Below are 107,892 nucleotides of genomic sequence, written 5' to 3'. Positions count from 1 at the left end.
GCCCCGTGCGCATTCCCCCCGGACGCGCTCGGGGCGGCGGGGCCCACAGGATGGCCCTCGGCTCCCAGCGGACGGAACGTTAGGCGCCCCCACGTTGCATGCACGTTGCGACCGACCGATCACACACGGTGCCGTAACCGGCCCGTTCGGGTTCCGTCGAACCGGTTGCACGGCCCGCCCGATGGGCCGATCCTCAAACCCGTCGACGTTGTCTCCGCAGGGGAAAGGCGCTGATGGTGGTGCAGAACCAGGTGGTCGCCGCGCGCCCGCCGATCGCCGAGTCGTGGCGGCGCTCGCGCGCCGCCGGGGTGGCCGCCGAGATCGCGGCGGCGCCGCTGGTGTTCGACCGCGACACCGTCGCCGACGCCCGCGGCGTCCACCCGCTCGACCCGCACCTGCCGCTGCTGCGCGACCTGCTGCGCAACGTCGCCGACGAGACCGAGCACCTGATGGTGATCACCGACGAGGCGGGGCGCGCGCTGTGGACGCAGGGTCCGCCCGCCGTCCGCCGGGAGGCCGAGCGGATCGGGCTGATGGAGGGGTTCTGCTGGTCGGAGGCGGCCGTCGGCACCAACGGCATCGGCACCGCCCTCGCCACCGGCCGCGCCGAGTACGTCTACGCCACCGAGCACGTCGCGCAGGTCCTGCACCGCTGGTCCTGCGCCGGCGCCCCGATCACCGACCCCGACACCGGCCGGATCATCGGCTGCATCGACGTCAGCGCCACCGTCGAGGCGCTGCACCCGGCGACGGTCGCGCTGGTCGCCGCCGCCGCGCGGCTCGCCGAGGCGCGGCTGGAGGTCGACATGCGGCGGCGCGACGAGCGGCTGCGCGAGCGGTTCCTCGGTCAGCTGCGCGGCGCCGGGGTGCTGGTCACCGCGTCCGGGCGGATCCTCGCCGCCCGCCGCGAGGACTGGCGGGGCCTGCGCCTGGCCGTGCCGTCCGAGGGCGGCGCCGTGACCCTGCCCGACGGCCGCGTCGCGCTCGCCGAGCCGCTCGGCGAGGTGTACCTGCTGCGGCCGGCGACCGGTGCCGGGGCAGGCGGCGCGCCCGGCCCCGCCGCGGACCGGCCCGTCCCGGACCGGCGGCCGCTGCTCACCCTCGCGCTGCTCGGCACCGACCAGCCGTCCGCGCGGCTCGACGGCGTCCACCTGCCGCTGACGCTGCGGCACGCCGAGATCCTCGCGCTGCTCGCGCTGCACCCCGAGGGCCTCAGCGGCGACCGGCTGTCCTGGCACCTGTACGGCGACGACGGCAGCCCGGTGACGGTCCGCGCCGAGATCCACCGGCTGCGGGCGCAGCTCGGCGGTATCGTCCGCGCCAAGCCGTACCGGCTGGACTGCGCGATCGACGCCGACTTCCTCACCGTCCGGCGGCTGCTGGACGAGGGCGACGTCGCCGCGGCCGTCCGGCTCTACGACGGCGAGCTGCTGCCCCGCTCGGACGCGCCCGCCGTGCGCGCCGAGCGCGACGAGCTGGCGGTGCGGATCCGCCGGTCCGCGCTGGACCGGGGGAGCGCCGACGCGCTGTGGACCTACGCCCAGACAGAGCAGGGCCGCGGGGACCTGGAGGCGCTGGAGCGGCTCAGAGAGGTCCTGCCGCAGGACGACCCGCGGCTGGCGGCCGTCGCCACCCGCCGCGCCCGCCTGCTCGACGACTAGGAGCCGACGCCCGCGTTGACCAGGTGCCCGCACTCGTTGTAGCAGACGGCGCGCAGCCCGCCGCCGTCGTCGTGCCGCCACCGCGTCACCGACGCGTTCGCGACCGGCTCCTTCTCCACTTCGAGCACCTGCCGCTCGGTGAGGTCCTCGACCAGGTAGCGGGTCATCACCACGATCGCGTCATGGGTCACCACCAGCGCCCGGCCGCCGGGGGCCTCGGCCTCCAGGTCGCGGTAGAAGCTGCGCAGCCGCAGCGCCAGGTCCGCCCAGGACTCGCCGCCGGGCGGCCGGTAGTAGAACTTGCCGAGCCGCTTCAGCCGGTCGGCCTCGTCCGGGTACCGGCGCTGCACCCCGATCCAGGTGAGGCCCTGCAGGATGCCCTGCTCGCGGTCGCGGATCCGCTCGTCCACCGTCATCCGCAGGCCGCCCGGGTCCTGCGGGCGGGCGTAGGACGTCTCGGCGAGCGCGAGGCGCGCGGTGTCCAGGGTCCGCAGGTACGGGGACACCGCGACGAGCGTCGGCCGCTCGTCCTCGGGGAGCGCGGCGAGCCAGCGGCCCAGCGCCGCCGCCTGCGCCCGGCCCCGCTCCGACAGCGGGACGTCCGCGTCGCGCTCGGGGATCCCCGTCTCCTCCGCGTCCGTGCCCTCCACCGCCTGGTAGGCGAGGTTGCCGGTGCTCTCACCGTGCCGGGTCAGGTTGAGCCACTGCAGCGAATTCACGGACGCCATGCTGCCATGGCCGGAGCCATGCGCGGACCGCGTGCTCTACAGCCGGTAGTACTCTCTAGGGCGTGACGACCGCCCTGGCCGCCGCGATCATCGTGGTGGCGCTCCTCATCGCCGTGTACGCGCTGGTGACGGCGCTGCGCGGGCGGGCGATGGGGCTTCCCGACCTGATCGGGCTCGGGGCGCTGGAGGTGCTGCTGATCGCGCAGGCCGCCGTCGGGTTCGTCAAGCTGTCGGGGGACGAGGGGCCGAAGCACCCCGCCACGTTCATCGGCTACCTGCTGGCCGTCCTGGTGATCCCGGTCGCGGGCGCCGTGTGGGGGCTGCTGGAGCGGACCCGGTGGGGCTCCGCGGTGCTGGTGGTCGCGGGCGTCGCCGTCGCCGTCATGATCGTCCGAATGAACCAGCTGTGGAGCGGCAGTGCCTGAGCCCGACACCGGCGTCACCGGCGAACCGGCCGCCGCCCGTCCCGACGGCGAGCGGGTCCGCACCGGTACCGGCAGCGGCCCCGGCCGGCTGCTCGTCGCCGTCTACGCGATCTTCGCGCTCGCGGCCGGCGCGCGCGCGGGCGTGCAGATCGGCACCAAGTTCTCCGACGCGCCGCTGGCCTACTCCCTGTCGGCGTTCGCCGCGGCCGTCTACGTTCTGGCGACGGTCGCGCTGGCCCGCGGCGGCCGGACGTCGTTCCGGGTCGCCGTCACGGCCTGCTCGGTGGAACTGGCCGGCGTCCTGGCGATCGGCACCCTCAGCCTCGTCGACCGCGCGGCGTTCCCGGACGCCACGGTCTGGTCCGGGTACGGCGAAGGGTACGGGTTCGTCCCGCTGGTCCTGCCGGTGGTGGGGCTGCTGTGGCTGCGCCGCACCGCCCGCCGCGCCCGCGCCGGCGGCTGATCCCCCGGGCCGCCCCGGCCGGACGGCCTGGAACCGCGCGCCCGCCGGTCCCGCGCCGGTCCCGGGGGGCGCGCGGAGCTCGTTCGTCTCCAACACGATCATCGGTCCTCGTCCCGTCGTCGGCGGGGCGGGTCAGGCCGCCGTGGTGACCGCGTCGCCGCCACCGGCGTCACCTGCGGCGACCTCCGCGGGCGCGGCGTCCGCCGGGGACGGGCCGGCGGGCTCGGCCGTCACCGGGCCCGCCTTCGCGGGCTCGGCGGTCACGGGGGTGTCGGCCGCCGGTTTCGCGGCGACCCGCGACGGCGGCGGGGGAGCGTCGGTCATGATGCGGCCGCCGATCGGCAGGCTGTGGACCGCGGCCCGCGCGATCGCCTCGACCTCCTCCGCGGAGTGCTCGGCGACCGGGTTGCGGCGCATCCAGCGCACCAGCCGCAGCGGCGGCGCGAACACGATCCCGTCGGCGGTGAACGGCGACCGGACCAGCTTGCCGCCGTGGACGGCCAGGACGGGCGTCACCGTCACCGGGGCGCCGTACCTGCCGGAGATCAGCCGCCCCGCCTCCGCGGCCCGCGCGGTCAGCCCGCCCACCAGCTTGGACTGGGTGCGGCCGTCGATGAACAGGCGGCCGCCGTGATGGGAGATCTCCGCGTCCGGCGCCCACGCCTCGTTGTGCACCAGCCACACCCCGCCCGGCCCGACGACCAGCTCGTCCGCGGTCTCGTGCCCGGGCACGACCCGGCCGTGCAGCACCCGGTGGCCGCGCCGCTCCAGCGTGAGGCGCAGCGTCCGGTCCATCCGCTCGACGCCGCGCCGCCCGCGCCGCCACACCCGGGAGGCGTTGTACAGCCGCCAGTGCACCAGCGCGTCGGCGGACGCAAGCAGGACGGCCGCAACGACTCCGAAAACAGCGTTCACCAGCAGCCCGCACAACAGCAGCGCCGCGAGCGCCAGAATTGCGCGGGTCCGCAACCGGCCTTTTCGGCCGCGCTGCCAGAGCTCCTCGTAAACCGCCTGGGGCGATCCGCCGGTGAACGCCTCACGGCCGCGGATATAGATGGACTCGCCGAGCATCACCGAACCTCCAGCACCAGCGACGACGGCCTCATTATGGCGAAAGGCGGCCGATTGCCGCCACACGTGGCGAGGTGAGGGAAACCAAACGGTAAAGCAACTTCCGGGTCCGGAGCATTGCTTACCTGGTAGTTTGCGGAGGTTGCCGGGGCGATTCCCGGGCAGAACTTTAGAGCGTTCTGCGTGGTTTATGAAATGCGCGATGCAACTATCACCGTAACCCGCAGAGGGCCTTTCGGGGCGGTGGCATTTCTCACATGGACGATCACCCGCGGCCACCGGTACGGTCGTCTGCCGCCACACTGGACGGATGCACATCAGCGCCGCCGAGGCCCTGCCGGTCCGCCATGCCGTCCCCGGGCTGCGCGCCGCGCTCGCCGCCCGCGGCGCCGCCGTCCTCGCCGCGCCGCCCGGCACCGGCAAGACCACCCTCGTCCCGCTCGCGCTGGCCGGCCTCGCCCTCGCCGCCGGCCACGAGGCGGCCCCGGGGCCGGCGGGCAAGGTCCTCGTGCTGGAACCGCGCCGGCTCGCCGCCCGCGCCGCGGCCCGCCGCATGGCCTGGCTGCTCGGCGAGCGCGTCGGCGGCAGCGTCGGCGTGATCGTCCGGGGAGAGTCCAGGCCCGGCTCCCGCGTCGACGTCGTCACCACGGGCGTGCTGCTCCAGCGCCTGCAGGACGATCCCGACCTCGACGGCGTCGGCACGGTGATCCTCGACGAGTGCCACGAGCGGCACCTCGACGCCGACACCGCGCTGGCGTTCCTGCTGGACGTCCGCGCGGCCCTCCGCCCCGACCTGCGCCTGGTCGCCGCGTCCGCGACCGCCGACACCGGGCCGTGGGCCCGGCTCCTCGGCGGCGGCGACGGCCCCGTGCCGGTGGTGGAGACCGAGGCCGCGCTGCACCCCGTCGACGTCGTGTGGGCGCCGCCGCCGCGCCCCGTCCCGCCGCCGCACGGCATGCGCGTCGACCCCGCGCTCCTCGCGCACGTCGCCGCGACCGTCCGGCGCGCGCTCGCCGAACACGACGGCGACCTGCTGTGCTTCCTGCCCGGCGTGGGGGAGATCGGCCGCGTCGCCGGGCAGCTCGCCGGCGTCCCCGCCGAGGTGCTGCAGGTGCACGGGCAGGCGCCGCAGGCGGTGCAGGACGCCGTCCTCGCGCCCGGCACGGGGCGCCGCGTCGTCCTCGCCACGTCCGTCGCCGAGTCCAGCCTCACCGTCCCCGGGGTGCGGATCGTCGTGGACGCGGGCCTGGCCCGCGAGCCGCGCACCGACCACGCCCGCGGGCTCGGCGCGCTCACCACCGTCCGCGCGTCCCGCGCCACCGCCGAGCAGCGCGCGGGCCGCGCCGGGCGCGAGGCGCCCGGCACCGTCTACCGGTGCTGGACGCGAGCCGAGCACGACCGGCTGCCCGCCCGCCCCCGCCCGGAGATCGAGCTGGCCGACCTCGCCGGCTTCGCGCTCCAGGCCGCGTGCTGGGGCGACCCGGACGCGAGCGGCCTCGCCCTGCCCGATCCGCCGCCCGCCGCCGCGATGGACGCCGCCCGCGACGTCCTGCACGCCCTCGGCGCCGTCCGCGACGGGCGGGTCACCCCGCGCGGGCGGCTGCTGGCGAGCGTCGGCCTGCACCCCCGGCTGGCCCGCGCCCTGCTCGACGGCGCCCGCGAGGTCGGCGCGCGCGACGCGGCCCAGATCGTCGCGCTGCTGTCCGAGCCGCCGCCCCGCGCGGCCGGCGACGACCTCACCGCGGCCTGGCGCGCGCTGCGCCGCCAGTCCCGTCCCGCCGGCGGCCACGCGGCCCGCTGGCGCGACGAGACCCGCCGCCTCGCCAGGTCCCTGCCCGCGGCGGCGGACCGGCCCGGCGAGCCCGCGCGCGGCGGCGACGACCTGGTGGCGGGGAGCGTGGTGGCGCTGGCGTTCCCGGAGCGGGTGGCGCGGGCGCGGCCGGGCGGCGGCGGGTACCTGATGGCGTCCGGGACGGGGGCGGTGCTCGCGGACGGGTCGGCGCTGGCCGGCGCGCGGGCGCGGTGGCTGGCGGTGGCGGCGGCCGACCGCCCGGCCGGGTCGGCGTCGGCGCGGGTGCGGCAGGCCGTCGTGATCGACGAGGACGTGGCCCGGGCCGCGGCCGCGCCCCTGCTGGAGACGGCGGACGAGGTGGCCTGGCGGGACGGGGACGTGGTGGCGCGGCGGGTCGAGCGGCTCGGCGCGATCGAGCTGGACGCGCGGCCGCTGCGCGACCCCGACCCCGAGCTGGTGCGGGCGGCGCTGCTGGACGGCGTGCGGGCCGAGGGCCTCGGGCTGCTGGACTGGACGCCGGCGGCCGTCGCGCTGCGGGAGCGGCTGGCGTTCCTGCACGGCGCGCTCGGCGACCCGTGGCCGGCGGTCGGCGACGCGGCGCTGCTGGACCGCGCGCCCGAGTGGCTGGCGGGCGCGCGGCGGCGGTCGGACCTGCGGCGGGTCGACGTGGCGGCGATGCTGCGGGGGCTGCTGCCGTGGGAGGCGGCGTCGCGGCTGGACGAGTACGCGCCGGAGCGGATCGAGGTGCCGTCGGGGTCGCGGATCCGGGTGGACTACGGCGGCGAGCGGCCGGTGCTGGCGGTCAAGCTGCAGGAGCTGTTCGGCTGGGACGCGGCCCCCCGGCTCGCGGGCGGGCGGGTGCCGCTGGTGGTGCACCTGCTGTCGCCGGCGGGCCGGCCGGCGGCCGTCACCGCGGACCTCGCGACGTTCTGGCGCGAGGGTTACAAGGCCGTCCGGGCGGAGCTGCGCGGCCGCTACCCCAAGCACCCCTGGCCCGAGGACCCCACCACGGCGGCGCCGACCCGCCGCACCAACCCCCGCCGCTGACCCCCGCGCCCGCCGCCGGGGACCCCGGCTGCGCCGCCGGTGTCAGGCGCGGGAGGCGACCAGGACCTCGATGCCGTCGAGGATGCGCGCGAGGCCGAACTCGAAGGCGTGCGCGGGGGCGACGGCGGCGTTGTGCTCCATACCGGCGGCGGTGCCGACGCGGGAGCTGAGCGGATAGTCCTGGCCGCCGGTGTCGATCTCCTCCAGCAGCGGCGCGAGGGCCTCCCACCACTGGGCGTCGGTCATGCCGCTGCGCCGCTCGGCCTCGGCGGCGTTGACCGAGACGCGCGCTGAGCTCTCGGCGAAGCCGGTGACGAGCGCGACGACGGAGTCCATCTCCAGGTCGGTGAGGCCGATGCCGTCGACGGCGCGCAGCTCGGCCTCGTACTTGGCGAACACGGCGGGGCCCATGGGCGGGCGGACGGCGGCGACGTGCAGCAGCCAGGGGTGGCGGTGGTAGAGGTCCCAGTTGTCGCGGGCGATGTGCTCGAGCCTGGCCCGCCAGCCGCCCGGCACGCCGTCGGCGGGGGTGAGCTCGGCCATGGCGCGGTCGAGCATGACGTCGATCAGCTCGGCCTTCCCGGGGACGTAGGTGTAGATCGACATCGGCGCGACGCCGAGCTCGTCGGCGATGCGGCGCATGGACAGCGCGTCCAGCCCCTCGGCGTCGGCCAGGGCGATCGCGGTGCGGACGATGCGCTCGGCGCTGAGCTTGGGCTTGGGGCCGCGCTTGGGCCGGTCGGGCACGCCCCACAGGAGCTCCAGGCTGCGCCGCGGGTCACCGCCCCCGCTGTACTCGGTCGTCACGCCCGCATCCTCCCAGGGATGAAACTCTGTACGACGTACGTTATAGTCTCCGCGATGGTTAATCCGTATTGCGTACGGAGTTTCGGGAGACCCATGACAGAGCCACGGGCCGCGGTCGACGCGGCCGGACTGCGCAAGACCTACGGCGGGACCGCCGCCCTGGACGGGCTGGACCTGCGGGTGCCCGCCGGCACCGTGCACGGCCTGCTCGGCCCCAACGGCGCGGGCAAGACCACCTGCGTGCGCGTCCTCACCACGCTCGCCCGCCTGGACGGGGGCCGCGCCGCCGTCGCCGGGCACGACGTCGTCCGGGCCCCCGAGCTGGTCCGGACCCGGATCGGTCTCGTGGGGCAGCACGCCGCCGTCGACGAGGTGCTCACCGGCCGGCAGAACCTCGTCATGTTCGGCCGCCTCCACCACCTCGGCGTCCGCGGGGCGCGGCGGCGGGCGGACGAGCTGCTGGAGCGGTTCCGGCTCGCCGACGCCGCCGACCGCCCCGCCGGGACGTACTCCGGCGGCATGCGGCGGCGCCTCGACCTCGCCGCCGGGATGATCCTCGCGCCCGCCGTGCTGTTCCTCGACGAGCCCACCACCGGCCTCGACCCGCGCAGCCGCATCGAGGTGTGGGACGCGGTCCGCGCGCTCGCGGGCGGCGGCACCACCGTCGTCCTCACCACGCAGTACCTGGAGGAAGCCGACCGGCTCGCCGACGCCGTGTCGGTGATCGACCGCGGCCGGGTGATCGCCGAGGGCGCGCCGGACCGGCTGAAGTCCCGGCTCGGCGGCGACCGGCTGCGGATCGTCGTCGAGGACCCCGGCGCGCTCGGCGCCGCCGCCGCGATCGCCGGCCGGGTGTCCGGCGCCGAACCGGAGGTGGACGCCGGCGCCCTGGCGGTCGGCGCGCCCGTCACCGACCCGGTCGCCGCGCTCACCGGTGCCGTCCGCGCGCTGGACGAGGCGGGCGTGCGGGTCGCCGACATCGGCGTGCGCCGCCCCACCCTGGACGAGGTGTTCCTGCACCTCACCGGCGGCCCCGCCGCAGGATCCGAAGGGCCGGCCCGCGACGAGCCGGCGCACGACGACGAGGAGGTCTCCGCGTGACCGCGCCCACGTACGTCCCGCAGGTCCCGCGCACCCCGCTCGGGCGGCTGCGCTGGGCGGCCGCCGACGGCTGGACGCTCACCCTGCGCGCCCTCGCGCACTGGGCGAAGCGCCCCGAGCAGCTCGCGATGAGCCTGCTGTTCCCGGTGATGGTCGTGCTGATGATGGGCTACCTGTTCGGCGGCCAGATGGACGTCCCCGGCGGGGACTACCGGGCGTTCATCGTCCCCGGCATGTTCGCCATGACGATGGTGTTCGGCGTCGAGAGCACCTTCACCGCGATCGCCGTCGACGCCGCCCGGGGCGTCTCCGACCGGTTCCGGGCCATGCCGATGGCGCCGTCGGCCGTCGTCGTCGGGCGCGGCGCCGCGGACCTGGTCGACGCGCTCCTCGTGCTCGCGGTCATGGCGGTGTGCGGCGTGCTGATCGGCTGGCGCGTGCACGGCGGGGCCGGCGCGGCGCTCGCGGGCCTCGGCCTGCTGCTGCTCCTGCGGTTCGCGCTGGTCTGGGTCGGGATCTACCTCGGCCTGGTCGCCAAGGGCCCCGAGTCGGTCATGATGATCCAGATCCTGGTGTGGCCGGTCGGGTTCCTGTCCAGCGCGCTCGTCGCGCCGAGCACCATGCCGGCCTGGCTCGGCGCGGTCGCCGAGTGGAACCCGATGTCGGCGACCGTCACCGCGTGCCGCGACCTGTTCGGCGACCCGTCGCGGGACGCGCTGGCGAGCGGCTCGTGGGCGGCCGGGCACAGCGCGCTACTCGCGGTCGCGTGGCCGCTGGCGATCACGGCGGTGTTCTTCCCGCTGGCCGTCCGCCGCCACCGCGCGCTCGGCCGCTAGCGCCCTCGGCTCCCTGCCTTGGGCACGCTGCCTCCAGCGCGCTGCCTCCAGCGCGCTTTAGCGGGCGCGGCCGAGCAGCTCGGCGCGGTGCCGGGCCAGGGCCAGGGCCGGGTAGCACGCCTCGGGCAGCGGTTCCGCGCCGTTCAGCGCGGTGCGGAGCCGCTCGCCCACGGCCGCCGCGTCGTAGGGCTGGACGACGCACAGCTCGGCCTGCATCGCCTGCCGCGCCGCCGTCATCAGCGCCGGGACGTCACCGACGATCACGACCTCGGTGGGGGAGTCGCCGTAGGACAGCCGGACCGCCAGCGCGTGCATGCCCGCCGTGCCCGCGTCCTCGTAGCGGAACTCGCACACCAGCCGGTCGCCGTCCAGCGGGCCCTCCTGGATCAGCCACGCCTGCCCGGGGACGACGCGGCCGAGCGAGCCCTCCCACGGCGCCGCCGGGAGATCGCGCAGCGCGTCCGCCGCCTTGCCCGCGGCGGTGCGCCCGACGGACGGGCCGATCGCGGCGAGCGCGCGCAGGAACGTCCGGGCGCCGGGCGTCGCCGCGGCCCGCAGCGACATGATCAGGTCGCCGAGCGCGGCGCGCCGGCCCGCCTCGTGCGGGGCGGCGGCCTCCAACGTCCCGAGCTGCGCGGACGTCCACACCTCGGCCTGCAGCGCGCCGGGCAGCGCGGGCAGCGCGTCCGCCTCCCGGACGAACGCCGCGTAGACCTCGCGGAGGCCGGGAAGCATCAGCCGCGGGCCGGGGGACGGTCGGGTCCTGCTCATCCGACCAGCCTAGGGGACGCGCCTCCGTGGTCCCCGTCACGCCGCCCCAGGCCGGGCGGGCCGGGGTCAGGCGGGGACGGTGAGCAGCGTCCGCCCGCCGGGGCCGAGCGTGCGGACCTCGAAGCGCCTGATGTCGGCGGGCTTGACCGCGGCGCCGCCCTGCACGGTCAGCCGCGGCTGCGGCGAGCCGGGCAGGCCGTACCCCTTGGCGGGGACGGACCAGCCGGCGACGGTGTGGGCGCGGCCCGCGCCGTCCACCGCGACGAGCTCGCACTCCAGAGGCCCGCGGACCTTGCTGAGCTGCAGCGCGACCCGGCTGCCCCACGGGGTCCCCTGCGTCGCGACGGTCCCGGACGCCCCCGTCCCCGCGTCGGAGGCGGCCGTGCGGTGCCCGTCGCGCAGCAGCGCGGCGGCGCCGTCGGCCGCCCCCGACGCGCGCGCGGGAGCGGGGGACCGGTCCGCGCCGACGGTGTACCCGGCGCCGAGCGCGCCGGCCAGCAGGACGAGCCCGGCGGCGGCGCCCACCAGCGTCCGCGCCGTGCGGCCGCGGCGCTCGCGGCGGATGCGGCGGTGCAGCAGCTCCGGCACCGGCGCCGGCTCGGGCAGGCCGCCCGGCGCCTCGGCGATCGGGCCGATGCCGTCCAGGGTCGCGGCGACGCCGCTGAGCGCGGCCAGCTCCTCGTGGCACGGCAGGCAGGACGACAGGTGCGCCTCGAACGCGCGCCGGTCCGGCTCCTCCAGCAGGCCGAGGGCGTAGGCGCCGACGTCGACGTGCGCGGCGGGCGCGGTCATGGCGTCACGCCCCTCTCCTCCAGGGCGACCCGCAGCGCCCGGAGCGCGTAGTAGACCCGCGACTTCACGGTCCCGACCGGGATGCCGAGGTGCCGGGCGGCCTCGTTCACCGACCGGTCCCGGAAGAACGTCTCGTTGAGCACCTCGCGGTGCGCGGGCGACAGCGCGAGCAGGGCCTCGGAGACGACGACGGAGCGCAGCAGGTCCTCCAGCCCGTCGGGGACGCGCATGTTCTCCAGCGGTCCCTCGCCCGCCTCCTGCGGGCGGGCGTTCTTGCGGCGCTGGTCGTCGATGACGATCCGGCGCGCGACGGTCGCGAGCCACGGCAGCAGCGACGCCGCGTTCTCGTCGAGCTGGTGCGCGCTGCGCCAGGCGCGGATCATGGTCTCCTGCACCACGTCCTCGGCCCAGTGCCGGTCGCCGCCGGTGAGCCGCAGCACGAACGACAGCAGCGGCCGGCCGTACACCCGGTACAGCTCGGTCACGATCACCTGGTCGTCGACCGCGCCGGCGGGCCGCGGGCCGCGGAACCAGCTCCAGGGACCGGACGCGGCGGGAGGGCGGGCGCGGGACGGCGCCGCGGTGGACGATCTGTTGGCCATCGTGCTCTCCGGCGGGTGCGGGGGCGGGGACGCGGCGCGGGGGACGGTGCGCGGTGCGCCGGGTGTCGCGTCGGGAGGCAGTACGCGACGGGGGCGACGGCCGGTTCAAGAGGTGCCGGAAACGGCATCGGACCGCCGGCCGCGCTGGCCGTTTTGCGGTGAATATTCCGGTAGCGCCCTTGCTTGTTCGCTAGGTATTACTTACTTGAGGGCGCCGACGGCGCCGCCGTCCCGTCCAAGTGACCGGAAACGACGTCACACGAGAGCGGAGGAGGCGACGCACGACCCACCTTTGCCATTCGGACGACCGCGGCGATCCTCCATCAGGCAACACTCACTCCACAGTGGAGCGAATGCGGGGCAACCGGCCCTCTATTTGCTCGGAGGACGAGGGGCGGATTCGGAGTGGAAGGGAACGAGCGACACGCGCTGCACTACCGCCTGCTCATGGCGGTGGACATCCAGGGGTACAGCAAGCGGGACACCAGCGAGCAGCTGCTCGCCCAGCGCCAGCTGTCGGAGGCGCTCGACCGCGCCGCGCGCGGCGTCGGGCTCGACCGGTCCCGCTGGGACAAGCAGGTCGGCGGCGACGGCGAGCTGGCCACGCTCCCGGACGGGATCGACCCCGCGCCGGTGGCGGGCGACTTCCCCATCGGGCTCGCGGGCGCGCTGCGCGACATCAACCGCGCGGCGGCCGAGGCGGGCGCCCGGTTCCGGCTGCGGGTGCGGCTCTCGCTGCACCACGGCACGCTGACCGCCGGGCCGTTCGGGCCCGCCGGCGACGCGCCCATCGTCGTCCAGCGGCTGCTGGACGCGGGGCCGCTGCGCCGCCTGCTGTCCGCCGACCCCGAGCGCGACCTGGCCTACGTGGTCTCGGACTCGCTCTTCGACGACGTCGTGCGGACGGGGTTCTGCGCGCTGCGCCCGGACGCGTTCCAGGCGGTCAAGGTCACCGCCAAGGGCGCGGTGTTCCGCGGCCACATCCTCACCGACCGGACCGCGCTCGCCCCCGCCGGCGGCACCGGCGACGAGAGCGGCGGGAGCGGCGGGCCGGGCGGCGAGGGGCCGGCCGACGACGCCCGCGTGTTCGACTTCCCGGCGCTGGCGGCGCGCTGACGTGTCCGGGACCGTCCTCCGGGAAGTGATCGGAACCGGGCGCGGTTGTGCCCTGGAGACGATCACGACCCGGGAGGCGGACGATGGCGGACGACGCGGCACTGGTGAAGCTGCTGGAAGAGCGGGACCTCGGCGTGCTGGCCACGCTCAAGCGGGACGGGCGGCCCCAGCTGTCCAACGTCAACTACCACTTCGACGCGGGGTCCCGGCTGATCCGCGTCTCGATCACCGCCGACCGGGCCAAGGCCCGCAACCTGCGCCGCGACCCGCGGGCGAGCCTGCACGTCAGCGCGCCGGACGGCTGGTCGTACGCGGTCGCCGAGGGCACCGCGGAGCTGACCGCGGTGGCCGCCGACCCGCACGACGCGGCGGTGGAGGAGCTCGTCGACGTGTACCGCGCCATCCGCGGCGAGCACCCCGACTGGGACGAGTACCGGCGGGTGATGGTGCAGGACGGGCGGCTGGTCCTCAAGCTGCACGTCGAGCACCTGTACGGGATGGCCCGCTCCTGACGCCGCGGGGCCGGGGGCGCGCGCCGCGCCCCCGGCCCCCGGCGTCCGAGGCGTCCGGGGCGCCCGTCAGTGCACCTGGCCGGACGGCCGCAGCACGACGGAGTTGACCTCGACGCCCGCCGGCTGCGCCAGCGCCCACACGATGGACTCCGCGACGTTGTCCGCCGTCATGACGGGCCCGTCGGGCACGCCGTCCTGCCGGGAGTCCCAGAACGGCGACTCGACCCGTCCCGGCGAGACCAGCGTCACGCCGACGCCCGAGCCGGTGACGAGCACCCGGAGGTTCTCCGCCAGCGCCGTCACCGCGAACTTGGTCACCGAGTAGAAGTTGCCGGGCGTGTTCTTCACGCCCGCGGTGCTGCCGACCAGCACGATCCGGCCGCCGGCCATGCGCAGCGCGGGCAGCGCCGCCCTGACCAGCAGCGCCGGGCCGAGCACGTTGGTCAGCAGCATCTCCCGCCACTGCTCGGGGTCGCCGTTCGCCAGGTCGTCGTGGGTGGAGAACCCCGCGTTGGCGACCACGTGGTCCAGCCGCCCGAACGCGGCGACCGTCCCGTCCACCGCCGCGCCGACCGCCTCGGGGTCGGACGCGTCGCCGGGGAAGGTCAGCAGGGCGTCCCCGCCGCCGGCGTCGGCGGCGAACGCCTTCAGCCGGTCCTCGCCGCGCCCGGTGATCGCGACGCGGTGGCCGCGGCCGAGCAGGATCCGGGTGGTGGCCGCGCCGATCCCGCTGCCGCCGCCGGTGACCAGGGTGACCGGGGCGCCGTCCGCCGATGTGCTCATCGTGGGTCCTCATCCTCATCGTGGTGCCGCCGCCGGTGCGGCGGACGCGGACGATCATGAGCGTACGGCCCGCCGCCGCGTCCGGACCAGCGGGCGCGCCCCCGCAGCCCGCCGCTCAGCCGGCGAGGAGGGCGGCGAGCACGCGGTTGTCGCCGTGCTGCCAGAGGGTGCCGACCTCGGCGAACCCGGCCGCGCGCAGCGCGTCGGCGTGCGCGGACAGCAGCCGCGACGGCGAGCCGTGGTGGCCGGTCACCTCCTCGCCGCTCGCGCCGCGCAGCTCGGCGAAGGCGGGGTCGGCGCCGATCGCCTCCCACCACTCGGCCCAGTTCTCGGGGCGGGCGCCGGCGGCGCGGCGGGTCCGCTCGCGCTCGCGCAGCGCGGTGTCCAGCCCGGCGAGGCCGGGCGTGACGTCGTCGACCTGCAGCTCGTCGCCGTTGAGGAACAGCCCGCCGGGCCGCAGCAGGGTGGCCAGCTCCGAGTAGACGACGCGCAGCTCGGCGGGGGAGATCCAGTGCAGCGCGGTGGTGGAGACGGCGGCGTCGGCCTGCCGGGGCAGCCGCAGCCGGGCCGCCCAGCCGGGCTCGCGCAGGTCGAGCGCGGTGAACGCGATGCCGTCGCGGCCGGCGTGCACGGCGCGGCCGAGCGACAGCAGGAGCGGGTCGGTGTCGATGGCGACGACGGTGGCGCCGGGGATCCGGTCCAGGATCCGGCCGGCGAGGGAGCCGGGGCCGCAGCCGAGGTCCAGCACGAGCGGGTCGGGCCGGCCGGCGGCGGCCTCGACGGCGTCGATCATCGCGGTGAAGCGCTCCTCGCGGTCGGGCACGTAGCCCTCCTGCTGGGCGTCCCAGCGCGCGATCCAGGTGCCGGCGGTCTCCTGGTCGAGCAGCGTCATGACCCCTCCTGTGACTGTCATGTAGCCTTTGGACAGTTACACGCTAAACCGGGAAGGCGTAACTGGTCAAGTGAACTTCAACAGTCACACCGATGGCGTGGTGGCGGACACCGTCGCGCTGGTCAACGAGCTGACCGAGGGGGAGAGCCGCGGGCGCCCGCACCCGGTGCCCGACCCCGTCGCCGCGGGCGAGGCGTTCCTGGAGCGGGCCGGCTGGCCGCGCAGGCTCACCCCCGAGCAGGCCGCGGAGCTGGCCGCCGTCGCCCGCGAGCTGCGCGCCGTCTTCGAGGCCGTCACCGCCGGCGACCTCGACGACGCCGCCGAGCGGGTCAACCGCCTGCTGGAGGAGACGCAGGCCAGGCCCCGCCTGGAGCGCCACGACGGGGAGCCCTGGCACGTGCACTTCCACGGCGTCGGCGACACCATCACCGCCGACTGGGGCGCGTCGTGCGCCACCGGCCTCGCCGTCGTCCTCGGCGGGGAGCTGTACGACCGGCTCGGCGTGTGCACCGCGCCGCACTGCGACCGCGTGTACGTCGACACCTCGCGCAACGGCAAGCGCCGGTTCTGCTCGACCGCCTGCCAGAACCGCGTCAAGACGGCCGCGTTCCGTGCGCGCGCGCACACGACGTGACCGCCGTGGAGCATGATCCATATACCCGGTGGTGCATTCCCTCGCTCGCGGTTGCGGCCGCCGCACCGGGGCCGGATGCGGACCCTAGGCGGCGCACCGGTTCCGTGTAACGCTGGCGGTCCCCCACCACCGGGAGACGACGATGTGCGACGCCGACCCGCCGGTACCGCCCGCGGTGGCGCGGGCGCTGGAGGAGTACCGCGAGCTTCTGCGCGAGCACGGCCCGACCTGGGGAGAGCCCGCCAACGGCTTCGTCCGGCAGATCGAGACGAGCGCCTTCCTGCTGGACGAGGCCGACTTCTGGATGGCCGGCCTCCAGCGGCTCCTGGCGCGGTACCCGGACGCCACGGCGGAGGAGATCGACGCGCGCGTGCCCGAACTCGTCGCCGCCGAGGTCGTCCGCGACGCCCTCGCCGGCCGGGTCCTGGACAACCTCGCCGCGCTGCGCCTCACCCCGGACGGCGCGTCGCTCGAGAGCGTCCCCCGGACCCTGCCCGACGGGCGGGACCTGCGCACCACGCTGCTCATCGACTCCTCGCGCACCGCGCCCGCCACCGTCCGCGTGGACGGCGCCGACCACGACATCCCGCCCGGCGGCGTCCGGCTCGTCCCCATCACCTCGGAAAGCAGCGTCACCGCCGACGGCACGCCGATCGCGCTCGACGGGCTGGTCAGGCGCGTCCCCACCGGACGGCTGCGGCTGCGCGCCGGGACCCCGTGCCGCTGGACGGTGATCGGCGCCGACGGCCAGGGCTGGTACCCCGCCGGCGCCCCCGAGCGGATCGACGCGCACCGCGCCCCCTACTTCCACGGCGACGACCTCGTCCTCGACGTCCCCGCCGAGCCGCTGACCGTCCGCGTCACCCGCGGCATGGAGCACGGCACGGCGGAGAAGGACGTCACCCCGGAGGCGGGCGCGGAGACCCTCGTCGAGATCGCCCCGGAGCGGCTCTACGACGCGGCCGCCAAGGGCTGGTACGGCGGCGACATGCACGTCCACATGAACTGGACGGGCGACACCGTCGGGACGCCCGCGCAGGCCGCCGCCGTCCAGCGGGGCGAGGACCTGCACGTCCTCAACCTCGTCGCCGGGAACGTGGCGGGCGAGCGCGTCTACGACCGCGAGGCCCTGGAGCACTGGGCCGGCGACGACCTGCCCTGGTCCGACGCGACCCACCTCGCCCGGCTCGGCGTCGAGTACCGCAACGACCTGCTCGGCCACCTGTACGCGTTCGGCGTGGACGCGCCACCCGGCCGCTACCACACCGGGTTCGCCGGCGACCCCGACTGGCCGCCGAACGGCGAGGGCTACCGCGAGCTGCGCGAACGCGGCGCGCTCATGGGGTACAGCCACCCGTTCCACCTCCCGGCGGACGACGGCGACCCGCCCGCCGCGCTGCTGACCGCCGGCCGCAACTGCTCGGCCCGCGAGATCGTCGCCGACGCCGCGCTCGGCCTCGTCGACACCCTCGACGTCGTCAACCACTCCTCGATCCAGGCCACCGCCGTCATGTACCGGCGGCTCCTCGGCGCCGGCAACCGGCTGGCCGCCACCGCCGGGACGGACGCGATGCTGTCGTTCCAGCGGCGCGGCAACCAGTCCAGCCCGCCCGGCTGGGGACGCGTGTACGCCCGCGTCGACGGCCCCCTCACCGCCGCGTCGTTCGCGGTGGCCGTCCGGCGCGGCCGCACCTTCGCCACCACCGGCCCCTGGCTGGAGCTGGAGGTGGACGGGCACGGCCCCGGCGACGTCCTCGACCTCGCGCCCGGTGACCGCGTCACCGCGACGGCCCGGACCGTCGGACCCGAGGTCGCGAGCGTCCAGCTGCGGACCGCCGACGGCGTCCTCGCCGAAGGCCCGCCCGGCGAGGTCACCGCCGAGCTCACCGTCGGCCGCCCCACCTACCTCGTCGCCGTCGCGACGGGGCCGCCGCACCCGCGGTCGATGAGCCGCGGCGGCGCGTACGCCCACACCAGCCCCGTCCACCTGCACGTGGACGGCAGGCCCGCGGCCCGCGAGGACGACCTGCGCTGGTGCCTGGACTACCTCGACGGCCTGGAGGACATGATCCGCCGCGCCGCCCGCCTCGACGGCCCCGGGCAGCTCGCCGGCCACCTCGACCTCCTCGACCGCGCCCGCGCCGTCTACCGGACCCGGCTCGCCGGAACGTGAGCCCGGCTCGCCGGGCGCGGAAGGGCTTGTGCGCCGGTACCCGGCTGGCTACCGTGCGGTAGTCACGACGGGGAAAGGCCCACCATGCCCTACGAGATCGAGGCGACCGCCGCCACCACCGCCGCGCCCGACGAGATCTTCCGGCACCTCGCCGTGCCCGAGGCATGGGGCGCCTGGGGCAGGTTCCCGACCGCCGCCAAGCAGACCCGCAAGGGCGACACCACCACCTACGGCGTCGGCGCGGTCAAGTCGATCTGGCCCGCCGCCGAGCAGACCGTCGCCTACGAGCCCCACGCCCACTTCGCCTACATCGCGCTCAAGGGCCTGCCCGTCCGCCACTACCGCTGCGACGTGTACCTCGACCAGCGCGGCACCGGCACGTTCATCCGCTGGCACTCCCGCTTCGAGCCGCTGGTCCCGGGCACCGGCGCGGCGCTGCGCCTCGGCCTGAAGGCCATGATCGACGCCTTCGCCCGCTGGCTGCCCGCGCACGCCGAGCACTGCCCGCCCGACTGCCCCGCCCGCCGCGCCGGCGACCTCTGACGCCTCCCCCCGGCGGACGGGCCGCGGAGAAAAAGGTGCAGGCCGAGAGCACCCCGCAGTTCCCTCGGCCTGCACGTTCGAGCCCCCCTCGGGAGATCAGCCCGGATGATCCGGGCCGTACACCTCCCACAGCTCCCCGGCGAAGAACCGGCCGAAGCGCAGCAGCGTCTCCAGGCCGTCCGGGCCGGACGTGCGGAAGGTCGTCAGCTGCCGCGCGAAGTCCGACAGCTGGATGTGCAGGACGCCCGCCCCCGCGACCGGCGCCCCGTCCTCCGCCTCCTCCGGGACGTGCCCCTCCAGCAGCCGCACGTACAGCGTGGAGGTGTCCGGCCAGATCCGCGTCGGCGGACCGTGCAGGACGTTCTTGTGCCCCGCGAGGGTCAGCGGGCGCCCCGCCCCGTCGGTGAAGTACAGCCGGTACTTCATCAGCCGGCGGTCCTCCCCGCCGTCGGGGACGAACAGGTTGAACCACCCCCGCTCCACCTCGCGGCGCCCCCCGTGCCCCGCCGCGTCGACCCACCCCTCGGCCGTCGCGGTGTGGCCCGGCTCGTCCAGGAACCGGTCCACGTCGTGCGCGATGATCGTCAGCCGGAACGCCAGCGGGATCCGCCCGTCGGCCAGCTCCCCGATCCGCGCGTCGCGCTCCCCGTAGGTGATGAACCCCTTCATCTCCTCGGTGAACGACAGCGACGTACGGCCGGGCGCCGCGGTGGACGGTCCCCCCGGACCCCCGCGGCTCCCCGAGCCCTGGCCGTACGCCGAGTCGCGCCCCGCCCCGTCCGGCGAGCCGGCACCCCCGGCCGGCTCGGCCCCCGTGTCGGACGGGACGGTCCCCGCACCCTCCGGCCCGCCCGCGCCCCCGCGGCCGGGCAGGTCCTCCAGCAGCCGCGTCGCCAGCCGGTCGGCCTGCGCGGCGATCGTCAGCGAGGGGTTCGGGCCCACCGGACCCGGCATCGCCGCCCCGTCGGCGATGTACAGGCCCGGGAACCCGAACACCTCGCCGAAGGCGTCGCAGACGCCCTCGCCCGGGTGCGCCCCCATCGGGGCGCCGCCCAGCGGATGCACCGTGACGATCCGCTTGCGGAACCACATCGGGTTGTCGGCGTAGTGCGCGCCGAGCACGTCCGCGATGCCCTGCATGGTCTTGCGGACGCGGGTGAACAGCGCCTCGCTGGTCTCGGTCGTCCAGTCCGCGGCGAGCCGGCCGCCCTTGAGGCGCAGCCGCCCGTCCGCGGTGTCGCGGCCCATGCCGAGCAGCGGCAGCGAGCTCACCGTCAGCGCCCCGTCCCCGATCAGCTCGGAGATCTCCTTGGACAGGTTGGTGTCCGGCGCGTCCTTGAAGAACTCGGTGAACCGGCCCCACAGGAACTTCACCGCGCGCTCGATCTCGTGGCCGGTGTCGAAGCCCTGCACGATCCAGTCGGCGAACGCCGGGTAGCCGCCGTCCTCGATGTAGGCGCCGCGGCCCGCGCCGGGCACCCCGTCCACCTCGTCCGGCAGCCGGATCGCGGTGGTGATCACCGGGCCGCGCGCGGCGTCCAGCGGCCGGACCCGGTTGCGGTCCTTGGCGTTCAGCAGGAACGTCAGCAGGTCGCCGTTGCCGCTGAACCGGCTGCCGAGCGCCTCGCTCAGCCCCGGGAAGGCCTCCCGCGACCTCAGCAGCAGGAACGTCGTCCCGTAGGTGCCGGCGCCGAGGATCAGCCGGTCGCAGGAGATCGTCATGACCCGCGGCCGCCGCGCTTCGGCGGTGAGGTCGGCGTGGTGGACGTAGTCGACCTCGTACCCGCCGCCCGGCCGCGGCCGGATCGCCTTCACCTCGTGGGAGGTGCGGATGTCGGCGCCGTGGTGCGCCGCCGCCGACAGGTAGGTGTGGTCGAGGCTGTTCTTGGCGCCCTCGTTGCAGCCGATGTCGCACTCGCCGCACAGCCGGCACGTCCGCCGCCCGATTCCGTGGAGGTTGCCGTAAGCGGGGTCGGCGATCGGCAGGCTGATCCCGGGCGTGCCGCCCGGGCGGTCGGCGAAGCTCACCGCCAGCGGCGGCAGCGTGATGTCCAGGCCCAGCTCGGCCGCCGCGTCCTGCATCGCGTGCGTCTTCGGGGTGTCGTCGAACGGCGCCCGGTCCAGCGGGTACGGCGTCGCGCCCAGCATCCGCTCGACCGCGTCGTAGTGCGGGTCCAGGTCGGCGCGGGAGATCGGCCACGACTCGTACCCGCCGCCGCGCATCGGCTGGTCGTGCACGAACCAGTGCTCGTCCTTGCGCAGCAGCACGTTCGCGTAGATCAGCGACCCGCCGCCGAGGCCGGAGGAAACGACCGAGTCGCAGCCCTCGAAGCTCCACACGTCGAACATCCCGTACAGCCCGGCGGCCGGGTCCCAGAACGCGCGGCCCATCTGCGCGGGGGAGCGGGGGAAGCTGCCCGGCGGGTACGGCTGCCCGCGCTCCAGCAGCACCACCTGCCGCCCGGCCTCCGCCAGCCGGTACGCGGTCACCGAGCCGCCGAACCCGGAGCCGACGACGACGGTGTCGGCGTGCTCGACGCTCTCGCGGGGGGCGCCCATGTCAGCCCGCCTTCCGCTTCAGGAAGTCCAGCACCCGCGGGAACACCTCGGCGGCGGACTCGGCGCCCATGAACGGGTCCTGGTGGCCGTATCCGGGGAGGATCTCCAGCTCGTGCAGGCCCGGCGCGACCCGTTCGAGCGTGCGGTGGCAGACGATGTTGGAGTCGGTGAACACGTGGTTGCGGTCTCCGGTGAGGAACAGGATCGGGGTCGTGACGTCCGCGGCGCCCGACAGGTAGTCGGCGGGCAGTCCGGCGTGGCGGGGGTCGCGCGGGTCGTACTTCACCGCGCGGCCGGCCTTCACCATCTTGTGGACGTGCCGGTAGTAGTGGACGCCGACGGCGCCGAACAGGTCCGGCAGCCGGCCGTGCGTGACCGGGGACATCTTCGCGTGCGTGAAGATCGGCTTGCCGCCGCCCCACATGAAGCTGAGCATGTGGCAGGCGGGCTCGTCGCAGGCCGGGTGGAACGGCCCGACCGCCTTGGCGATCATCCAGCCGCGGGTCAGCACCGGCGCGGCGCCGAACCGCGGGTCGAGGTGCGACGGGCCGAGCACGTACTCCAGCACCGCCGGCCCGTACCCGAGCTTGATCTTCGACCAGCGCGACGTCCGCGGCGTCAGCGCGACGCTGTTGCAGGTCAGGCTGGCGATGCCGGTGACGGTGCCGGCGAACACCGCCATCGCGAACGACACCGACCCGAGGCAGTGCGAGATCACGTGCACGCGGCGGCCGTCCCCGATGTGCCGGCGCAGCTCGGCGATCGCCGCCGGATGGTCGTACTGGGCGACGTCGTCGAGGGTGTAGCGGTGCGTCTCGGCGTCGTAGGGGAACCGGCCGCTCATCCGGAAGTCGAGCGCCCACACGTCCCCGAAGCCGGAGTCGTGCAGGAAGTTCACCAGGTTCTCGTGCTCCGGCATGATGTACATGTCGCTGGAGGTCGTGAGCCCGTGCACCAGCAGCACGACGTCGTCGCTGTCGGCGCGGCGGAACCGGGTGAGGTTCAGGCCCAGCCCGTCCTCGGTCGCGAAGGGGTGCACGGAGACCTCGGCGTCGGCGACGCCCGCGAGCGTGAAGCGCGCGATCCGCTGGTCCATGGCATTTCCCTCCGGCTTCCTGACGCCCCAACCTTGCCAAACGCGGCCGTCCGCCCGGCATCGTGGAGAACCCGTACTTACGTGTGATGGGGGACGAGGGGTCCCGTATGACCACGTACGTGCATTAAGAGGCCCGGCGGGCGCCGCCGGTTCACCGTCGTCTCGCGTTCGTCAGGCGGGTAAGGGCCGCGGCACCGGCCGCCGCCGGTTCATCCGGGCCGGTTCATGGCGGTCGCGACCCCGACCCGGGACGGGACGCCGATCTTGGCGAACACCCGGGACAGGTGCGTCTCGACGGTGCGGACGCTGAGGTACAGCCGCTCGGCGATCTGCTGGTTGCTGCATCCCTCGGCGACGAGCAGCGCGATCTCGTGCTCGCGCGGCGACAGCCCGAACGGCGGCTCGTCCTTGCCGGCGCCCTTGCCGCGGCCCTTGGCGGGGGCGGTGCGGGCGCCGCCCGGCACCCGGACGCCGAGCCGCCGCTGCTCCCGGACGGCCTGCGCGTGCAGCCCGCGCATCCCGCACTCCTCGAAGACCTCGACCGCGGCGCGCAGCCGCTCGCGGGCCTCGCCGCGCTCCCCGGCCGCCGCGTGCGCGATCCCCGCGGTCAGGTCGGCGCGCGCGGCCTCCGGGCGGCGTCCAGCGTCCGCCAGCATTCCGGCCGCCTCCGCCGCGAGCCGCGCGGCGCCGGCGGGGTCGGCCACCCGGACGGCGTGCGCGCGCGCCAGCCGCGCCAGCCCGGTGTCACCGGTCAGCGCCGGGTGCGCGATGGCCTCGGCGATGTCGGCCCAGCCGGCGGCGCCCTCGCCGTCCCCGAGGGCGGCGCGCGCGCAGGCCAGCTGCTCGGCGCACATCACCAGCGTGCTGAAGTCGAGACCGTTCGTGCCGTCCCCGCAGGCCGCGATCAGGGCCTCGGCGCCCTCCTCGGCGCGGCCCGCGTTGATCGTCGCGATGGCGCGCGAGACGTGCGCCATGTGCGTCCACCACTCGCCCGACCCGGTGTCGCAGCCGACGGCCTCCTCGGCGGCTCGCAGCGCCCGGTCGTGGTCGCCCGTCCAGCTCGCCGTCAGGCACTGCTGGATCAGCCCGTACGCCATCACCTCGGGGGAGCGCAGCTCGCGGCCGACCGCGGTGGCCTCGTCGGCGGCCGCCGCGGCCTCCTCCAGCCGGCCCTGCAGCAGCAGGACCCGGGACTGCCCGGCCAGCATGTAGCCGAGGATGAACGTCTGCCCCGTCGCGCGGGTGATCGACACCAGCCGGGTGGCGTGCCGGAGCGCGCTGTCGTGCAGGCCGAGGAACGCCTCGGCGAACACCAGCCAGATCATGTAGTCCAGGCAGTCGGCGAAGTCGCCGTCGGAGGCGGCGGAGAACCGCTGGTCGGCGGCCTCGGCGTAGGCGATCGCCTCGGCCACCTCGCCGCGCCCGTACGACACCATCGGCCGCATCGCCGCGACCGCGGCGATCAGCCCCGGGCCCCACTGCGGCGCGCTCTCGGGAATCGTCTCCAGGACGGCGTGCGAGCCGCGGGTGTCGATCCGCTGGATCCGGTCGGCGACCAGGCGGATGCGCAGCAGCACCGCCTCGGGGGTCTGCCGGTCGGTGATGCGGCGCAGCTCGTCCAGCACCAGGGCGCGGGCCTCGTGGATGCGGCCGAGCTGCCGGTCCATCACCGCGCACAGCTGCACCGTGCGGGCGCGCCGGACGGTGTCGTCCGGCGGCAGCAGGCTCAGCAGCGTGCGGGCCGTCTCGCGGCCCTCCTCGGCGTGCCCGCTGACCGCCTGCGCGTGCGCCAACTCCACCAGCAGCTGGATCCGGTCGGGGTAGGCGCCGTCGCCCGCCGTGCCGTTGGCGGACGCGCCGGAGGCGTCCGTGCCGTCCGGCATCAGGCGCAGCGCGGCCTCCAGCCAGTACGCGGCGGTGCCGGGCGCTTGGAGCGCGACAACGCGGGCCGCCTCGACGAGCGTCCAGATCGCCTCCCGGTCGCCGAACCGCGCCGACCGCAGCACGTGGTGGGCACGGACCGCCGCCGGTGCGCCGAGCGCGGCGAGCCGCGCCGACACCCGCGAGTGCGCCGCGAACCGCCAGCCCGCCGCCGTCGAGGCGTACGCGACGTGCCGCACGAGCGGATGCCGGAACCGGAACCGGCCGCCCGCGGTCGGGCGGACCACGTCCGCGGCGGTCAGCGCGTCCAGCGCGGCGAGCGCGTCCTCCTGCGGCATCTCCGCGGCGACCGCCGCCAGCTCCGGCTCGAACACGTCCGCCGCGACGGCGGCGCCGCGCGCCATCAGCAGCGCCTCGGGCGGCAGCGCGCTCAGCTCGACCTGCAGGGCGGTCCGGACGGCGGGCGGCACCTCGGTGAGGTTCGCGACGCCCCGCTCCCAGTCGTGCCGCTCGATCCCGTCCTCGCCGAGGAGGCGGTCGTCGTGGCGGCCCATCCGGGCCAGCGCCTCCAGGTAGAACGGGTTGCCGCCGCTGGCCTTGTAGAGCTGCTCGCAGCGGTTGCGGGAGACGTCCGGGCCGAGGAACTCCGCCACCTCGTCGCGGTTCAGCGGCTCCACCGGCACCCGGGTGCCGACGGGCCCGGCGGCGTCCGCCAGCGCCGCCAGCCGCGGCGACGCCTGCGCGGGCCGGTAGGCGACCGCGACCAGCACGTTCGCGCGCGGCGGGTGCCGGACGAGGTGGTCCATCAGCTCGATCGTGGCGTCGTCGGCCCAGTGCAGGTCGTCGAGGATCAGCACCAGCCCGGCCGGCGCGGCCAGCCGTTCCAGCAGGTGCCGCACGCTGCGGTGCACCTGGTAGCGGGCGACCGGGTCGGCGGCCCCGTCGGGGGCGTGCCCGGCGTCCGGGCCGGCGACGCGGTCGGCGAGCGCGGGGAAGACGGTGCCGAGCAGCCGCAGCGCGGTGGGCGACAGGTCGGGGACGTCGTCCTCCAGCCGGTCGTCGAGCGCGTCGACGACGGCGCCGAACGGCATCTCCTGCTCGAACTCGGCGGCGCGCCCGGCCAGGAAGGGCAGCTTGCGGGCGTTCGCACCGTCGGCCAGCTCGTTCAGCAGCCGGGTCTTGCCGGCGCCGGGCTCGCCGACCAGCGCGAGGAAGCCGTAGCCCGTGGCGGCCGCGTCCAGGGCGCGGTCCAGCGCGCCGAGCGCGTCCTGTCGCCCCACCAGCGGAGCACCGGCGTCGCTCATGTCACACCCCAACAGAGACAGGCGGCCGACACGCCGTGATCATGCTTGTCGTCGTTGTTCCCGGTCCTTCAAGCGGGTTTTACCTTATCGGGTCGAACGTCAATAGGAGCGGGACAACACGCCCCGCGCGTCCCTGCTATCAACCGCCGACGCGCCCCGCGTGTCAACCGGGGGGAGCCAAACCGTCCCGGGAACGTGACATTCCTGTCCGCGGGTCAGCGGTCGAGGCCGAGGCGGGCGGCGGCCCCGTCCCAGCGGGCGCCGTCGCCCGCCGGCTCGTACCGGCGGAGCGGCTGCGTCGCCGCGACCAGCGCGCGGGACTCGGCGAGGGAGCCCGCGAGGCCGTGCGCGCGGGCCTGGGTGAGGACGTTGCCGAGCGCGGTCGCCTCGACCGGCCCGGCCACGACCGGCAGCCCGGACGCGTCGGCGGTCAGCCGGCACAGCAGCTCGTTGCGGCTGCCGCCGCCGACCAGGTGCACGACGTCGATCTCCTGCCCGGACAGCCGGGACGCCTGCCGGAGCGTCGCGCGGTGGGCGAGGGCGAGGCTGTCCATGACGCAGCGGACGGTCTCGGCGCGGGACGCGGGCTCGGGGAACCCGCGGCGCCGGCAGTGCGCGGCGATCCGCGCGGGCATGTCGCCCGGCGGCAGGAACTCGGGGTCGTCGGGGTCGATGAGGCTGCGCAGGCCCGGGACGTCCGCGGCCTCGGCGAGCAGGGCCGGCAGGTCGGGGTTCCCCCACGCGCGCATCGACTCCTGCAGCAGCCACAGCCCCATGACGTTGCGCAGGTAGCGGACGGTGCCGTCCACGCCGCCCTCGTTGGTGAAGTTCGCCTTGCGGCTCGCCTCGGTCAGCACGGGCTCGCGCAGCTCCACGCCGACCAGCGACCAGGTGCCGCAGGAGATGTAGGCGAACCGGTCGGTGGTCGCGGGCACGGCGGCGACGGCGGACGCCGTGTCGTGCGACCCGACCGCCACGACCGGGAGCGTCGGCGGGCGGCCGGTCTCCTCCGCCACGTCCGGGCGCAGCGTCCCGAGCACCTCGCCGGGCTCGCGGATCGGCGGCAGGATCCCGGCGGGCAGGCCGAGGCGGGCGAGCAGGTCGCGCGACCAGGCGCCGTCCCGCACGTCCAGCAGGCCCGTCGTGGACGCGTTGGTCCGCTCGGCGCCGACCGCGCCGGTCAGCCAGTGCGCCAGCAGGTCGGGGACCATCAGCAGCGTGGCGGCGCGCGACAGGTCGTCGGCGGCGAGCTGGTAGACGGTGTTGAACGGCAGGAACTGCAGGCCGGACGTCTGGTAGAGCAGGTCGTCGCCGACCTCGGCGCGGATCCGGTCCATGACGCCGTCGGTGCGGGCGTCGCGGTAGTGGACGGGGTTGCCGATCAGCCTGCCGTCGGCGTCGAGCAGCCCGTAGTCGACGGCCCACGAGTCGATGCCGACCGACGCGAGCCCGGCCGGCGCGGCGCGCAGCCCGTCGAGGACGTTGCCGTACAGGCCGAGGACGTCCCAATGCAGGGTGCCGTTGACGCGGACCGGCCGGTTCGGGAACCGCCGGACCTCCTCCAGCTCCAGCGTGCCGGGCCCGACCCGTCCGGCCATCACGCGCCCGCTGGACGCGCCGAGGTCCACGGCGGCGAACGTCTCCGTCATTCGTGTCTCCTGTGGGGGGACGACCCCCCACGCCCCCCGGTTCGCTTCGCTCATTCTGAGATCACGACTTCCAGAGTGCGGGGCCCGTGCACGCCCTCGACGCGCGACAGCTCGATGTCGCTGGTCGCGGACGGCCCGGACACGAACGTCAGCGGGCGGTGCGGGTCGAGCCGCTCCAGCGCCTCCGGCACGTCCGGCGCCACCTGGCCGGCGAGCACGACGATCAGGTGGTAGTCGGGGACGAGCGACAGCGCGCGCGGGCCCTGCGCCGGGCCGTGGTCCAGGACGATCGTCCCGGTCTCGGCGATCGCGGCGGCGCAGCCGGTGACGGCGCCCGCGAGCCCGTCGAGGGCGGCGACGTCCGGCCCGCGCATCAGGTCGCCGGCGACCTGCGCCGTCCACTCCTCCGGCAGGTCCGCCGGGATCCCGTAGACCCCGGGGCGGGCGGCCAGGCGCTCGGCGACCGTCGCGGCCAGCTCCGCCGCCGGGACGCGCACGACCGTCGCGCGGTAGTCGGCGACCCGCTCGGCGAACAGGTCCAGCACGCCGTCCTCGTGGTGGCGGCGCAGGTAGCCGCGGTCGATCGCGGCGTACCCGGCGGCGACCTCGGCGGCCGGGCGCGCCGGCACGATCCCGTCGATCCGGCGGAGGACGTCTTCGCGCGCGCTCACTGCTCGTTCCCTTCCGTGCGGCCGCCGTTCGTCCGCTTCCACCAGGCGCGGAACGACTCGGGCGGTGGTGCGGGGGCGTCCCGCGTCTCGGTCCAGGCGTTCAGCGGTCCGGGCAGCCGCCGGATCCGGCCGCGCGGCGCGACGATCCGGCGGCTCGCCGACGCGGCGCGCTGCGCGAGCGCGAGCCGGGTGGGGGACCGCAGCGTCCATCCGGCCGCCGTCATCGCGACCCGTTCGAGGGGATGGCGCGGCCCGCTCTCCACCGCGCGGGCCCGCAGGTGCACCAGCACCTCGGGGATGTCGATGGCGACCGGGCACGCCTCGAAGCACGCCCCGCACAGCGACGACGCGTACGGCAGCGACGCGTCCACCTCCGACCCGATGCCCCTGATCTGCGGCGACAGGATCGCGCCGATCGGGCCGGGGTAGGGCGAGCCGTAGGCGTGGCCGCCGGCGCGCTGGTAGACCGGGCACACGTTCAGGCACGCCGAGCAGCGGATGCAGCGCAGCGCCTGCCGGCCCACCTCGTCGGCGAGCGTGTCGGTGCGGCCGTTGTCCAGCAGCACCAGGTGGAACGTCCGCGGCCCGTCGCCGGGGTGCACGCCCGTCCACGCGGACGTGTAGGGGTTCATCCGCTCGGCGGTCGACGAGCGGGGGAGCAGCTGGAGGAACACCTCCAGGTCGCGCCAGCTCGGCACGATCTTCTCCACGCCCATCACCGAGATCAGCGTCTCGGGCATGGTCAGGCACATCCGGCCGTTGCCCTCCGACTCCAGCACGACGAGCGTGCCGGTGTCGGCGACCGCGAAGTTCACCCCGGAGATCCCGACCTTCGCCGACAGGAACTTGGCGCGCAGGTGCCGCCGCGCCGCCTCCGCCAGCGCGGCGGGGGAGTCGGTGAGGCCGTCGGGGACGTCCTCCATCTCGCGCAGGAAGATGTCGCGGATGTCGGACCGGTTCCGGTGGATCGCGGGAACGAGGATGTGCGACGGCCGGTCGTGCCCGAGCTGGACGATCAGCTCCGCGAGGTCGGTCTCGTAGGCGGTGATGCCGTCCTCGGCGAGCGCCTCGTTCAGCCCGATCTCCTGCGTGGCCATCGACTTGACCTTGACGACCTCGGTCTCGCCGGTCGCCTTCACCAGGTCCGCGACGATCCGGTTGGCCTCGGCGGCGTCGCGCGCCCAGTGCACCGTCCCGCCCGCCTCGGTGACCTTCTCCTCCAGCAGCCGCAGGTAGTGGCCCAGGTTGGCGAGGACGTGGTCCTTGATCTGCTTGCCCGCCTCGCGCAGCGCCGGCCAGTCGTCCAGCTCGGCGACGGCGGCGGCGCGCTTGTCGCGGATCGTGGTGGTGGCGTGCGCGAGGTTGCCGCGCAGCCGGGTGTCGGCCACCGCGCGGCGCGCCGCGTCGGGGAACGACGGCATCCCGACATAGGTCGGCATCGCTTCGGCGCTCATGGTGTGGGCTCCTCCTCGGTGGAGGCGAGGATCTCGGCCAGGTGGACCGTCCGCACCCCCGCGCGGGTGCGCGACAGCGCGCCCCCGATGTGCATCAGGCACGAGTTGTCGGCGGCGCACAGCACCTCCGCCTTCGTCTCCCGCACGGCGGTGACCTTGTCCGCGCACATCGCGGCCGACACCTCGGAGTTCTTCAGCGCGAACGTCCCGCCGAACCCGCAGCACTCCCGCGCGTCCGGCAGGTCGACCAGGTCGATGCCGCGGACCTCGCGCAGCAGCCGCTGCGGCCGGTCGCCGACGTGCAGCATCCGCAGCGAGTGGCAGGTCGGGTGGTAGGTGACGCGGTGCGGGAAGTAGGCGCCGACGTCGGTGACGCCGAGGACGTCGACCAGGAACTCCGACAGCTCGTACACGCGGGACGCGACGCCGGCGGTGCGCGGCGCCAGCCTCGGGTGCCAGTCGCGGATCATCGCGCCGCACGACGCCGACGGCGTCACGACCGCGTCGTAGGGGTCGAACGTCTCGGCGAAGCCCTTCACCATGTGCAGCGCCTGCGTGCGGTAGCCGGTGTTGAGGTGCATCTGCCCGCAGCACGTCTGCGCCTCAGGGAACTCCACTTCGTGGCCGAGCCGCCGCAGCAGCCGCACCATCGCGCGCCCGGTTCCGGGATACATCGTGTCGTTCACGCACGTCAGGAACAGTGCGACCTTCATGCCGAGTTGCTCTCCCGGTCGTCGGCGGCGGCCCGGCTGGACTCGCGGACCACCAGCTCGGGCTGGAACATGACCTGCTGGTGGGCGTGCCCGCCGGACTCGTCGCACTCCTCGAGCAGCAGCTCGGTCGCGATGCGTCCGAGCTGGTAGGTGGGCTGGCGCACCGAGCTCAGCGGGACGGCCGCCGCCGCCGAGAACTCGATGTCGTCGTACCCGATGAGCGCCACGTCAGTCGGCACCTTCACGCCGGCCTGCTGCAGTACCCGCAGCACGCCGAGGGCCAGCAGGTCGTTGGCGCAGAAGATCGCCTCGGGCAGCGGGGCGCCGGAGTCCAGCAGCCGCCGCGCCGCCTCCTGCCCGGCGCGGGCGTTCATCGCGCCGACGGACACCTCGCGCAGCACGTCGCGGCCGAGGCCCGCGGCGCGCAGCGCCCGCAGCGCGCCGCGCCGCCGGTCCGCGCACTGCCGCAGGCCCGGCGGGCCCGTGACGAACCCGAGCGTGCGGGCGCCGTCCTCCAGCAGGTGCGTCACCGCGAGCTCGCCGCCCGCGACGTCGTCGACGGCGACCGAGCACTGGTTGGCGCGCGGCGTCGGATGGTCCAGCAGGACGACCGGCACGCCGCGGTCGCGCAGCCGGTCGGCGTTGCCGCCCTCGTCGCCGACCGGGGTCAGCAGCACGCCGCGGACCCGCTGCTCGGCGAGCACCCGCAGGTTGCGCTGCTCGCGCTCGTCGGACTCGCCGGAGGAGGACAGGATCACCGCGTAGCCGCGCTCGCTGGCGACGTCCTCGACGCCGCGCGCGACGTCGGTGAAGAACGGGTTGGCGAGGTCCAGCACCATCAGGCCGATCGTGCTGGAGTGCCCGGCGCGCAGCGTGGACGCCGACCCGTTGCGGACGAACCCGAGCTCCACGATGGCCTGCTCGACCCGGGCGCGGGTCGCCGCGGCGACCCGCTCGGGCCGGTTGAGCACGTTGGAGACGGTTCCCGGCGAGACGCCGGCGTGCGCCGCGACCTGCTTGATGCCGACCGCGCGGCCGTTGCCGGCGGCGCCCGCCGCAGTGCCCGGCGTGCCGCCCGCCGCGGTGCTCGCTCGGGGGCGCCCGGTGTCGTCTGTGCTCAATCTGTGCCCCCGGGTCGCTCCGCTGGTGTGCCGCCGCTCACTTTGGGTCATGGCATTAAAACGTGTCAACCCCGCTGTCGGAAGTCGCCGGGCCCAAACCCCGCTGTCCGGACCCGGACGGGAGGAACTTCGCAAACTCGCCGACGCCCGGCCGCACAAGGGTTTTCGCAGCGTTCCGGGGGGTCCGGGCCGAAGTCCCCCCTTGACGAGTGCTCCGGCTCACATCTAGCGTCCTCCGCAACATCCCGTTAAAACGTTTTTCATCCATCCGTCACAGACTCCCCGTGCGAGGAGGGTGGCCATGAGTGCACCCGGCAGGTCGACGCCGCCGACATTGGCACTGGTCAACGTGAGTAAGTCGTTCGGCGCCGTGCGAGCCCTGCAGGGCGTCACCCTCGAGCTGCACGCCGGTGAGGTGCACGCCCTCGCCGGCGAGAACGGCGCGGGCAAGTCGACCGTCGTAAAAACGTTCGCAGGCGTGCACCGCCCCGACGCGGGCGAGGTCCGCGTCGACGGCGAGCCCGCCGCGTTCAACGGTCCCGCCGACGCGCAGGCCGCCGGCGTCGCCGTCATCTACCAGGAGCCCACCCTGTTCCCGGACCTGTCGGTCGCGGAGAACATCTTCATGGGCCGCCAGCCGCGCGCCGGGCTCGGCCGCATCGACCGCCGCACCATGCACGCCGAGGCCGCGAAGCTGTTCCGGCGGCTCGGCGTCGCGCTGGACCCGCAGCAGCCCGCCCGCGGCCTGTCGATCGCCGACCAGCAGGTCGTCGAGATCGCCAAGGCCATCTCCCGGGACGCGCGGGTGCTCATCATGGACGAGCCGACCGCCGCGCTCACCGGCCAGGAGGTCGAGCGGCTGTTCAACGTGACCCGCACGCTGCGCGAGCAGGGCTGCGCGATCCTGTTCATCTCGCACCGGCTGGAGGAGATCTTCGAGATCTGCCAGCGGGTCACCACGCTGCGCGACGGCACCTACATCGGCACCGACCTGGTCGCCGACCTCACCGCCGACGACCTCGTCCGCCGCATGGTCGGCCGCGACCTGGACGCGCTCTACCCCAAGCAGGACGTGGCGCCCGGCGAGGTCGCGCTGAAGGTCAGCCGGCTCACCCGCGAGGGCGCCTTCACCGACGTCTCCTTCGAGGTGCGGCGCGGCGAGATCGTCGCGCTGGCCGGGCTGGTCGGCGCGGGCCGCAGCGAGGTCGCCCGCGCGATCTTCGGGGTGGACCGCTGGGACGCCGGCGGCGTGGAGGTGGCGGGGGAGAAGCTGCCGCCCGGCAGCCCGACCGCCGCGATGGCGGCCGGCCTCGCGCTCGTCCCCGAGGACCGCCGCCAGCAGGGCCTGGTGATGGACATGTCCATCGAGCGCAACATGGGCCTCACCCAGCTGCGCTCGCTGCGCAAGGAGACCGGCCGCGGCCCGCTCATCTCCCGGAAGGTCGAGCGCGACCGCGCCGCCGACTGGGCGCTGCGGCTCCAGCTCAAGTACGCCCGCCTCAGCGACACCGTCGGCGTCCTGTCGGGCGGCAACCAGCAGAAGGTCGTGCTCGCCAAGTGGCTCGCCACCGAGCCGACCGTGCTCATCGTGGACGAGCCGACCCGCGGCATCGACGTCGGCACCAAGGCCGAGGTGCACCGGCTGCTGTCGGAGCTGGCCGCGCAGGACCTCGCGGTGCTGATGATCTCCTCCGACCTGCCGGAGGTGATCGGCATGGCCGACCGCGTCCTGGTCATGCACGAGGGCCGGCTCACCGCCGAGATCGCCCGCGCGGACGCGACCGAGGAGACCGTGATGGCCGCCGCGACCGGGCGCGCCGGAACCGGAAAGGCGGCCTGACCCATGACCGTGCTCACCCAGTCCCCGGCCAAGCCGGGCTCCGGCGGACCGCCCGGCGGCGGCCGCCGCCTGGTCGAGCTGGTGCTGCGCGCCCGCGAGCTGAGCATCCTCGGCGCGCTGATCGTGCTGGTCCTCGGCACCGAGCTCGCGAACCACCGGTTCCTGTCCGGGCAGGGCGTCAAGGACATCTTCCTCAACGCCTCCATCCTGGCGCTGCTCGCCGTCGGCCAGTCGATGGTGGTCGTCACCCGCAACATCGACCTGTCGGTCGGCTCCGTCGTCGGGCTCGTCGCGTTCACCACCGGCAAGTTCGCCTCCGGCGGCGACCGCAACGTGGTGCTGGTGGTGCTGCTCGGCGTCGCCATCGGGCTCGCCTGCGGGCTGGTCAACGGCCTGCTCGTCAGCTTCTGCAAGGTGCCCGCCCTGGTCGTGACGCTCGGCACCCTCTACGTCATCCAGGGCCTCGACTACAAGATCGCGCACGGTGAGCAGATCGGCGCCGCGGACCTGCCGTCCTCGGTGCTGTCGCTCGGCAACGACTCCGTCCTCGGCGTCCCGTACCTGCCGGTCATCACCGTCGTCGTGATGCTGCTGATGGGCTACTACCTGCGCTCCTACTCCTCCGGACGGGAGTTCTACGCGATCGGGTCCAGCCCCGAGGCGGCGAACCTCGCCGGCATCTCGCTGCGCCGCCGGGTCCTCACCGCCTACCTCGTCAGCGGCGGCCTCGCCGGCCTCGCCGGGGTGCTGTGGCTGGCCCGGTTCGGCACCGTCGTCGCCGACGCGGCGCACGGCTGGGAGCTGAAGGTCGTCAGCGCCGTCGTCGTCGGCGGCGTCGCGATCACCGGCGGCGTCGGCACCGTGTACGGGGCGGCGCTCGGCGCGCTGCTGCTCACCACCATCGGCAGCGTGCTGGTGGTGCTCAAGGTCAACTCGTTCTGGCAGGACGCCATCACCGGCGTCCTCCTGCTGCTGGCGATCAGCGTGGACCGGCTGCTGGCCCTGCGCGTCACCAAGGCGCTCAAGCAGCGGTCGCTGGAGTCCGGGGCGCACCGCGACGACGGCCCCGCCGCCCCGTCCGCCGGATCCCCCGCGTCCTCCGCCGCGACCGCGCCGGCGACCGGGGACGAGGCGCCGAAAGGAAAGGTGTCGTGAGCACTGACACGAAGAGCGCCCCGCGCGGGATCGCCCTCGGCCGGCTGCTGCGGTGGGAGACCGCCGTCACCGCGCTGCTGGTGATCGTTTTCGCCGGCGGCGCCGGGTTCTCGCCCGACTTCGCCAACACCGACAACCTGTCGTTCGCGCTCGGCGACCTGAGCGAGATCGCGCTCATCGCGCTGCCGATGACGCTGCTGGTGGTGTGCGGGCAGGTCGACCTGTCGGTCGCGTCCGTGCTCGGCCTGTGCAGCGCGCTCACCGGCAAGATGTGGGACCACGGCATGGCGATCGAGACGATCATCCCGATCGTGCTGGTCGTCGGCGTCGTCTGCGGCCTGGTCAACGGGCTGCTGGTCACCCGGCTCGGGCTGCCCTCGCTCGCGGTGACGATCGGCACCATGACCCTGTACCGGGGCCTGGCGTACGTGGTGCTCGGCACCGAGGCGATCTCGGAGTTCCCCACCCGGTACACCAACCTCGCGACCGAGTCGATCCCCGGCACGCCGATCCCGTACCCGATCGCGCTGTTCGCCCTCCTCGCGGTCGTCACCGCGGTGGTGCTGCACGCCACCGGCGTCGGGCGGTCGCTGTTCGCGATCGGCTCGCAGGAGGACGCGGCGTACTTCGCCGGCATCCGGGTCAAGCGCCTCAAGCTGATCCTGTTCGTGGTGTCCGGGCTCGTCGCCGGGTTCGCCGGCATCGTCTACACGCTCCGCTACGGCAGCGCCCGCGCCGACAACGGCCTCGGCCTGGAGCTCACCGTCATCGCGGCGGTGCTGCTCGGCGGCATCGACTTCGACGGCGGCAAGGGCACCCTCGGCGGCGTCATCGCCGCGGTGCTGCTCATCGGCCTGCTGCGCAACCTGCTGATGCTGAACGACGTCTCCACCGAGGTCCAGTCGATCGTCACCGGGCTGCTGCTCATCATCAGCGTCCTCACGCCGCGGCTGATCGCCGTGGTGCGCGAGGCACAAGGCCGGCGGCGGGGCGCGCGACCCGCGGTCCCCGCCGCCGCACCATGACCCCCGGCGAAGCCGGCCGGGGGTGTGAGGGGTCGTCCCCCCTCGAGAAGCACCGACCCGCGTCCCCCGCCGCGTCCGATATCCCACCCCAGAGCACGACCTGGAATCCCGAAAGGCACTCGTGATGACCCTTCGTTTGCGCGCCCCGCGCCGCCTCGTGGCCGTCGCGTCCGCGGGCGCACTCGCCCTCTCCCTCGCCGCGTGCGGCGGCACGACCAAGGACTCCTCGTCCGACTCGGGGAACAAGGCCGCCGCGGGCGACGGCAAGGCGGACCCGAACGCGCCCCTCAAGAAGGGCCTGAAGATCGCGTTCCTGCCCAAGCAGGTGAACAACCCCTACGAGACGATCGTCGACAACGCCGGCATCGCCGCCGCCAAGGAGTACGGCGGCGAGGCCAAGGAGGTCGGCCCGTCCGACGCGTCGGCGTCCTCGCAGGTGTCCTACATCAACACGCTGATCCAGCAGCGGCACGACGCGATCCTGATCGCGGCCAACGACCAGAACGCGGTGTGCGGCCCGCTCAAGCAGGCCATGGCCAAGAAGATCAAGATCGTCGCGTACGACTCCGACACCGCGCCCGAGTGCCGCAACGTGTTCATCAACCAGGCCAGCTCGGAGGAGATCGGCCGCAGCGAGGTCAAGCTGCTGGCCGACCAGATCGGCGGCAAGGGCGACATCGCGATCCTGTCGGCGACCGCGAACGCCACCAACCAGAACACCTGGATCAAGTACATGCAGGACGAGCTGAAGAAGCCGGAGTACTCCGGCATGAAGCTCGTCAAGATCGCCTACGGTGACGACGACGACCAGAAGTCGTTCCAGCAGACGCAGGGCCTGCTGCAGGCGTACCCGAACCTGAAGGGCATCATCTCGCCCACCACGGTCGGCATCGCGGCCGCCGCCCGCTACATCGACGGCTCCAAGTACAAGGGCAAGGTCACGCTGACCGGCCTCGGCACGCCGGACCAGATGCGCAAGTTCATCAAGGACGGCACGGTCAAGTCGTTCGAGCTGTGGGACCCGAAGAACCTCGGCTACCTCGCGTCCTACGCCGCGGCGGCGCTGTCGTCCGGGCAGATCACCGGCAAGCAGGGCGAGACGTTCAAGGCCGGCAAGCTCGGCGAGCGCACCATCGGCGCCAACGGCGAGGTCATCCTCGGCCCGCCGACGGTCTTCGACGCCAAGAACATCGACCAGTACCACTTCTGAGTTGCGAACCGTCCCCGCCGGTGACGGCGGGGACGGTCGACGAAGACGCTCGAACGGCGTCTGCTTCCTGGTCAACTACCGCAACCCAGTTGGGGGGACGGCTTATGACTCGTGTCCGCCACCGGCTGTGGCGTGTCGGTCGCATGAGGACGGTTGACTGCGCCCCACGACTGGAAACCCAGCCTCGCAGCGGCGACCGGGTGACTGGAGAACCGTTCCCCGGAGTCCGGGTGCGTTCAGTCCGTCGCCGCAACGTTACTGATGGTAGTGGAGTTTTGGTAGCGGGAGGAGAGCTTTCGTGAAACGCGTCTGCTTTCTGCTCCAGGTCCGGCGCGAATGCCTGGAGGAGTACAAGCAGCAGCACACGGCTGTGTGGCCCGACATGCTCGCAGCGCTGCGCGACACCGGCTGGCGCAACTACTCGCTATTTCTGCGCGAGGACGGCCTCCTTGTCGGCTACCTGGAGACCGACGACTTCGAGGCGGCACAGGAGGCGATGGCCCGCACGGACGTCAATGCCCGCTGGCAGGCGGAGATGGCGCAGTACTTCGAGGACCTCGACGGCCGCCCCGACGAGGGGATGCGGCCGCTCCCCGAGATCTTCCACCTGGATTGAAAGAGGTAATCGTGAACGACACCAGCGCGGTGAAGGACGCCCTGCGCCGCCAGCAGATCGAGACTCCCTCCTGGGCGTACGGCAACTCGGGGACCCGGTTCAAGGTCTTCGCCCAGCAGGGGGTGCCGCGCACCCCGCAGGAGAAGATCGACGACGCCGCGCAGGTGCACCGCTTCACCGGTGTCGCGCCGAGCGTCGCCGTGCACATCCCGTGGGACAAGGTGGACGACTACGCCGCGCTGGCCGCGCACGCCAAGGAGCGCGGGGTGCGGATCGGCGCGGTGAACACCAACGTCTTCCAGGACGACGACTACAGGCTCGGCAGCGTCACCAACCCCGACCCGAAGGTCCGCCGCAAGGCCCTGGACCACCTGCTCGAATGCGTCGACATCATGGACGCGGTCGGGTCGAAGGACCTGAAGCTGTGGTTCTCCGACGGGACGAACTACCCGGGCCAGGACGACATCCGCACCCGGCAGGACCGGATGGCCGAGGCGCTCGCCGCCGTCTACGAGCGGCTCGGCGACGACCAGCGGTTCCTGCTGGAGTACAAGCTGTTCGAGCCGGCGTTCTACATGACCGACCTGCCGGACTGGGGCACGTCCTACGCGCACTGCCTCAAGCTCGGGCCGAAGGCGCAGGTCGTCGTGGACACCGGGCACCACGCGCCCGGCACCAACATCGAGTTCATCGTGGCGTTCCTGCTGCGCGAGGGGAAGCTCGGCGGGTTCGACTTCAACTCCCGCTTCTACGCCGACGACGACCTGATGGTGGGCGCCGCCGACCCGTTCCAGCTGTTCCGGATCATGTACGAGGTGGTGCGGGGCGGCGGCTACGACCCGGAGACGGGCGTGGCGTTCATGCTCGACCAGTGCCACAACATCGAGCCGAAGATCCACGGCCAGATCCGCTCGGTGATGAACGTGCAGGAGGCCACCGCGAAGGCGCTGCTGGTGGACGGCGACGCGCTGCGCGCCGCGCAGGAGTCCGGCGACGTGCTGGCGGCGAACGCGGTGTTCATGGACGCCTACAACACCGACGTGCGGCCGCTGCTGGCGGAGCTGCGCGAGGAGATGGGCCTGCACCCGGACCCGGTCGCCGCCTACCAGGCGTCCGGCTACTTCGAGCGCGTCGTCGCCGAGCGCAAGGACGGCCAGGCCGCCGGCTGGGGCGCCTGACACCGCCGATTCCGACACGCCGCCGATTCCGACAAGCCGTCGATTCCGACAAGCCGTCCGATAAGGAGAGAGCACCGATGACCACTCCACCCGAGGTGGAGCAGCTGCTGGAACGGGCCAACACGCTCGGCTCGGACCCGCGCAACACCAACTACGCGGGCGGGAACGCCTCGGCGAAGGGCACCGTCACCGATCCCGTGACGGCCCGCGACGTCGAGCTGATGTGGGTGAAGGGCTCCGGCGGCGACCTCGGCACGCTCACCGAGAAGGGCCTCGCGGTCCTGCGCCTCGACCGGATGCGCGCGCTCGTCGACGTCTACCCGGGCGTCGAGCGCGAGGACGAGATGGTCGCCGCGTTCGACTATTGCCTGCACGGCAAGGGCGGCGCGGCGCCGTCCATCGACACCGCGATGCACGGCCTCGTCGAGGCGGCGCACGTCGACCACCTGCACCCTGACTCCGGGATCGCGATCGCGACCGCCGCCGACGGCGAGGAGCTGACCCGGCGGATCTTCGGCGACCGGGTCGCGTGGGTGCCGTGGCGGCGCCCCGGCTTCCAGCTCGGCCTCGACATCGCCGCGATCAAGAAGGCGAACCCGCAGGCCATCGGCGTGATCCTCGGCGGGCACGGCATCACCGCGTGGGGCGCGACGAGCGAGGAGTGCAAGGCCAACTCGCTCGACATCATCCGCACCGCCGAGGCGTACATCGCCGAGCACGGCAAGGCCGACCCGTTCGGCGAGGTGATCCACCCGACGCCGCCGCAGGACGAGCGGCACGCCCGCGCCGCCGCGCTGTTCCCGCTGATCCGCGGGCTGGCGTCCACGGACCGGCCGCAGGTCGGGCACTACACCGACGCCGAGGCCGTCCTCGACTTCGTCTCCCGCGCCGAGCACCCGCGGCTCGCCGCGCTCGGCACGTCCTGCCCGGACCACTTCCTGCGCACCAAGGTCCGCCCGATGGTGCTGGACCTGCCGCCGGACGCGCCGCTCGACGACGTCAAGGCCCGGCTGAAGGAGCTGCACGCCGCGTACCGCGAGGAGTACGCGGCCTACTACGACCGGCACGCCGCGCCGGACTCGCCGCCGATGCGCGGCGCCGACCCGGCGATCGTGCTGGTCCCGGGCGTCGGGATGTTCTCGTTCGGCGCGAACAAGCAGACGGCGCGGGTCGCCGGCGAGTTCTACGTCAACGCGATCAACGTGATGCGCGGCGCGGAGGCGCTGTCGTCGTACGCGCCGATCGACGAGGCGGAGAAGTTCCGCATCGAGTACTGGGAGCTGGAGGAGGCCAAGCTCCGCCGGATGCCGAAGCCGAAGCCGCTCGCGACCCGCGTCGCGCTGGTCACCGGCGGCGGCTCCGGGATCGGCGCGGCCACCGCCCGCCGCCTGGCCGCCGAGGGCGCCTGCGTCGTCGTGGCGGACCGCGACCTCGGCGCCGCCGAGAAGGTGGCGGCCGAGATCGGCGCGGGCGCGCTGCGGGCCGCGGACGTCGCCGTCGCGGTCGGCGCGGACGTCACCTCCGAGGACGAGATCGCCGCGGCGGTCCGGGACGCGGTGCTGGCGTTCGGCGGCGTGGACCTCGTCGTCAACAACGCCGGCCTGTCGATCTCCAAGCCGCTGCTGGACACCACCGTCGCCGACTGGGACCTCCAGCACGACGTCATGGCCCGCGGCTCGTTCCTGGTCTCCCGGGAGACCGCGCGGGTGATGGTCGAGCAGGGGATGGGCGGCGACATCGTCTACATCGCCTCCAAGAACGGCGTGTTCGCCGGCCCGAACAACATCGCGTACGGCGCCACCAAGGCCGACCAGGCCCACCAGGTCCGGCTGCTGGCCGCCGAGCTCGGCGAGCACGGCGTCCGCGTCAACGGCGTCAACCCGGACGGCGTCGTCCGCGGCTCCGGCATCTTCGCCGGCGGCTGGGGCGCCAAGCGCGCCGCCGTCTACGGGGTGGAGGAGGAGCGGCTCGGCGAGTTCTACGCGCAGCGGACGCTGCTGAAGCGCGAGGTGCTGCCCGAGCACGTCGCGGCCGCCGTCTTCGCCCTCACCGGCGGGGACCTGACCCACACGACCGGACTGCACATCCCCGTGGACGCCGGAGTCGCCGCCGCGTTCCTGCGCTGACCCCGCGTCCCGATCCCGCGACCCGACGACCCGTCCCGACGACGATGTTCGGGCCGGCGGTCCGGACCGCGCGCCGGCGCCCGGCACTCCACTGCCGGGCCGCCGCGCCGTCCCCACCCGGACCGCCGGCCTTCCCTCCATGGGCCCGCTCGACCAAGTGAACCCGAAGGGATAACGATGCCCCCGGCCGAGAAGTTCGCACGAGCACGCGTGTCCACCGTCACCTCCCTCGCCCTCGCCGCCGCCGTCCTCGTCGCCGCCCCCGCAGGCGCCGCGTCGGCCTCACCGTCCGCCTCCGACCCGCTCGGCCTGCCGTCGCTGTCGCGCGCGGGCCACTACGTCCTCGCGCCGTCCGGCCGGACGGTCCGTCCAGCGCGGGTGGGGGAGGCGTACGGGGTCAACGGCGACTACGTGTCCGCCGACTCCGCCGCGTCCGAGACCGCCGGGCACGGCCTGGAGCCCGGGACGTCCACGACCGGCAAGGCCGACGGCGTCACGGTCCGCCAGACCGGCGGCGCGGCCGGCGCGGGCTTCGCCTACACGATGCGCGCCGGGCGCGGCCCGGTCACGCTGCGGGTCGAGGAGGCCGGCAGCGCGACCGCCCACTACGACGTGCTGGTGAACGGCACGGTCGTCCACGAGCGCACGCCCGACCCGAAGCAGGCCGGGGTGTGGAGCGGCGACAAGGACGGGCTCGTCCACTACGAGGTGGACGTCCCGGCGCGGCTCACCGGCGCGTCCGGAACGATCAAGGTCGAGTTCCGCAACGCCGACGACCCCGGGCAGGGCGCCCGCATCCACGCCGTCTGGACGCTCGCGAAGCAGGGCCGCGCGTCCGCCGCGCCCTATGGCGCCACCGTGCGGAACCCGGCGGGAGCGTTCCACGGCGGGACGACCACGCTCGCCTCCAACGACTACGGCCGCCCCTACGTCGTCTACGACTTCGGCAAGGAGGTCGGCGGGCAGGTCCAGGTGACCGCCGACGTCCGCGAGGGCACGCCGAGGCTCGGCCTGGCCTTCAGCGAGAGCGGCCAGTACCTCACCACCGCGTCCGACTACAGCCAGGACCCGGTCGGCCTCGCCACCGAGACCCACTACCTCGGCACGAAGAGCGGGCGCACCGCGATGACCGACCCGGTCATCCGCGGCGGGTTCCGCTACCTGATGGTGTTCCTGGACGGCCCCGGCGAGGTGCGCCTGTCGGACCTGCGGCTGAAGTTCACCGCCGACCCCGCCAACCCCGACCTCGACGGGTACAAGGGCGCGTTCCTGTCCGGCGACGACACCCTGAACCGGCTCTGGTACGCGGGCGCCTACACCGTCCAGATGGCGACGATCGACCCGAAGACGGGCCGGCCCTACCCGGGCCAGGAGGGTCCCGTCCGCAACGACGCGATCGTCGGCGAGGGCGACAGCGTCATCAGCGACGGCGCCAAGCGCGACCGGATGATCTGGGGCGGCGACAACGCCGTCTCCGACGCGGTGTCGTACCTGACCACCGGGCAGAGCGGCCCCGCCGCCAACGCCGTCGCGTTCATGGCGAAGGGCCAGTCGCCGCAGGGCCAGATCCCCGGGCTCTACCTGACCGACAAGCTCGGCTACAACATGGGCTGGGGCGAGTACGCGGCCTGGTGGGTCGGCAACTACTGGACGCACTACCTCTACACCGGCGACAAGGCGTTCTTCGACAAGTGGTACGACGCGATGAAGAAGAACGTCGCGTGGATGCAGTCCAAGGTCGGCTCCGACGGGCTGCTCGACATGAAGGGCGCGGGCGGCACCTGGGGCTACGGCAACGAGGGCAAGGGCACCTACGTCTCGTCCCTGTACGTCCACGTGCTGGGCCAGGCCGCGCAGGCGGCCGAGGCGCAGGGCGACGCGGCGCTCGCCAAGACCTACCGCGACAATGCCGCCCGCACCGCCAAGGCCATCAACGACGACCTGTGGGACGCGGCCGCGGGCGCCTACAAGGTCGGCCCCACCGACGGGAACCACCCGCAGGACGGCAACGCGATGGCGGTCGTCGCCGGAGTCGCCACCGGGGACCGCGCGAAGTCCGTGCTGAAGTTCTTCGGCGACCGGCTCGCCGACCCGCACGGCGACCTCACCGTGGACAAGGCCGGCGGCGTCGTCCCGCAGTACATCAGCCCGTTCGTGTCGGGCCAGTCGCTGCTGGCCTACGCCTCGCAGGGCGACATGGCGGGCGCGATGTCCGTGCTGGGCCGCACCTGGTACCCGATGCTCGGCAAGGACGCGCCCGGCACCCTCTGGGAGAACGTCAGCACCGCCGGCGCGCCGCAGCTCGGCTCCTACACCAGCCTCTCGCACGGCTGGGCGGCCTCGCCGACGTCGTTCCTCACCAACCAGGTCCTCGGCGTCACCCCGGCCTCCGGCGGGTTCTCGTCGTTCACCGTCCTGCCGCACCCGCCGGACGGGCTGAACTGGGCGGAGGGCAAGGTGCCGACGCCGCACGGCGACATCACCGCGGCCTGGAAGCGGCGCGGCACGACCTTCACGCTCCGCGTCGCAGCGCCGGGCGGCACGACCGCCACGGCGGGGGTGCCCGCGTCCGGCGCGTCCGAGGTCCGCGTGAACGGCTCGGTCGTCTGGCGGAACGGCACCGCCGTGAAGCCGGGCGTCACCGTCCGCGACGGCCTCGTGCAGGTGCCCGGCCTGACCGGCTCGTCCGTCCTGACCGCCTCCCGCTGACCTGGAGTGATGATGGTTCCCCCCACCGCTCGCCGCTCCCTCGCCCGCGCCGCCGTCGCCGCCGCCCTGGCGGTGTCGGCCTCGGCGGCCGTCGCCCTGCCCGCCTCGGCGTCCCCGCGGCCGCGCGGCCCCTGGCAGGACGCGTCCTACAGCCCGGAGCACGGCCAGTGGCGCCCGTACGTGCTGTCGCCGTCGAGCCGCACCGTCCGCCCCGTCGCGATCTACAAGGCCGACCCGCGCCAGGGTCGGATCGACGGGTCGCCGGACGCCGCGCTGCGCGACGGCGGCGGCTCGGTCCGGCTGACCGGCGCCGCCGACCGCACCGGCTCCCCGCTGCTGGTCATCGACTTCGGCAAGGAGGTCGCCGGGCACCTGAAGGTCCGGGTGAAGGGCGCGTCGTCCACGCCGCCGAAGCTGCGCGCGTGCTTCTCCGAGTCGATCCGGTACGCCGCGCTCACGCCGGACGCCAACGACGGCGAAGGCAAGATCGCGCCGGGCTGCGACACCGCGAACATCTGGAACGGCTTCCCCGGCCAGCCCTACACGCAGGACACCGACAGCCACGCCCTGCCGCTCGACGGGAAGAAGCTGCCCGCCACGGTCCGCGACGGCGTCCTGCGCGGCGGGTTCCGCTACGCGACGCTGTTCCTCGACGGCCCCGGAACCGTCGACATCGACGGGGTGTCCGTCGACTTCACCGCCGCCCCGAACCAGCGCGACCTCGACGGCTACCAGGGCCACTTCCTGTCCAGCGACAACGAGCTGAACAAGATCTGGTACGCGGGCGCCTACACCGTGCAGGTGAACACCGGCGCGTCCAACACCGCGAAGAGCTGGCCGTACGCCGCCGGCGAGGGCGACCACGCGGACGCGCAGGTCCCGCACGCCGACCCGAGCAAGTCCGTCATCTACGACGGCGGCAAGCGCGACCGGATCGTCTGGCAGGGCGACCTGGCCGTGCAGGCCCCCGTCACCTACCTGTCCACGGGCGACCTGGAGGCGGTCGACAACTCGCTGTCGTCGCTGGCCTCCCAGCAGCTCCCGGACGGGTTCATGCCCGCGGAGAGCCAGGTCGGCCAGCACAACGCCGACGAGCTGCGGACCTACGGCGAGTACGTCACCTGGTTCGTCAACAACATGTACGAGCACTGGCTCTACACCGGCGACCGCGCCTACCTCGACGAGTGGTGGCCGCAGCTCACCAAGGCGACGGCGTGGCTGGAGTCGGTCCGCGCCCAGGACGACAAGGGCCTCATCGCGTTCGGCGCCGTCGGCTCCTGCGGCCACTACGGCTACTCCGACTGCGGCCACGAGACGTACGTCAACGCCCTGTACGCCCGCAACCTCACGCAGATGGCCGCGATGGCGAAGGCGCGCGGCGACGCGTCCGCCGCCACGACCTACGGCGACCGGTCCGCCGCGGTGAAGAAGGCGATCAACGACCAGCTGTGGGACGAGAAGGCGGGCGCCTACCGGCTGTCGCGGGAGATCCCCGGCGCCTACCCGCAGGACGCCAACGCCACGGCCGTCCTCGCCGGCGTCGCGGGCGGCGACCGCGCCACCCGCGCCCTCGCCTACCTGCGCAAGAACAACTGGTCGCAGTACGGGTCGCTGACCGTCTCCCAGGCCACCCCGAACGCGAGCCTGCCGCCGTTCTACGCGCCGCTGCCCAGCTCGTTCGAGTCCGACGCGCGCCTGGACACCGGCGACGCGTCCGGCCTCGACCTGATCCGGACGTTCTGGGGCCACCAGCTCCGGCAGGACCCCGGCTCGACGTTCTGGGAGCACATGCAGCCGGACGGCACGCCGAACCTCAAGCAGTTCTCCAGCCTCGCGCACGGCTGGGCGAGCGGCCCGACCGTCACGCTCACCACCCGCGTCCTCGGCGTCCAGCCGACCGGTCCCGGGTACGCGTCGTGGTCCGTGGTCCCGTTCACCGGGGGACTGACGTGGGCCGAGGGAACGGTCCCGACGCCGCACGGCGCCATAGCCGCGTCGTGGCGGACGACCGGCCGCGGCTTCCGGCTCGACGTCACCGCACCGCGCGGCACGTCCGGCCGGCTCGCCGTCCCGGTCACCCCGTCGACGTCCCGCGTCGCCCTGGACGGCCGGACGGTCTGGGCGCACGGCAAGGCGACCGCGCGGGGCGTGTCCGGCGATGGGAAGTACGTCTACGTGGACGGCGCGCCGTCCGGCCGCCACACCCTGACAGCCGAATGACAGGGACGGCCAGGTAATCGAGAGGAGCAGGCATGGCAGGCAACACCGGGGCGCCGCCGCCCGTGAAAGTGGGACTCGTGGCCGGCGGGCTCGGCGCGTACTGGCCGCAGTTCCCCGATCTGCTGCCGCAGCTGAAGCGGTCGGCGGAGCGGGTGTCGGAGCGGATGCGCGGGCTCGGCGCCGAGGTGGTCGACGTCGGGTTCATCTCCGACGCGCAGGAGGGCGCGGCCGCGGCCGAGCGGCTGCGCGCCGAGGGCTGCGACATCATCGTCGGCTTCCTCACCACCTACATGACCGCGACGATGCTCGTCCCCGTCGCGCAGCGGGCGGACGCCCCGGTGTTGCTGATCAACCTGCAGCCGACCGAGTCGATGGACCACGCCACGTTCGACACCGGGCAGTGGCTCGCCTACTGCGGCGCCTGCCCGCTGCCGGAGATGGCGAACGCCTTCGCGCGGTGCGGGGTCCCGTTCCGCTCGGTCTCCGGCTACCTGGAGGACGAGCGGGCCTGGGCGAAGATCGGCCGCTGGGTGCGGGCCGCCGGGGTGCGCGCGGCGCTGCGCCGCGGCCGGCACGGCCTCATGGGCCACCTGTACCCCGGCATGCTGGACGTGTCCACCGACCTGACGCTGGTCAGCGCGAACTTCGGCGGGCACGTCGAGGTGCTGGAGTTCGACGACCTGCGGGTCCGGGTGGAGAAGGTCACCGACGCCGAGACCGCCGCGAAGAAGGCCGAGGCGGAGAAGATCTTCGAGCTGGACGCCTCCGTCAACGACGAGGACCTCACCTGGGCCGCGCGGGTGTCGGTCGGCCTGGACCGGCTCGTCGAGGACTTCGAGCTGGACAGCCTCGCCTACTACCACCGGGGCCTGGACGGCGAGATCCACGAGCGGCTCGGCGCCGGGATGATCCTCGGCGCGTCGCTGCTCACCGCCCGCGGGATCCCGGCGGCCGGCGAGTACGAGCTGCGCACCTCCCTCGCGATGCTGATCGCCGACCGGCTCGGCGCGGGCGGCTCGTTCACCGAGCTGCAGGCGCTCGACTTCCACCGCGGCCACGTCGAGATGGGCCACGACGGGCCCGCCCACCTGGCGATCAGCGCCCGCCGCCCGCTGCTGCGCGGCCTCGGCGTCTACCACGGCAAGCGCGGCTACGGCGTGTCCGTGGAGTTCGACGTCAAGCACGGCCCGGTCACCGCGTTCGGCGTCATCCAGCGCCGCGACGGCCGGTTCGCGTTCGTCGCGTCCGAGGGCGAGACCGTGGACGGCCCGCTGCTGCAGATCGGGAACACGACGTCCCGCGTCGACTTCGGCTGCGACCCCGGCGAATGGGTCGACGCCTGGAGCGCCACCGGCATCTCCCACCACTGGGCCCTCGGCACCGGCCACCGGATCGCCGACCTGAAGGCCCTCGCCGACCTCCTGGAGATCGAACTGGTCACCGTGAACCCCTGACCCCGGCGGCACCCGCCGGACGACCGACCCTGACGGACTCGAACTTCTCTCTAGGCGCGATCGGGGGATCCGTCCCTAGGCGATGACGGGCGCAGGCCCGTGGCCGTGCGACCCGCCCGCACGGCCACGGGCTCTGTTCCGCATGCCCGGAAACGGACGACGCGCCGCCCCCCACCCCACAGCGCAGCTCCGAGAGGACGCCCCGTCCATGCGCACCATCCCCCCACGCCGGCCCGGGCGAGGCCGCGGCCTCGCCCTCGCCGCGACCCTGGCGCTGCTGCTCGGCGTCTTGGCCGCACCCGCCGCGCCGCCCGCGCTGGCGTCGACGGTCAGCCCGATCACCAACTACGGGCCGGACGGCGAGCAGACCGTCCGGTTCGACACCGGCGGGAACGCGGTCGACGCCCACGACGGCGCGATCCAGCGGTTCGGCGACACCTACTACCTGTACGGGACGAGCTACGACTGCGGCTACCAGTGGCAGGTCAACAGCACGTTCTGCGGCTTCAAGGTGTACTCCTCGCCCGACCTCGTGCACTGGACCGACCGCGGCCACGTCGCCGAGGCCCGCTCCTGCAAGTTCTGCTTCCGCCCGCACACCGTCTACGACAAGGCGACCCGCAAGTACGTGATGTGGGTGAACGACCAGGAGGCCGCGGACAAGTTCCGCGTCTACACCGCTGACCGGCCGACCGGTCCGTTCACCGAGCAGCCCGTCCCGGACCTTCCGGCGGGCACGCACTGCACCGCCGACCTCGACGTCTTCGTCGACGACGACGGCAAGGGCTACCTCACCTGCAGCAACGCCGGATGGCACATCGCCGTCATCCAGCTGACCCCCGACTACCTGCGCGCCGCCGGCCCCTACGACGTCACGGGCGTGACCCGTGTCGAGGCGCCGTCGATCTTCAAGCGGAACGGCGTGTACTACCTGACGATGTCGGACCCGAACTGCGGGTACTGCACCGGCACCGGCACGTCCTACCTCACCGCGTCGAGCCCGCTCGGCCCGTGGAAGGGCCGCGACGCCTGGACGGCCGCCGACGGCGCGCTCACCGTCCACGGCGGCCTGTACGGCCTGTCGCAGCAGGGCGAGGACTGGTCCGACTACACCTTCTCCTTCGACGTCGCGCCGCTGCCGACGGCGTCGGGCAAGCTGGCGCAGGCCGGGTTCTCCGTCCGGATGAACCAGGACGACCACGGCTACCTGTTCCTGCTCACCGGTTCCGGCACGGGCAACGGGAAGCTGAGCGTGCTGCGGCGCGCCGGGTCCACCACCGCCAGCCACGTCGTGCAGCTCGACAAGCCGATCGTGGCGGGGGAGTGGCACCACGTGTCGGTCACCGCGTCCGGCTCCACGCTGACCACGTCCGTCGACGGGACGCAGGTCGACACCTACACCGACGCGACGTATCCCGTCGGCAAGGTCGGGTTCCGCGAGTGGAACGGCGCGGACCTGGAGTCGGCGAAGTTCGACAACGTGCGCGTGACCTCGGCGTCCGGTCAGGACCTGCTCGCGGACGACTTCTCCGGCGACCTGTCCAAGTGGGTCGTCCCGACCGCCGGGACGAGCATCACCGCGAACTCCTGCGGCGGGCAGCCCGCCCAGGTCGCGACGCTCCGCCAGCGGCACGGCGCGCCGATCTACATGTACTTCAGCGACCTGTGGAACGGCCACACCAACGAGGCCCTCGCCAACTACCACTGGCAGCCGCTCGCGTTCGGCGCCGACGGATCGATCACCCCGGTCCAGTGCGGCAACGCGACCGTCCGCCTCGACCCCGGGCACCCGGGACGGCAGGCGGCGGTCCCCGGCCTCGACCAGAGCAGCGGCACCGCCGGTTTCCGCACCGGCTGCGACGTCGCCGGGGGCGTCCGGCGCGAGCAATCGTTCACCGCCGGGCGCGGCGGCCGCCTCGCCTCCCTCGCCGTCACCGCGTTCAAGGACGGCACCGAGCAGGGGCGCGTCGAGCGCACCCCGCCGTCCGAGCCGCTGGACATCGAGGTCACCGACGGGACCCGGACGCTCTGGTCCGGCTCCGTCCCGGCGGCGGAGATCGGCTGGTCCGCGCGGAACGTGACCGTCCACCCGGGCATCCCGGTCCGGCGCGGCGCGCACTACACCGTCCGGATCTCCTCCACCGCGACCACGGGCTGCTATGGCGTCGCCTACAACGACCACGACCCGTACCAGGGCGGCGCGTCCGCCGTCAGCCGTGACGGCGGCGCGATCTTCACCGCCGAGCCCGGCCGCGACCTGAAGTTCCTCACCACCGTCCGGGGAGCCTGAATGCGCACCACCCCCACCCGCACGACCCCCACCCGCACGGCACTGACCCGCGCCGCTCTGCCGGCGGCGTTCCTCCCGCTGCTGATCGGGGCCGCCTTCGCGGTCCCGGCGCGCGCCGACGCGTCCGGCCTGCGGGCCTTCGGGCTGCGCACCGACGCGCTCGACGCCCCGCTCGGCATCGACGACACGGCGCCGGCGCTGAGCTGGCGGCTCACCGCGCCCGGCCGCGGCGCCGCGCAGGCCGCCTACCAGGTCGAGGCCGCCACCTCCCGGAACGGGCTCGGCCGCGCCGACCTGTGGGACTCCGGGAAGGTGGCGTCCGGCACCCCGAACGCCGTCTACCGGGGCACGGCGCTCACCTCCCGCCGCCAGGTGTGGTGGCGGGTCCGGGTCTGGGACGGCTCCGGGCGGGCGTCCGCCTGGAGCCCCCCGGCCCGGTTCGAGATGGGCCTGCTCGGCAAGGACGACTGGTCCGGGAAATGGATCACCGACGACCGGTGGCTGAACCGGGCGCCGAGCCCCGTCACGGTCGGCCTGCCCGCCGGGACGAAGGCCCGCTACCTGCGGATCGACGTGTCCAAGCTGGGCCTGCCGATCAGCGAGAGCGGGTCGCTGCTGTCCCGGCTGCAGCTCGCCGAGATCGAGGCGCTCGACCCGTCCGGCGCGAACGTGGCGAAGGGCGCGGCGGTCACCGCGTCCGAGGTCCGCGAGTACCCGGGCAAGTGGATGCCGGAGTTCCTCACCGACGGGTCGCTCACCACGCAGAAGGCGCCGTTCGGGTACACCAGCAACGCCTACAAGGCGCAGGACCCGGGCCACCACATCTGGCTTCAGCTCGACCTCGGCGCCGCCAAGGACGTCGCCTCGGTGAGGCTCTACCCGCGCACCGACGTGATGACGAGCGACGGGAAGACGCCGAACTTCCCGGTCGACTACACCGTGCAGACCTCCGACGCGGCGGACGGCCCGTTCACCGTGGTGAAGACGGTCACCGACCAGGTCCCGCCGCCCGCCTACCAGACGTCCATGCCCGCGCTGCCGCTGCTGGCGCGGCAGTTCTCGCTGAAGAACACCGTCCGGTCGGCGCGGCTGTACATCACCGCGCTCGGCATCTACGACGCGACGATCAACGGGAGGCCGGTCAGCGACGCCGTCCTCGAACCGCCGAACACCGACTACAAGAAGCGGGTCGAGTACGCGGCCTACGACGTGACGAAGCTGCTGCGGCGCGGCGGCAACGCGATCGGCGTCCGGCTCGGCAACGGCACCTACAACGTCGCCGCCACCAACGACCGCTACACCAAGTACGTCGGCGCGCAGGGGGCGCCCAAGCTGCTCGCGCAACTCGAGGTCACGCTCGAGGACGGCACGACCGCCCGCGTCGCGACCGACGGGTCCTGGCGCACCGATCTCGGGCCGACCACGTCCAGCCAGTGGTACGGCGGCGAGGACGAGGACGCCCGGCTCGCGCAGCAGGGCTGGGACGGGCCGTCCGCGGACCTGTCGTCATGGAAGCCGGCCACCGAGGCGCCCGACCCGGGCATCGCGCTGACCGCGCGGATGTCCCCGGCGATCGTCCCCGTCGGCACCCGCAAGACGGTGAAGGTCACGCATCCGGAGAAGGACACCTACGTCTTCGACCTCGGCGAGAACATCGTCGGCCGGCCCGAGCTGAGCGTGCGCGGGAAGCGCGGCACGAAGCTGACGATCAAGCCGGGGGAGCGGCTCGGCGCGGACGGCCTCGTCGAGCAGGGCACCATGATCGCGGGCGGCGCGCAGAACCCGCCCATCATGGACACCTACACCCTCGCGGGCACCGGAACCGAGACATGGCACCCCCGGTTCGTCTACCACGGCTTCCGCTACATCCAGTTCAGCGGCCTGGACGCGGCGCCTTCCGCGGACACGGTGTCGGCGACGATCCTGCGCGCCGGGAACGCCTCCGCCGGCTCGTTCGACAGCTCCGACCTGCTGCTCAACGGCATCCACACGATCATCGACCGGGCCGTGCAGGGCAACATGATGTCGATCCTCACCGACTGCCCGGACCGGGAGAAGCTCGGCTGGCTGGAGGAGACCCAGCTCGTCCAGGGCACGATCACCCGCGGGTACGACGTCGCCGCCTACTACCCGGCGCTGCTGCGCAACATGGCGGAGGCGCAGACCGCCGACGGGCTCGTCCCCGACATCGCGCCCGCGTACGTGACGTTCTCCGGCGGCGTCTGGGACGACCCGAACTGGGGCAGCGCGATCATCCTGGCCGCCTGGCAGCACTACGTCACCTACGGCGATGCCAAGCCGCTGCGCGACTTCTACCCGAACATGCAGCGCTACCTGGACTACCTCACGTCCAAGGCGAAGGGGAACCTGCTCGACTACGGTCTCGGCGACTGGGCCGCGGTCGACAAGACTACCCCGACCGGCGTCGCCGCCACCTACGGCTACCAGCGCAGCGCCGCCGCGCTCGCGAAGATCGCCAAGCTGCTCGGCAAGGACGACGACGCGGAGAAGTACACCAGGCTCGCCGGCGACATCGCCGACGCGTTCAACGCCAAGTACCTCGACACCGGCAAGCACACCTACGGGTCGGGCAGCCAGGCCGGCGACGCGTTCGCGCTCGACCTCGGCATCGTGCCCGCCGACCAGAAGCAGGCCGTCCTCGACCACCTCGTCTCGACCATCAAGGCGAACGGCTACCACCTGACGGTCGGGGAGATCGCGCTGCCGTCGGTGTTCCGGACGCTGTCGGCGGCCGGCCGCGACGACGTCATCCTCGCCGTCGCGCAGCAGGTCACGAACCCGAGCTACGGCTACCAGGTGGTGCACGGCGCGACCGCGCTCACCGAGTACTGGGACGGCCCGACCGGCTACGGCTCGCAGAACCACTTCATGCTCGGCGCGATCGACGAGTGGTTCGGCGCCGGGCTCGCCGGCATCCGGCAGGCGGACGGCTCGGTCGGCTACGGCGACCTGGTGATCCGGCCCGCCGTGGTCGGCGACCTCACCCGCGCCTCGTCGTCGTACGACACCCCGCGCGGCACGGTGTCCAGCGCCTGGCGCCGGTCCGGGCGCGACCTGCGGCTCGACGTGACGGTCCCGCCGGGCGCGCCCGCGCGCGTCGAGGTGCCGCTGCTCGGCGCGTCCGCCGCGCAGGCCCCGGCGGGCGCGCGCTCGCTCGGCGTCCAGAACGGGCACGCCGTCTACGAGGTCGGGTCGGGTTCGTGGACGTTCGCCGTCCGCACGCCCACCGCGGTCCGGCAGGACCGGACGCAGCTCGCCGTCGAGCCGCCGTTCGGCGTGAACGTCCCGGTGACCCCCGGCACGGCCGCCGACGCCCGGTTCCGCGTGACGAACCTGGAGCGCCGCGCCGTCACCGTCCCGGTGAAGGCGGCCGCGTCGGCCGGGTTCACCGCGTCCGCCCCCGCGCGGGTCACGATCCCGGCGGGCGGCTCGGCCGAGATCCCCGTCGAGGTGAAGGGCCCGGACGCGGACGGCACGAAGGGCACCGTCACCGTCACGGCCGACGACGAGTCCGTGACCGCGCCGGTCCTCGTCACCGGGAACCTCGTCCGCTCCGCGAGCATGTCGGCGTCCAGCACGCACAGCGGGTCGTCGCCCGCCTGGGCCAACGACGGCGGCACCGACTCCGGCGTCTGGCTGAACGGCGTCGGCGGCTGGAACGACGACACCTCCAAGTCCTTCCCCGACACCCTCACCGCGACCTGGAAGGACCCGCAGAGGATCGGCCGGGTCGAGGTCTACACGCTCGACAGCCCGAGCAACTCCGCCGCCAAGTCCGGCCTGCGCGACTTCGACGTCCAGGCGCAGGTCGGCGGCCAGTGGACGACGGTCGCGACCGTCACCGGCAACACCGCCGGGAGGGTCGAGCGGACCTTCGCCCCCGTGCAGGCGTCCGCGCTGCGGCTGCTCGTGCACGACTCCAACGACCACAACTACAGCCGCGTCATCGAACTGGAGGGCTACTCCTCATGACCCGCTCCAAAGTCCGTCCGGCGGCCGGAGCCCGCCGGACCTCGGCGCGGCTCGCCGCCGTGCCGGTGGCGGCGCTGCTCGCCGTGTCCGGGCTCGCGGTCGTCGGGGCGGCGGAGGGCGCCGAGTCGTTCGGGCCGACGGTGCCCGCCCTGACCCGCGGCACCTTCGCCGACCCGCCGGCCTCCGTGCGGCCCAAGTACCGCTGGTGGCAGCCGCTCGCCTACACCGACGACAAGGAGCTGGCCGCCGAGCTCGACCAGATCAAGAAGGCGGGCGGCGGCGGCGCCGAGGTCGCCCCCTTCAACGTCGAGGGCACCGGCGGCAACACCCCCGACTTCCTGAAGACCTACGGCTGGGGCACACCGCTCTGGGCGGAGAAGACCCGGACGATGCTGGCCGCGGCCAGGGACAAGGGCCTCGGCCTGGACCTCACCATCGGCCCGCGCTGGCCCGCGACCGTCCCCACGGTCGCCGACGTCAACGACCCCAGCGCCCAGCAGCAGATCGTCTTCTCCTACGAGTTCCACAAGGGCGGCGCGAGCCGCTCCGGCGGGCTGCCGGCCAACTTCAACGTCGCGCCGCCCGCCGGCGCGAAGAAGACGCTCGTCGCCGCCCTCGTCGCGAAGTGCTCCGACGCGGGCTGCAGCGCCTCGTCCAGCGCACCGCGGATGCTGGATCGCTCCAGCGTCACCGACGTGACGTCGAAGGTGGACGAGCAGGGCAACGTCGCGGTCGACTTCCCCGGCGACGACAAGAGCACCTACGCGCTGATCGCCTTCTACCAGACGCCCAGCGGGCAGTCCCTGTCCGGCTACACCGCGACCGGCACCAACTACGCGCTCGACCCGTTCAGCGAGGCCGGCGCGAAGGCCACCACCGACTTCTACGACAAGAACATCCTCACCTCCGACGTGCGCAAGCTCCTCGCCCGGATCGGCGAGACCGACCTGTTCGAGGACTCGCTCGAACTCGGCACCACGCAGAAGTGGACGTCGCAGCTCGTCGACCAGTGGACGAAGCTGCGCGGCTACTCGCCGGTCGACGTGCTGCCCGCCCTCGCGGGCGCCGGCGACCAGGGCATCACCGACCGGCCGTTCTTCGACTTCGGCGGCGGCGTCGGCGCCCGCGTCCGCACCGACTACCGGCAGACGCTCAGCGACCTGTACATCCGCAACCGGCTCGACGTGCTGCGCGAATGGGCGCACAAGCACCACATCAAGACCCGCATCCAGCCGTACGGCATCCCGGTGGACGTCTCAGAGGCCGCCTCGCACATCGACGTGCCCGAGGGCGAGTCGCTGGCGTTCGGGCAGTCGGTCGGCGCCTACAGCAACGTGCAGGACTACCGCGTGGTCGCCACGGGCGCGCACCTGTCCGGGCAGCCGGTGGTGTCCGACGAGTGCTGCGCGTTCTCCGGCACGGTGTGGGGCTCGACGGCGGGCGCCGGATCGGACGCCTCCAACCTCCAGGCCGTCTACCGCGGCTTCGCCGGCGGCGTGAACCAGGTCGTCTGGCACGGCTTCCCGTACCTGAGCCGGGGACCCGCGGGCGCCGGACCCCAGTCGGTCTGGCCCGGCATGACCTACGGCGGCAACACCTCCTACTCGGAGGCGTGGGGCGACAAGGGCGGCCCGAACTGGGCCGACTACCGCGCGGTCAACGACAACCTCGCGCGGATGCAGCTCGTGCTGCGGCAGGGCAAGCCCCGCTTCGACCTCGCCGTGTACTGGCAGGACTTCGGCATGAACGGGACCGGCACCACCGGCTCCGGGTCGAACAAGCTGATCCAGGACTCCTCGGAGCTGGCGTCGGCCGGATACACCTACGAGTACCTCAGCCCGGCGCAGCTCCAGCGCAAGGACGCCTCCTACTCCGGCGGCGCCCTGTTCCGCGACGGCTCCGCCTACCACGCGGTGCTGCTGAAGGACCAGAAGACGATGCCGCTGGCCGCCGCCGAGAAGCTGCTGAGCCTGGCGCGGCAGGGCCTCCCCGTCGTGATCGTCGGGGACGCGCCGAGCACGGTGCCCGGCGACGGCGACGCGGGCGGCCAGGACGCGAAGCTCACCTCGGTGGTCTCCGAGCTGCTCAAGCAGCGGACCGTGGTCCGGGCGGCGAGCGAGGCGGACGCGCCCGACGCGCTGCGCCGCCTGCGCGTCACCCCAGCCGCGACCCCGCACGACGGCTCCGGCGCGATCCTCGACGTCCGCCGCGAGGCGGGCTCCACGGATTACTACTACCTGTACAACCAGACGAACACCACGACCGCGCAGACGGTCACCCTGACCGGCGACGGCGCCCCCTACAAGCTGGACACCTGGACCGGGAAGATCACCCCGATCACGGACTACACGTCGGGGCACGGCACGGTCACCGTTCCCGTCCGGCTCGCGGCGAACGACGCCACGGTCATCGCGGTCACGCCGCGGCACGACGCCACGTTCCCCGGCCAGGGCAAGCCGGACCGGCCGGGCGGGCAGCGGACGGCGGCCGTCCCGCAGCCGGTGAAGCTGAACGAGTGGTCGCTGTCGGTGGACTCGTGGGGCCCCGGGCCGTCCGGCAAGCCCGGCGACACCGCGCACAAGACGCTCGGTCCCGTCACGGTGAAGGCGGGGGGGAACGGCGCGCTGCCCGCCTGGTCGGCGATCACCACGGCCGGCGGCTACCCGGTCGACCTCAAGGACGTGTCGGGCGTCGGCACCTACACCGCGCACGTCACCCTCGACGACGGCTGGAAGGGCATCGACGCCGCCGAGATCGACCTCGGCACGCCGGTGGACACCGTCAAGGTGAACGTCAACGGCCACGACCTGCCGCCGCTCGACCAGGCGGACCTGCGGCACGTCCAGGTCGGCCGGTACCTGCGGCCCGGCGACAACACGATCACCGTCCGGGTCGCCTCGACGCTGCTCAACGCGGTCCGCGTCGCGCCCGGCACCGGCGCGTCCTCGCGGGCGCCGATGGACTACGGGCTGTTCGGCCCCCTCACCCTCACCGCGACCGGCGGCGACCGGCCGGTGCTGACCGCCGAGGCGCTCGAACCCGAGCTGCCGCTGGCGGACGGCGGCTACAACCGCGCGACCGTGCGGGTCACCAACGCCTCCGGCCGTGCGGCGAACGTGACCGTCGCGGCGTCGGCCGCCGACGGGATCACCGCGACGCCGCAGCAGGGCAAGGTGACGGTCCCCGCCGGCGGATCGGTGACGGTGCCCGTCGACGTGCGCGACCAGGGCGTCTCGTCCGGGACGAGCACGCTGAAGGTGACCGCGCGCAGCGACGCCGGGCCGTCCGCCGAGACCGCGGTGACGCTGCGGCACTCCGGCGACCTGGCGCTCAACCCGGGCGGCGCGCCGTTCCCGCGCGTCATCGCGGACGCGGGCCAGGACCGCTACCCGGCGAAGCTCGCCGTGGACGGCTCGGCCAGCACGTTCTGGGTCTCGTGGGGCCGCGCCGCGGGCCAGGGACCGACCGCGGAGGACCCGGTGCGGTACGGGCTCGACTTCGGCGCGCCCGTCCGGTTCGGCTCGGTCGTCGTGGGCGGCCGCTCCAACTACGGGCCGCGCGACTACGCCGTCCAGGTCTCCGATGACGGCCGGACGTGGCGCACCGTCGCCACCGCGGCCGACACGCCCAAGGAGGGCGGGACGACGACGTTCGACAAGGTCAGCGCCCGGTACGTGCGCATCGAGGTCAGCCGGAGCTGGGACTCCACCAACGCCAACGTGCAGCTGAGCGGCTTCTCCGTACGGCCGTAGGGCCGCATCCCCCCACTGGAGGTTCTTCCTCATGATCCGCCGTATCGTGAATCGTTCCACCGGGTCCCGCACCGTCCTCGCGGCCGCCGCGACCATGACGGCCGCCGCCGTCGTGGCGCTGCCCGGAACCGCGCAGGGCGCGGTGAAGGCAGGGCACGCCCCGCAGGCGCCGGCAAGCCTCACCGTCGGCGACCAGGCCCGGCCGCTCAGCGTGGAGGGCGCGCCGCGGTTCGGGTGGCGGCCCCGCGACGTCGACCCCGGCGAGGTCCAGTCCGCCTACGAGATCGCCGTGCGCGACGCGTCCGGCAAGACCGTTTGGGACAGCGGACGGGTGACGTCGGCGAGCCAGGAGTACGTGCCGTACGCGGGGCCGGCGCTGGCGTCCGAGGCGACCTACACCTGGAAGGTCCGCACCTGGGACCGCACCGGCAAGGCGTCCCCGTGGTCGCGGGCGGCGTCGTTCGACACCGGGCTGAGCGACGGCCAGTGGGGGGCGTCCTGGATCCGCCGGACCACCGCCGAGTCCGACGACTACACCCTGGCCCGCAAGGACTTCACCGTCGGGACGTCGCCGGTGGTGCGGGCCCGCGTCCACATCTCCGCCGACCAGCAGTACGACCTGCGCCTCAACGGCGAGACGGTCGACCGGGGACCGGCGTTCGAGTACGCCGACGACCTGTTCTACAAGACCGTCGACGTCACCTCGCGGCTCAAGGCGGGCGGGGACGCGACGCTCGGCGCGGTCTACCACTGGTACGGGTCCGGGCAGGGGCGGCCGAAGGGCGAGCCGGGGCTGCTGGTCCGGCTCGTCATCGACCACGCCGACGGCACCCGGCAGGTCGTCGTCAGCGACGGCACCTGGAAGGTGGCGCGCGGCCCGTGGAAGACGGCGCCGCGCCGCAACGGGGACGGCGCCGACTGGGTCGAGGACGTCGACGGCACCGCCGAGCCGCTCGGCTGGGACCGGCCGGGCTTCGACGCCTCGTCCTGGGCGGCGCCGCAGCTCGTCGGCGCGCACCCGACCTCGACGTTCAAGCACGTCCACGGGCAGGAGACGTCCCTGGCGTACGAGACCGTCCACCCGGTGAAGGTGACGAAGCTGGCGTCGGGCGCGCTCGTAGCCGACTTCGGGAAGGTGATCCCGGCGGTGCCGGTCGTCCGTTTCCGCGACGGGACCGCCGGGCGGCACGTCGACATGCACGCCGGATACCTGCTCGCCGACGACGGCACGGTGTCGCGCTCCAAGGACGACAACCAGGACACCGACCTCACCTACGGCTACACGCAGCGCGACGGCGACCAGACGTTCCGGGCGTTCACCTACGAGGGGTTCCGCTACTTCGAGGTCGGTCCCGGCGCGGGCATCGACCCCGAGGACATCTCCGCCGTCGTCCAGCACAACTCCGTCGACCGCACCGCGACGGTCCGCACGTCCGACAAGGGGGTGAACGACGCCTACGCCATGATGGCGCGGTCGGCGCTGTACGGGTCGCAGTCGCAGTTCCTCGACACCCCGACCCGGGAGAAGGGCCAGTTCCTCGGCGACGCCGTCGACACCTCGACCGCCGCGATGGGCGCGTTCGGGGAGCGGCGGCTCACCCGGCAGGCGATCCAGGAGTTCATCGCCTCCCAGGCCCGCTACTGGCCGGACGGCCGGCTCAACTCCGTCTACCCGAACGGCGACGGCAAGCGCGACATCCCGGACTACACCGAGATGTTCCCCGGCTGGGTGTGGGACTACTTCGAGCAGTCCGGCGACGCCGCCACCCTCGCGCAGGCGTACCCGGTGATGAACGCCGTCGCCGGATACGTCCGCCGCTACATCGACTCGGGCACCGGGCTGGTCACCGACCTCGAAGGCGGGTCCGGCCAGTACAAGTACGGCATCATCGACTGGCCCGCGACCATGCGCTACGGCCACGACATGGACACCGCCGCCCGCACGGTCATCAACGTCCTCGGCGTCGACGTCCTGAACGCCACCGCCCGCGCCGCCGACGCCCTCGGCAAGACCGACGAGGCCGCGGCCCTGCGCAAGGAGGCCGGCACCCTCACCGGCGCCATCAACGCCAAGCTCCGCCGCGCCGACGGCATCTACATCGACGGACTGAAGAGCGACGGCACGCAGAGCACGCACGCCTCGCAGATCGCCAACGCGTACGCGGTCGCGTACGGGATCGCGCCGGCCGGGTCCCGCGAGGCGATCGGCTCCTACATCGCCGGGCTCGGCATGCAGATGGGGCCGATGACCGCGCACCGGCTGCTCCAGGCGCTCGACGACGCGGGCCGCCCCGGCGACGTCGTCACCCGCCTCACCGACACCGAGGGGCCGGGCTGGGGCAACATCCTCGCGCGCGGCGGCACCTTCACCTGGGAGTCGTGGGACGCGCCCGAGACCGGGCAGAGCTTCTCGCACCCGTGGGGCTCGACGTCCCTCGTCGACGTGCAGCGGTCCCTCCTCGGCGTCACCGTGACCGCCCCGGCGGGCGCGTCGGTCCGGATCCAGCCGCCGCTGTCCGGCATCAGCGGCGCGACGGGCACGATCCCGGTCCAGCGCGGCGACGTCGGCGTCCGGTGGACGCGGCGCGGCGGTGCCGGTCAAGAGCAGGGCGTCTCGCTCTCGGTGGACGTCCCGGTTAACGTCACGGCCGAGATCCGCGTCCCGGCGCGGTCGGCGCGCGACGTCCGCGTGTCCGGGCCGGGCGGCGCCCGCTTCACCGGCATGCAGGGCGGCTACGCGGTCTTCCAGGCCGGGTCCGGCCGCCTCACCTTCCAGTCGACGCACGCCTGAGGAGCACCACGATGACGAGCGAGCTTTCCAGGAGACGATTCGTGCAGGCCGGCGGCGTCGCGGCCGCCGCCGTGACCGCCACCGGCGTGCTGCCCTCGGCGGCGGGCGCCGCGCCGGCCGCGCCCGGCGACCCCGCCCGCGCGCGGACGCTGACGCCCACCGGGCTCCAGGCCGCGCACCTGCGGTCCCCGCTGGGGATCGACGCGGCGAACCCGACGCTGAGCTGGCGGTTCGCCGCCGGACCGCGCAACGCGGCGCAGACCGCGTACCAGGTCCGCGCGGCGAGCGCGGACGCCCGGCTGCACCGCCCCGACCTGTGGGACTCCGGCAAGGTCGCGGGCGGCGCGGTCGCCACCGCCTACGCCGGCCGCGCCCTCGGCTCGCGGCAGCGCGTGTCGTGGCAGGTGCGGGTGTGGGACGAGCGGGGCCGCGCGTCCGCGTGGAGCGAGCCCGCGCACTTCGAGACCGGCCTGCTCGCCGCGTCCGACTGGACGGCGCAGTGGATCGGGAACCCGGCGTGGTCCGACCCGAAGCCCGCCCCCGCCACGGTCGCGTTCACCGCCCGCACCGCCCGGTACGTCCGGCTGAACGTGACCCGGCTCGGCCTCCCGATCAAGGAGGGCTGGCCGTACAAGGTGTCCCGGCTCCAGCTCGCCGAGGTCCAGGTGCAGGACGGCGCGTCCGGCGCGAACGCGGCGCTGCACGCGCCGGTGACCGCGTCGGAGAGCTACACCGTCGCGGGCCAGTGGGAACCGAAGGCGATCACCGACGGCTCGCTGACCAGCGACGCCGCGCCGTTCGGCTACACCAGCATGCAGTACCAGGACCAAGACCTCGCCTCTCCGATCTGGGTGCAGATCGACCTCGGCGAGGAGCGGCGGTTCGACCGGGTGCTGCTCTACCCGCGCACCGACGTGATGACCGACGACGGCAGGACCGCCAACTTCCCCGAGGACTTCACCGTCCAGACCTCCAGCGACGGCAAGGCGTTCGACACCGCCGCCACGGTCAAGGGCCAGCAGGCCCCGCCGCCGCTGCACGCCCAGCCGGAGGCGCTCCCGCTGTTCAAGAAGGAGTTCGACCTCGGCAAGCGGGTGCGGTCGGCACGGCTGTACGCCACCGCGCTCGGCGTCCTCGACGTCACCGTGAACGGGCGGCCGGTGAGCGACGCCGTCCTCGAACCGCCCTACAGCGCGTACAAGCAGCGCATCGTCTACTCGACCTACGACGTGACGGGCCTGCTGCGGCGCGGCGGCAACACGATCCAGGCCGAGGTCGGCAACGGCATGGCGAACGTCCCGGCCACGCCGGGCCGCTACCAGAAGCTCACCCGCTCGGACGGCCGGCCCGCGTTCCTCGGCCAGCTCGAGATCACCTACACCGACGGGTCGCGCGAGGTCGTCGCCTCGGACACGTCCTGGAAGACCGCGCTCGGCGCCACCACGTTCAGCAGCTGGTACGGCGGCGAGGACTTCGACGCCCGCCGCGCTCCGGCGGACTGGACGGCCGCCGTCCGCCGCGACGCGCCGACCGCGAAGCTCACCGCCCGGATGGCCCCGCCGATCGAACCCGCCGGCACCTTCCGCACCCAGAAGATCACCCAGCCGAAGGACGGCGTGTACGTCGTCGACCTCGGGACGAACTTCGCCGGCTGGGCGCGGCTGCGGGTCAGCGGCCCGGCGGGGACGAAGGTGACGATGCGCCCCGGCGAGCTGCTGTCCGGCGACGGCACCGTCAGCCAGAGCACGACCGGCTCGCCGATCTGGGACACCTACACCCTGTCCGGGACGGGCACCGAGACCTGGCATCCCCGGTTCTGCTACCACGGCTTCCGGTACGTGCAGCTCGAAGGGCTGCCGTCGGCGCCGGACGACGGGACCGTCACCGGCATCGCGCTGCGCGCCGCCAACGACACGGCCGGGTCGTTCACCAGCTCGCACGGCCTGCTCAACGACATCCACCGGATCATCGACCGGGCCGTGCAGAGCAACATGTACTCGGTCCTCACCGACTGCCCGCACCGCGAGAAGCTCGGCTGGCTGGAGCAGGCGAACCTGGTCTTCCCGGCCGTCGCCCGCAACTACGACGTGACCGCCTACTACGGCGAGATCGTCCGCGACATCGCCGAGGCGCAGACGGCCGACGGGCTCGTCCCGGACATCGCGCCCGAGTACACCGTCTTCTCCGGCGGGTTTCGCGACGACCCGAACTGGGGCAACGTCATCGTGTTCGCGCCCTGGCAGATGTACCGGGCGTACGGGGACGAGGCGACGCTCCGCACCTACTACCCGAACATGGCGCGGTACGTGGACTACCTGTCGTCCAAGGCGAAGGGGAACCTGCTCGACTACGGCCTCGGCGACTGGATCACCTTCGACAACAGCACCCCGCTCGGCGTCACCGCCACGTTCGGCTACCACCGGGCCGTGACGGCGCTGGCGTCCATCGCCGAGGTCATCGGCAAGAGCGACGACGCGGCCGAGTACACGAAGCTGGCCAAGGACATCGGCGACGCGTTCAACGGCAAGTACGCGACCGGCGACACCTACGGGTCCGGCAGCCAGGCGTGCGACGCGCTCGCCCTCGACATGGGCATCGTCCCCGCCGCGTCCAAGGACAAGGTGCTCGCCCACCTCGTGCAGAGCATCACGGCGAAGGGCTACCACCTCACCGTCGGCGAGATCGCGCTGCCGTCGGTGTTCCGGGTGCTGTCGGCCGCCGGGCGCGACGACGTCATCCACGCCGTCGCCACCCAGACCGGCAACCCCAGCTACGGCTACCAGGTGGTGCACGGCGCGACCTCGCTGACCGAGAACTGGGACGGGCCCACGTCCGGGAACTCGCAGAACCACTTCATGCTCGGCGCGATCGACGAGTGGTTCCACGCCGGGCTCGCCGGGCTGTCGCAGACCGACGGCTCGATCGGCTACGCGACCCTGCTCGTCCGCCCGGCCGTGGTCGGCGACGTCACCCGCGCCGCCGCGACCTACGAGACGCCGCGCGGCCGCGCCGCCGCGTCCTGGCGCCGCACCGGCAAGCGGCTCCGCCTCGACGCCACCGTCCCGCCGAACACGACGGCCCGCGTCGAGTTCCCGCTGTTCGGCGGCACGACCCGGCCGGAGGCGCCCAAGGACGCCAAGTGGGTCGGGATCGAGAACGACCGCGCCGTCTTCCAGATCGGCTCCGGTGACTGGACCTTCGAAGGGGCCGTGAAATGAGCGAAGCGAACCGTGGGGTCGTCCCCCCGCAGGGAACCCGCATGAGCGATGGGCTGAGCAGGCGGCGGTTCCTCGGCGCGTCGGCGATCGGGGCGACCGGCGCCATCGTCCTCGGGCACGCCGGGACGGCCGCCGCGGCGCCCGCCGCGCCCGCCGGGAAGGGCGTCGCGGCGCGCACGCCGTCCGGGCTGCTGACGTCGCTGCTGCCGGACGGCCTCGGCGTCACGGCGGCGAAGCCGCGGCTGAGCTGGCAGGTCGCCGACCTCGGACCCGGGACGAAGCAGACGCACTACCAGGTGCAGTTCGCCACGACCCCGTCGCGGCTGGCCAAGGGCCCGTACCACTGGGACAGCGGGCGGGTCGCGTCGGCCGCGTCGGTGGCCGTCCCGTACGGCGGGCCCGCGCTCGCCGCCGGGACGGCGTACTGGTGGCGGGTCCGGACGTTCGACGGGCCGAAGGCGTCGCGCTGGTCGGCGCCGACGCTGGTCGCGACCGGCCTGGACGGCTGGAAGGCCGAGCCGATCTGGGTCCCGGCCGCGACGGCCCCCGGCGACGGCGTGCTCAAGGCGCGGGTGCAGATCACCGCCGTGGCGGCGGGCCTGTGGTTCCGCGCGTCCTCGGCGAGCGCGAACTACCTGTGGCAACTGCGCGCCGGATCGCCCGGCGTGCTGAAGAAGCACGTGTGCGTGAACGGGACGTACCGGGTTCTGGAGGAGAAGACGCTCGGCATCCCGATCGAGACGGGCCGCTGGTACGAGGTCACCGTCGAGATGAAGGGATCGACGTTCACGACCTCGATCGACGGCACGGCCGTCGACACCACGACCGACGGCACGTACGCCACCGGCACCGTCGGGATGCGCAACGGCTCGACCGAGGCGAACCAGTGGGACGCCGTCGCCTTCACCGCGCCCGACGGCAAGGCCCTCATCAGCGAGGACTTCAGTGACGGCCTCGGCACGTTCAGCACCGGGACCGTCGCCGACGGCGTCCTGACGCTCGGCAAGGGCCAGTCGACGCTGTCCTCGGCGGGCGCGGCCGACGACGACTGGGCGCTGCTGCGCACCGAGTTCACCCCGGCGCGCAAGCCGATCGCCGCCGCCGTCCTGCACGTCGCCGCGCAGTCGCCCACGCCCGTCCGGCAGTACCCGGCGAAGATCTGGGTCAACGGCGAGGTCGCCGGGTTCGCGTCCCAGCGGGCCGGGGCGGGCGCGCCGCGCTACCACTCGTTCGACGTCACCGGCCTGGTGACGCCCGGCCGCCGCAACGCGCTCGCCGCCCTCGCGTTCACCACCGAGGACAAGCGGTTCGTCGCGCAGCTCGCCGTCACCTACGCCGACGGGACGACCGGCACCTTCGCCAGCGGCGCGTCGTGGAAGGCGCGCCGCCAGGACGGGATGCTGCGCGACGCCGGCACGATCGGCACGTCCTACTACGTCGGCCCGCAGGAGTACTGGGACCTGCGCAAGGAGCCGGCCGGGTGGACGAGCCCCGGCTTCGACGACTCCGGCTGGGACGCCCCGCAGGTCAAGCCCGCCATCGACGGGCTGGTGCCGGCGCTGGTCGAGCCGGTCCGGCTGCACGACGTCCGGCCCGCGTCGGTGCGGAAGGTCGCGCCCGGCACCTGGCTCGTCGACCTCGGCAAGGAGATCGCGGGCGGGCTGCGGCTGTCGGTGCGCGGCAAGGCCGGGCAGACCGTCGAGGTCCGGCTCGGCGAGGAGCTGAACGCCGACGGCACCGTCCGGTACGCGCTGCGCGCCGGCGTCACCTACCGGGAGGTCTGGACGCTGCGCGACGGCCTCCAGTCCGCCGAGCACTGGGGCTACCGCGGCTTCCGCTACGCGCAGCTGATCTGCGACGACGACCTCGACCTGTCGGACGCCGCCACCGGCCGCGCGTGGCGCGTCGACTGGCGGGCCTCGGACGCCTCGTTCGCCAGTTCCAGCCGCGACCTCGACCGGGTCTACGAGATGTGCCGGTACTCGATCGAGGCCACCCGCGGCGACCTGTACATCGACACCCCGACCCGGGAGCGCGGCCCCTACGAGGGCGACGCGCTGATCAACCAGGCGTCGGAGTACGCGGTGCAGCGGTCGTTCGCGCTGGCCCGCGCGTCCGACGCCTACCTGGCCCGCAACCACACCTGGCCGACCGAGTACCGGCTGATGAACGTCATGTCGGCGTGGCGGGACTACCTGCACACCGGCGACCCCGACCAGCTCGCCGCCGACTACGACCTCCTCGCGGCCAAGCACCTGACGTCCTACCTCGGCGACGACGGACTGGTGCACAAGAAGCCGGGCGCGTCGAGCCAGGACCTCGGCGACCTGGTCGACTGGCCCGCCTCCAACCGCGACGGCTACGTGTTCACCGAGGTCAACACCGTGGTGAACGCCTGCCAGTACGCCGCGTTCACCGCGATGGCCGACATCGCGGCCGTCCTCGGCAAGACGGCCGACGCCAGGACGTGGCGGGCGAAGGCCGACACGCTCGCGAACGCGATGCGCACGACGCTGCTGGACGCCGCGAACGGCCGGTTCGTGGACGGCGCCGGCACGACCCACAGCGCTCAGCACGCCACCGCGTTCCCGGTCGCGCTCGGCGTCGCCGGTCAGGGCACCGTGCCCGACCCCGTCGTCCGGGCGCTGGGGAAGACGCTCGCCGACGGCGGCATGAGGGTCAGCGTCTACGGCGCGCAGTTCCTGCTGGACGCGCTGTTCGCGACGGGCCGGGCCGAGGACGCGATCGGGCTGATGACCGCCACCGGCACGAACTCCTGGCTGCACCTCATGGACGACCTCGGCGCGACCATCGTCGGCGAGGCGTGGGACCCGTCCCTGAAGAGCAACATGACGTTCTCGCACGCCTGGGGCTCGGCGCCCGCGAACGCGATCCCCCGCCGCGTGCTCGGCGTGGAGATCACCGCGCCGGGCGCCGCGGAGATCGAGGTGCGCCCCCGGCCCGGCGCCCTCACCCGGATCTCCGGGACCGTGCCGACGGTCCGCGGCCACGTCGCCGTCGCGCTCGACCGCGCGGCCGGCTACCGCCTCGACGTGGACGTGCCGCCCAACACCGCCGCCCGAGTCGTCGTGGAACTCGGCGGCACCGACCCCCGGGACGTCCGCGTCACCGGGCCCCACGCCCGCGCCCCCCGCACCACGGGCCGGGACGCGACCGGGCCGCTGCTCGCCATCGGCCCGGTCGGCTCCGGCCGCACCACCGTGATCGCGCGCACCTGACCGGCGCGATCGATTCAGGAGGAAGACGACAGTGAACGACGACCGTAACGAGCAGGGACCGCGCGGGCTGACCCGCAGGCGGGTGCTGCAGATCGGCACCGCCGCCGCCGTCGTGGCGGCCGCGGCCCCCGCGCTCGGGGGAGAGGCGGTCGCCGCCGCCCCGACCGCGCCGGGCACGGCCGGGTTCGCCCGGCCCGGCGCGGCCGTGCGGCCGAGGTTCCGCTGGTGGTGGCCGGACGGGCTGGTCGACCCGGCCGAGATCCGCCGCGAGATCGACCAGATGGCCGACGCCGGATTCGGCGGCGGCGAGATCTCCGCCGTGCACCACAGCGTCAAGGACGGGTCCGTCCTGGACCCGCAGGGGCACGGCTGGGGGACGGCGGCGTGGGTCGCCGGCGTCGAGGCCGCCCTGGACCAGGCGGCCCGCCGCGGCCTGACCGTGGACCTGACGATCGGCCCGTCCTGGCCCGCCGCCGTCCCGACGATCACCCCGGACGACGACGCCGCCGTCCAGGAGCTGGCCTACGGGACGGTGACCGTCGCGGGCGGCGCGACGCACGACGGCCCCGTGCCCGAGCCCGTCGCGGCGGCGGCGAAGGGCGTGACGAAGCGGACCCTCGTCGCCGTGCACGCCGTGAAGATCGACCCGGCGAACGCGACCCGGAAGGAGACCGGGCTCGACTTCGCCTCCTTCACCGACCTGACCGACCGGGCGAAGGACGGCCGGATCACCTGGACGGCCCCGGCCGGCGGCGACTGGCTGCTGCTGTCGTACTGGCGGCGCGGCAGCGGGCAGCAGCCCGAGGGCGGCCCGCACAGCAGCCCGGACTCGTGGGTCGTCGACCACTTCAGCAAGGGGGGCACGCGCGCGGTCACCGCGTTCTGGGAGGCGCGGCTGCTCACCCCGCGCGTCCGCAAGTTGATCAAGAAGGCCGGCGCGACGCTGTTCGAGGACTCGATCGAGCTGGAGACGCCCGCCCTCAACTGGACCCCGGACCTGCCCGCCGAGTTCAAGCGGCGGCGCGGCTACGACCTCATGCCGTACCTGCCGGTGATCGTCCTGAACAAGGAGAACACCGTCCACAGCTACGAGGCGGGCCGCACCGCGCACGCGCGGCACGACTTCTGGCTGACGGTGTCCGACCTGCTGAACGAGTACCACTTCGAGGCGCTGCGCACGTGGGCGCACTCCGTGGGCCTGGACCTGCGCGCCCAGCCGTACGGGCTCCAGACCGACGCGATCCGGTCCGCGGCGATCCTGGACGTCCCCGAGGGCGAGTCGCTCGGGTTCAAGAACCTGGACGACTACCGCGCCCTGGCCGGAGGCCGCGACATGGCGGGCCGGGAGGTGCTGTCCTGCGAGGCGGGGGCGTACCAGGGCGGCGCGTACAACACCACGTGGGACAAGCTGCTGCGCACCATGGGCGGCGCCTACGCGGCCGGTCTCAACCAGACCGTGTTCCACGGGTTCTCCTACGCGACCGCGCCCGGCGCGGCCTGGCCCGGGTTCGCGGCGTTCACCCCGTACAACGGCGGCATCGGGTTCGCCGAGTCGTGGGGGCCGCGCCAGCCGACCTGGCGGCACGCCCCCGACATCGCCGCGTACCTCGGGCGCGTCCACCAGGCGATGCGCGCCGGTACGAGCCGCGTCGACGTCGCGGTGTTCCGGCAGAAGGGGTACACCAAGACCGGCATCGGCGCCGGCTGGTTCACCAAGTACGGCGTCCCGCTCGGCTGGACGCACCAGATGATCAGCGCGCCGCTGCTGGACCTGCCGTCCGCGACGGTCCGGGACGGGCGGCTCGCCCCCGACGGCCCCGCCTACCAGGTGCTGTTCGTCGAAGGCGACCGGTTCAACGGCAACGAGTGCACGCTTCCGCTCGACAGCGCCCGCACGATGCTGAAGCTCGCCAAGGCGGGCCTCCCGCTGGTCTTCCTCGGCGACTGGTCGGCCGCGACGGTCCCGGGCATCGCGAGGGACGGCGAGAACGACGCCCTCCGCGCCGTCGTCAAGGAGATGTTCGCGCTACCACGCGTGAAGAACGTCGCGGCGGAGACCGACGTCCAGGGCGCGCTCGACGCGCTCGGCCTGCGGCCCGAGGCGAGCTACGCGCAGAGCTCCACGCTGCTCAACGCCCACCGCCGGGACGGCCGCGTCGACTACTTCTACCTGTGCAACGGCAAGCACGCGGAGACGGTCAAGCCGCCGGTCGCCGCGATCGACCACGAGGTGTCGTTCACCCGCGCCGACCGCAAGGCCGTCCCGTACCGGCTGGACCTGTGGACGGGCGAGACCGAGCCCGTCGCCGTCTACAAGGCCGACGGCGACACCGTCACGGTCCGGATCGCGCTCCAGCCGTCCGAGGCGACCGTGATCGTGCTGGCGCGCGGCGGGAACCACCCGTCCGCCACCGCCGCCGAGACCGAGGTGCGGGTGGACGGGCAGCGGCTCGTCGCGCGCGCGACCACCGCCGGCGCCTACGCGACCACCCTCGCGGACGGGCGCACGGTCACGACCGCCATCGGCGCCGTCCCCGCCGCGCAGACCCTCACCGCCTGGCGGCTGCGCGTCGAGGACATGACCCCGGACGGCACGAAGCAGCACGACCTGGCGCTCGACGCCCTCAAGGCGTGGCCGGACATCCCCGAGCTCGCGGACGTCTCCGGCATCGGCAACTACACCACCACGGTGACCTGGGACGGCGCCGGCGCCGTCCTGGACCTCGGCGAGGTCTTCGACACCTGCCGGGTGTCGGTGAACGGGCGCCGCGTCCCGCCGGTCAGCGTGCTGTACCCGGCCGTGGACATCGGCCCCTACCTGCGGCGCGGCGCCAACACCATCGAGGTCGAGGTCGCCACGACGCTGAACAACCGGCTGCGGGTGTCCGACCCGGCCGTCTACGGCGGGGCGTCGCGCCAGGCGTACGGGCTGATCGGGCCGGTCCGGCTCGTCCCGTACGGCGAGGCGGTCATCCGGACCCGCTGAGCAGGCCCCCGAGAACGCGTGCGGGAGGGCGTTGGCCCGCCCTCCCGCACATGAACCCCCCGTCGACCCCGTCCCGCACACGGATCGGAATCCGAGGAATCCATGCACAACAGCGTATCCAGGCGGCGCATCGCCGCTCTGACCCTGGGAATGTCCGCCCTGCTCGCCGCCCAGGCCGTCCCGGCCGCTGCCGCCCCGGCTCAAGGGCACGACGCGGCGCCGTGGAAGCGGTACATCCTGTCGCCGTCGTCCCGGACGGTCCGCCCTGTCGCCGTCTACAACACCAGCGGCGACGTCACGGACCCGTCCGCCGTCCTCAAGGGGCAGAAGACCACCCTCAGCGGCGCCGGGGCGTACGTCACGCTCGACTTCGGCAAGGAGGTCGGCGGCCTCACCACCCTGCACTTCGCCGGATCGGACGGCGCGCAGCAGGTCGGGCTGGCGTTCAACGAGTCGTCCGCCTACGTCGCCACCGACAGCGACGCCTCCACCGGCGGCCCGCGCAGTCGCGACGGCTCCCTCACCGCCGACGTGGACGGCCGTACGGCCTACACCACGCCGGAGAAGTACCTGCGCGGCGGGTTCCGCTACCTGACGATCTTCATGCGGACGGGCGGCAGCGTCGACCTGGACGGGGTGTCGCTGCACTACACGCCCGCGCCGCAGGTGAAGGACCCGTCGAAGTACGCGAACTACTTCTACTCCAGCGACGACCTGCTGAACCGGATCTGGTACGCGGGCGCCTACACCGTCCAGCTGAACACGATCTCGCCGAAGACCGGCCGCGTGTGGGAGGCGCCGGCGGCGCTGTGGGACAACACCGGCGACATCGGCTCCGGCGCGTCCATCCTCGTGGACGGCGCCAAGCGGGACCGGACGGTCTGGCCCGGCGACCTCGGCGTCGAGATCCCGTCCGCGTACGCGGCGTTCGACGACACCGCGTCCGCCCGCAACTCGCTCGACGTGATCTACCAGCATCAGCGCGACACCGGCGAGCTGCCCTACGCCGGACCGGAGCTGAACAAGTACGGCTCCGACACCTACCACCTGTGGACCCTGGCCGCGAGCTGGGACTACTACAAGTACACCGGTGACGCGCGCTGGGTCTCGGGGATCTGGGACCGGTACAAGAAGGCCGTCGACTACAGCTCCGCGAAGGTCGACGCGAACGGCCTGCTGTCGATCACCGGCACGTCCGACTCCGTCCGGATCCTCGCCAAGGGCGAGAACCTCATCGCGAACGTGCTGCTGTGGCGCGTCCTCGACACCGGTTCGCAGCTCGCCCGTACCCAGGGCGACAGCGCCCTCGCGGAGTCCTACGCCCAGCGCGCCGCCGCGCTGCGCACCGCGATCAACGCCAACTTCTGGGACGACGCGGCCGGTGCGTACAAGTTCTACCCCAACAACGCCATCCACCCGCAGGACGGCAACTCGCTCGCGGTCTGGTACGGACTGGCCGACCAGGAGCAGGCCCGCCGGATCAGCGCCGAGCTGAAGGGCAACTGGAACGAGGTCGCCTCCACCGCGCCCGAGAACAAGGGCAACCCGGGCGTCTTCTCCGGATCGATGGAGGTCAACGCGCACTTCGCCGCCGGCGGGCAGGCCGCCGACCAGGCCGGCGTCGACATCATCCGGCGCGAGTGGGGCTACATGCTGAGCAACCCGCAGGGCACCGGCAGCACGTTCTGGGAGTCGTACCGCAACCCCGGCGACGGCTGCGTCTTCTGCAGCTCCTACACCAGCCTCGCGCACGCCTGGGCGACCGGCCCCGTCACCGCGCTGACCTTCGGCGTCCTCGGCCTCAACCCGACCGGGACGGGCGGGCGGTCGTTCGACTTCGTCCCGCACACCGCCGACCTCTCCTTCGCCCAGGGCCGCATCACCACGACGCTCGGCGCCGTCGAGGGTTTCTGGAAGGTCGCCAAGGGCGCCTACACCGCGAAGCTGAAGGCGCCGCACGCCGCGACCGGACGCGCCGGCGTGCCCACCTTCGGCGAGCGGATCAAGGTCCGGGTCGACGGGCACCTCGTCTGGGACGGCACCCGCGCGCTGACGCAGGGCGTCCGGAGCGACGGCGAGTACGTCTACGTCGACGGCCTGCACGGGAACCACACCATCAGGAGCCAGCGGGCATGACTCGCGCCCTGAATCGCAGGGCGTTCCTCGGCACGGCGGGCGCCGCTTCGGCGGCGCTCGCCCTCCCCGCCCTGCCCGCACCGCCCGCCCGCGCCGGGACTGTCCGCGTCTCGCCGAAGCCGGTCCTCGCGCCGTTCCCGCTGCCGGACGTCACGCTGCTGGACGGCCCGTTCCGCGCGAACATGGCCCGGACCTGCGAGTACCTGAAGTTCGTCGACGCCGACCGGCTCCTGCACACCTTCCGGCTGAACGTGGGGCTGCCGTCGTCGGCGCAACCGTGTGGCGGCTGGGAGGCGCCGGACGTCCAGCTGCGCGGCCACTCCACCGGGCACCTGCTGTCGGCGCTCGCGCAGGCGCACGCGAACACCGGCGACGACGCGTACGCGGCCAAGGGCCGGTACATCGTCGCCGAGCTGGCGAAATGCCAGGCGGCGTCGCCGTCGGCCGGGTTCGCCGCCGGCTACCTGTCGGCGTTCGAGGAGGCCGTCTTCGACCAGCTGGAGGCGGGCGGCCACCCCTGGGCGCCCTACTACACCCTCCACAAGATCATGGCCGGGCTGCTCGACCAGTACCGGCTCGGCGGCAACGCCCAGGCCCTGACCGTCCTCAAGGGGATGGCCGCGTGGGCCGGGACCCGCACCGCCAGGCTGACCGCCGACCAGATGCAGAAAGCGCTGAACGTCGAGTTCGGCGGCATGAACGACGTGCTCGCCGAGCTGTACCAGGTCACCGGCGACCCCGAGCACCTCGCGACGGCGCGCCGCTTCGACCACGAGGCGGTCTACGGCCCGCTCGCCGAGCGCCGCGACGCCCTCGACGGCCTGCACGCCAACACCCAGATCCCCAAGATCGTCGGAGCGGTCCGCGAGTACGAGGCGACCGGCGAGGGCCGCTACCACGACATCGCCGCCTATTTCTGGGACACCGTCGTCCACCGCCATTCCTACGTGATCGGCGGGAACAGCAACAACGAGCTGTTCGGCCCGCCCGGCGAGATCGCCAGCCGGCTCGGCTCCGACACCTGCGAGAACTGCAACTCCTACAACATGTTGAAGCTCTCGCGGCTGCTCTTCCTGCACGACCCGTCCGAGTCCGCCTACATGGACTACTACGAGTGGACGCTGCTCAACCAGATGCTCGGCGAGCAGGACCCCGACTCCGAGCACGGATTCGTCACCTACTACACCGGCCTGTTCCCCGGTTCGCAGCGCGAGGTCAAGGGCGGCCTGAAGGCGGCGCCCGGCAGCTACAGCTCCGACTACGACAACTTCTCCTGCGACCACGGAACGGGAATGGAGACGGCGACGAAATTCGCCGACAGCGTCTACTTCCATTCCGGCGACGAACTGTACGTCAACCTGTTCATCCCGTCCGAGGTGACGTGGCGGGAACGCGGGGTGACGGTGCGGCAGGAGACCGGATACCCGCACACCGACCGGACGCGCCTGACCGTGACCTCCGGCTCGTCCCGGTTCACGCTGAGGATCCGCGTGCCGGGCTGGCTGGACGCGCGGGGCGCCCGCCCGCGGATCCGGGTGAACGGCGCCGCCGTCCCGGTGAAGGCCCGCCCGGGGACGTACGCCGCGATCGAGCGGCACTGGAAGCGCGGCGACGTCGTGGACGTCGCGACGCCGATGGCGCCGGTCTGGCGGCAGGCGCCCGACAACCCGTGCGTCCAGGCCGTCAGCGTCGGCCCGGTCGTGCTGGCGGGGGAGTACGGCGACCGGGCGCTCAACGCGTTCCCCGCGATCGACCCGCGCTCGCTGCGCGCCGACCGCCGGACCCCGCTGGCCTACACGGCGTCGGCGGACGGCGCGACCGTGCGGCTGAAGCCGTTCTCCGAGGTCCAGCACGAGCGCTACACCGTGTACTGGGTGACGCCCGCGCCGCGCCGCAGGCCCGCGCTGCTGGCGCACTTCCCGCTGACCGGGCGGAGCCTCGCCGACGCGACGGGCCGGTGGCCGGACGCCTCGCTGGCGTCCGGCGCCTCGTGGGCGGACGACGGCGGCGCGGTCGTGCTCGACGGCACGGGCGGCCACGTCGCCCTGCCCGCCGGGCTCCTCGCCGGGCTCGACGCGCTCACCGTCTCCGTCTGGCTGAACCTCGACACCGTCGCCAACAACACGCGGGTGTTCGACCTCGGGTTCAACAAGACGACGTACTTCGCCGTCATCGCCCGGACCGGGTCGGCCAGGGCCCGGTTCACCATGAAGATCACCGGCATGGACGGCGAGGACTACGCCGACGCGCCGTCCGCACTCCCGTCCGGCGCCTGGACCCACGTCGCCGTGACCGCCGGGGGCGGATCGGCCGTCCTGTACGTCGACGGAGCCCCCGCCGGACGCAAGGACGGCCTCGTCATGAGCCCGCTCGCGCTCGGCGCCACCACCCACAACTTCCTCGGCCGCTCCCAGGACACCCGCAACCCGGCCATGGACGGTCAGGTCACCGGCTTCCGCCTCTACAACCACGTCCTGACGGCCGCCGGCATCGCGGACCTGCACGCCCAGGGCCGTTCCTGACGGCCCGGACCTCCCTAGGAGAACCCCCCTTGCGCAAGCCGATCCGCGGCCTCGCGGCCGCAGCGGTGACCGTCGTCCTGCCGCTGGCCCTCCTCGCCCCGCCCGCGCACGCCGACGCCCGCGCGGACGTCACCGGCCTGCGGGCCGACGACCTGTCCCAGGCGCTCGGCATCGACGACACCACCCCGCCCCTCACCTGGCAGCTGCGCGGCGGCCGGAACACGGCGCAGACCGCCTACCGGATCCAGGCCGCCACCAGCGAGAAGGCGCTGCACCAGGGCCGTCCCGACCTGTGGGACTCCGGCCGCGTCGCCTCCGCCGCCCAGCGCGTCGACTACGCGGGCGAGAAGCTCGGCAGCCGCGCCCGCGTGTACTGGCGCGTCCGCGTGTGGACGGGCCCGAAGGCGTCCGGCTGGTCGTCGCCGTCCTGGTTCGAGACCGGCCTCACCGCCCAGAGCGACTGGCGGGGCCGCTGGATCGGCCAGAAGGACTGGCAGACCAGCACCAAGAAGCCCGACCCCATCGTGGTGAAACTGCCGAAGACCACCGCCCGGTACGTCCGCCTCGACGTCACCAGGCTCGGGCTGCCGATGGTCGAGCAGGTGCCGGACGAGACGTACCGGCTCCAGCTCGCCGAGCTGGAGGTCCGCGACTCCGCCGCCCCCGGCACGAACCTCGCCGCCGGCCGGACCGTCACCGCCTCCGACAACGGCGGCAACGTCAACCGCAAGTGGGGCACCCGCTACCTCACCGACGGGACCGAGACGACGAACCAGGAGTTCGCCGGCTGGTCCAGCTCCGCCTACCCGAAGGCGGACGTCTCGGACGCGCCGCTGACGCTGACCGTCGACCTCAAGGACGCCAAGGCGTTCGACGAGGTGCTGCTGTTCCCGCGCACCGACCAGCCCGCCGCGGGCGGCAAGGTCCCGTACGCGCCCGCCGACTTCACCGTCGGCGCGTCCGACACGGCCGACGGCGCGTTCGCGAACAAGGCGTCCGTCACCGGGCAGGCGCCGCCGGACTCGCCGGTCCCCGAAGCGCTGCCGATCTTCGCCAAGGACTTCTCGCTGCCGCGCGGCGTCCGCGACGCCCGCCTCTACGTCGCCGGGCTCGGCGTCTACGAGGCGCGGCTGAACGGCCGCCGCGTCGGCGACGCCGAGCTCGAACCCGCCAACACCGCCTACGCCAAGCGCGTCCAGTACGCCGCCTACGACGTCACCTCGATGCTGCGGCCCGGCGGCAACACCCTCGGCGTCGAGCTCGGCAACGGCAACGCCAACGTGATCTCCACGCCCGACCGGTACCGGAAGTTCTCCGGGACGATCAGCGACCCCGAGCTGATGGCGCAGCTGGAGGTCACCCTCGCGAACGGCCAGGTCATGCGGGTCGCCAGCGACGGGACGTGGAAGACCGTCCTCGGTCCCGTCACCTTCTCCAACTGGTACGGCGGCGAGGACCACGACGCCCGCCGCGAGCGCCCCGGCTGGGACCGGCCCGGCGCGTCCCGCTCCGGCTGGGAGGACGCCGTCCCCGTCTCCGCGCCCGGCGCGCTCAGCGGGCGCGAGGCCGAACCCGTCCGCGTCGTCGAGACCCTGCCCGGTGAGCAGGTGGGCTCCGGCGACGGGTACCAGGTGTTCGACGTCGGCCGCGTCATCGCCGGGCGCCCCGAGATCACCGTGACCGCGCCCGCCGGCACCGCCGTCCGCGTGTACCCGTCCGAGAGCCTCAAAGACGGCCGCGCGTACCAGTCGGCCAGCAACGTCGGCGCGCCGATCTGGGACCAGTACACGACCCGCACCGCCGGGGCCGAGACCTGGCACCCGCGGTTCTCCTACCACTCGTTCCGGTACCTGGAGGTGCGCGGGCTGCCCGCCGGCGCGACGATCACCGTCCGCGGGCAGGCGCTGCGCAACGGCACCGCCTCCGCCGGCTCGTTCAGCTCGTCCAACGACCTCATCGACGGCGTCCACGGCCTCGTCCGCCGGGCCATCGAGAACAACATGCAGAGCATCCTCACCGACTGCCCGAGCCGCGAGAAGCTCGGCTGGCTGGAGCAGGACCACCTCGTCGGCGACGCCCTCGCCGCCAACTACGACGTGCACGCGCTGCTGCGCAAGGTCGTCCAGGACATGGCGGACGCGCAGACCGACACCGGTCTCATCCCGTCCACCGTGCCGGACTACACCGTCCTCGCCGGCGCCTACCGCGACGACCCCAACTGGGGCGGCGCGTTCGTCGTCGTCCCGTGGCAGCTGTACCAGAACTACGGCGACACCGAGACGATGCGGACCTACTACGCGCAGATGAAGAAGTACTCCGCGTACCTGGAGGCCCGCGCGACCGGCGGGCTCACCGACTACAGCCTCGGCGACTGGTTCACGCCCGACCGGACGTTCCCGAAGACGGTGTCGGGCACCTACGGCTACTGGCGCGTCAACGACACCCTGGCGAAGATCGCCGGAGTGCTCGGCCAGACCGCCGACGCCGCCGCCTACAAGGCCAAGGCGGACCAGAGCGCCAAGTCCCTCGCCGACAAGTACTACGACGCCTCCACGGGCACCTTCGCGGGCGGCGGCCAGGGCGCCGAGGCCCTCGCCCTCGACATGGGCGCCGTCCCCGCCGGCGACCGCCAGAAGCTGCTCGACCACCTGGTCGGCAGCGTCAAGGACGCCGGGTACCACCTGCTCCTCGGCGAGATCTCGCTGCCGTCGGCGTTCCGCGTCCTGCCCGACGACGTCGTCTACCAGATCGCCACACGAACCGACAGCCCCAGCTACGGCTACCAGGTCGTGCACGGCAACACCGCCCTCGGCGAGTCCTGGGACGGCGGCAGCGGCCAGTCCCAGGACCACTTCATGCTCGGCTCGATCGACTCGTGGTTCACCTCCCGGCTCGCCGGGCTCCGGCAGGCGGCCGGCTCCACCGGCTACCGGAACCTCGTCATCGACCCGGCCGTCGTCGGCGACCTGACCCGCGCGTCCGCGACACGGCGGACGCCGTACGGCGAGGTCCGCTCGTCCTGGACGCGCGACGGCGGCAAGGTCACGCTGACCGTCACCGTCCCGGCGGGCGGCACCGCCGAGGTCCACGTCCCCGGCGCCGCCGAGCCCGCCGAGGTCGGCTCCGGCACCTGGACCTTCCACGGCACCGTCGCCTGACGACCCGGCCCCCCCCCCCCTCCCGCCGCCGGTAGCGGTCGCCCGGCGCCTCGACGGGCGGCGGCAGCAGCGAGTAGACGGCCCGGCTCGCATTGAAATGCGCCAGGTAGTAGACCCGGCCGTCCTTCCGCAGTTCGAGCGGGGGCGGATCGCTCACCCCGCCCAGGTCGTGCGGATGGCCCTCGGCCCCGCACGTCCTGGCCGGGAGGACCGCGGTGGACCACCAGGCCGCGACCTTCTCGGCCTCCTCGCGGCCCTCCCAGAGCCTGACCTCGCCGCCCGGCGCGCCCGGTGCGGTCAGCACGCGCATGAGAGCCGGGTCGTAGATCCCGCGGACCCGGAAGTTCTCCATGTGCCGGCGCGGAACCACCATCCGCACGTATCCGCCGCGCCTGCCCCGGTGCCGGCCCGCCACCAGGAGGTCGGTGCCGCCGTCGCCCCATTGCGGCGGCAGCACCCACAGCTTCGTCCCGCCCGAGAAGTGCCTCAGCCCGCGGCGGATCACCAGCCCGCCCTCACCGGAGGCCGTTTCCCGCCGCACGTTCGCGACCACGCAGAAGCCGAGCAGTTCGCCCATGGGCCCAGGATTCGCCGGGACACGCCACCGCCGCAACGGGTTTGCGGCGCGTCAGCGGCGGGCGACCGCCGGGGCGCGGTCGGCGAGGCGGACGCTCAGCTGCGCCGTCGCGGTGAGGACGGTGCCCGCCGGGGCCCCGGCGAGCGACGCGTCGGTGACGACGGAGCGCCGACCCAGGTAGAGGTACGTCTTCGGGTCGAAGACGTACTCGTCGCGCTGCCCGGCGCCGGGGACGTCCAGGGACACGGCGACGCCCGTGCGGCCGGCGGCGTCCACGGCCCTGCCCACGGTCCGCACGCCCGGGATCGCGGCCGCCGCCCGGAACAGCGCCTTGCGCTGCGCGGCCGGCATGTACGCCTCGGTGAGCATGCCGCCCACGTTCTGCCACGCCTGGCCGTCCGCCGCCGGACCCGTCCCGAGGTGGGAGTACAGGTGCTCGTACATCTTCGCCGGGTCGGCGGGCAGGCGGCTCAGGTAGGCGTAGTCGGTGCGCAGCCACTCCGCGCGCCGGTCGAAGTCCGCGGCCTTCTCCGGACCGCTGCGCCCGGCCTCCCCGCGCGCCTCCGGCGGGAGCGCCTCGCCGGGATAGGGCCTGGGCGGCAGCGCCTCCGTCTCCAGGACGCCGTGCGTCGCGTCGCCGTCCACGGGCAGCCAGATCGTGCGGTTCGCGCGCGCCAGGTAGCGGGCGTGGCGGCCGCCGGTGCTGCTCTCCACGGGATCCATCGTCACGGACCGGTAGACGAGGAACTGGCCGGGCCTCGGGTGCAGCTCGGGCGTCCGGCCCGCCGCGTCCGCGGCGTGCTGGAGCAGCTCGACGTGCGCGACCGGCATGGCGTGGACGGCCGGGGCGCGGTGCGGCCCCCCGCCGGATCCGGCCACGACCAGGCCCGCGGTGACGGCGGCGGCCGCGGCTCCGGCGGTCACGGCCACGGCGAGCCGGAAGCGCCGGGTCCCGCGCGCCTTCGGCCGGCCGGTCGCCGGGGCGAGCATCGCGGCCCGCAGCCGCTCCTCCTCGGCCCGCAGGTCCTCCGGTCCGGGCCGGGGGATCTCGGACCGGAACCGCTCGAGTCGGGTCATCTCATTCATGGACGGGCTCCTCGCTGACGATGGCCATGACGTCCGTCCCGCCGAGCTCGCGGCGCAGCTGCGCCTTGGCCCGGTTGATCCGCGACCGGACCGTGCCGACGCGGACGCCCAGCGCCCGCGCGACCTCCGGGTAGCTGAGGCCCTCCCACGCCACCAGCAGCAGCGCGTCGCGGCGCCCCTTCGGCATCGCGGCCAGCGCCGCCGCCAGCCGCGGGCCGGACGCCTCGGCGGTGAGCCGCTCGTCGCTGCGGTCGGTGAACGCCGCCGTCACAGGGTCGGCGCCCGTGCGCCGCAGGGCGCGCAGGTACCGGACCTCCGTCCGGACGTGCCGTCCCATCAGGTTGGTGGCGATGCCGTACAGCCACGGGCGCGCGTTCGGGCGCGTCAGGTCGTACGCGTGCCTCCGGCTGAACGCCGCCAGGAAGGTCTCGGCGACGACGTCCTCGGCGGCGTCGCCGCCGAGCCTCCGGGTGACGTAGCGCTTGATGTCGGGCGCGTGCCGGCGGAAGATCTCGGCGAACGCCTCCGGCTCGTGCCGGGAGCGTCCGATGACGGAGGCGTCATCGGCCTCGGCCCGGCTCGTGTCGCTCATGGTGTGGGGGCCTCTCGGCTCTGGAACGGGACGCCCCTTGTTGCCCGCCCGCGGCCGATCGGTTCCCGGTGCGTCAGCGGCCCACCGAGCCGTCGATGCGCTCGCGCAGGATGTCGGCGTGGCCCGCGTGCCGGGCGGTCTCCTCGATCATGTGCACCAGCAGCCAGCGCATGGACGGCGGCGGCGTCTCGCGCAGCGACCGGGCGCCCGGCCGGTCCAGGTCCGGGCAGGCCGCGGCGATCGCGTCCGAGCGCGCGGCGGCGGCGCGGTAGCCGGCGACGATGTCCGCGGCCGTCTCGCCGGGCAGCGGCGGCTCGCCGTCGTCCAGCCGCGGCACGTCGGCGCCCTCGTACGCCCACACGAACCAGTTCAGCTCCGTGTGCGTGAGGTGCTTGACCAGGCCGAGCAGGCTCGTGCCGGATGGGACGCCGGGCGCGCGGGCCGCCTCGTCCGGGACGCCGGCGGCCTTGGCCACGACGGCGTCGCGCAGGTAGCGCAGGAACGCCAGCAGGGTCGTCGGCTCGTCGGCGTTCAGGCTCGGCGGACGCAGGTCCCCACGCGGTTCGTTCATCGCACCACCCTAGGGCAGCGCCGTTCCCGGAGCCGCCCGCTGCGGGCGGGCGTCAGGCGGGGAAGGTCCAGCGGGTGGCGGCGAACGGCTCGACGAACGCCACGCCGATCGCGGTGCGGACGGTGAAGCGGTACAGGTGCCACGGCGGCGGGCCGGCGCTCTGCGCGCTGTACGGGGCGGTGAAGGCGTCGCCGTCGACCTCGGCGGGCCAGCCGCCGTCGCGGTAGGCGGCCGCGACCGGTTCGAGCACGGCCGGGTCGGTGACCCGCGCCGCCTCGCCTTCGAGGACGAGGTCCAGGCCCTCCAGCCGGGCGGACAGCGTGCACGCCGGGTTCCCGGCGAGGTTGCGGGACTTGCGGGTCCCCGGGCCGCTGGTGAAGTACAGGTCGCCGTCGTGCCACAGCGCGCCGATGCCCGCCGAGTGGGGGCGCCCGTCCGGGCGGACCGTGCCGAGGAACACGGGCGTCTCCATCCGCGGCAGGCCCTCGGCCAGCGCGGTCCGGGCCCGGTCCCACGGCATGGGGCCGCCGCTGCCGTAGATGTCCAGGTCGCTGACGTCGACGGGGTCGCGTTCGGTCATCGCTCTCCACCTCTCCGTTGGTGCGTCGTCGGAGATATGACCGGTCCGCGGCCGGGAACTCATCGCGGGCGCCGGGTTGACCTCAAGCCCGGTCGAGGTGTGAGCGTTGCCGTGAGCGATAGGGAGTGTGCCGATGAAGGTCGTGCGCGTGACGCGGTTCGGGGACCCGGGCGTCCTGGTGTCGGGGGAGGCGCCGGAGCCGGCCGCCGGTCCGGGGCAGGTGGTCGTCGCGGTGGCGGTCGCCGAGATCAACTTCGTGGAGACGCAGCTGCGGCGGGGGATCACCCCCGGGCCTCCGCTGCCGGAGCCGCCGTACGTGCCGGGCGGCGGGGTGGCCGGGCGGGTGGCCGCGATCGGGGACGGGGTCGCGCCGGAGTGGCTGGGCAGGCGGGTCGCCACCGGGACCGCGGACCGGCTCGGCGGCAACGCGGAGCGGGCCGTCGCGGACGTGGGCGACCTCGTCCCGGTGCCGGACGGCCTCGGCCTGCCGGAGGCGGCGGCGCTGCTGAACGACGGCGGGACGGCGCTGGGACTGTTCGAGGGTGCGGAGGTCCGCGCGGGCGACCGGGTGCTGGTCGAGGCGGCGGCGGGCGGGCTCGGGAGCCTGCTCGTGCAGCTGGCGCTGTCGGCGGGGGCCCGGGTCGTCGGCGCCGCGCGGGGCGAGGCGAAGCTCGCGCTGGTCCGGGAGCTCGGCGCGGAGGCCGTCGACTACTCGGCGCCGGGCTGGGCGAAGCAGGCGGTGGACGCGACCGGCGCGGGGTTCGACGTGGTGTTCGACGGCGTGGGCGGTGAGATCGGCCGGGCGGCGTTCGGCGCGACGGCCCGGGGCGGCCGGTTCTCCGTGCACGGGGCGTCCAGCGGCGCGGCGACGGTGGTCCCGCCGGACGAGGCGGCGGAGCGCGGCGTGACGGTCTTGGGCATCGAGCAGCTCATGGGGTTCGGGATCGGGGCGAAGGAGCGGGCGCTGCGGGCGATGGAGGAGGCCGCCGCGGGCCGGATCCGCCCGGTGATCGGGCAGCGGCCGCCGCTGGAGCGCGCCGCCGACGCCCATGCGGCGATGGAGTCCCGGTCGGTCGTCGGCAAGACGCTGCTCATCGTGTGAGGACGGCCCGGCCGCGCGGCCGGGTGTGCGGCCGGGCGTGCGGCGCCGCGCGGCCGGGCCGTCCCGTCACGGCAGCAGGGACAGCTCCAGGTGGGCGGAGACGATCCAGTTCGGCGCGTCCACGACCTCGGAGATCTTCAGGTCGGCGGCGACGCTCGCCAGCAGGTAGGCGTCCACCGGGGCCATGCCGGTGCGGGCCGCGACCTCCGCGACGAGGGCGCGCGCCGCGTCCCTGGACGCCTCCATGAGGTCGGGGCCGATGCCGGTGGTGACGAGCGCGGCGCCGGTCCGCTGCGTGCGCGGGTCGGTCTCGATCAGCGGGGTGGACGGGGTGGCGCCGCGGCGCACGTCCACGCGGAGCCGGACGGTCGCGTCGGTCTCCACGCCGGTGCCGCAGACCTCGCCGTCGCCCATCGCCGCGTGCGCGTCGCCGAGGGACAGCAGCGCGCCGTCCACGCCGACCGGAAGGACGAGCCGGGCGCCGGGGCCGATGTGCCGGACGTCCATGTTGCCGCCCCAGCGGCGCGGCGGGACGATCGAGTGCGCGCCGGGCTCGGGCGGCGCGACGCCGATCGTGCCGATCATCGGGACGACCGGGACGCGCAGCCCCGGCAGCAGCTCGGCGCCCCCGTCCCCGATCGCGGAGACGCGCAGGTGCGCGTCCGGGAAGTCGTCGGCGAGCAGCCCGAAGCCGGGGATGCAGGCCGTCCAGCCCCAGTCGCCGACGGCCATGTCCAGGACGTCGATCACCAGGGCGTCGCCGGGCGCGGCGCCCTCGACCAGGAACGGCCCGGTGACGGGGTTGACCCGGCCGAAGTCGAGCGCGGCGACGTCGGCCGCGCCGGAGGCGGGCCCGAGCTGCCCGCCGCTCGCGTCCGCCGTCTCGACGGTGAGCTCGGCGCCGGGGGCGATCGCCGCGATCGGCTCGATCGCGTTGTCCCACGCGTTGTGCACGCTGGTGCGGCGGATGTGCATCAGTCCTCCAGCTTGAGGTCGGTACCGCGGCCGGAGCGCCGGTAGAACAGCATCACCAGCACCCCCAGGACGAGCCAGCAGACGCCTCCGATCTTCGCGCGCGCGTCGGCGTTCCAGAGCACCGAACCGATGATCAGGAAGCCGATCGCGGGGGCGGCGATGTGCAGGCCCCAGCGGGTGCTCCGGTTCCGGAGCTTGAAGTGCACGAAGACCGCGACGTGCAGGAGCAGGAACGAGAAGAGCGCGCCGAAGTTGACCAGCGAGGACAGCACGTCGATCTGGCCGGTGAAGAACAGCCCGAGGATCAGCGAGATCACCGCGACGAACAGGATCGCGCGCTCGGGCGTCTTGCGCGTGGGATGGATGTGGGCGAGGAACGCGGGCAGCTTGCGGTCGCGCGCCATGCTGAACAGCAGCCGGGACGTGGCGGCCTGCGCGACCAGCGAGTTGGCGATGCCGGTGGCGAGGGCCGCGGCCACCGCGACGGTGACCTTCAGCCAGTGCCCGCCGGCGATCTGCGCGATGTCGTAGAACGCGGAGTTGGTGGCGTCGTCGCCGGCGAACTCGGTCTTGCCCGGGACGAGCAGCGCCGCGACCCACGTCTGCACCACGAACAGCACCGCGACCAGGCACAGCGCCACGACGGTGGCGCGGCCGACGATCCTGCGGCCGGAGTCGCGGACCTCCTCCGACAGGGTGGAGATGCCGTCGAAGCCGAGGAAGCTCAGCACCGCGATCGACAGCGCCCCGAAGATCAGCCCGGGGGTGAGCAGGTCGGGCTTGAGCAGCGGGTCGAAGGAGAAGTGGGCGCCGTTCTTCCCCTGCGCGACGGCGGCGAGGCCGAACCCGACGAACAGCGCGAGCACCACCAGCTCGGCGACCAGGAACAGCCGGTTCAGCCGCGCCGTCGACTCGATGCCCAGAAAGTTGATCACCGTGTTGACCAGGACGAACACCACGACCCACGCCCACTGCGGGACGGCCGGCAGCAGCGAGTTCAGCGCCGCCGCGCTCATCACGTACAGCAGCGTCGGGACGAGGAGGTAGTCCAGCAGGATCGCCCAGCCGGCGAGGAACCCGACCTTGTCGTTGATCCCGCGCCCGGCGTAGGCGTAGACGGACCCGGCGATCGGGAACGCCCGCGACATCTCCCGGTAGCTGAGCGCGGTGAACAGCATCGCGACCAGCCCGATGACGTAGGTGAGCGCCACCATGCCCTTGGAGCCGTTGAACACGACGCCGAAGATGGTGAACGGTGCGATCGGCACCATGAACACCAGGCCGTAGATCACCAGGTCGGCGAGGCTGAGCGAGCGCTTGAGCTCCTGGTCGTACCCGAAGGACTTCAGCGTCCCTTCCGCCGACTCGGCGGCGGCGCCCGCGGCGGGGCTCGTGGGGCTCGCGGCGCTCGCGGGGCGCGCGGCGGCGCCGGGGGAGGCGCCGGACGGCGCGGGGTCTGGGCTGGCGGTCGTCATCGCGCGCCTTTCCGGGGGTCGTTCAGCGGACGGGGTCTGGGGCGTTCGGTGGACGGGGTCGTTCAGCGGACGGGGTCGTGGGCGTCGAGGAACGCGCCGACGGCGGACATGCAGGCCGCGCGCTCCTCGACGTGCGGCATGTGGCTGGAGTCCTCGAAGATCTGCCAGCGGGCGCCGGGGATGCGGTCGGCGTAGGGGCGGACGGCGCCGGGCGTGGCCTCGTCGTGCCGCCCGGAGATGATCAGCGTGGGGGCGGCGATCCGGTCGAGCCGGTCCACGATCGTCCAGTCCCGGAGGGTGCCGACGACGTGGAACTCGCTGGGCCCGTTCATCGTGTGGTAGACGGTCGGGTCCGCGTCGATGGCGGCGAACGTGCGGGCGACCTCGTCCGGCCAGGGGATCCGGCAGACGTGCCGGTCGTAGAAGACCCGCATGGCCTCGGCGTAGGCGGGGGAGCCGGTGGTGCCGGCGGCCTCGTGCTCGCGGAGCGTCGCCTCGACGCCCGCGGGCAGCGCGGCGCGCAGCCCGGCGGCGGCCTCCAGCCACAGCGGCATGGACGCGGGCGAGTTCGCGATCACCAGGGAGCGCAGGCCGGCGGGCCGCCGCACCGCGTGCTCGGCGCCGAGCATCCCGCCCCACGACTGGCCGAGCAGGTGGTAGCCGCCGGCGATGCCGAGGTGGGCGAGGAGGTTGTCCAGCTCGTCGAGGAACAGCTCGACGGTCCAGAAGTCCGCGCCCGCGTCCGGCAGGTGGGTGGAGCGGCCGTTGCCGAGCTGGTCGTAGTGGATCACCTGCCGGCCGGTGGCGGCGGCGAGGTCGGCGAAGGAGAGCACGTAGTCGTGGGTGCAGCCGGGGCCGCCGTGCAGCACGACGAGCGGCGCCCGGCCCGAGCCCGGCGTGCCGGTGACGCGGTACCAGGTGCGGTGGCCGCGGAAGGGGGCGTGGCCCTCGGCGGCGGCCGGTGCGATCACGCGTACCTCCTGTGAGCTGGGAGAACCCCGGTCCCGGCGGGGCGGCGGGCGGGCGGCGGGCGCGGGGGCCGCGCGGCCGGATGCGAGACTATGCGGTAAAAGGTCTGATTTCTAGACCTTTGAAGGAAGTTATCGTTTCCGGCGGGGCGGACCGGAGGGACGGGGAGCATGGAGCACGAGGCGCTCGGACCGCTGCGTCCCGCGACCACCGGCGAGCAGGTCGCGCACCGGCTGGCGACGGCGATCGCGCTCGGCGAGTTCAGCCTCGGCGACCGGCTGCCCAGCGAGCGGGACCTCGCCGCGCTGCTCCAGGTCAGCCGGGAGAGCGTGCGCGCGGCGCTGCGCCGGCTCGCCGGCTCCGGCCTGGTGGAGGTGCGGCGCGGGCGGGGCGGCGGCGCCTTCGTCCGCGCCGAATGGGGCGAGGCCAGCGAGGGCGCGGTGCGCAGCGCGCTGCTGGAGCGCTGGACGGAGTTCGAGGAGCTGTTCGACTACCGGCGGCTCGTCGAGAGCCTGATCGCCCGCACCGCCGCCGAACGCGCCGACGACGCCGACCGCGCGGCCATCGCCGAGGCGCTCGCCCGGTTCGACGCCGCCGCGACGCCCGGCGAGGCCCGCGAGCACGACGTCCGGCTGCACGCCGCGGTCGCGCGCGCCACCCACAACGCGCGGCTGGTCGGGCTGCACGAGCGGCTGCTGTCGGAGGTCAGCCTCGGGGTGTCCGCCGAGCCGTACACGTGGGCGATCTACGAGGAGGCCAAGCCGCACCACCACGCGCTCGCCGCGGCGGTCGCGCGCGGCGACGGCGACGAGGCCGCGCGCATCGCCGGCCGCCACTTCGCGATCACCGAGGACGCGCTGCGCCGGCTGGCCGAGCGCGTCCGGCCGCCAGGCGCGCGGTAGAAGGGGCTAACCGGCGGCGGGGCGCCGGGTCACTCGTCGCCGGTCGGCAGGTTGTAGGCGATCAGTCCGGCGGACCCGCCGGACAGGTCGAGCTCGGTGACCGCGCAGTTGCGGACGCGCGGGAACGCCCGCCGGTAGGACGCCGGCGGGAGCCCGAGCAGCTCGCACAGCGTCAGCCGCAGCAGCGTGCTGTGCGTGACGACCAGGACGCGCGCCCCCGGCTCGGCGTCCGCGATGTGGCGCAGCACGCCGGCGCCGCGCGCGGCCGCCTTGGCCGGGTCCTCGGCGCCGGGGAACGGCGAGCCCGCCGGGTCGGCGCGGAACGCGGCGACCTCGTCCGCGGGCATCTCGGCGAGCACCCGCCCCTCGGCGGCGCCGAAGTCGACCTCGCTCAGGTCGGTGTCCACCTTCAGCGGCAGCCCGAGCGCGTTCGCGGCCGGCGCGGCGGTGCCGCGGGCGCGGCCGAGCGGCGACGCCCACACCGCCCCGATGCCCCGGCCGGCCGCCCAGCGCCCGAGGGCGGCGGCCTGCCGGCGGCCCCGCGCGCTGAGCGCGACGTCGCTGACGCCCGCGTACCGGTTCTCCTCGTGCCACACGGTCTCGCCGTGCCGTGCCAGATAGAGCGTCGTCATCCCGTGCCCCCGGTCGCAGCGTTCCACCCCGATGTGCGCGCCGTCCCAGTATGCCGGTGCGAGCCGGCTCACAGGTTCGGCCGCCGATCTGGTGGGCACGGCTCTCCTGGCACGGCTGATTCCGGAACCGGCGGATTCCAGTCAGGCACCATCCGAAGGGGAGGACCATGACCGTACCGGACGTCAGGCTGAACGACGGGGCCATGATGCCGCAGCTCGGCTTCGGGGTGTTCCAGGTGACCGACGAGGAGGCCGAGCACGCCGTCGAGGTCGCGCTGCGCGACGGCTACCGCAGCGTCGACACCGCCAGCGCCTACGGCAACGAGGAGGGCACGGGCCGCGCGCTCCGCGCCTCCGGGCTGCCGCGCGAGGAGCTGTTCATCACCACCAAGCTGTGGAACAGCGACCAGGGCTACGACCAGACGCTCCGCGCGTTCGACGCGAGCATGCGCCGCCTCGGCCTGGACTACCTCGACCTGTACCTGATCCACTGGCCGATGCCCGGCCACGACACCTACATGGACACCTGGCGGGCGTTCGAGAAGCTCAAGGAGGACGGCCGGATCCGCTCGATCGGCGTCTCCAACTTCACGATCGACACGCTGCGCCGCGTGATGGACGAGTCCGGCACCGTGCCCGCGGTCAACCAGATCGAGCTGCACCCCTACTTCCAGCAGGACGAGCTGCGCGCGTTCCACCGGGAGCACGGCATCCACACCGAGGCGTGGGCGCCGCTCGGGCAGGGCCAGGGGCTGCTGGACGACCCGGTGCTCGACCGCATCGCGCAGGCGCACGGCCGGACCCCGGCGCAGGTGGTGCTGCGCTGGCACCTGCAGATCGGCAACGTGGTGATCCCGAAGTCGGTGACGCCGCGGCGGATCGCCGAGAACATCGACGTGTTCGGCTTCGACCTCGGCCCGGACGACATGAAGGCGATCGGCGAGCTGGACAAGGGCGCCCGGGTCGGCCCCGACCCGGCCACGTTCGAGATGGCCTGACGGCCCCGCCTCGCGGCGGGGCGGGCCGGCGTCAGCGCTTCTCGCCGACGCCCACGAGCCCGGCGAACCGCTCGCCGTCGGTCCGGACCCCGCCGTCCAGCCACTCGCGCGGGCCGGTCAGGCCGGGCGGCAGCAGCTCGAACCCGTCGAAGAAGCCGCGGATCCGCGCGCGCGGCCGGGCGCCGAGGGGTGCGCTGGCGTCCGCGTAGACCCGCTCGGCCTCCGCCATCGCCTCCGGGAACGCGTCCGTGGCCAGGTGGGACAGGACGAGCCGGCTGCCCGGCGCGAGCGCGTCGCGGTAGCGGGCGACGAGCGCGGCGGGGTCCTCGGCGTCGTCCACGAAGTGGAGCACCGACACCAGCATCAGCGCCACCGGCTCGGAGAAGTCGATCATCTCGCGGACCGTCGGGTGCGCCATGATCTCCTCGGGCCGGCGCAGGTCGCCTTGGACGAACCCGACGCGCTCCGCGTCCGCGAGCAGCGCCCGCCCGTGCGCGCACACGACGGGGTCGTTATCGACGTAGACGGTCCGCGCCTCCGGGCGGACCTCCCGGACGGCCTCGTGCACGTTCTCCCGCGTCGGGAGCCCCGACCCGAGGTCGAGGAACTGCGCGATCCCGGCCCGCGCGGCGTCCCGCACGGCGGCGCGCAGGAACGCCCGGTTCAGCCGGACGCCGCGCACCACCCGGCCCTCGGAGATCTCCACGATCCGCGCGGCGGCCTCCCGGTCGGCGGCGAAGTTGTCCTTGCCGCCGAGCCAGTAATCGTACATCCGCGCGACGTTGGGGGTTCCGGGGTCGAGATCCGCGGTGGCGTCGGTCACGCGGACATGATCCTCTGGCCGTCCGGGCCCGGCAAGCGGAACGCCGGTGCCGGACAAGGAGGCGGCGAGGCGCGCTCAGGGGCGGCGTCGCCAGGCGGCGAGGGCCGCGTCCACGTCGCCGCGGATGCGGTCGCGGGCCTCGCGGCGCGGCACCCCCGCCATCAGCAGCGCGTCGTAGCCGGTGTCGAGGTGCCGGATCGAGGCGATGACGGCGAGCGTGACGGCGTCGGCGTCCAGGTCGCGGCCCGCCGCGCTGCGGCCGACCCGGCCGCTGCCGCGCAGCCCGGCGTGCCGGGCGATCTCCTCGGCGCGCCCCGCGGGGCAGCCGGGGAACAGCCGGACGATCTCGGCGGCCATCCGGGCCTGGAAGTCGGCGTCCTGCCCGGCGCGGCGCTCCCGGTCGCGCTCGCGGCGGCGGGCCCGCGCGTCCCCGTCGGCGAGGCACTGCTCCTCGGCGCGCTCCAGCGCCGCCTCCTCGACCAGCACGCCGCGCCGCTCGTAGCGCTTGCGGCGCCGGTTGTGCTCGACGACGACGGCCGACAGCCCGCTCTCCTTCTTCGCGCGGCGGCTCAGCGCGGCGTTCCCGGACGGCAGGAACACCAGGTGCCCGAGGTCGGCGCAGTCCAGGCAGAGCGGCGCGCCGTCCTCGACGACCTGGAATCCGCCGGGGGCGCGGCACCCCGGGCACGTCCAGTCGCCCGGCGGCACCAGGACGGTGATGTCGGGCGCCTTGGCCTGCCGGGCGGCGAGGCGCTCGCGCTGCGCGGGTGTCAGGTCGGGGGACAGCCAGTGCGTGCGGTGGTCGCGTTCGGCGGCGTCGCGCCCGGCGGCGGTGAAGCGCAGCTCGCGGTGGTCGCGGGTGGCGGCGGCGTAGGGGGTCTCGGCGGGCTCCAGGCCGTTCGCCTCGGCCCAGGCGCGCAGGGCGCGCAGCGCGGCGGCGATCTTGTCGGGCCGGACGGTCATCGCGGCGTGCAGGTGGTCGTGCCGCCCCTGCCGCCACTCGTCGACGGTCGCGGTCCGGATCCAGCCGAGCCGGACGAACACGTCCACGGGCGCCACGGCCCGGGACCGCTTCAGCAGCTCTCCGGCGGCGTCCGACACCCGGCGCGCCAGCCGGGACTCCTGCACCTCGCTCACGGCGCCCCACGCTATAGGACCTCTCGGACGATCCCGGCCGACCTGCGTCGATGACGGAAAGTAGCGGAGCGTAGCGTTCCGTGCATGGGGGATGATCGGGCGAGCTGGACCGGTCCGGGCGGCCTGCGGGTGACGGCGGTGCGGCTGTCGGGGGCGCACGGGGTGTGGGCCGCCCTCGCGGGCGTGCGCGGCGCCGACGCGTACCTCGTGACGAGGAACGGCGCGATCGTCGGCTACTACGCCACCGTGGAGGACCTGGCGGACGTGCTGGACCTGGCCGAACTGCACGCCGACTAGGCCGCGGCTGACAGTCCCGGCCCACTTCGAGGCAGGCGCTAGGCCTCGTCCGCACGGCTCCGGCCGGGGTCGGTTCCGGGGGTTTCGGGGAGTTCGCCGCTTGCGGGAATGCGATCCGTCGTGTAATCGTTTACAACAGCACGATGTAATCGTTTACACGATCGTTTCCATGGGAGGTGCGCCTTGGCCGGGGTGAAGGACGTCGCGCGGCTCGCCGGCGTCTCCGTCGCGACCGTCTCGCGCGTCCTCAACGACAGCGCGTCGGTCACCGAGGCGACGCGGGCCCGCGTCCTCGCGGCCGTGGACGAGCTCGGCTACCGCCCGAACGCCGTCGCGCGCTCGCTGCGCACCGACACCACCCGCACGATCGGGCTGGTCATCGGCGACATCCTCAACCCGTTCTTCACCGAGCTGGCCCGCGCGATCGAGGACCGGGCGCGGGCGGCCGGCTACTCGGTCGTCATCGGCAACGCCGACGAGCGCCCCGAGCGCCAGGACCACTACGTCCGGACCCTGCTGGAGCAGCGGGTCGACGGCCTGCTGCTGTGCCCCACGGCGGAGATCACGCCGCTGGTCCGCGACGTCGTCCGGGACGGCGGGCCGCTGGTGTTCCTCGACCGGACCCTGCCGGGGCTGGACGTCCCGACGGTCCGCGCCGACGGCACCGCCGCGATCGGCGCGCTGGTGGCGCACCTCGCGCGGCTCGGGCACCGGCGCATCGCGTTCGTGTCCGGCCCCGCGCTGCTGTCCACCGGCCGCGAGCGGACCGCGGCGTTCCGGGCGGCGCTGGAGGCCGCCGGGCTCCCCGTCCGGCCCGAGTACCTGGAGGCCGGCGACTTCCAGGCGGCCAGCGGGCGGGCCGCCGCCGCCCGGCTGCTGGACCTGCCCGAACCGCCCGAGGTGATCTTCGCGGGCGACAACCTGATGGCGCTCGGCGCGCTCGACGAGATCCGCGCGCGCCGGCTGGCGATCCCCGGGGACGTGGGGATCGCCTCCTACGACGACGTCCCGTGGTTCACCCATGTGGACCCGCCGGTCACCGCGATCGGCCAGCCCGTCCAGGAGCTCGGCCGGCGCGCGGTGGGGGCGCTGCTGGAGCGGATCGAGGGCCGCCCGGTCGAGCCGGTGGTGCTCGACGCGCGGCTGGTCGTGCGGCGCTCCTGTGGCGAGCCCGGCGACGAACGACACGGAAGCGAAGGGAGTGGCCGCCCATGAGCCTGCCTGCCGAGAAGGAGATCCTCCGGGTGCGCGGGCTGCGCAAGGCGTTCCCGGGCGTGCTCGCGCTCGACGGCGTCGACTTCGGCCTGCGGCCCGGCGAGGTGCACGTGCTCCTCGGCGAGAACGGCGCCGGCAAGAGCACACTGATCAAGACGCTGTCCGGCGCGCACCGCCCCGACGCCGGGATGATCGAGGTCGACGGCCGCGAGGTGGAGATCCGCACGGCGCAGGACGCCGAGCGGCTCGGCATCGCGACCATCTACCAGGAGTTCAACCTGGTCCCGGAGATGACGGTCGCGGAGAACCTGTTCCTCGGCCGCCAGCCGCGCCGGTTCGGGCTCCTCGACCGCAGGGCGATGAACGCCGCCGCGCGGGACCTGCTCGCGAAGGTCGGCGTCCAGGCCGATCCGGACGACCGGATGGCGGGCCTCGGCATCGCGCGCAGCCAGATGGTGGAGATCGCCAAGGCGCTGAGCCTGGACGCCCGCGTGCTGATCATGGACGAGCCGACCGCGGTGCTCACCACCGGCGAGGTCGACCGGCTGTTCGGCATCGTCGCGCGGCTCCGCGAGCAGGGCGTCGCGGTCATCTTCATCACCCACCACCTGGAGGAGATCCCGCGGATCGGCGACCGCGTGACGGTGCTGCGCGACGGCAGGTCCGTCGCGGAGGTGCCGGCGGCCACGCCCCGCGACGAGCTCGTCCGGCTGATGGTGGGCCGCTCGATCGACCAGCAGTACCCGCGCGAGCGCACCGAGGCCGGCCCGCCGCTGCTCCAGGTCAAGGGACTGACCCGGGACGGCGTGTTCGAGGACGTGTCGTTCGAGGTCCGCGCGGGCGAGGTCGTCGGGCTCGCCGGGCTGGTCGGCGCCGGCCGCACCGAGGTCGCCCGCGCGATCTTCGGCGCGGACCGTCCCGACCGCGGCGAGGTCATCGTGGACGGCACGTCGCTGCCGCCCGGCGACGTCCACGCGGCGATGGAGGCCGGGGTCGGGCTCGTCCCGGAGGACCGCAAGGGCCAGGGGCTGGTGCTCGGCGCCGACGTCCAGGAGAACCTCGGCCTGGTGACGCTCGGCCGCGCCACCCGCGGCGGCCTCGTCGACCGGGCGGGGCAGCACCGGGCCGCCGGCGAGATCGCCGGGAGGCTCAACGTCCGGATGAGCGGGCTGCGGCAGGAGGTCCGCACCCTGTCGGGCGGCAACCAGCAGAAGGTCGTGATCGGCAAGTGGCTGCTCGCCGACGCGAAGGTGCTCGTGCTGGACGAGCCGACGCGCGGCATCGACGTCGGCGCGAAGGTCGAGATCTACGAGCTGATCAACGCCCTCACCGCCTCCGGGCACGCGGTGCTCATGATCTCCAGCGACCTCCCGGAGGTGCTGGGGATGAGCGACCGCGTCCTGGTGATGGCGCGGGGCCGGCTGGCCGGCGAACTGCCGGCGGCCGAGGCGACGCAGGACGCGGTGATGGCGCTGGCCGTCGCCGGGCCCGGCGCCGGGGAGAACCACGAGGAGAACGACGATGTCCACTAAGTCCGACGGAGTCGGCCCGGGGGGCGTGGGGGGTCGTCCCCCCTCGGACGACACCGAGACGTTGCGCAAGCGGCCGCAGGGGCCGCGGTCCGGCGGCGCGGCACGGGCCGCCGGCCGGCTGCTGGGCGAGAACGGCGCGCTGGCCGGGCTGATCATCCTGGTGGTCGCGCTGGCCATCGCGTCCGGTGACTTCCTGACCGTCACCAACCTGCTGAACGTCGGCGTGCAGGCGGCCGTCACCGCGATCCTGGCGTTCGGCGTCACGTTCGTCATCGTCACCGCCGGGATCGACCTGTCGGTCGGCGCGGTCGCCGCGCTGTCGGCGGTGGTGCTGGCCTGGACGGCGACGCAGCACGGCCTGGCCTGGCCGCTGGCGCTGGTCGCCGCGGTCCTCGTCGGCCTCGTCGCCGGCCTGGTCAACGGGGCGCTGATCACCTACGGGAAGCTGCCGCCGTTCATCGCGACGCTCGCGATGCTCGGCGTCGCGCGCGGTCTCGCGCTGGTGATCTCCGACGGCAGCCCGATCGCGTTCCCCGGCGCGGTCACCCACCTCGGCGACACGATCGGCTCGTACCTGCCCGTCCCGGTCATCGTGATGATCGTGATGGGGCTGCTGACGGCGCTGATCCTCGCCCGCACCTACAGCGGCCGCGCGATGTACGCGATCGGCGGCAACGAGGAGGCCGCGCGGCTGTCGGGCATCCGGGTGAACCGGCAGAAGCTCGTCACCTACGCGCTGTCCGGCGCGTTCGCGGCCGTCGCCGGGATCGTGCTGGCGTCCCGGCTCGCCTCGGCGCAGCCGCAGGCCGCCAACGGCTACGAGCTGGACGCGATCGCCGCCGTCGTGATCGGCGGCGCCAGCCTGTCCGGCGGCAAGGGCAAGGCGTTCGGCACCCTGGTCGGCGCGCTGATCCTCGCGGTGCTGCGCAACGGCCTGAACCTGCTGTCGGTGTCGGCGTTCTGGCAGCAGGTCGTCATCGGCGTCGTGATCGCGGCGGCGGTCCTGCTGGACACCGTCCGGCGGCGCGGCCTGCGGGTCCGGCCCGCGACGTTCTGGGCGGGCGGCGCCGCGGTCGTCGCGGTCATCGTCGCGCTCGCCGCGGTCGTCGCCACCACCGGCGGCAACGACTCCAAGTCCGGCGGCGCGGCGGGCGGCGGCTCGGTGCGGATCGGGCTGTCGGTGTCCACGCTGAACAACCCGTTCTTCGTCCAGTTCCGCCAGGGCGCGCAGGACGAGGCGAGGAAGGTCGGGGTGAAGCTGACCGTCGGCGACGCGCAGAACGACGCGTCGCAGCAGGTCAACCAGGTGCAGAACTACACCAGCCAGGGGATGAAGGCGATCATCGTCAACCCGGTGGACTCCGACGCCGCGGCGCCCGCGGTGAAGGCCGCGAACCGGGCGGACATCCCCGTCGTCGCCGCCGACCGCACCGTCAACGGCGCGAAGGTCGAGCAGCTCGTCGCGTCCGACAACGTCGCGGGCGGCAAGGACGCCGCGGCGCAGATGGCGCGGCTGCTGGGCGGCAAGGGCAAGATCGTCGTGATCCAGGGGCAGCCCGGCACCTCCGCCTCCCGCGAGCGCGGGCAGGGCTTCGGCGAGGGCCTCAAGCAGTACCCCGGCATCCAGGTCGTCGCCAAGCAGCCCGCCGACTTCGACCGGACCAAGGGCCTGGACGTCATGACGAACCTGCTCCAGTCGCACCCCGACGTGAACGGGGTGTTCGCCGAGAACGACGAGATGGCGCTCGGCGCGATCAAGGCGCTCGGCGGCAAGGCCGGAAAGCAGGTCAAGGTCGTCGCGTTCGACGGCACCCCGGACGGCATCAAGGCCGTCCAGGCCGGCACGCTGAACGCGACCGTCGCCCAGCAGCCCCGGCTGCTCGGCAAGATGGCCGTGGACAGCGCGCTCAAGGCCGCCAAGGGCGGCGGGCTGGTCGCCAACGCGCCGGTGCCGGTGAAGATCGCCACGCCGGAGAACGCCGCCCAGTTCGCCACGCAGTAGAAGGGGAGTTCCGTGCCGGAACAGTACGACGTCGTCGTGGTCGGCTCGGTCAACGCGGACCTGGTGGTCGGCGTGGACCGGCGGCCCGCGCCGGGGGAGACCGTCCTCGGCTCCGACCTCGCCACCCACCCGGGCGGCAAGGGCGCCAACCAGGCGGTCGCCGCCGCCCGGCTCGGCGGCCGGGTCGGGATCGTCGGCCGCGTCGGCGACGACGGGCACGGCGCGCTGCTGCGCGACGCGCTCGCCGAGGCCGGCGTGGACCTGGCGCACCTGGCCGCCACGCCGGGCCCGAGCGGCGTCGCGCTGATCACGGTCGGGCCGGACGGGGACAACAGCATCATCGTCTCGCCCGGCGCCAACGCCCGGCTCACCCCGGACGACGTCGCCGCCGCCCGCGACATGATCGCCGCCGCGTCCGTGGTGACGTTCCAGCTCGAGGTGCCGATGCCCGCGATCGAGGCCGCCGCCCGCGCGGCGGCCTCGGCGGGCGCCCGCGTCGTGCTGAACCTGTCGCCCACCGCGCCCGTCCCCGCCGAGGTCCTCGCGCTCTGCGACCCCCTCGTGGTGAACGAGCACGAGGCCGCCTGGCTGCTCGGCGGCCCCGGCACGGCGGACGGCACGGACCCGGAGCGGATGGCGGCGGCGCTGCTGCGCTCGGGCCCCCGCTCGGCCGTCGTCACCCTCGGCGCGGACGGCGTCGTCGTCGCCGACGCCGAGGGCACGGCGCCGATCCCGTCGCCGAAGGTGGAGGCCGTCGACACCACGGGGGCCGGCGACGCGTTCACCGCCGCGCTCTGCCTGCGCCTCGCGCGCGGCGACTCCCTGCGCGACGCCGCCCGCTACGCCACCCGTGTCGGCGCCGCCGCCGTCCGCAGGCCCGGCGCGCAGACCTCCTACCCCACCCCCGACGAGCTGCCCGCCTGACCGCCGGGCGGGTCAGCGGGTGGTGCGGGCCCGGAGGCGGTAGAGGTCGTCGGCGACGTCGTGCACGTCCGCGCCGAGGTCGAAGGCGCTGAACAGGTGCAGGTCGTCGGCGGTCTCGATCTCCAGCATCCGGGTGTGCAGCAGCAGCCGGCGGCGCTCGTCCACCCGGATCGCGGTCACCGCCTCCCACGGGACGCGGCGGTGGCCCGCGTACCCGGTGACGACCGTCATGCCGTCGCGGTCGGCGGCCACCCGGACGGGCGCCAGCAGGTCCCGCAGCGCGACGGCCGCGAGGCCCAGCGCCGCGACGCCCGCCAGCAGCAGCCGCTCCGAGTCGCCGCCGCTGAACGCGGCCACCGCCGCGACCGCCGCGGCCGCCGCGCACTTGGCCGCGACGACCTTGGGCGGCACCCGCCAGCGCCGCGACTCCTGCCCGTCCATGCGCCCACCGTAGTGGCAAGGGTGTTCCGTCCGGTGAAGGCCGGTCTGGCGTCCCCGCCGCGCGGGTGTCCGATACCGTCGGGGACATGCGACTCGGCGTGCTTGACGTGGGCTCGAACACGGTGCACCTCCTGGTGGTGGACGCCCACCGGGGAGCCCGCCCGCTGCCCGCGTTCTCCCACAAGGCGGAACTGCGCCTCGCCGCGCACCTGGAGGACGGCGACCGGCTGTCGGAGCGGGGCGAGCGCCTGCTCCGCGAGTTCGTCGACGAGGCCCTGCAGGTCGCCGAGGACAAGGGCGTCGAGGACCTGGTCGCGTTCGCGACCTCCGCCATCCGCGACGCCGCCAACGGCGAGGAGATCCTCGACCGCATCCGGGCGGAGAAGCGGATCGGCATCGACGTGCTGTCCGGCGAGGACGAGGCGCGGCTGACGTTCCTGGCCGTCCGCCGCTGGTTCGGCTGGTCGTCCGGGCGGCTGCTGGTGGTCGACATCGGCGGCGGCTCCCTGGAGATCGCGTCCGGCATCGACGAGGAGCCGGACGCGGCGTTCTCGCTGCCGCTCGGCGCGGGCCGCCTCACCCGCGACTGGTTCACCGCCGACCCGCCGCCCGCCGACGAGGTCCGCGCGCTGCGCCGGCACGTCCGCGCGGAGATCGCCCGGCACGTCGGGGAGGTGTCCCGGTACGGGCCCGCCGACCACGCGGTGGCCACGTCCAAGACGTTCCGGCAGCTCGCCCGGATCGCGGGCGCGGCGCCCTCGGGCGATGGACCGTACCAGCGGCGCGTCCTCCAGGACACCGACCTCACCGACTGGACCGAGAAGCTCGCGCAGCTGACGTCCGCCGAGCGCGCGGAGCTGCCCGGGGTGTCGGAGTCGCGGGCGCCGCAGCTGCTCGCGGGCGCGATCGTCGCCGACGCGGCGATGGACCTGTTCGAGCTGAAGGAGCTGGAGATCTGCCCCTGGGCGCTGCGCGAGGGCGTCATCCTGCGGCGCATCGACCACGCGTCGCCGCTGGCGCCGGGCCGCTAGACCGCTGTACCGCCGTTCGGGTGCCGTGCGTGCGGGCTGCGGGCCGTCATGACCAGCTCGGGTGGCCGAGGACCTGGCCCGCCGGGGTGATGACGCGGTCGCCGGTGCCGTCGGCGCGGACGGCGTGGATCTCCGGCGTGCCGACCGGGCCGCTGACGTAGCAGAGCCAGCGGCCGTTGCGGGACCAGCCCGGGTCCATGGCGTGGGCGCCGCCCGTGGTGAGCGGGTGCGGGTTCGAGCCGTCGGCGTTCATCAGCCAGATGTCGCTCGTCGCGGAGGGCCCGTGCGTGTAGGCGATCTTGGAGGCGTCCGGCGACCACTCCGGGTCGACCGCGCGGACGCCGTCCTTGGTCAGCCGCGTCCAGGGCCGCGACGGGTGGTCGGGGTCGAGGGTGTAGATCTGCTCGGCGCCGTCCTTCCTGCTCCAGAAGACGATCTGCCCCTTGGACGACCACATGGGGTCGTCCTTGGCCGAGTCGTCGCCGGTGAGCCGGGTGACCGTGCGGGTGTCGAGGGCGATCGCGTAGATCTGGTGGGTCCCGGTGGTGTCGCCGACGCCGGCGCCGCCCATGAAGGCGAGCCGCTTGCCGTCGGGCGACCAGGTCACCCGCCCGCCCGCGATGTCGGTGACCTTCCGCGCGTCCGACCCGTCGGCGTTCATGACCCACGCCGAGTTCGTCCCGCCGCTGGACCGGCTGAACGCGATGCGCGTGCCGTCCGGTGAGCGTTCGGGGAGCGTGTCGCAGGACGGGCCGCCGACGAGCGTCTTCGGCGCGGCGGAGCCGGGCGTGTAGGTGCCGATGTCGGCGTGGCAGTCCTTCGGCCAGCCGGGCCGGGTGTCGATCCGCACCAGCATGGGCCCGGAGGGGAATCCCGTGGCGGGGGCGGCGCTGCCGCCGCTCTTGCCGTGGTCGCCGTCGGGGCGGGTGAGGAAGTAGGCGCCCCCGGCCGCGACGAGGGCGGCCACGAGGACGGCGCCCGCCGCCGCGATCACCGGCCCGCGGCGGTCGCGCCGTCCGTGCGGCACCGTCACGGGCGGCGGGCCGAGCTCGGGGGAGCCGTACGCCTCGTGGGACGGCGTGGTCCGGGCGTGCGGGATCTGCTGCCGGCGCTCGCTCTCGGGCGCCGGAGCGGTCTGGGCGAGCTCGTTCGCGGGAGCCGTCGCCGGATGCGGCACCGGCCCGGCACCGCCGGCGGGCGGTTGCGGCATCGGGGCCGCGCCGCCGGGCGAGTGCGGCCGGGGAGCCGCGGCGCCGGGGTCGCGGGACGTGACGTCCGGCCGGGGGACCGGCGGGGTCGTCCACGACGCGCCGAGGGTGTGCGACACGTCGGCCTCGCCGGCGCCGCCGACCAGGTCGAGCAGCAGCTCCCGGGCGCTCGGCCGCTGGTCGGGGTCCTTGCGCAGCGCGGCCCGGACGAGCCCGGCCAGCGGCTCCGGCACCGGCCCGAGCTCCGGTTCGGCGTGCACGGCGCGCGCCGCCATGAGCTCGAAGGAGCCCTGCCCGAACGGGTTGCGGCCGGTCGCGGCGAACGCGACCAGGCAGCCCCAGGCGAACACGTCCACCGCCGTGGTGATCCGCTGCGCGGTGATCTGCTCGGGCGCGAACCAGCCGGGGGTGCCGACGACCTGCCCGGTCCGGGTGTGCGAGGACGCGGCGTCCAGCGCCCGCGCGATGCCGAAGTCGATCACGCGTGGGCCGGAGATGGACAGCAGCACGTTGCTCGGCTTGAGGTCGCGGTGCACCAGGCCCGCGCTGTGGATCGCGACCAGCGCGGCGGCCACGCCGACCGCGACGCCGTGCAGCATGCCGGGCGACAGCGGCCCGGTGGCGGTGACGTGGTCGAGCAGCGAGGGGCCCTCGATGTACTCGGTGGCCATGTAGGCGAGGCCGAGGTCGTCGCCGTGCTCCAGCACCTGCGCGGTGCAGAACGACGCGACCCGCTGAGCGTGCGCGGCCTCGTCGTGGAAGCGGGCGAGGAACATCCGGTCGCCGGCGAGGTCGGGGCGGACGACCTTGACCGCGACGGCCCGCCCGCCGGGGTCGCGGCCGAGGTACACCGCGCCCATGCCGCCCTCGCCGATCCGGGCCTCGATCCGGTACCGCCCGACCCGCGTCGGATCGTCCGGCTCCAGCTCCCGCGGCGCGGGTGCGGTGGGCCGTGGCTGTGAGCGTGGGCTCTCCATCGGCGATCTGCCTTTCGCCGGAGCCGCGCCTTGGCGGCCGCCTCCACGGCGGCACGCGACCCTCTCCGTGACAACGATGACACATGTGGGACGCGCCCGGCAGGGCCCGCGTTCGGCCCGCGATCAGTGGAAGTTGCGGGCGCGGACCCGGCCGGGGACGGGGAGGCGGCGCAGCCGGGTGGCGCGGACGTTGGTGACGCCGTCGGCGCGTTCGAGGCGCCCGCCGACCAGCAGCGCCTGTGAGTCGACGGCCAGGCCGCGGTGCCGCTGGAACACCTGCGGCGGGCAGACGACGTTGATGATGCCGGTCTCGTCCTCCAGCGTCATGAACACGATGCCGCCGGCGGTCGGCGGGCGCTGCCGGTGGGTGACCAGGCCCGCGACGACGACGTTGGTGTCCGACGGCGTCGCGGCGAGGCGTTCGGACGACAGGGCGCCGAGCTCGTCGAGCGCGTCCCGGACGTGCGCGACGGGGTGGGTGTGGGAGACGCCGGTCGCCCACAGGTCGGCGAGGGTCTCCTCGATCGGCGTCATCGGCGGCAGCGCGGGGGCCGCCGCGCCGGGCGTGACGCCTTCGAGCTGCCCGGGGCCGGTGCCGGCGAGGGCGCCCGCCGCCCACAGCGCCTCGCGCCGCGTCATGCCGAGGCAGCCGAACGCCCCGGCGGTCGCGAGCGCCTCCAGCGCCGCCGCCGACACGGGGACGCGCCGGGCCAGGTCCTCCATGCTCGTGTAGGGGCGTCCGGCCGCGATGAGCTCGGCGGTGTCCTCGCCGAGGTTGCGGATGCCGGCGAGGCCGACGCGGATCGCGGGCTGCGGCGCGGCGGGCGCGTGCGGATGGTCCGACGCCACCTCGACGGGCTCCTCCAGCGTCGGATGCACGTCGCTGGCGTTGATGTCCACGCCCCGGACGACGACGCCGTGCCGCCGCGCGTCCGCCAGCAGCGACTGCGGGCTGTAGAACCCCATCGGCTGGTTGCGGACGAGCGCGGCCGTGAACGCGGCGGGGAAGTGCCGCTTCAGCCAGGCGCTCGCGTACACCAGGTGCGCGAAGCTCTGCGCGTGCGACTCGGGGAACCCGAACCCGGTGAATCCGAGGATCTTCTCGTAGACGTCCTCGGCGATGCCGGCGGGGATGCCGCGCTCGGCCATCCCGTTGAGCAGCCGCTCGCGGAGGCGCTCGACGCGCTCGGGCGCGCGCTTGGCGCCCATCGCCTGCCGCAGCTGGTCGGCCTCGTTCGGGGTGAACCCGGCGCAGTCCACGGCGAGCTGCATCATCTGCTCCTGGAACAGCGGGACGCCGAGCGTGCGCCGCAGCGCCGGCTCCATCAGCGGGTGCGGGCACGTCGCGGGTTCGAGGCCCTTGCGGCGCCGCAGGTACGGGTGGACGGACCCGCCCTGGATCGGGCCGGGGCGGATCAGCGCGACCTCCACCACCAGGTCGTAGAACTCGCGCGGCCGCAGCCGGGGCAGCGTCGCCATCTGCGCGCGCGACTCGACCTGGAACACCCCGACGGTGTCGGCGTCGCACAGCATCTCGTACACCTCGGGGTCCTCCGGCGGGATCGACTGGAGGTCGTGCCGCTGCCCGTGGTGCTCGGCGACGAGGTCGAAGCAGTCGTGCAGGGCCGCGAGCATGCCGAGGCCGAGCAGGTCGAACTTCACCAGGCCGGCGGCGGCGCAGTCGTCCTTGTCCCACTGCAGGACGCTGCGGTTCGGCATCGTCGCCCACTCGATGGGGCAGACCTCGCCGACGGGGCGGTCCGCGATGACCATGCCGCCGGAGTGGATGCCGAGGTGCCGGGGCAGCGTCAGCATCCGCCCGGCCAGCTCCATGACGGGCGCCGGGATGTCGGTCTCCGACCCGACCGGGTCGCGGGGGTCGATGCCCTTGGACCACGCGTCCTGCTGGCCGGGGGAGAACCCGAGCGCGCGCGCCGCGTCCCGGACGGCCATGCGCGGCCGGTAGCTGATGACGTTCGCGACCTGCGCCGTGCACTCCCGCCCGTACTTGCCGTAGACGTACTGGATGGCCTCCTCGCGGCGCCTGTGCTCGATGTCCAGGTCGATGTCGGGCGGGCCGTCGCGGCCGGGGGACAGGAACCGCTCGAACAGCAGCCCGTGCCGGACGGCGTCGACGCCGGTGATGCCGAGCGCATAGCAGACCGCCGAGTTCGCCGCCGACCCGCGCCCCTGGCACAGGATGCCTTCTCTCCGGCAGAACTCCACGATGTCGTGGACGATCAGGAAGTAGCCGGGGAAGTCGAGCTGCTCGATGACGTCCAGCTCCTTGGCGATCTGCGCGTACGCGCCGGAGACCCGCTCGCGCTCCGGCGGCCCGTACCGCTTCAGCGCACCTTCCTTCACCAGATGCCGCAGCCAGGTCGCCTCGGTGTGGCCGTCCGGGACGGGCCAGTCGGGCAGCCGGGGCGCGACCACGTCGAACCCGAACCGGCACTCGCGGCCGAGCTCCGCCGTCCGGTCGAGGACGCCGGGGAAGCGCGCCAGCCGCGCCGCCATCTCCGCGCCGCTGCGCAGGTGCGCGGTGCCGCTCGCGGGCAGCCAGCCGACCATGTCGTCCATGCTGCGGCGCGCGCGCACCGCCGCCATCGCCTGCGCCAGCCGCGCGTCGCCGCCCGGCGCGGCGAAGTGCACGTTGTTGGACGCGACGACGCCCGCCCCGACCCGCGCGGCCAGCGCGAACAGCGCGTCGTTGCGCTCGTCGTCGTCCGGGTGGCCGTGGTCGACCAGTTCCACGAACACGTTGTCCCGGCCGAACATCCCGATCATCTTGCGCAGCTCCCGCTCGGCCGCGTCCGGGCCGCCGGACTCCAGCGCCGCCGGGACCGGTCCCTTGCGGCACCCGGTCAGCACCGCCCACTGCCCGCCGTGCGCCCCGGCGAGCGCGTCCAGGTCGTACACCGGGCGGCCCTTGCGCCCGCCCGCGAGCTGCGCCCCGGTGATCGCCGAGCAGAGCCGCCCGTAGCCCTCCGGGCCGCGCGCCAGGACGAGCAGGTGCCGCCCCGCCGGGTCGGGCTCGCCGGTCTGCGGGCCCGGCAGCCCGAGGCTCAGCTCCGCGCCGAACACCGTCCCGATGCCCGACTCGTGCGCCGCCTGCGCGAACTGGACCGCCCCGTACATCCCGTCGTGGTCGGTGACCGCCATCGTCTCGACGCCGAGCCGCGCCGCCTCCGCGACCAGCGCGTCCGGTGAGCTGGCGCCGTCGAGGAAGCTGAACGACGAGTGGACGTGCAACTCCGCCCACGGCACGCCGCCCTCCGCGCGCCGCGGCGCCTCCCGCGTCTCCTGCCGCGATTCCGGCGGCGCCTCGTCCCGCGCCTCGTCCGGCGGCCGCTCCCCGGACCGCCACGACAGCCGCTCCTCGAACTCCCGCCACGGGATCGCCGGATTACGCCATCCCACGGCGCACCCCCGAGCCGGCGGAAGGGGGACCGCTAGTCATAGGCGGCCTCCACGTGCCAGCGGCGGCCTTCGACGGCCAGGAGGTACGCGGCGCCGTCCTCGGTGACGACCTGGAAGCGGGCGCGGCGCCGCGCGTGCGCCGGGTCCCACCAGCGCTCGTCCGCGGGCCACGGGCCCGCCCACCCGGTCACCGCCGACGGGCGGCCGCCGAGCAGCAGCGCGGCCGGCGGCGCCGACACCGCGCAGCGCGCCGACACCTCCACCGGGGCGCCGTCCGCGTCGAGCAGTTCCGCCTCCGGCGCCGCGACCGGCACCACGGCGGGCGCGGGCGCGGTCAGCCGGCCCGGCCACGGCCCGTCCGGCGGGTTCGCCGGCGGCAGGTCGCCGACCGGCACCCGGACGACCTGCTCGCCCGGCCCGCGCCCGCCCGCGAGCACCGGACGGGTGATCGCGCCGTGCCCGAGCAGCCCCTGGATCCGGTCGGCGGCGCGGGCGATGCGGTCGGTGACGGCGGTCCGGCCCCACAGCGCCTCCTGCCGCCCGCCGTCCGGGACGAGCTGGTCGGGCGTCAGCTCCAGCCAGGTCACGCCGCCCCACACGGCCTCCTCTCCGGCGGGCGCCTCGATGCCCTCGGGGTCGGTGCCCGCCGCCGGGCGGCCGTCCCGCCACGCCGACAGCTGCCACCGCACCCGCTCGGCGACCGCGAGCGCCGACAGCCGCCCGTCGTGCCGCCACAGCCGCCGCAGGACGTGCCCGTTGGCGAACCCGGCCTCGACCTCCAGCCGCACGCACGCCAGGCCGCCCGCCGCGAGCCCCTCGTGCAGCTCGCCGGCCAGCCGCTTCGCCGTGAACACGACCTGCTCGGCGTGCTCGGCGGGCGGGTCGAACGCCGCGCGGACCGACAGGTCCGCCGCCGCGCGGACCGGCGCGATCGGGCGCGGCTCCTCGCCCCGCGCCAGCCGGTGCGCGAGCGCCCCGTCCGCGCCGAACCGCCCCGCGACGTGCCCGGACGGCAGCTCCGCGAACGCGCCGAGCGTCCTGATGCCGAGGCGCGCCAGCAGGTCGGCCAGCTCCGGGCGGTCCAGCACCGACAGCGGGTACGGCGCGAGGAACGCCGCCGCGCCGCCCTCCGGCACGACCACGCCGCCCTGCCCGGCGCGCGCGGCCAGCTCGGCGGCGAACAGGCCGTCCGCGATCCCGGACCCGCAGTCGTGCCCGGCCTCGACGACCGTGTCCTGCACCAGGACCCGCAGCGCCTCCTCGCCGCCGTAGAACCGCGCCGGGCCGCGCACCGCGATCGCGCACAGCCCCGGCCGGACCACCTCGACCCGCGGCGCCAGCTCCGCGACCGCCTCCGCGACCGCCTCGAAGAGCCGCCCCTCGGCGTCGGTGTCGCGCTCCCGCACCACCAGGTCGGGGCAGCGGCGCTGGGCGTCCCGCAGCCGCTGCCCGCGCCGGACGCCCTCGGCCCGCGCCGCCGCCGAGCACGCCGCGATCCGCCCCTGGACCACCACGGCCCCGGCCGTCCCGGCGTCCACCCCGACGGCCGTCACGGGCCAGTCCGGGCACCACACCGCCAGCACCCGCGTCACGCGATCCCCTCCCTGACGGCGACGGCGGCCGGTGCGCCGTCGCGGCGGGTGTGGACGGGCGCGCCGTCCTTCACCGCGGGCGGCGGGACGATCTCCAGCGGCCGCCGCGCCGGGGCGGCGGGCGCCACGGTGCCGTCGGCGGCGGGCAGCCACAGGTCCGCGCGGCGGCCCCGGCCCGGGGCGTCGCGGCCCTCGGCGACCACCCGGGCGCGGCGGCCGCGCAGCCGCCCGTGGCCGTCGCCGACGCCCTCCCAGGCGACGCCGTCCAGCCGCAGCCGCAGCCGGACGCCCGGCCAGTCGCGGGCGTACGGGCCGGTCAGCGTGAGGACGCAGCCGTGCTTGCGGGCGAGCGCGGACAGCCGGCGGACGGCGGCGGCGCCGGGGCGCTCCGGCGGGCACAGCAGCACCAGCTCGACCGCCTCGGCCAGCGCGGCGACGACGTCCGGCCAGCGGTCGCCGGGGTCGTCGACCAGTAGCAGCCGCTCGGGTTCGGCGCCCATCCCGGCGGCGGCGACGACGCCGAACGACGGGACGCCGACGATCCCGCACCAGCCGCCCGCGCCGTCCTCGCCGCCGTGCCGCGAGACGCCCGCGACGAGCGCGAGGGCGAGCGAGGCCGCGCCGGGCCCGTCCAGGCCGACGAGCGAGCCGGGGCGCAGCCCGCCGGGGACCAGCGGGCGCAGCGCGGGCAGCACGGGGACCGCGCGGGCGGGCGGCGCGGACGCGTGCTCCAGCGACCTCGCCAGGTCCCGCAGCGCCGCCTCCGGCACGGTCGTCCCTCCTCTCGCGCCCCTCCGCCTAATTTCGAACACAGGTTCGACCCCTGTCAAGTTACCGCAGGTCACGGTATGGAACAGCGGGTGCGTGCGGGCGGCCGGAAAGCCCTGCCGGGTAAGGCTTCCCGGCGTCCGGGAGGCAGAATGGGCGGTATGACCGACGACGTGCGCACCGTGGAATGGGCCGGGGACGGGCTGCGGCTGCTGGATCAGACCGTGCTGCCCGGGCGCGTCGAGCACGTGGTGGTGCGGGACGTCGGCGGGCTCGTGGACGCCATCCGGCGGCTCGTGGTGCGCGGCGCGCCCGCGCTCGGCGTGGCCGGCGCGTTCGGCGTCGCCGTCGCGCTGCTCCAGGCCGAGCGCGAGGGCTGGGACGGCGCGGCGCGCGACGCGGCGATCGCCCGGATCCGGGAGGCGCGCCCCACGGCGGTCAACCTCGCGGCGGGCGTCGACCGGGCCGTCCCGCTCGTCCCGAAGGGCGTGGACGCCGTGGTCGCCGAGGCGCAGGCCCTGCTCGACGAGGACGTGCGGGGCAACCGGGCCATCGGCGCGTTCGGCGCGCACTGGATCGCCGCCCGCACGCCGGACCGTCCGCTGCGCGTCCTCACCCACTGCAACGCCGGCGCACTCGCGACCGCCGGGTGGGGGACGGCCCTCGGCGTCGTCCGCGAGCTGCACGGCCGGGGCCGCGTCGAGACGGTCTACGTCGACGAGACGCGCCCGCTGCTGCAGGGCGCCCGCCTGACGGCCTGGGAGCTGGTGCGGGCCGGGATCCCGTGCCTGGTGCAGGCGGACGGCGCCGCGCCCGGCGCGATCCTGCGCGGGCTCGTGGACGTCGCCGTCATCGGCGCCGACCGGATCGCCGCGAACGGCGACACCGCCAACAAGGTCGGCTCGCTGGGCGTGGCGCTGGCGTGCGCGGCGGCGGGCGTCCCGCTGGTGGTCGCCGCGCCGTGGAGCACCGTGGACCTGGCGCTCCCGTCCGGGGACGGGATCCCGATCGAGGAGCGGGCGGCGGACGAGGTGCTGGCCTGGGGCGGCGTCCGGACGGCCCCGGACGGCGCCGGCGCGTTCAACCCGGCGTTCGACGTCACCCCCGCCCGCCTGGTGACCGCGCTGGTCACCGAGACGGGCGTCCTGGAGGTGGCGAAGGGCGAGACCCCCGGCGCGGCACGGCCGACCGGGTGATCAGGCGGTCTCAGTCGTCCACGCGGGCGAGGAGCTCGCGGCTCCAGGAGCCGAAGCCCATGCGCTCGTAGAGCCGCACCGCGTCCCGGTTGGCCTCCACCACGCCGATCGACCAGTACGTGACGCCGCGGCTCCGCAGCTCCTCCTTGCACGCCCGGAGGAGCGCGGAGCCGACGCCGTTGCCGCGGACCGCGTCGGAGACGACGAGGGAGTCCACCTCGCCGCGCCGCGCGCCGAGGTCGAAGGTCGGTCCCGACGCCCGGAGCCGGCAGACGAGGTACCCGGCCGGGTCCGTCCCGGCCGCCGGCGCGGAGGGCCGGGCGATGAGCAGGAGGGCGCCGTCCTCGTCGAGCCACGTCCGGTACTCCGCGCGGCAGCGTTCCCAGGAGTCGGCGGCGCCGCGCACCGGCCACCGCGCCCCGGTCACGCGGCGGTGGTGGTCGAGCATCGCCAGCCACAGCGGCTCCAGAGAGTCGATGTCGTCCGCCGTCCCCGCCGTGATCTCGATGTCCATGATCGCCTTGTAACCGCCACGATCTTCGCGAAACGGATGCCGTCGGGGCCCTAGAAGCGTCGGTGCCCTAGAAGTAGGTGCCGAACAGGTCCACCGAGGGCCAGGCCGTCAGCCCGTTCGCGACCGTGTGCAGCGGCGCGCTGAAGGTGGTGTAGTCGTAGGGCAGGCCGGACGGGTCGTCGCGCTGGTCGAACAGCAGGGCCCAGGTCACGCCGTCGTACCGGCGCGTCACGATGGTGCTCGTGCCGTCGTAGGCGCCGTCGTGCCAGGTGTTGCGGCCGCCCGTGACGTCCCGGGCGAACCAGCCGAAGCCGTAGTAGGAGCCGCCGGAGTTCAGCCCGGTCTCGGGCTTGGCGAACACCGAGGCGAGGGACGCGGAGTTCAGCACGCCCGTGCCGCCGTCGAAGATCTTCGTGAACCGGACGTAGTCGACGGCGGAGGCGAGCCACCCGCCCATCGGGGTGCGGTTCTCCACGTTGAACGAGCCGTAGGGCGCGGGGACGGTCGTGCCCGCCGCGTCGAACACCGACGGCCCGGTGCGCTGGGAGAAGTACGGGACCTCGCCCGGCGCGCGGTCCTTCTCGAGGGACCTGCCCGGCCGCATGCGCGTGATCCCCATCGGCCCGAGGACCTTCTGCTGGACGTAGGAGGCGTAGTCCGTGCCGGAGACCTTCTCCACGATCTGGCCGAGGAGCAGATATCCGTAGTTGCTGTAGGCGTAGGTGGTGCCGGGGTCGTGGTCGAGCTTCCATCCTGCCCCGTAGCGGACCATGTCCTCCTTCGAGACGGGGAGGGGGACGCCGAGCAGGGCGGCGATGCTGCGGTCCTTGTAGGTGGGGTCGCCGGAGATGTCGCGGTCCCATCCGCCGAGGTGCTGGAGCAGCCGCCGGACGGTGACCTGCCCGAGGCGCGGGTCCAGCGACCCGCCCGCCGGCGGCGCCAGCGCCAGCAGGCTCGTCACGGGCGCGTCCAGGCCGAGCCTCCCGGCCTGGACCAGCGTCATGACGGCCGCGGCGGTGACGGCCTTGCTCAGGCTCGCGAGCCGGAACAGCGACGTGGGCTGGACGCTCAGGGCCGTGTCGTCGCTCCAGGTGTAGCCGCGCGCCAGCAGCAGTTTGCCCTGGCGCATCACGGCGAGCGCGCCGGCCGGGATGTCGCGGGCCTGCATCAGCGTCTTGACCGCGGAGTCGAAGCCGCCGAGGCCCGCCCCGGCGGCCCCGCTGACGCGCCAGGTCCGGGTGCCCGCGGCGGGCGCGGCCCGCCGGGTCTCGGTCCCGCACCCGCCCGCGAGGGCGGGCGCGGTCAGCCCGAGCCCGGCCAGTCCCATCATCTTGCCGAAGTCGCGCCGGCCGAGCCGATCCGCGGCCATCGTGCCTCCCGTTGCGTCCCGAATCATGATCACGAGGGACTGTCCGGTGATCGCGATGGTCCGCACGGTGCCCTGGCGGATCGCGCCGCAGGGCGGCCCTGCTTACGGGGTGAGGGTGCGGGTAGCCGCGCGGAGGGAATCGTACAGGCGCGCTTCGTACGCCTTCGCGGCC

76 protein-coding genes (1 of these 76 cut by a window edge) are annotated in these 107,892 nt (G+C 74.4%); 41 read left to right on the top strand and 35 right to left on the bottom strand.

Annotated features, from left to right (window positions below):
* The first annotated feature begins 233 nt into the window (after nucleotides 1-233).
* Nucleotides 234-1,661, top strand: a complete 1,428-nt coding sequence (locus ABT299_RS10495) for a GAF domain-containing protein (protein ID WP_387023440.1) — start codon at nucleotides 234-236, stop codon at nucleotides 1,659-1,661.
* Here ABT299_RS10495 and ABT299_RS10490 read toward each other — a convergent pair.
* Nucleotides 1,658-2,389, bottom strand: a complete 732-nt coding sequence (locus ABT299_RS10490; RefSeq protein WP_387023438.1) for a histidine phosphatase family protein — start codon at nucleotides 2,387-2,389, stop codon at nucleotides 1,658-1,660. The two genes, ABT299_RS10495 and ABT299_RS10490, sit on opposite strands and share 4 nt — an antisense overlap.
* A gap of 62 nt (nucleotides 2,390-2,451) precedes the next feature.
* Between ABT299_RS10490 and ABT299_RS10485 the strand changes: the two genes are divergently transcribed.
* Nucleotides 2,452-2,814 (top strand): hypothetical protein, encoded by a 363-nt coding sequence (locus ABT299_RS10485; protein WP_500250476.1) that lies wholly within the window; start codon nucleotides 2,452-2,454, stop codon nucleotides 2,812-2,814.
* A gap of 88 nt (nucleotides 2,815-2,902) precedes the next feature.
* Nucleotides 2,903-3,277: a hypothetical protein gene (locus tag ABT299_RS10480; protein ID WP_190863821.1), complete on the top strand. Its 375-nt coding sequence runs from the start codon at nucleotides 2,903-2,905 to the stop codon at nucleotides 3,275-3,277.
* 132 nt (nucleotides 3,278-3,409) lie between these two features.
* Here the strand turns inward: ABT299_RS10480 and ABT299_RS10475 are convergent, their stop codons facing one another.
* Complete coding sequence (locus tag ABT299_RS10475; RefSeq protein WP_387023436.1) at nucleotides 3,410-4,348, bottom strand: NERD domain-containing protein; 939 nt, start codon at nucleotides 4,346-4,348, stop codon at nucleotides 3,410-3,412.
* Nucleotides 4,349-4,658: 310 nt separating this feature from the next.
* Between ABT299_RS10475 and hrpB the strand changes: the two genes are divergently transcribed.
* Nucleotides 4,659-7,187 (top strand): ATP-dependent helicase HrpB, encoded by a 2,529-nt coding sequence (gene hrpB / locus ABT299_RS10470; RefSeq protein WP_500250475.1) that lies wholly within the window; start codon nucleotides 4,659-4,661, stop codon nucleotides 7,185-7,187.
* Between the two features lie 42 nt (nucleotides 7,188-7,229).
* On the opposite strand, the gene ABT299_RS10465 is transcribed toward hrpB, so the two are convergent.
* On the bottom strand, nucleotides 7,230-7,994 hold the full coding sequence (locus ABT299_RS10465; protein ID WP_190863699.1) for a TetR/AcrR family transcriptional regulator C-terminal domain-containing protein: 765 nt from the start codon (nucleotides 7,992-7,994) through the stop codon (nucleotides 7,230-7,232).
* A 93-nt stretch (nucleotides 7,995-8,087) separates the two neighbouring features.
* Between ABT299_RS10465 and ABT299_RS10460 the strand changes: the two genes are divergently transcribed.
* A complete protein-coding gene (locus tag ABT299_RS10460) occupies nucleotides 8,088-9,095 on the top strand; it encodes an ATP-binding cassette domain-containing protein (RefSeq protein WP_500250474.1) in 1,008 nt (335 codons plus the stop codon).
* The gene (locus tag ABT299_RS10455; protein WP_190863695.1) at nucleotides 9,092-9,931 is read left to right on the top strand and encodes an ABC transporter permease; all 840 of its coding nucleotides are present in this window, start codon (nucleotides 9,092-9,094) and stop codon (nucleotides 9,929-9,931) included. Before ABT299_RS10460 ends, ABT299_RS10455 begins: the two co-directional genes overlap by 4 nt.
* 57 nt (nucleotides 9,932-9,988) lie before the next feature.
* Here ABT299_RS10455 and ABT299_RS10450 read toward each other — a convergent pair whose 3' ends face one another.
* The 3 genes from ABT299_RS10450 to ABT299_RS10440 all read right to left on the bottom strand — a co-directional run bounded on the left by ABT299_RS10450 (nucleotide 9,989) and on the right by ABT299_RS10440 (nucleotide 12,096).
* A complete protein-coding gene (locus tag ABT299_RS10450) occupies nucleotides 9,989-10,702 on the bottom strand; it encodes a hypothetical protein (RefSeq protein WP_387023428.1) in 714 nt (237 codons plus the stop codon).
* Between the two features lie 66 nt (nucleotides 10,703-10,768).
* Nucleotides 10,769-11,494 (bottom strand): anti-sigma factor family protein, encoded by a 726-nt coding sequence (locus ABT299_RS10445; RefSeq protein WP_500250473.1) that lies wholly within the window; start codon nucleotides 11,492-11,494, stop codon nucleotides 10,769-10,771.
* A complete protein-coding gene (locus tag ABT299_RS10440; protein WP_151545513.1) occupies nucleotides 11,491-12,096 on the bottom strand; it encodes a sigma-70 family RNA polymerase sigma factor in 606 nt (201 codons plus the stop codon). The genes ABT299_RS10445 and ABT299_RS10440 overlap by 4 nt, the downstream gene beginning before the upstream one ends.
* 405 nt (nucleotides 12,097-12,501) lie before the next feature.
* Here ABT299_RS10440 and ABT299_RS10435 point away from each other — a divergent pair, with 405 nt between their 5' ends.
* Entirely contained in the window at nucleotides 12,502-13,212 is a 711-nt protein-coding gene (locus tag ABT299_RS10435) for a hypothetical protein (protein WP_500250472.1), read from the top strand.
* A gap of 83 nt (nucleotides 13,213-13,295) precedes the next feature.
* The gene (locus tag ABT299_RS10430; RefSeq protein WP_387023424.1) at nucleotides 13,296-13,724 is read left to right on the top strand and encodes a PPOX class F420-dependent oxidoreductase; all 429 of its coding nucleotides are present in this window, start codon (nucleotides 13,296-13,298) and stop codon (nucleotides 13,722-13,724) included.
* Between the two features lie 66 nt (nucleotides 13,725-13,790).
* Here ABT299_RS10430 and ABT299_RS10425 read toward each other — a convergent pair whose 3' ends face one another.
* Both ABT299_RS10425 and ABT299_RS10420 read right to left on the bottom strand, forming a co-directional pair.
* Entirely contained in the window at nucleotides 13,791-14,507 is a 717-nt protein-coding gene (locus tag ABT299_RS10425; RefSeq protein ID WP_500250471.1) for an SDR family oxidoreductase, read from the bottom strand.
* A gap of 115 nt (nucleotides 14,508-14,622) precedes the next feature.
* The gene (locus ABT299_RS10420) at nucleotides 14,623-15,399 is read right to left on the bottom strand and encodes a class I SAM-dependent methyltransferase (RefSeq protein ID WP_387023420.1); all 777 of its coding nucleotides are present in this window, start codon (nucleotides 15,397-15,399) and stop codon (nucleotides 14,623-14,625) included.
* 70 nt (nucleotides 15,400-15,469) lie between these two features.
* On the opposite strand from ABT299_RS10420, the gene ABT299_RS10415 reads away from it, so the two are divergent.
* The 3 genes from ABT299_RS10415 (at nucleotide 15,470) to ABT299_RS10405 (ending at nucleotide 18,749) form a co-directional block, all read left to right on the top strand.
* Nucleotides 15,470-16,033 carry a CGNR zinc finger domain-containing protein gene (locus ABT299_RS10415; protein ID WP_190859080.1) on the top strand — a complete coding sequence of 188 codons (564 nt, stop codon included), beginning with the start codon at nucleotides 15,470-15,472 and terminating at the stop codon, nucleotides 16,031-16,033.
* 142 nt (nucleotides 16,034-16,175) lie between these two features.
* A complete protein-coding gene (locus tag ABT299_RS10410) occupies nucleotides 16,176-18,206 on the top strand; it encodes a CehA/McbA family metallohydrolase (RefSeq protein WP_500250470.1) in 2,031 nt (676 codons plus the stop codon).
* A gap of 84 nt (nucleotides 18,207-18,290) precedes the next feature.
* Nucleotides 18,291-18,749, top strand: coding sequence for an SRPBCC family protein (locus ABT299_RS10405; protein WP_500198477.1), 459 nt, complete (start codon nucleotides 18,291-18,293; stop codon nucleotides 18,747-18,749).
* A 96-nt stretch (nucleotides 18,750-18,845) separates the two neighbouring features.
* Here the strand turns inward: ABT299_RS10405 and ABT299_RS10400 are convergent, their stop codons facing one another.
* The 8 genes from ABT299_RS10400 to ABT299_RS10365 form a co-directional block, all read right to left on the bottom strand.
* Nucleotides 18,846-21,308 carry a GMC oxidoreductase gene (locus ABT299_RS10400; RefSeq protein WP_500250469.1) on the bottom strand — a complete coding sequence of 821 codons (2,463 nt, stop codon included), beginning with the start codon at nucleotides 21,306-21,308 and terminating at the stop codon, nucleotides 18,846-18,848.
* 1 nt (nucleotide 21,309) lies between these two features.
* Nucleotides 21,310-22,404 carry an alpha/beta hydrolase gene (locus ABT299_RS10395; RefSeq protein ID WP_387023413.1) on the bottom strand — a complete coding sequence of 365 codons (1,095 nt, stop codon included), beginning with the start codon at nucleotides 22,402-22,404 and terminating at the stop codon, nucleotides 21,310-21,312.
* Between the two features lie 209 nt (nucleotides 22,405-22,613).
* The gene (locus ABT299_RS10390) at nucleotides 22,614-25,589 is read right to left on the bottom strand and encodes a helix-turn-helix transcriptional regulator (protein ID WP_500250468.1); all 2,976 of its coding nucleotides are present in this window, start codon (nucleotides 25,587-25,589) and stop codon (nucleotides 22,614-22,616) included.
* 215 nt (nucleotides 25,590-25,804) lie between these two features.
* Nucleotides 25,805-27,238, bottom strand: coding sequence for a rhamnulokinase (locus ABT299_RS10385; protein ID WP_500250467.1), 1,434 nt, complete (start codon nucleotides 27,236-27,238; stop codon nucleotides 25,805-25,807).
* A gap of 50 nt (nucleotides 27,239-27,288) precedes the next feature.
* The gene (locus ABT299_RS10380; protein ID WP_190859065.1) at nucleotides 27,289-27,909 is read right to left on the bottom strand and encodes an LUD domain-containing protein; all 621 of its coding nucleotides are present in this window, start codon (nucleotides 27,907-27,909) and stop codon (nucleotides 27,289-27,291) included.
* Nucleotides 27,906-29,363 carry a LutB/LldF family L-lactate oxidation iron-sulfur protein gene (locus tag ABT299_RS10375; RefSeq protein ID WP_433248773.1) on the bottom strand — a complete coding sequence of 486 codons (1,458 nt, stop codon included), beginning with the start codon at nucleotides 29,361-29,363 and terminating at the stop codon, nucleotides 27,906-27,908. Before ABT299_RS10375 ends, ABT299_RS10380 begins: the two co-directional genes overlap by 4 nt.
* Nucleotides 29,360-30,076 carry a (Fe-S)-binding protein gene (locus tag ABT299_RS10370; RefSeq protein ID WP_190859060.1) on the bottom strand — a complete coding sequence of 239 codons (717 nt, stop codon included), beginning with the start codon at nucleotides 30,074-30,076 and terminating at the stop codon, nucleotides 29,360-29,362. Before ABT299_RS10370 ends, ABT299_RS10375 begins: the two co-directional genes overlap by 4 nt.
* On the bottom strand, nucleotides 30,073-31,098 hold the full coding sequence (locus tag ABT299_RS10365) for a LacI family DNA-binding transcriptional regulator (protein WP_347256795.1): 1,026 nt from the start codon (nucleotides 31,096-31,098) through the stop codon (nucleotides 30,073-30,075). The genes ABT299_RS10370 and ABT299_RS10365 overlap by 4 nt, the downstream gene beginning before the upstream one ends.
* Before the next feature lie 400 nt (nucleotides 31,099-31,498).
* Here ABT299_RS10365 and ABT299_RS10360 point away from each other — a divergent pair, with 400 nt between their 5' ends.
* The 20 genes from ABT299_RS10360 to ABT299_RS10265 all read left to right on the top strand — a co-directional run bounded on the left by ABT299_RS10360 (nucleotide 31,499) and on the right by ABT299_RS10265 (nucleotide 76,815).
* Nucleotides 31,499-33,037 carry a sugar ABC transporter ATP-binding protein gene (locus ABT299_RS10360; RefSeq protein WP_190859056.1) on the top strand — a complete coding sequence of 513 codons (1,539 nt, stop codon included), beginning with the start codon at nucleotides 31,499-31,501 and terminating at the stop codon, nucleotides 33,035-33,037.
* 3 nt (nucleotides 33,038-33,040) lie between these two features.
* The gene (locus ABT299_RS10355) at nucleotides 33,041-34,192 is read left to right on the top strand and encodes an ABC transporter permease (RefSeq protein WP_500250466.1); all 1,152 of its coding nucleotides are present in this window, start codon (nucleotides 33,041-33,043) and stop codon (nucleotides 34,190-34,192) included.
* Nucleotides 34,189-35,217, top strand: a complete 1,029-nt coding sequence (locus tag ABT299_RS10350; protein ID WP_500250465.1) for an ABC transporter permease — start codon at nucleotides 34,189-34,191, stop codon at nucleotides 35,215-35,217. The genes ABT299_RS10355 and ABT299_RS10350 overlap by 4 nt, the downstream gene beginning before the upstream one ends.
* 124 nt (nucleotides 35,218-35,341) lie before the next feature.
* Nucleotides 35,342-36,427 (top strand): rhamnose ABC transporter substrate-binding protein, encoded by a 1,086-nt coding sequence (gene rhaS, locus ABT299_RS10345; protein WP_190859052.1) that lies wholly within the window; start codon nucleotides 35,342-35,344, stop codon nucleotides 36,425-36,427.
* Between the two features lie 298 nt (nucleotides 36,428-36,725).
* Complete coding sequence (locus tag ABT299_RS10340; RefSeq protein WP_387023397.1) at nucleotides 36,726-37,043, top strand: L-rhamnose mutarotase; 318 nt, start codon at nucleotides 36,726-36,728, stop codon at nucleotides 37,041-37,043.
* Between the two features lie 11 nt (nucleotides 37,044-37,054).
* A complete protein-coding gene (gene rhaI / locus ABT299_RS10335) occupies nucleotides 37,055-38,221 on the top strand; it encodes an L-rhamnose isomerase (protein WP_387023395.1) in 1,167 nt (388 codons plus the stop codon).
* Between the two features lie 77 nt (nucleotides 38,222-38,298).
* Nucleotides 38,299-40,347 (top strand): bifunctional aldolase/short-chain dehydrogenase, encoded by a 2,049-nt coding sequence (locus tag ABT299_RS10330; RefSeq protein ID WP_190859045.1) that lies wholly within the window; start codon nucleotides 38,299-38,301, stop codon nucleotides 40,345-40,347.
* Nucleotides 40,348-40,557: 210 nt separating this feature from the next.
* Entirely contained in the window at nucleotides 40,558-43,056 is a 2,499-nt protein-coding gene (locus ABT299_RS10325) for an alpha-L-rhamnosidase-related protein (RefSeq protein WP_500250464.1), read from the top strand.
* Between the two features lie 9 nt (nucleotides 43,057-43,065).
* Complete coding sequence (locus ABT299_RS10320) at nucleotides 43,066-45,276, top strand: alpha-L-rhamnosidase-related protein (protein ID WP_500250463.1); 2,211 nt, start codon at nucleotides 43,066-43,068, stop codon at nucleotides 45,274-45,276.
* A gap of 32 nt (nucleotides 45,277-45,308) precedes the next feature.
* Nucleotides 45,309-46,730 carry an L-fucose/L-arabinose isomerase family protein gene (locus tag ABT299_RS10315; protein WP_190859039.1) on the top strand — a complete coding sequence of 474 codons (1,422 nt, stop codon included), beginning with the start codon at nucleotides 45,309-45,311 and terminating at the stop codon, nucleotides 46,728-46,730.
* A gap of 208 nt (nucleotides 46,731-46,938) precedes the next feature.
* On the top strand, nucleotides 46,939-49,020 hold the full coding sequence (locus tag ABT299_RS10310) for a family 43 glycosylhydrolase (protein WP_500250462.1): 2,082 nt from the start codon (nucleotides 46,939-46,941) through the stop codon (nucleotides 49,018-49,020).
* Nucleotides 49,021-53,013 (top strand): family 78 glycoside hydrolase catalytic domain, encoded by a 3,993-nt coding sequence (locus ABT299_RS10305; RefSeq protein WP_500250461.1) that lies wholly within the window; start codon nucleotides 49,021-49,023, stop codon nucleotides 53,011-53,013.
* On the top strand, nucleotides 53,010-56,765 hold the full coding sequence (locus ABT299_RS10300; RefSeq protein ID WP_500250460.1) for a glycosyl hydrolase: 3,756 nt from the start codon (nucleotides 53,010-53,012) through the stop codon (nucleotides 56,763-56,765). Before ABT299_RS10305 ends, ABT299_RS10300 begins: the two co-directional genes overlap by 4 nt.
* Before the next feature lie 46 nt (nucleotides 56,766-56,811).
* A complete protein-coding gene (locus ABT299_RS10295; protein WP_500250459.1) occupies nucleotides 56,812-59,556 on the top strand; it encodes a family 78 glycoside hydrolase catalytic domain in 2,745 nt (914 codons plus the stop codon).
* Between the two features lie 11 nt (nucleotides 59,557-59,567).
* Nucleotides 59,568-62,774, top strand: coding sequence for a family 78 glycoside hydrolase catalytic domain (locus tag ABT299_RS10290; RefSeq protein ID WP_500250458.1), 3,207 nt, complete (start codon nucleotides 59,568-59,570; stop codon nucleotides 62,772-62,774).
* Nucleotides 62,775-62,815: 41 nt separating this feature from the next.
* Entirely contained in the window at nucleotides 62,816-66,013 is a 3,198-nt protein-coding gene (locus ABT299_RS10285; protein ID WP_500250457.1) for a family 78 glycoside hydrolase catalytic domain, read from the top strand.
* A gap of 31 nt (nucleotides 66,014-66,044) precedes the next feature.
* Nucleotides 66,045-68,999 carry a glycosyl hydrolase gene (locus tag ABT299_RS10280; RefSeq protein ID WP_500250456.1) on the top strand — a complete coding sequence of 985 codons (2,955 nt, stop codon included), beginning with the start codon at nucleotides 66,045-66,047 and terminating at the stop codon, nucleotides 68,997-68,999.
* Between the two features lie 102 nt (nucleotides 69,000-69,101).
* Nucleotides 69,102-71,135, top strand: a complete 2,034-nt coding sequence (locus ABT299_RS10275; RefSeq protein WP_500250455.1) for an alpha-L-rhamnosidase-related protein — start codon at nucleotides 69,102-69,104, stop codon at nucleotides 71,133-71,135.
* Nucleotides 71,132-73,657: a beta-L-arabinofuranosidase domain-containing protein gene (locus ABT299_RS10270; protein ID WP_500250454.1), complete on the top strand. Its 2,526-nt coding sequence runs from the start codon at nucleotides 71,132-71,134 to the stop codon at nucleotides 73,655-73,657. The genes ABT299_RS10275 and ABT299_RS10270 overlap by 4 nt, the downstream gene beginning before the upstream one ends.
* A gap of 29 nt (nucleotides 73,658-73,686) precedes the next feature.
* Complete coding sequence (locus ABT299_RS10265) at nucleotides 73,687-76,815, top strand: family 78 glycoside hydrolase catalytic domain (protein WP_500250453.1); 3,129 nt, start codon at nucleotides 73,687-73,689, stop codon at nucleotides 76,813-76,815.
* On the opposite strand, the gene ABT299_RS10260 is transcribed toward ABT299_RS10265, so the two are convergent.
* The 5 genes from ABT299_RS10260 to ABT299_RS10240 form a co-directional block, all read right to left on the bottom strand.
* Nucleotides 76,712-77,392, bottom strand: a complete 681-nt coding sequence (locus tag ABT299_RS10260; protein WP_500250452.1) for a hypothetical protein — start codon at nucleotides 77,390-77,392, stop codon at nucleotides 76,712-76,714. The genes ABT299_RS10265 and ABT299_RS10260 overlap by 104 nt on opposite strands.
* Nucleotides 77,393-77,443: 51 nt before the next feature.
* Nucleotides 77,444-78,478 (bottom strand): CU044_5270 family protein, encoded by a 1,035-nt coding sequence (locus tag ABT299_RS10255; RefSeq protein ID WP_500250451.1) that lies wholly within the window; start codon nucleotides 78,476-78,478, stop codon nucleotides 77,444-77,446.
* Complete coding sequence (locus ABT299_RS10250) at nucleotides 78,471-79,070, bottom strand: RNA polymerase sigma factor (RefSeq protein WP_500250450.1); 600 nt, start codon at nucleotides 79,068-79,070, stop codon at nucleotides 78,471-78,473. The genes ABT299_RS10255 and ABT299_RS10250 overlap by 8 nt, the downstream gene beginning before the upstream one ends.
* 73 nt (nucleotides 79,071-79,143) lie before the next feature.
* On the bottom strand, nucleotides 79,144-79,641 hold the full coding sequence (locus ABT299_RS10245; RefSeq protein WP_190858993.1) for a DinB family protein: 498 nt from the start codon (nucleotides 79,639-79,641) through the stop codon (nucleotides 79,144-79,146).
* A gap of 52 nt (nucleotides 79,642-79,693) precedes the next feature.
* Complete coding sequence (locus tag ABT299_RS10240) at nucleotides 79,694-80,221, bottom strand: pyridoxamine 5'-phosphate oxidase family protein (RefSeq protein WP_500250449.1); 528 nt, start codon at nucleotides 80,219-80,221, stop codon at nucleotides 79,694-79,696.
* Between the two features lie 133 nt (nucleotides 80,222-80,354).
* Between ABT299_RS10240 and ABT299_RS10235 the strand changes: the two genes are divergently transcribed.
* Nucleotides 80,355-81,323: a zinc-binding dehydrogenase gene (locus tag ABT299_RS10235; RefSeq protein ID WP_500250448.1), complete on the top strand. Its 969-nt coding sequence runs from the start codon at nucleotides 80,355-80,357 to the stop codon at nucleotides 81,321-81,323.
* 66 nt (nucleotides 81,324-81,389) lie between these two features.
* Here the strand turns inward: ABT299_RS10235 and ABT299_RS10230 are convergent, their stop codons facing one another.
* The 3 genes from ABT299_RS10230 to ABT299_RS10220 all read right to left on the bottom strand — a co-directional run bounded on the left by ABT299_RS10230 (nucleotide 81,390) and on the right by ABT299_RS10220 (nucleotide 84,744).
* Nucleotides 81,390-82,298 carry an acetamidase/formamidase family protein gene (locus ABT299_RS10230; protein WP_500250447.1) on the bottom strand — a complete coding sequence of 303 codons (909 nt, stop codon included), beginning with the start codon at nucleotides 82,296-82,298 and terminating at the stop codon, nucleotides 81,390-81,392.
* Complete coding sequence (locus tag ABT299_RS10225; protein ID WP_500250446.1) at nucleotides 82,298-83,773, bottom strand: APC family permease; 1,476 nt, start codon at nucleotides 83,771-83,773, stop codon at nucleotides 82,298-82,300. Before ABT299_RS10225 ends, ABT299_RS10230 begins: the two co-directional genes overlap by 1 nt.
* 62 nt (nucleotides 83,774-83,835) lie before the next feature.
* Entirely contained in the window at nucleotides 83,836-84,744 is a 909-nt protein-coding gene (locus ABT299_RS10220) for a proline iminopeptidase-family hydrolase (RefSeq protein ID WP_347256791.1), read from the bottom strand.
* 168 nt (nucleotides 84,745-84,912) lie between these two features.
* Between ABT299_RS10220 and ABT299_RS10215 the strand changes: the two genes are divergently transcribed.
* Nucleotides 84,913-85,644 (top strand): FadR/GntR family transcriptional regulator, encoded by a 732-nt coding sequence (locus tag ABT299_RS10215; RefSeq protein WP_387023350.1) that lies wholly within the window; start codon nucleotides 84,913-84,915, stop codon nucleotides 85,642-85,644.
* Nucleotides 85,645-85,673: 29 nt separating this feature from the next.
* Here the strand turns inward: ABT299_RS10215 and ABT299_RS10210 are convergent, their stop codons facing one another.
* Nucleotides 85,674-86,375 carry a histidine phosphatase family protein gene (locus ABT299_RS10210; protein ID WP_500250445.1) on the bottom strand — a complete coding sequence of 234 codons (702 nt, stop codon included), beginning with the start codon at nucleotides 86,373-86,375 and terminating at the stop codon, nucleotides 85,674-85,676.
* A gap of 68 nt (nucleotides 86,376-86,443) precedes the next feature.
* Here ABT299_RS10210 and ABT299_RS10205 point away from each other — a divergent pair, with 68 nt between their 5' ends.
* Complete coding sequence (locus tag ABT299_RS10205; RefSeq protein ID WP_190858983.1) at nucleotides 86,444-87,274, top strand: aldo/keto reductase; 831 nt, start codon at nucleotides 86,444-86,446, stop codon at nucleotides 87,272-87,274.
* A gap of 31 nt (nucleotides 87,275-87,305) precedes the next feature.
* Here the strand turns inward: ABT299_RS10205 and ABT299_RS10200 are convergent, their stop codons facing one another.
* Together ABT299_RS10200 and ABT299_RS10195 are read right to left on the bottom strand one after the other, a co-directional pair.
* The gene (locus ABT299_RS10200) at nucleotides 87,306-88,097 is read right to left on the bottom strand and encodes an SAM-dependent methyltransferase (RefSeq protein ID WP_387023345.1); all 792 of its coding nucleotides are present in this window, start codon (nucleotides 88,095-88,097) and stop codon (nucleotides 87,306-87,308) included.
* A gap of 75 nt (nucleotides 88,098-88,172) precedes the next feature.
* On the bottom strand, nucleotides 88,173-89,234 hold the full coding sequence (locus ABT299_RS10195) for a DUF2293 domain-containing protein (protein ID WP_500250444.1): 1,062 nt from the start codon (nucleotides 89,232-89,234) through the stop codon (nucleotides 88,173-88,175).
* Nucleotides 89,235-89,318: 84 nt separating this feature from the next.
* Between ABT299_RS10195 and ABT299_RS10190 the strand changes: the two genes are divergently transcribed.
* The 5 genes from ABT299_RS10190 to ABT299_RS10170 all read left to right on the top strand — a co-directional run bounded on the left by ABT299_RS10190 (nucleotide 89,319) and on the right by ABT299_RS10170 (nucleotide 95,204).
* Nucleotides 89,319-89,531, top strand: a complete 213-nt coding sequence (locus ABT299_RS10190) for a hypothetical protein (RefSeq protein ID WP_500250443.1) — start codon at nucleotides 89,319-89,321, stop codon at nucleotides 89,529-89,531.
* A 192-nt stretch (nucleotides 89,532-89,723) separates the two neighbouring features.
* A complete protein-coding gene (locus tag ABT299_RS10185) occupies nucleotides 89,724-90,746 on the top strand; it encodes a LacI family DNA-binding transcriptional regulator (RefSeq protein ID WP_347256794.1) in 1,023 nt (340 codons plus the stop codon).
* On the top strand, nucleotides 90,743-92,278 hold the full coding sequence (locus ABT299_RS10180) for a sugar ABC transporter ATP-binding protein (protein ID WP_500250442.1): 1,536 nt from the start codon (nucleotides 90,743-90,745) through the stop codon (nucleotides 92,276-92,278). The genes ABT299_RS10185 and ABT299_RS10180 overlap by 4 nt, the downstream gene beginning before the upstream one ends.
* Nucleotides 92,268-94,280, top strand: a complete 2,013-nt coding sequence (locus ABT299_RS10175) for an ABC transporter permease/substrate-binding protein (protein ID WP_500250441.1) — start codon at nucleotides 92,268-92,270, stop codon at nucleotides 94,278-94,280. The genes ABT299_RS10180 and ABT299_RS10175 overlap by 11 nt, the downstream gene beginning before the upstream one ends.
* A gap of 12 nt (nucleotides 94,281-94,292) precedes the next feature.
* Nucleotides 94,293-95,204 carry a ribokinase gene (locus tag ABT299_RS10170; protein WP_387023337.1) on the top strand — a complete coding sequence of 304 codons (912 nt, stop codon included), beginning with the start codon at nucleotides 94,293-94,295 and terminating at the stop codon, nucleotides 95,202-95,204.
* A 12-nt stretch (nucleotides 95,205-95,216) separates the two neighbouring features.
* On the opposite strand, the gene ABT299_RS10165 is transcribed toward ABT299_RS10170, so the two are convergent.
* Nucleotides 95,217-95,645, bottom strand: a complete 429-nt coding sequence (locus ABT299_RS10165; RefSeq protein WP_387023335.1) for a PH domain-containing protein — start codon at nucleotides 95,643-95,645, stop codon at nucleotides 95,217-95,219.
* An 86-nt stretch (nucleotides 95,646-95,731) separates the two neighbouring features.
* Between ABT299_RS10165 and ABT299_RS10160 the strand changes: the two genes are divergently transcribed.
* Nucleotides 95,732-96,676 (top strand): Ppx/GppA family phosphatase, encoded by a 945-nt coding sequence (locus ABT299_RS10160; protein ID WP_387023333.1) that lies wholly within the window; start codon nucleotides 95,732-95,734, stop codon nucleotides 96,674-96,676.
* Nucleotides 96,677-96,722: 46 nt separating this feature from the next.
* On the opposite strand, the gene ABT299_RS10155 is transcribed toward ABT299_RS10160, so the two are convergent.
* The 4 genes from ABT299_RS10155 to imuA' all read right to left on the bottom strand — a co-directional run bounded on the left by ABT299_RS10155 (nucleotide 96,723) and on the right by imuA' (nucleotide 104,643).
* Nucleotides 96,723-98,861: a protein kinase domain-containing protein gene (locus tag ABT299_RS10155; RefSeq protein ID WP_500250440.1), complete on the bottom strand. Its 2,139-nt coding sequence runs from the start codon at nucleotides 98,859-98,861 to the stop codon at nucleotides 96,723-96,725.
* A gap of 123 nt (nucleotides 98,862-98,984) precedes the next feature.
* The gene (locus ABT299_RS10150; RefSeq protein WP_500250439.1) at nucleotides 98,985-102,281 is read right to left on the bottom strand and encodes an error-prone DNA polymerase; all 3,297 of its coding nucleotides are present in this window, start codon (nucleotides 102,279-102,281) and stop codon (nucleotides 98,985-98,987) included.
* A gap of 32 nt (nucleotides 102,282-102,313) precedes the next feature.
* A complete protein-coding gene (locus tag ABT299_RS10145; RefSeq protein ID WP_500250438.1) occupies nucleotides 102,314-103,873 on the bottom strand; it encodes a DNA polymerase Y family protein in 1,560 nt (519 codons plus the stop codon).
* Nucleotides 103,870-104,643, bottom strand: coding sequence for a DnaE2-dependent mutagenesis accessory factor ImuA' (gene imuA' / locus ABT299_RS10140; RefSeq protein WP_500250437.1), 774 nt, complete (start codon nucleotides 104,641-104,643; stop codon nucleotides 103,870-103,872). The genes ABT299_RS10145 and imuA' overlap by 4 nt, the downstream gene beginning before the upstream one ends.
* Nucleotides 104,644-104,802: 159 nt before the next feature.
* Between imuA' and mtnA the strand changes: the two genes are divergently transcribed.
* On the top strand, nucleotides 104,803-105,837 hold the full coding sequence (mtnA, locus tag ABT299_RS10135) for an S-methyl-5-thioribose-1-phosphate isomerase (protein ID WP_433152199.1): 1,035 nt from the start codon (nucleotides 104,803-104,805) through the stop codon (nucleotides 105,835-105,837).
* Between the two features lie 10 nt (nucleotides 105,838-105,847).
* Here the strand turns inward: mtnA and ABT299_RS10130 are convergent, their stop codons facing one another.
* The 3 genes from ABT299_RS10130 to ABT299_RS10120 form a co-directional block, all read right to left on the bottom strand.
* Nucleotides 105,848-106,351 carry a GNAT family N-acetyltransferase gene (locus ABT299_RS10130; protein ID WP_500250436.1) on the bottom strand — a complete coding sequence of 168 codons (504 nt, stop codon included), beginning with the start codon at nucleotides 106,349-106,351 and terminating at the stop codon, nucleotides 105,848-105,850.
* Nucleotides 106,352-106,418: 67 nt separating this feature from the next.
* Nucleotides 106,419-107,720, bottom strand: a complete 1,302-nt coding sequence (locus tag ABT299_RS10125) for a serine hydrolase domain-containing protein (protein ID WP_500250435.1) — start codon at nucleotides 107,718-107,720, stop codon at nucleotides 106,419-106,421.
* Between the two features lie 102 nt (nucleotides 107,721-107,822).
* A protein-coding gene (locus ABT299_RS10120) for a M28 family peptidase (RefSeq protein WP_500250434.1) crosses the window boundary here: on the bottom strand, nucleotides 107,823-107,892 show its 3' portion. It continues 2,054 nt past the right edge of the window; 70 of the gene's 2,124 nt are visible here — the last part of the coding sequence; its start codon lies off the right edge, out of view; the stop codon is at nucleotides 107,823-107,825.

The sequence above is a fragment of the Spirillospora sp. NPDC000708 genome (genome assembly GCF_040299565.1).
Taxonomy (GTDB): domain Bacteria; phylum Actinomycetota; class Actinomycetes; order Streptosporangiales; family Streptosporangiaceae; genus Spirillospora.
This window is presented reverse-complemented; position numbering and strand designations above follow the sequence as displayed.

What these genes read in the sequence shown, in the direction of transcription:
- ABT299_RS10410 (WP_500250470.1), top strand. Translation starts at nt 16,176, where the DNA reads ATGTGCGACGCCGACCCGCCGGTACCGCCCGCGGTGGCGCGGGCGCTG.
- ABT299_RS10460 (WP_500250474.1), top strand. Translation starts at nt 8,088, where the DNA reads ATGACAGAGCCACGGGCCGCGGTCGACGCGGCCGGACTGCGCAAGACC.
- ABT299_RS10320 (WP_500250463.1), top strand. Translation starts at nt 43,066, where the DNA reads ATGATGGTTCCCCCCACCGCTCGCCGCTCCCTCGCCCGCGCCGCCGTC.
- ABT299_RS10165 (WP_387023335.1), bottom strand. Translation starts at nt 95,645, where the DNA reads ATGGACGGGCAGGAGTCGCGGCGCTGGCGGGTGCCGCCCAAGGTCGTC.
- ABT299_RS10255 (WP_500250451.1), bottom strand. Translation starts at nt 78,478, where the DNA reads ATGAATGAGATGACCCGACTCGAGCGGTTCCGGTCCGAGATCCCCCGG.
- ABT299_RS10430 (WP_387023424.1), top strand. Translation starts at nt 13,296, where the DNA reads ATGGCGGACGACGCGGCACTGGTGAAGCTGCTGGAAGAGCGGGACCTC.
- ABT299_RS10310 (WP_500250462.1), top strand. Translation starts at nt 46,939, where the DNA reads ATGCGCACCATCCCCCCACGCCGGCCCGGGCGAGGCCGCGGCCTCGCC.
- mtnA (WP_433152199.1), top strand. Translation starts at nt 104,803, where the DNA reads ATGACCGACGACGTGCGCACCGTGGAATGGGCCGGGGACGGGCTGCGG.
- ABT299_RS10395 (WP_387023413.1), bottom strand. Translation starts at nt 22,404, where the DNA reads ATGGACCAGCGGATCGCGCGCTTCACGCTCGCGGGCGTCGCCGACGCC.
- ABT299_RS10315 (WP_190859039.1), top strand. Translation starts at nt 45,309, where the DNA reads ATGGCAGGCAACACCGGGGCGCCGCCGCCCGTGAAAGTGGGACTCGTG.
- ABT299_RS10225 (WP_500250446.1), bottom strand. Translation starts at nt 83,773, where the DNA reads ATGACGACCGCCAGCCCAGACCCCGCGCCGTCCGGCGCCTCCCCCGGC.
- ABT299_RS10240 (WP_500250449.1), bottom strand. Translation starts at nt 80,221, where the DNA reads ATGACCGAACGCGACCCCGTCGACGTCAGCGACCTGGACATCTACGGC.
- hrpB (WP_500250475.1), top strand. Translation starts at nt 4,659, where the DNA reads ATGCACATCAGCGCCGCCGAGGCCCTGCCGGTCCGCCATGCCGTCCCC.
- ABT299_RS10270 (WP_500250454.1), top strand. Translation starts at nt 71,132, where the DNA reads ATGACTCGCGCCCTGAATCGCAGGGCGTTCCTCGGCACGGCGGGCGCC.
- ABT299_RS10160 (WP_387023333.1), top strand. Translation starts at nt 95,732, where the DNA reads ATGCGACTCGGCGTGCTTGACGTGGGCTCGAACACGGTGCACCTCCTG.
- ABT299_RS10285 (WP_500250457.1), top strand. Translation starts at nt 62,816, where the DNA reads ATGAGCGATGGGCTGAGCAGGCGGCGGTTCCTCGGCGCGTCGGCGATC.
- ABT299_RS10375 (WP_433248773.1), bottom strand. Translation starts at nt 29,363, where the DNA reads ATGAGCGCCGAAGCGATGCCGACCTATGTCGGGATGCCGTCGTTCCCC.
- ABT299_RS10250 (WP_500250450.1), bottom strand. Translation starts at nt 79,070, where the DNA reads ATGAGCGACACGAGCCGGGCCGAGGCCGATGACGCCTCCGTCATCGGA.
- ABT299_RS10235 (WP_500250448.1), top strand. Translation starts at nt 80,355, where the DNA reads ATGAAGGTCGTGCGCGTGACGCGGTTCGGGGACCCGGGCGTCCTGGTG.
- ABT299_RS10490 (WP_387023438.1), bottom strand. Translation starts at nt 2,389, where the DNA reads ATGGCGTCCGTGAATTCGCTGCAGTGGCTCAACCTGACCCGGCACGGT.
- ABT299_RS10275 (WP_500250455.1), top strand. Translation starts at nt 69,102, where the DNA reads ATGCACAACAGCGTATCCAGGCGGCGCATCGCCGCTCTGACCCTGGGA.
- ABT299_RS10475 (WP_387023436.1), bottom strand. Translation starts at nt 4,348, where the DNA reads ATGCTCGGCGAGTCCATCTATATCCGCGGCCGTGAGGCGTTCACCGGC.
- ABT299_RS10330 (WP_190859045.1), top strand. Translation starts at nt 38,299, where the DNA reads ATGACCACTCCACCCGAGGTGGAGCAGCTGCTGGAACGGGCCAACACG.
- ABT299_RS10355 (WP_500250466.1), top strand. Translation starts at nt 33,041, where the DNA reads ATGACCGTGCTCACCCAGTCCCCGGCCAAGCCGGGCTCCGGCGGACCG.
- ABT299_RS10360 (WP_190859056.1), top strand. Translation starts at nt 31,499, where the DNA reads ATGAGTGCACCCGGCAGGTCGACGCCGCCGACATTGGCACTGGTCAAC.
- ABT299_RS10155 (WP_500250440.1), bottom strand. Translation starts at nt 98,861, where the DNA reads ATGGAGAGCCCACGCTCACAGCCACGGCCCACCGCACCCGCGCCGCGG.
- rhaS (WP_190859052.1), top strand. Translation starts at nt 35,342, where the DNA reads ATGACCCTTCGTTTGCGCGCCCCGCGCCGCCTCGTGGCCGTCGCGTCC.
- ABT299_RS10260 (WP_500250452.1), bottom strand. Translation starts at nt 77,392, where the DNA reads ATGGGCGAACTGCTCGGCTTCTGCGTGGTCGCGAACGTGCGGCGGGAA.
- ABT299_RS10190 (WP_500250443.1), top strand. Translation starts at nt 89,319, where the DNA reads ATGGGGGATGATCGGGCGAGCTGGACCGGTCCGGGCGGCCTGCGGGTG.
- ABT299_RS10175 (WP_500250441.1), top strand. Translation starts at nt 92,268, where the DNA reads ATGTCCACTAAGTCCGACGGAGTCGGCCCGGGGGGCGTGGGGGGTCGT.
- ABT299_RS10180 (WP_500250442.1), top strand. Translation starts at nt 90,743, where the DNA reads ATGAGCCTGCCTGCCGAGAAGGAGATCCTCCGGGTGCGCGGGCTGCGC.
- ABT299_RS10495 (WP_387023440.1), top strand. Translation starts at nt 234, where the DNA reads ATGGTGGTGCAGAACCAGGTGGTCGCCGCGCGCCCGCCGATCGCCGAG.
- ABT299_RS10385 (WP_500250467.1), bottom strand. Translation starts at nt 27,238, where the DNA reads ATGACGGAGACGTTCGCCGCCGTGGACCTCGGCGCGTCCAGCGGGCGC.
- ABT299_RS10450 (WP_387023428.1), bottom strand. Translation starts at nt 10,702, where the DNA reads ATGAGCAGGACCCGACCGTCCCCCGGCCCGCGGCTGATGCTTCCCGGC.
- ABT299_RS10230 (WP_500250447.1), bottom strand. Translation starts at nt 82,298, where the DNA reads ATGCACATCCGCCGCACCAGCGTGCACAACGCGTGGGACAACGCGATC.
- ABT299_RS10300 (WP_500250460.1), top strand. Translation starts at nt 53,010, where the DNA reads ATGACCCGCTCCAAAGTCCGTCCGGCGGCCGGAGCCCGCCGGACCTCG.
- ABT299_RS10420 (WP_387023420.1), bottom strand. Translation starts at nt 15,399, where the DNA reads ATGACGCTGCTCGACCAGGAGACCGCCGGCACCTGGATCGCGCGCTGG.
- ABT299_RS10125 (WP_500250435.1), bottom strand. Translation starts at nt 107,720, where the DNA reads ATGGCCGCGGATCGGCTCGGCCGGCGCGACTTCGGCAAGATGATGGGA.
- ABT299_RS10215 (WP_387023350.1), top strand. Translation starts at nt 84,913, where the DNA reads ATGGAGCACGAGGCGCTCGGACCGCTGCGTCCCGCGACCACCGGCGAG.
- ABT299_RS10400 (WP_500250469.1), bottom strand. Translation starts at nt 21,308, where the DNA reads ATGGGCGCCCCCCGCGAGAGCGTCGAGCACGCCGACACCGTCGTCGTC.
- ABT299_RS10290 (WP_500250458.1), top strand. Translation starts at nt 59,568, where the DNA reads ATGACGAGCGAGCTTTCCAGGAGACGATTCGTGCAGGCCGGCGGCGTC.
- ABT299_RS10440 (WP_151545513.1), bottom strand. Translation starts at nt 12,096, where the DNA reads ATGGCCAACAGATCGTCCACCGCGGCGCCGTCCCGCGCCCGCCCTCCC.
- ABT299_RS10245 (WP_190858993.1), bottom strand. Translation starts at nt 79,641, where the DNA reads ATGAACGAACCGCGTGGGGACCTGCGTCCGCCGAGCCTGAACGCCGAC.
- ABT299_RS10425 (WP_500250471.1), bottom strand. Translation starts at nt 14,507, where the DNA reads ATGAGCACATCGGCGGACGGCGCCCCGGTCACCCTGGTCACCGGCGGC.
- ABT299_RS10370 (WP_190859060.1), bottom strand. Translation starts at nt 30,076, where the DNA reads ATGAAGGTCGCACTGTTCCTGACGTGCGTGAACGACACGATGTATCCC.
- ABT299_RS10390 (WP_500250468.1), bottom strand. Translation starts at nt 25,589, where the DNA reads ATGAGCGACGCCGGTGCTCCGCTGGTGGGGCGACAGGACGCGCTCGGC.
- ABT299_RS10445 (WP_500250473.1), bottom strand. Translation starts at nt 11,494, where the DNA reads ATGACCGCGCCCGCCGCGCACGTCGACGTCGGCGCCTACGCCCTCGGC.
- ABT299_RS10305 (WP_500250461.1), top strand. Translation starts at nt 49,021, where the DNA reads ATGCGCACCACCCCCACCCGCACGACCCCCACCCGCACGGCACTGACC.
- ABT299_RS10405 (WP_500198477.1), top strand. Translation starts at nt 18,291, where the DNA reads ATGCCCTACGAGATCGAGGCGACCGCCGCCACCACCGCCGCGCCCGAC.
- ABT299_RS10205 (WP_190858983.1), top strand. Translation starts at nt 86,444, where the DNA reads ATGACCGTACCGGACGTCAGGCTGAACGACGGGGCCATGATGCCGCAG.
- ABT299_RS10130 (WP_500250436.1), bottom strand. Translation starts at nt 106,351, where the DNA reads ATGGACATCGAGATCACGGCGGGGACGGCGGACGACATCGACTCTCTG.